Here is a 115,343-nt window from a genome sequence, read left to right as displayed (position 1 = left end):
AGTGGCGAGATATTCCTAAGATATAATGCTAAAAAGGATTGTTTTTGTGGAAATATTTGCCTTGCATTTTGTATTTCTGCATTATTAAACAGCTTTTAAATGTTTGATGTTATCTTCAGTACTGATTTTGCCATTTACAGCAGTTTCAATGTGTTGTGACCAGTAGCACATTAACACACGTCTACGCTCAAGGTATTCAGCGCGATTGTAAGCTCGTCTAACTATGTTCTTATCTAAATGTGCCAATGCTGATTCAATGACGTCAGGGTCATGCCCCAGCTCATTTAACGTGGTACTCGCGAGTGCTCGTAACCCATGAGCTACCAGTTTGTTTTTATATCCGATGCGGCCTAGGGCTTTGTTTGCTGATTCAGTATTACAATGCTTATTATGATCGGTATATGAAGGGAATAAATACTTTCGATGACCACTGAGTGGTTTTAATCGCTCTAATATCTCTATGGTTTGTGGTGTAAGAGGCACTTTATGCTCTATTCGCATTTTCATACGCTCACCAGGGATAATCCATAACTTATTGTCTAAGTCTATTTCAGACCATTCAGCTTTTGCACTTTCACTAGGGCGGGTCATGGTATGCAATTGCCACTCAATTAAACATCGAGTTGTTAGCATAATACTAGCGTAACTGATGTCCTTCATTAGTTTACCTAATTCATGCGGGCGAATGGTTGGCATATTGGTGGCTTTAGCTGTTTGAAATGCACTACGGATACCTGATAAGGGGTTGTGGTGTAATATGCCGATATTAACAGCGTGATTCATTACGTTGTTTAAGTGGCCAATTATTTTTCCTGTCGTTTCAAAATTACCCTTAGCTGCCAATGGTTTTAAAGCCTCTATAGCTTCTGGTGCTAATATTTTATCAATGGGTCGGTGGCCTAATTTAGGGAATACATGGTTTTCAAACTTACGCCATAAACTTTTAGCTGTGTTTTCTGCAATGGTAGTTTGTTTTATAGCAAACCAATTGGTAGCTACACTTTCTAAGGTGTGGTTGGCGGCAAGTAATTGCTCACGATGCTTGTCGTCTTTATGTTCTTTGGGGTCGACACCTTTAGCTACTAACTCTCTAGCAGCTTCACGTTTTTTTCTAGCGTCAGCTAATGAAACTTCAGGATATGTACCAAAACCGATAGTGGTGCGTGATTTGGAATGAGGTTTATAGTAATCAAACACCCAAGTCTTAAAGCCGTTGGGTTTCACTCTTAATAATAAACCACCGCCATCACTAAGCTTATATAGTTTGTCTTTTGGTTTAGCTTGTTTTACTTCTGTGTTGGTTAGTGGTTTTGTTAATTTTGCCATTTTGGAGTACTGCAACTTGATAGATTGGTCTGGTACTCCTAAAAGTACTCCTAAAAAGTGCTGATGTCACGGAACGGCATAAAACTATTTAGGACATAAAAAAACCGGAATACCCTGTTAAATTGGGATATTCCGGTCTTTATTGGTTCTTAATGAACCCTAATTTGGTGCTCGCTACTGGACTCGAACCAGTGACACCTTGCATGTCATGCAAGTACTCTAACCAACTGAGCTAAGCGAGCAATTGTTAGTTGCTTCAACCAACGGGCGTCATATTATCGATATGAAATGTTAGTTGCAAGCAGTTTTATGTATTTCAATTTAAATAATTAACTGTTTGCTTATTAATGCGCCATTTCGACTCTTTTTTGAATGATACTGAGTCGCCAAGCTAATAATACAGCTGCGGTTGTTAAGCCAAAAATTATACCAATCCAAAAACCATAAGGACCAATCGGGTCAATTATCCAGTTGGTTAACCCTAAAATCAGCCCTAAACTTAAGCCAATGACCCAATATGAAAAGAAAGTAATGTATAAAATAGACTGTGTATCTTTATAGCCTCGCAATGCTCCCGCAGAAATAACTTGTATTGCATCGGAAAACTGAAATAAAGAAGCTAAAAACATGAGGCTAGCGGCTAACTCAATCACTTTTCTATCTAGCGTATATATTTCTGCGATGGGGTAGCGTAAAGCAATCGTTAATAGTGCAGTACCAACCGCAATAACAAGTGATAATATCAGTGAATAATTGCATATTTCTTTCGCTTTAGCTAAATCATGATTACCAACGGCATAACCCACTTGTATAGTCACGGCCATAGCTAAACTTAATGGCACCATAAATACTAAGCCTGAAAAGTTAATGGCTATTTGATGGCTTGCAACAACCTCTGCGCCAAAGGGCACCAGAATAATGGCGACTACGGCAAATAAACTCACCTCAAACAGTAATGACATTGCAATAGGAAAACCGATCGTCAGTATTTCTTTTATTTCTAGCCAGTTTGGCCAGTAAAAACGTTCAAATAAAGAGGCATGTTTTAATTTTTTTGATACGTAACAATAAATAAACATCGAGACAAACATAACCCAATAAACGATAGCTGTGGCGATACCACAACCGGCACCACCTAGTGCAGGCATGCCAAACTCACCGTAGATAAAAATATAATTAGCCGGAATATTAATTAACAAACCTATGATACTGATAATCATTGTTGGTTTGGTATGCGATAAACCTTCAGAGTAGTTTCTTAAGACAAGATATAAACAAAAACCTGGCCCCCCCCAAACGATATAGCCTAAGTAATCAAAAAGTAATTGTTTTAAATGGCTTTCTAGTGGGATTTGTTCAATGACTAAGGGGGTGATCGCATAATATAGAACGATCAACAACAGACCTAAGGTTAATGCTATCCATGCGGTTTGATAGGTCGCTTTGGCAACATAATGGAATTTTTTTGCTCCAGCAAGTTGCGATACTATGGCAGCAAGTGCCATGACTAAACCATATATAGTTAGTATTAAGGGTAGCCAAACACTGCTAGCAACCGCTACTGCAGCCATGTCGGTAGCACTCACTCGACCAGCCATCACCGTGTCTGCAAATCCCATTAGGGTTTGTACAAGTTGAGCGATCAAAATAGGATAAGCCAATTTCATTAGGCTTTTGGTGTTTTTTCTAAAGTCAGTAATATTCATTAGGGAAAAGTGCTTATAAAACCATCATTTTAAGAAGAAAAATGATCAAGATGAGAATGATATAGGTTTAAAGCAGTTGTGCAATGTTTCTCTAGTGAATTTAGCCTTTATAAAAAACAATGGTGAAGCGAAAACACGAGTAATAATTACTAAAAAACTTGTTCGTCATCACTGTCTATCGCTAATTGAATTTTTTGGCGGTATTCATCAATATGCATATTTAAGTGAATATCTCGACAACAAGAAGGGCACTCTTCGTAATAATCTTGATCACCAGCCGATGTATCTAAAGATAAATGTAAGTGATGACCGCAATGAGGGCAGCTAATACGTTTTTCTTTTATCGCTTGTAAGCTTGATTCCTGGGACATTTTGCCTCCTAGATTCTTTTGGTTACTGATGATTAAGTATGTTCATATTTGCAAAAATCGCTAACAAAATAAAAATAAAGTTGTCTAAATTATTTAACTTACTGTGTGCAATCAATTTTATTTTAACATTAATGTAATGATAAAATTCGAGATAACAAAGCTCTCGATTGATCAATATAGATACCACCAAATAGATTTGCATGATTTAGGATATGATAAAAATTATAAATGAGTTTTCGTTGTTCATACCCTTCAACAAGGGGGAAGATATCTTGATAACCTTGATAAAAATCATAAGGTAGTTGACCAAATAGTTCGGTCATCGCAATATCGACTTCTCGGTCACCATAATAGCAAGCGGGATCATAAATGACTGATAAAGAGTCTGTGAAACCTAAGTTACCCATCCATAAGTCACCATGAACTAGGCAAGGTTTAACGTCGTGATGATTTAATGCGTCGTGACAAATATCAGTAATATAGTCAATGTTACCCAGAGTTATTGATTTTTCGCTCAGTAATTGTAATTGCCAAGCAACTCGTTGTTCTGCGAAGAAGGTTTTCCAATTACTACGCCAGTTGTTCGGCTGTAAAGTGTCGCCAATATAATTGTCGTGTTGCCAACCAAATTGTCCATGTGACGAACCTTTATGCATCAAGGCGAGTTGTGCACCTAAATTATACCAATGTTTTTCGGTAGCGTGTGAAAATGGAATGTAATCAAGCACAATAAAGCTTTTATCAAGGGTGCTTCCTAATGCTATAACTTCGGGGCAAGTGATTTGTTTAAGAGAACGTATTTGATTTAGGGCGTAAGCTTCTGATTCAAAATGGCTGAAGTGATTCTTATCTTTAATTTTAATAAAGTAATGATGTTGCTTATTGCTGAGTTGGTAAGCTAAATTGCTTTCACTTGTTGAAATAAGGCGCTTTTTTTCAATAGTGAATTGCTCACCGGTTTCAGTTTTGATTGCTTGCTCAATAGATTGCCACATAATGCACCAATTATTCATTGACCCTGATTGTCTGAGTATAGTTAATAATTGAGCAATGTGTTTATTTTGCTGAGCTGATTTTAATTCTCAATAATTAAGTGAGCTATTTTATTGGGTACGCCATCCCATTCTTGTGCATCGCCAGGTGCGGGTTTTACTTCGGTTATTCTCGGCCATACTTTAGCTAACTCAGCATTGAGTTCGATAAATTCTTTTTGATCTTCAGGTACCTCATCTTCATGATATATGGCGCCTGCGGGGCATTCAACCGGACATAAGTCACAATCAATACAGTCTTCAGGACTGATGACTAAAAAATTAGGACCTTCGTAAAATGCATCCACTGGGCATACTGCTACACAGTCGGTGTATTTACATTTTATACAATTGTCGGTAACTACAAATGCCATAACGTACTCTTTTGATGAGATGAAATATTTTCGAGCTGATCATACCTAGCTTAGCAATAATTTCAATTGTTGATTTAACTGAGAGGTATGTTCAGGTAAAATGCCGAAAAATTCCCTTTTCTCTTTTTGGAACCGCTCACTATGTTGCGTTTAACAAATATCCAACTGCCGCTTGATCATGAAGAAGCTGATTTAAAACTGGCTATTCTAGATACATTATCAATTTCTGACGATCAGCTAATTGATTTTACGGTTCATAAGCGCGGATATGACGCACGTAAAAAAGCAAAAATAGTGTTGATTTATACGCTTGATGTAGACACTTGCCTTAATGAAGAATTACTTGAAAAATTTGCTAAAGACAGCCAAGTAAAAGTAAGCCCTGACATGAGCTACAATTTTGTTGCCCAAGCACCAGAAGACTTATCACAACGACCTGTTGTTATTGGCTTTGGTCCATGTGGCTTATTTATCGGATTAGTACTTGCTCAAATGGGATTTAAGCCGATTATTTTAGAGCGCGGTAAAGAAGTACGTCAACGTACTAAAGATACCTTTGGCTTTTGGCGCAAAAAAATACTCAATACTGAATCTAATGTACAATTTGGTGAGGGTGGTGCAGGTACTTTTTCTGATGGTAAACTCTATAGCCAAGTTAAAGACAAGAAACATTATAGCCGTAAAGTGCTGCATGAATTTGTTGATGCAGGCGCGCCTGAAGAAATTTTATTTGTGAGTAAACCGCATATTGGTACCTTTAAGCTCGTTACTATGATTGAGCAAATGCGCGCTAAGATTATTGCGCTTGGTGGTGAAATTCGTTTTGAACAACGCGTTGACGAATTTCATTTTGATGAAGAGCAAGGTACTGATGGACACAAACGTATTAATGGCTTAACGCTGGCCAGTGGCGAACGTATTGATACCAATTATGTTGCTTTAGCCGTAGGTCATAGCGCACGAGATACCTTTGAAATGCTTGTTAAAAATAAAGTCTCGGTCAAAGCTAAACCTTTTTCAGTTGGCTTTCGCATAGAGCATGAGCAATCAGTTATTGATGATGCACGTTTTGGTGACAATGCCGGTAATGAAATATTAGGCGCTGCAGATTATAAATTAGTACACCATTGTAATAATGGTCGAAGTGTTTACAGCTTCTGTATGTGTCCTGGCGGAACTGTAGTTGCAGCGGCATCAGAAGAAGGGCGTTTAGTGACTAATGGTATGAGTCAATACTCGCGTCATGAACGTAATGCGAATAGCGCAATTGTTGTTGGTATTGAACCTAGCGACTTTGCTAATAAAGATGACCCTTCAGATGTATTATCGGGTATTGAATTTCAACGCCGTTTAGAAGAAACCGCCTTTAAACTCGGTGGTGAAAATTATGATGCGCCAGTGCAGTTGGTGGGTGACTTTCTTGCTGGGCGTAAAAGCGGTGAGCATGGCGAAGTTAGCCCTTCATACAAGCCCGGCGTTAAATATTGCGACCTAAGTGAAACCTTACCTGATTACGCCATTGCCGCTATTCGTGAAGCATTACCTGCCTTTGAACGTAAGATAAAAGGTTTTTCAATGAATGATGCGACATTAACGGCTGTTGAGACAAGAACATCATCAACTATTCAAATTACCCGTGATAGAGAGTCACTGCAAAGCATTAATGTTGAAGGTCTTTATCCGGCTGGTGAAGGTGCTGGTTATGCAGGTGGTATATTATCAGCGGGTATTGATGGTATTAAAGTCGCAGAAGCGATGGCACTAGCAATGATGGCTAAAAGATAAGTCTGTCTTTATATTGCAAATAAAGGGGAATTCCCCTATATTTGCGACCTCAAATATTTCCCAAAAGAAATAGTTTATATTATTAAAAATATATTCAAGCGTCACTTTGTGTGTGACGCCACTGAAATAAAGGAAAATTAATGCCTGTTATCACTCTCCCTGACGGTTCAAAACGTTCATTCGACAATGCAGTATCGGTAATGGATGTTGCCTTAGACATAGGACCTGGTCTTGCTAAAGCAACCATCGCGGGTCGTATCGACGGAAATCTTGTTGATGCTTGTGAATTAATTACCCAAGATGCTTCTTTACAACTTATCACTAATAAAGATAACGAAGCTCTTGAAATTATTCGTCATTCTTGTGCGCATTTACTAGGGCATGCTATTAAGCAGTTATATCCCAATGTTAAAATGGCGATTGGACCAACGATTGATAATGGCTTTTATTATGATATTGACCTTGAAGAGTCAATTACCGAAGACGATTTAGTCAAACTTGAAAAACGTATGACTGAACTAGCGCGCACTGGTTATGAAGTTGTTAAGAAAACAGGTTCATGGCAAGACGCTTACGATGCGTTTACCGAGCGTGGTGAAACCTACAAATTACAAATTCTTGATGAAAACATCGAGAAAACAGATACACCTGCTTTATATCATCACCAAGAATACATTGATATGTGTCGTGGTCCTCATGTACCTAGTATGCGTCATTGTCATCATTTTAAATTGATGAAAGTTGCTGGTGCTTATTGGCGTGGTAATTCTGACAACAAAATGTTGCAACGTATTTACGGCACAGCTTGGGCTGATAAAAAGCAACTTAAAGCGTATATCGTTCGTTTAGCAGAAGCTGAAAAACGCGATCACCGTAAAATTGGTAAAACACTAGATTTATTTCATTGGCAAGAAGAAGCACCAGGCATGGTGTTTTGGCATAACGATGGTTGGACAATTTACACTGAGTTAGAGAAATTTATTCGTGAAAAATTACATGAATATGATTATGACGAAGTTAAAGCTCCGATGATGATGGACAGAAGCCTTTGGGAAAAATCAGGTCACTGGGAGAAATATGCCGACGGTATGTTCACCACTGAGTCTGAAAAGCGTGAATACGCGATAAAACCAATGAACTGTCCAGGTCATGTACAGATATTCAACCAAGGTTTGAAATCGTACCGCGATTTACCTTTACGTATCGCTGAGTTTGGTTGTTGTCATCGTAATGAGCCATCAGGTTCATTACATGGCTTAATGCGCGTTCGTGGTTTTACTCAAGATGATGCTCATATTTTCTGTATGGAGTCACAAGTTCAAGCCGAAGTAAAAAAATGTATCGAGATGGTATACGATGTCTATGGTTCATTTGGTTTTGAAGATGTTGTTGTTAAATTATCAACGCGTCCTGAAAATCGCATTGGTAGTGATGAAATTTGGGACAAAGCTGAAGCGGGTCTTGCACAAGCATTAACCGACAGCGACATCAAATTTGAATATTTGCCAGGCGAAGGAGCATTTTATGGTCCTAAGATTGAATTTACCTTAATGGATTGTTTAGGTCGTGCTTGGCAATGTGGTACAGTGCAACTCGATTTTGCTTTACCAGAGCGTTTAGGCGCAACTTATGTTGGTGAAGACAACGAAAGATACATCCCAGTGATGATTCATCGTGCTATTTTAGGTTCACTTGAGCGTTTTATTGGAATTTTGATTGAAGAGTTTACCGGGAAGTTTCCGACCTGGTTATCTCCAATTCATGCAACTGTGATGAATATTACCGACAAACAGGGTCAATATTGTGAAAAAGTTGTTAAAAAACTAAAAGAAAGTGGATTTAGAGTAAAACTAGACTTGAGAAATGAGAAGATAGGCTTTAAAATCCGCGAGCACACTTTGAAGCGTGTTCCATATTTGTTAGTTGTTGGTGACAAAGAAATGGAAGCAGGCGAAATCGCTATTCGAACGCGAAGTGGTGAAGATTTAGGCAAAATGTCTGTTGATGACTTTATTTCTAAACTAAGTGAAGAAGTTAACTCTCGCAGTTAGCGTTTAAATTACTTATAATAACGTTTATAACATACATCAAAATATTTTATTAATCTGAGTAGTTGTTAAGTTAAAAATAACACCAGCTACTCGGAACAAAGTTCTTTGGAGGAACATGGCTATTAAAGGTGGACAACGAGGCGGGCAAAAAGAGCCAGCACATCGTTTAAATGAGTTAATTACAGGTATTGCTGATAATGAAGTTCGTTTGATTAGATTTGACGGAGAGCCTGGTGGCATCGTCACATTAGATGAAGCAATGGATCAAGCTGACGAAGCTGGTGTTGATCTTGTTGAAATAAGCCCTACGGCTAAACCTCCTGTACTCCGTGTTATGGATTACGGTAAGTTTATCTATGAAAAAGCTAAAGAACAAAAAGAACAACGCAAAAACCAGAAACAGATACAGGTTAAGGAAATTAAATTCCGTCCTGGAACAGATGAAGGCGACTATCAGGTAAAACTACGCAACCTGAAGCGCTTTTTAGAGGGTGGCGATAAAGTTAAAGTAACTTTACGTTTCCGTGGTCGTGAAATGGCTCACCAAGAACTCGGTTTACAACTACTAACTCGCGTTAAAAACGATTTAGAAGAGTTAACTGTACTTGAATTCTTCCCGCGTCGTGCGGAAGGAAGACAAATGGTGATGGTACTAGCACCTAAAAAATAATCAATAACCGGTATTTCAAGTAACTTAGTTTGATGCAAATTAAAATAAGTTCACCATTATTGATTTTAACGGGTAACTTTAGGCCTGAAAGTAAAAACTAACGTTTATTTTTTTTTATCCTTAAATAAACGCGTTAAGTTTTTCGCCTAAGTTGCTAAATTTCAATGGCAATGTTTATGTGTAATAGCACAAACATGAATGCGGAGTAATATTCATGCCTAAAATGAAAACTAACAAAGGTGCTGCGAAGCGCTTTAAAAAAACAGCCTCTGGCTACAAGTTCAAACAAGCTGGCCTTCGTCATATCTTGACTAAGCGTCGTACTAAAGTTAAACGTCATCTTCGTGCTAAGTGCATGATTTCGGCAGCTGACATTAAGTCAGTTAAAAAACTTTTACGTCACGGTTAATAGGAGAGATATAGAATGGCTAGAGTAAAACGTGGTGTACAAGCTCGTGCACGTCACAAGAAGGTTCTAAAGCAAGCTAAAGGTTATTACGGAGCACGTAGCCGTGTTTACCGTGTTGCTTATCAAGCAGTAACTAAAGCAGGTCAGTACGCTTACCGCGATCGTCGTCAACGTAAACGTCAATTCCGTCAGCTTTGGATCACTCGTATAAATGCAGCAGCTCGCATAAACGGTTTATCTTACAGTGTTTTCATTAATGGTCTTAAAAAGGCTGCTATTGAAATCGATCGTAAGATCCTAGCTGATATTGCAGTATACGACAAAGCAACATTCACATTCTTAGTTGAAAAAGCGAAAGCTGCTTTAGCTGCATAGAACTTGAAAAAGCTTTGAGATAAGGACGCCATTAGGCGTCCTTTTCTTTTTTTAATCATACTAACTTGTTCTTTAGCTCACTTTCTGCGTTTTAAAGTACTTACTAATAGTTATTAGCTCCGTTCTTTACTTTGGAAATTAAACTAAACACCTTGGTTATAATGTATTAAAATGTTTTTATTAATTATACCGAATACTATTTTATCTTTTGGGATAACGCGCAAAGATATTATTCGCTACAATTAATATTAACTTGATAATTAAGGTTTAAACCGATGAGTCTTGCAGATCAAATTTTAGCGGTAAATAATGATTTACCTATTCGTACCGATGCACCAGTTCACAGCGGTAAAGTGCGCAGTGTTTATTGGTTAACCGACGCGGATAGTAAGCGACTAATTCAAGAGAAAGGCTATGATGTTGCCGACGACACACCTTTAGCCATTATGGTTATTAGTGATCGTATTTCTGCTTTTGAATGTATTTGGCAAGGCGAAGGTGGTATGCAAGGTGTACCTGGAAAAGGTGCATCACTGAATGCTATATCAAATCATTGGTTTAAATTATTTAAAGATCAAGGTCTAGCCGATAGTCATATTCTTGATATTCCACATCCGTTTGTTTGGATCGTACAAAAAGCTAAACCTGTAATGATTGAAGCTATCTGTCGTCAGTATATTACTGGTTCTATGTGGCGTTCATACGTAAAAGGTGAACGTGAATTTTGTGGTATCGAATTAGCTGAAGGATTATTGAAAGATTCAAAGCTACCTGAACTTCTACAAACACCTTCAACAAAAGGTATTTTAGAAGGCATTCCGGGCGTTCCTGCTATTGATGATGTTAATATTACTCGCAAAAATATTGAAGATAATTTTGAAGCCTTTAATTTTAAGACGCCTGATGATATTACTTTATACGAAAAATTATTAACGGAAGGTTTTGACGTTATTTCTGATGCGTTGGCAAAGCTTGATCAAATCTTTGTAGATACTAAATTTGAATTTGGCTATGTAAAAGATAAAGCGGGCAACGACAAGTTAATTTATATGGACGAAGTGGGTACGCCTGATTCTTCACGTATTTGGGATGGCGAGCAATATCGTGCCGGTAAAGTGGTTGAAAACTCGAAAGAAGGTTTCCGCCAATTACTTTTAGCACATTTCCCTGATGATGATATTTTATTAAATAAAAATCGCATGGACGAGCGCTTAGCTTTAGCTCGTAACAATGAGTTACCAGCATCCGTGTTAATGGATGTATCACAAACATACACAGCGATCGCTGAGAAAATTACCGGTCAAAAAATTGTTTTGTCTGCTAACCCTAAAGCTGAAATTATTGATATTTTACGCGAGCAGTATCAGCTAATCGATTAAGTTGTTATTGTCTCTGCTTAAAAGCCCTACACCCGTAGGGTTTTTTTTTGTGCGCTATTTATCATCTCTAACCTTTGCTAATACTAACCCTTTAATTTTGCCCTTTACACCTTGTTTAAAATATAAAACCTGACTAATGGTCGTAATTTGCGCACCAATGTGGTTTTTGGGTCGTGCTTTTGTGCAATATCTTGGTGCATTTGAGCGGTGTGATATTCATTATTGTTTTTTAACTTCATGTTTTTTAATTGATTGTATCTTTGGGCACAAATGGTGCTTAAATAAATTTATATAAACAATCTTAAATAATATGCACTAAAGGTGAACAAATGAAGTTGATAACCGCAATAATCAAACCTTTTAAACTCGATGATGTTCGTGAAGCACTCAGCGAGATAGGCCTAAAAGGATTAACGTTAAGCGAAGTTAATGGTTTTGGGCGTCAAAAAGGTCATACTGAACTTTATCGTGGTGCTGAATATGTTGTCGATTTTTTACCAAAAATGAAACTTGAGCTCGCTGTTAAGGATGAAATGGTTGAGCGTGTTATCGACACTATTCTAGAAACAGCGCAAACAGGAAAAATAGGTGACGGTAAGATATTTGTCACTAACATCGAACGTATTGTTAGGATCAGAACAGGTGAAACAGATAATGAAGCTATTTAAACGGTTACACTCAAGCGTAACGATGAATAAAGTATTAACACTTTTTGTTTTACTTTTGTCCGTGGTCGCCTTGCCGAGTTTTGCCAGCAATGACGAATTGAACGGCGCGAATACGGCGTGGATCCTCACATCTACGGCTCTAGTCCTAATGATGACCTTACCCGGACTCGCTTTATTTTACGGTGGATTAGTTCGACGTAAAAATATTCTTTCTATTCTTATGCAGTGTTTTTCAATTGCTGCTCTTTCTTCGATACTTTGGTTTGTGGTCGGTTATAGCTTAGCCTTTGGTGAAGGTAATGCGTGGATAGGTGATTTTAGCAAAGTACTTATGATGGGAATAACCAAAGAAACCCTTGTTGGTGATATTCCAGAAAGCTTGTTTGCTTTATTTCAAATGACGTTTGCGGTTATTACTCCAGCGCTTATTATTGGCGCTTATGCAGAAAGAATGAAGTTTTCTGCAGTGTTAATCTTTAGTGGCTTATGGTTGCTAGCGGTTTATGCTCCGGTAACTCATTGGGTTTGGGGCGGCGGTTGGTTAGGCCAAATGGGCATTTATGATTTTGCCGGTGGTATTGTGGTGCATATTACCTGTGGTGTTGCCGCATTGGTTGCTGCTGTTGTTTTAGGTCCTCGATATGGTTTCCCTCGAACGCCTATGTTGCCACATAACTTAACCATGACTATTACGGGAGCAGGTTTGCTTTGGGTAGGTTGGTTTGGTTTCAATGGTGGCAGTGCCTTAGCCGCGAATGGTGACGCTGCAATGGCCATGTTAGTCACGCATTTATCCGCTTCAGCAGGTGCACTGACTTGGGCTGCTATTGAATGGAAAAAATTTGGTAAAGCGAGTGTCTTAGGCGCGGTAACGGGCATGGTTGCCGGTTTAGGGACAATAACACCTGCATCAGGTTTTGTTGGCCCAGGTGGCGCACTAGTGATAGGGATTTCTGCGGGTTTTATTTGTTTTTATTCAACGGTCTATATTAAACAAAAGTTAAAAATTGACGATTCTTTAGATGTTTTTCCCGTGCATGGTGTTGGGGGTATTTTAGGCACTTTATTAGCGGGTGTGTTTTCTTCTACAGAGCTAGGCGCTTTTAGTGGCTATGGTTATGCAGAGGGTATCACCACGATGTTAGGGCAGGTTAGTGTTCAATTAGTGGGAATTGGCGCTGTTATTGTCTATACCGCGGTTGTCTCTTACGTGTTATTTAAGCTTGTTTCCTTGATGACTAAAGGATTAAGGGTTGATAAAGAACAAGAAATAACAGGCCTTGATTTAATTGAACATGATGAATCAGGGTATAATTTGTAGTTAAATTTTATGATTTAGACGTCAAAAAACAGCAAGGCCTTTATTGAAATAGAGGCCTTTTTCTTATCTGAGCTGTTTTTTCAGTAAAAGCACTCTTTTCACTACATAATCAATTGATTTTTGTGTAAAATCATACACCATTTATATTAATACCATCAGTCTAGCCAAAACCTTCAAATTTACTGAACGGTTTTAGAGCCGTTTTAGAGGAACTCATGAATTTAGACGATATAATATTGCAGGCAGAACAAGCTATTTCTGCAGCAAAAGATCCAGTAGAGCTTGATCAAGTTCGCGTTAATTTTTTAGGTAAGAAAGGTTTGTTCACTGAGCAAATGAAGGGCTTAAGTAAATTACCTAAAGAAGAAAAACCTAAAGCAGGGCAAGTGATCAATATTGCTAAGCAGCAAGTACAAAAATTATTAACCGAACGTGGTGAGTTATTACGTGCAGAGGTTATTGCTAAACAGTTAGCTGCTGAGTCTATTGATGTAACATTGCCAGGGCGAAGTAATGACCTAGGTGGTTTACACCCAGTAACACGTACTATTGAGCGTATAGAAAGCTTTTTTGGTGATTTAGGTTTCTCTGTTAAAGAAGGTCCTGAAGTTGAAGACGATTTTCATAATTTTGATGCACTGAATATTCCAGAGCACCATCCTGCACGTCAAGACCATGACACTTTTTACTTCAATCCTAAGTTAGTTTTACGTACACAGACTTCAGGTGTACAAATTCGAACTATGGAAAAAGAGCAACCGCCTTTACGTATTATATCTCCGGGCAAGGTTTATCGGAATGATTACGATCAAACGCACACGCCAATGTTCCACCAAGTTGAAGGCTTAATGGTTGATAAAGATGTTAGCTTTACGCATCTTAAAGGTATTTTACACGACTTCCTACATCACTTTTTTGAAGAAGAAGTTGAAATTCGTTTCCGTCCTTCTTATTTCCCTTTTACTGAACCTTCAGCAGAAGTCGATATTATGGGCAAAAATGGTAAATGGTTAGAAGTTTTAGGTTGCGGTATGGTTCATCCTAACGTTTTAAAATCAGTAGGTATTGACCCTGAAGTATACACAGGTTTTGCTTTTGGTATGGGCGTTGAACGCTTAACCATGTTGCGCTACGGTGTAAACGATTTACGTTCATTCTTCGAAAATGATCTTCGCTTCTTAAAACAGTTCAAGTAGGAAAGCCAACAATGAAATTTAGTGAATCTTGGTTACGTGAGTGGGTTAATCCTGCTATTTCATCGAGTGAGTTAGCTCACCAAATAACTATGGCCGGCTTAGAAGTTGACGCTGTAGAACCTGTTGCGGGTGAATTTACTGGTGTATTAATTGGTGAAGTTGTTGAATGTGGGCCTCACCCTGACGCAGACAAATTACAAGTAACAAAAATAAACCTAGGTAGCGAGTTTAATGATGGCGAGTTAGTTGACATCGTTTGTGGCGCTAAAAACTGTCGTTTAGGCCTCAAAGTTGCTGTTGCAACGGTTGGCGCAGTTTTACCGGGTGACTTTAAAATTAAAAAAGCTAAATTGCGTGGCGTGCCTTCTCATGGCATGTTGTGTAGCGAGTCAGAAATTGGCTTGTCTGAAAGTGCTGACGGTATTATGGAACTTGCCTCCGATGCTCCAATCGGTATGTGTGTTCGTGAATACTTAGACTTAAATGACGTTACCATCGATGTTGATTTAACGGCTAACCGTGGTGATTGTCTAGGTCTTAAAGGTTTAGCACGCGAAGTTGGGGTGTTAAATAGTGTTAACATTACTGAACCTGAAATTGTTGCTGTTGTTGCAACAATTGATGATGTGCGTGACATCACTTTATCTGCACCACAAGCTTGTCCACGTTATTTAGGACGAGTGATTAAAAATATAGATGTAACCGCTAAAACACCGTTATGGATGGTAGAAAAATTACGCCGTTGTGGAACACGCTCAATTGACCCTGTTGTCGATGTAACTAATTACGTGTTGCTTGAGCAAGGGCACCCGATGCACGCTTTTGATTTATCAAAAATAGATGGTGGTATTAATGTTCGTTTTGCTACGTCAGGTGAAAAACTTGTTTTACTTGACGGTAATGAAGTAACGCTTTCGAGCGAAACCTTAGTGATTGCTGATGAAAGTAAAGCCTTAGCGATGGCTGGCATTTTTGGCGGAAAAGAATCGGGTGTTAAATCTGATGAAGAAGAAAAATCAACTGATATTTTCTTAGAAAGTGCTTTCTTTGCTCCTTTGGCTATTTTAGGTAAAGCCCGCCAATATGGTTTACATACTGATTCATCACATCGTTACGAACGTGGTATTGATCCTGAATTGCAGCGTAATGCTATGGAACGTGCAACGACCTTATTATTAGCTATTGTCGGTGGCCAAGCAGGACCTATCGTTGAAGCATTAAGTGATGAAAATCTACCAAAAGAAAAAACAGTAACCTTACGCCGCGAAAAGCTTGATGGACGCATTGGTCATCATATTGAAGATGCTAAAGTGACTGGAATTTTAACGCGTTTAGGTTTCAACATTGCCTTTGTAAATGATATTTGGACCGTAGTGGTACCAGCATATCGTTTTGATATTAAAGTTGAAGTCGACTTAATTGAAGAAGTTGCGCGTATTTTTGGTTACAACAATATTCCGAATGTGTCGCCTAAAGCAACGTTGGCGATGCGCGAACAAAAAGAAAAGTTCATTCCGTTGAAACGTTTACGCAACGTTATGGTTAATCGTGGATATCAAGAAGCAATAACTTATAGTTTTGTTGACCCAAAAGTACAAGCGCTTATTCACCCAGAACAAGCAGTGATGACTTTACCGCATCCTATTTCCAGTGAGATGTCGGTGATGCGTTTAAGTATGTGGACAGGCTTATTGCAATCGGTTATTTACAACCAGAACCGCCAGCAATCTCGCATCCGTTTATTTGAAACAGGTTTACGTTTTGTTCCAGATGAAGCCGCAGAAAACGGTGTTCGACAAGAACAAATGTTTGCAGGTGTTGTGACTGGCCAGCGTAATGAAGAACATTGGGATATGGAAAAGTCTGCAAGTGATTTTTTTGATATTAAATCAGACGTAGAAGCCTTACTGGCTCTTACTGGCGATGCTTCGTTATATCAGTTTTCAAAAGATGAAATAGTCGCACTTCATCCTGGCCAAACCGCCGCAATCCATAAGAATGGTGTGCTAGTGGGGCATGTTGGTACCTTACATCCTGAATTAGAAAGAAAATTAGGACTAAACGGTCGTACATTTATTTTTGAGCTATTATTGTCTGAAATTTCAACACAACAAATCCCTGAAGCTGGTGATATATCTCGCTTTCCTGCCAATAGACGTGACATAGCAGTGATCGTTGAAGAGCAAATTAATGCAAATAATGTCTTACAACTTATTGAAAAGGTTGGCGGAAATTATTTAGTTGATCTAAACTTGTTTGATGTATACCGAGGAAATGGTATTGAAGAAGGGTTTAAGAGCTTAGCGATAGCGATGACTTTACAGGATTGTGATAAAACCCTCGAAGAAAAAGACATTAATGAAGTCGTTGAACGTGTCGTAGACACATTAGAAACTGAGCTAAATGCATCACTGAGGAATTAGGTAATGGCGCTTACTAAAGCAGAAGTAGCAGAACATTTATTCGAGAAAGTTGGGCTGAGCAAACGCGACGCAAAAGATATGGTTGAGGTGTTTTTTGAAGAGATACGCGAAACGTTGGAGAGTGGCGAACAAGTTAAGCTTTCTGGTTTTGGTAACTTCGATCTTCGTGTAAAAAGCGAACGCCCAGGTCGTAACCCTAAAACGGGTGAAGATATTCCAATTTCTGCACGTAAAGTTGTTACTTTCCGTCCTGGACAAAAATTAAAGAGTCGCGTTGAAAACGGTAACGGCTAATTAATTAACGTATAACGTTAGAGCATGCTTTTCTATGTATTCAATAATAGACAAGATGATTTTTATAGAAGGTTGCTACGGCAACCTTTTTTTATGCTCGCGAGATACCAAGGATAGATAAGATAGAGCCAAGTAAGGAAGGCAAGGGTAGTCTTTATTGATATCGTTTAGTTACGGTATCAATGTGTCTCTATGCGTGATGCCAGAGTAGCGCTTAACTATCTTACTTTAGTGTGAACTTTTTTGATGACTTGGAGACATCTTTTTACCTAGTAACTTAAGCAAAGAAACAATTATTTCCTTCGCTATTAAACCAACAATAGCGATGACCGCTCCAGTACTGAGTGCATTTATTTCAAGTGGGATAGTCAGTGAAAAATCAGTTAAGGTATCTTTAATAATGACTTTATCGGCATAAACAATAAAGTTATAAATCCGTTCAATATAAACGTCGTTAGTTATAACGCTAAGTTGTGACTGCAAATACTCAACCCGTATGACTAATTGGTCAATAATTTCGGCAGTATTGACTATTGACGGTTCAGAATTAGCTTGATACTTCGTTATCATCGCTGATAAATTACCTTGATAGTGCAGATCTGCAATGTTTTGAAATTCTACTAGGTGCAGTTTTGCTTCAGATAAGTGTCCGGACAGGCGATGTTTATATTGAATGATAAATGCCGGTAATTGCACACCTACTATAAATGTTACAGTGAAGAAACAGCGGTCAATAATATTATTAATCACTCTAAACATAGCTAATTTATCGCTTAAATATATATTCACAAAAAATAACATTAGCATATATTTTAAAATTTTTATGGTTTAAAAATTGCATATTTATAAAATAGATTATGCATTTGATATGAATGCAATAAAGAGTCAAATTTTTGATGGTGGTATCAATAGTGAAAATTAGTATAGATAACAACGATCAAGAAAATTTAATATTGCAACACTCTCATTTAGGAAGAAATATAATGGTTAAAAATTTAAGTAAGCTGCGGAAAACTTTTGCCGTTGGCGGTATTTTTATTGCTTCAAGTCTTTTTTCATACAATGTTAATGCTTTAGAAGTAGCAGGTAACATTCACAAAGGGCAAGACGCTAACAGCCAAGGTTATAGTTTTTCTTTAGCAGACAGCTTTACTAAAGGTGGAAATTTCTATTGGACTGCTTCTTATAATAACTTAGAAAAAGTAAAATATGATTTACCTTTCACCATCACAGACGAACGTTTTTTTAAAATTAATACCATTGATGGGCTTGTTAGTTATCGTCATAAGATACAAAGTTATAATGCTTTTTTTAAAAAACTAACGATTGAATATCAACTGGGCGCTTCACTAGCGCTCACTGAGAATAAACTTACCTATACCGACCCAAACAGTTCAGATACAGTCGAAATATACCCTTCGCAAGAAAATGATATAAACATGGTATTAGGCGTTGTTGCTCATTATAAGTTAAATAAAAATACTGCGTTAAACCTCGGTGTTAAACACCAACCTAATTTTTCTGAATTTGGTGCTATAACATCTGTTTATGTTGGTTTAAGTTATCGTTTTGGACGAGGCTTAGATTATTAAGTTTGATCAATAAATTATTTTTAACCAAAGGCCAACCGTTTTTTTGGTAAAGTTTACAATGTGAAGTACGAGGTTAATAATATTCGCTGCTACATTGGCACTTTTTTAATTTCAAGACGTAATAACTTGCTGTGACAAGTTATAAATATCAGTTATTGGTGGGAATATTTATGCCATTAAAAATTCGTTTAAAAGCTGTTTTACTTATATCAGCGATTATGATCAACTTCTCTGCTCATGCAGCTGTGACACAATGTAGTATTCCAACACCACCTATGGGTGCCGATGCCGATGGTGATGGTTATGACGATACGGTTATTATTGGCGGTGCTTATGACTTATTTCCAAGCGATGCTACAGAATGGTATGACACTGATTTAAATGGTGTCGGCAATAACGCTGACCCTGATGATGACGGTGATGGGGTTCCTGATGTTTCTGATAACAACCGTGATGGCGATGCCGTTATTGATATCTATGATCCTGCTATCGAAAACGCTTTCGAATGGTTAAATACCGATGGAGATACACTTTGTAATACGGTTGATCTTGATGATGATGGTGATGGGGTTGTTGATGTGGTCGATGTATACCCACTTAACCCTGCAGAGTGGGATGATACCGACAGTGATACCATAGGTAATAACGCTGATACCGATGATGATGGTGACGGTATTATTGACTTATATGATGCATTTCCTCTCAATAATTCAGAACAACTTGATACTGATTTTGATGGCATAGGTAATAATACCGATACCGATGATGACGGCGATGGAATTTTAGATGTCAACGATGCGTTTCCCCTCGATGATTCTGAAGCACTTGATACCGATAGCGACGGTATTGGTGATAATGCTGATAACGATAGTGATGGTGACAGTTACGCAAATGCTATTGATGTCTGGCCCAATGACGCGTCAAGATGGTTTGATACCGATGGCGATGGCATCGATAATAATATTGATACCGATGATGACACTCACGATGGTACGGGTGTTGGTGATGGTTTCCTTGATATAAACGATGATTTTCCGCTAAATGCGAGTGAATGGTTAGATACCGACAGTGACGGTGTTGGCGATAATAGTGATACAGATATTGATGGCGATGGCCATTTAAATGTAAACGATGCTTTTCCGCTTGATAGCACTGAATTTATTGATACTGATGGTGACGGTACAGGCAATAATACCGATACAGACGACGATGGTGATGGTGTTTTAGACAGCAGTGACCCTTTTCCGCTTAATGTTAATGAGTCAGTAGATACCGATTTTGATGGTATAGGTAATAACTCTGATGCAGACGATGATAATGATGGCGTTTTAGATGACATTAACGGCAATGGTATTATCGATGGTTTAGATGATGTCTTTCCATTAGACCCTAGCGAATATATTGATACTGACGGTGATGGAATAGGTAATGTTGCTGATACCGATGATGACGGCGACAATGTAGCTGATGGTGTCGATAGATTTCCATTAGATGCAAGTGAGTGGCTTGATACTGATGGTGATGGCGTAGGAAATAATACTGATACAGATGATGATAACGATGGAATATTAGATGTAAATGAAACACTGGCAAACTCACTTTTACCCTTAGCAACCACAGATACCGATGGTGATGGTGTTGCTGATAATACCGATCTTGATGATGACACGCACGATTTTACCGGTGTCGGTGATGGTATTCCTGATGCGATAGATCTTTTTCCTTTTGATGCAACTGAATGGAATGATTTAGATGGCGATTTTATTGGCGATAATAGCGATCCAGATATTGATGGCGATGGTATTGCCAATGCGGTTGATCCCGGACCAACCGATCCGTTAGCAAGAACAGATACGGATGGTGACGGTTTAGCCAATGAAACTAACGATGACGATGACGACAATGATGGTGTTGTAGATAACATCGATTTATTTCCGTTAAATGCGGCTGAAAGCATAGATACTGACGGTGATGGTATCGGTAACAACGCTGATCCAGATGATGATGGTGACGGTTTTGCTGATAATGCTGATGCCTTTCCATTAGATGTGAGCGAATATTTAGATACCGACGGTGATGGCACAGGTAATAATGTTGATATCAATGATGATGGTGATAGTGAACCCGATGCTAACGACCCTTTTCCTTTAGATCCGAACGAGTGGCAAGATACCGATGGAGATCTTGTTGGTAACAATAGTGACAGTGACGATGACAACGATGGTTTAGTTGATAGCCTAGATGCTTTTCCATTAGATGTTAATGAAAGGCTTGATACCGATAATGACGGCACAGGTAATAATGCAGATACCGATGACGATAATGACAGTTATCTTGATAGTAATGATTTATATCCATTAGATGCAAGTGAATGGCAAGACTCAGATGGTGATGGCCTAGGCGATAATGCTGATGCCGATGATGACAACGATAGTATCCTTGATACTGATGATGCTTTTCCGTTTGATCCAGGAGAAATATTTGACACTGATGGCGATGGTATTGGTGATGTACTTGATACTGACGACGATAATGATGGTGTCCTAGATAACGTTGATTTATTTCCCTTTGACCCGAATGAATCACGTGACAGTGATAATGACGGGATTGGAAATAATAGCGATAGTGACGATGATAATGACGGTGTGCTTGATATCGACGATGCTTTCCCACTCGATCCGATAGAAAGTGTGGATACCGATGGTGATGGTATTGGTAACGTAAACGATATAGATGATGATGGTGATGGCGTACTTGATTATATCGATGCACTTCCTTTAAACCCGACAGAATCACTAGATTTTGATGTTGATGGTTTAGGTAATAATGCCGATCCTGATGACGATAATGACGGCATGAGTGATGTCTTTGAGCTTCAATATGGTTTTAACCCATTTAACGATGCTGATGCACTAATTGATACAGATTCAGACGGCACGGTAAATGTTGAGGAAGAGCGTAACAACACCAATCCATTAATTGACGATTATGCGCCAGTGATAACCGTCCCACAAGCAGTTCACCTTGATGCTGATCATACCTTTACTGCGCTAACACAAACACAATTGGTGCAGTTAACCGACGTTTATGTTGAAGATGGTCGTGATGGCGCTAACTGTTGTGCATTAACACCGGTGGGTTTTGAGCGCGGACAAAAATATATTACCTCAGGCTTGTACAATATTATATGGCGAGCGGTTGACGAGGCTGGTAATGTTTCAACTACCCCACAAGTGCTTAATGTTTATCCGTTAGTGAACTTTAGTGCGACGCAAACAATAGGTGAGGGTGCTACGGCTCGGGTTGAAGTTGTCTTATCAGGCAAAGCGCCTGCTTATCCCATTGAATTACCTTTTGCTATTTCTGGTAATGTAGATGCCCTTGATTATAAGATAACAGACAATAAAATTGTTATTACCGAGGGCACGTCAGGCTTTATTGATATCTTGATTAATAAAGACTTTCAAGCAGAAAGTGATGAACAGCTTGTGCTCAGTTTTGGTAATGAAATCAATGCCGGTGTCAATAATAGCCACACCATAGTTATTACTGAAAATAATATAGTACCGACAACACAATTGCGTATGACTCAGCAAAATATAGCGGTTTCTAGTATCAGTAAAGACCAAGGTGAAGTGACCATAGAGCTACAGATAAATGATGATAATCCAAATGATTCACACATTATTAATTGGTTACTGCCTGAGTATATCAATGCCGAAATAAGTGCCAGTCAATTAAAGGTCTATTTGCAACCTGACAACTTTGTTTTACCTGAAGAAATAAGAGGATTAATTACGGTAGAAGTCAGTGTTACTGATAATGGCAGTGGCGAATTGTCACAAACTCATCGCCTTAGTATTCCGGTTAATAGCATTTTAGCTCGACTCGACGGTAGTGATACGGACAGTGATGGTATCGCAGATAATATTGAAGGTTATGCTGATGACGATAACGATGGTGTTCCGGCATTCTTAGATAATAACGATATTGCTTATTTACAGCCATTACATGTTAATGCCGGTCAAACTAAGTTAATGGAAACTGAGCCGGGCTTAAAATTACGCTTGGGTAAATATGCGTTACAGCAGTTTTCAGATGGTGTGCAAATGACACAACAAGAGATGGATGCAACCGGTTTAGTAGCAACGGATACCTATGATCATCGTAGTGATTACTTTGATTTTGAAATTCATCAGGTGACTCCGTTTGGTGCCTCTGCAGCTGTGGTTATTCCGTTAAATGATGGTATTCCACAAAATGCGCTTTACCGGAAATTTAATCCTGACAATGGTTGGCAAAACTTTGTTGAAAACAGTAAAAATACCTTAGCGTCTAGTCCAGCAGATAACGATGTTTGTCCACCACCACAGAGTGCTTTATATCAGACAGGTTTAACTGAGGGGCATCAATGTGTACGTTTACTGATCGAAGATGGCGGTGCAAACGATGCGGATGGTTTGGTTAACGGTATTATCGACGACCCAGGTGGTGTTGCCGTTGTGCCTAATGCTGAAGTTGCCAAGAAAACCGATCCTGAGCAATCAAGTAGTGGCAGTATTTACTGGTTATTATTACTGGTATTAGTGAGCTTACGATTGAAAAAGTTAAGTAAGTAAGTCATAAAGCGACTTTGACAAACAAGTGAACATTTATGTTTGTTCGCCCGCTATTTTCCTATAAAATAGTGGGCAAATTTCCTCTTTCAATAATAAGTAGTTTTATGTTTGAACTTAAATACCATACACCAAAAGAATGGGCGCAAGTTGCTCTTGCTGATTTCAATGCTTTTTTACTTGATCATGCAACCGCAGAAAAAAAAGCGTCAGGTATGGCGATGTCAATGATCTCTCATTATCCCGATAGAAAAAATATGGTTAAAGCTATGGCTGACTTAGCGATAGAAGAGCTCATTCATTTTAAACAAGTGTTAAAATTAATCAATGCGCGTGGCATTCAGCTCGGCGCTGACACCAAAGACCCTTATATTACCCAAATTCGTAAAGCCTTTCGTAATGGTGCAGAAGTATTTTTTATGGACAGATTAATCGTTGCTGGTGTGATTGAGGCACGAGGTTATGAACGTTTTTCGCTTATTGCCCAAGCATTGCCCGAAGGCAAAGACAAAGTCTTATATGACGCGATTGCAAAGTCTGAAGAAAAGCATAAAAATTTGTTTATCGAACTCGCTTATGAATATTTTGATAAAGACGAAGTTAATATACGTTTAGAAGAAGTACTGACATTAGAAGCTGAAATTTGTGCAAAACTTCCCTTTAGAGCGGCTCTGCATTAATTATTTAACGATAAATGGTTAACGGGTAAGCTGATGTCAAAAGTGTTTAACCAATATTTTAGTCGCTATGCTGAAAGTGAAGTTGCGGTACTAGCTCAATATGAATCAGGATTACCTAATGAGTTTACTGTTGACCATGTTGTGGTTATTCCTGCTTATCAAGAAACAAACGCTTTTATTGAGCGTTTTTTAGCTTCACCACTTTCAAAATCTCCAGTACTTATGGTGCTGGTCATTAACGAACCTATTACCGAACTTATCGCCGAGTCTGTTACTATATCGTTACGCGAAGATAATTCAGTGGCTAATTATAACGAGATAAATCAACAAAAAGCACTTTATCAATATGCACTTTCTTGTGGTGATAACTGCTGGAAAAACAATAACCTGACCTTGATTAAGGTAACGCAAAGTCAAACATGGCTGTTAGTGGTTGACCGTTTTACTCATGCTATTGATAAAGATCAAGGCGTAGGGCTGGCACGTAAAATAGGTACTGATCTCAGCGCTTATTTAATTTCAGTAAACCGCATCAGACAAACTTGGATCTGTTCTAGTGATGCAGATGCTTACTTACCCGATGATTATTTTAACGCTTTACATACACGTGATAAAAATACCGTAGTTTGCTGTTTTAACTTTAAGCATAGCAGTGAAGATAAAAGTATTCATCAGGCTAATTTTCTTTATGAAAGCGCTTTACGCTATTATGTTGCGGGCTTACATTATGCCGATTCACCCTATGCCTTTTTTACTATTGGGAGTACTTTAGCGTTTAAAGCGGAAGTCTATGTTCAGGCTCGTGGTTTCCCAAAGCGGAGTGCTGGGGAAGATTTTTATTTAATAAATAAATTGGCTAAGTTAGGCGATGTTGAATTTATTGAAGAGGTAACAGTCACGCTTGAAGCCAGAACGTCTCAACGGGTGCCTTTTGGGACTGGACCTGCTGTGCAAAAAATTCTTGATTTACAAGCAAGTCACCTAGATTATTGTTATTACCATCCTCAAGTATTTACATTGCTCAAAGCTGTATTGTCTGCTTTTGCAAATTTATGGCACCATCGCGGCGATTTAATCGCATGGTTAGAACCGTTATCAGAGCCAATAATAACGGCACTAAATCACATAGGTTTTGCAGCTTTTGTTGAAAAACAAATAAATAATAGTGAAAAGCAGTTTAATAAACAGCTAGTTGTTTGGTTTGATGCATTTAAAACATTGAAATTTATTCATAATATTCGTGAAAATCATTATCAAGATATCCCTTTAGCGCAGGCGTTATTAACCGCGCCATTTAGGATTAAATGAAATAAAGAGCTGAAATTAATCAACTGTATATAGGTTACCGATTTCATTCGCTTATTTGCGTAGCGTATAAATGCTTATAATAATATTGACAATAAAATAACGGCTTAGCGGCTTATTTACTTTACAATTCAAAGAAAAATAGGGTATGTTTAAGTTAATAATAATTAATAAAATTTTAGCTCTAATATATGTATAACACTTATATAGCAAGACAAGCGATACTCGATAGAAACCATGCCACGATTGGTTACGAGCTGCTCTTTAGAGATAGCACAGATAACCAATTTCCTGACATTGATTCAGACGTTGTCAGCTCTAAATTAATTATTCAAAATCACCTACAAGGTGACATTCGCTCCATCAGTATGGGAAAACTTGCTTTTATTAATTTTACTGAAAAATGTCTAATTAATAAATATCCGCTTATGTTCGATAAAAAATCTATTGTTATCGAACTTGTTGGCCATAAAGTACCAACAGAAAGTTTGTTTAAAATCGTTAAGTTTTATTTTGATAAAGGTTATAAAGTTGCGTTAACTGAATATGACCTTGATGAAAAGTGGGATGTTTTATTTCCATATATAGCAATTATTAAGGTTGATACCGATAAAGTTAACCCAAAACGTCTACATAAAGTTATCGAGCGTCTAAAAGATCACAACATTAAACTTGCCGCAGAAAAAGTAGAAACTAACTTTCAATTACAAGCTTTAGCAGAAGTCGGATTTGATTATTATCAAGGGTATTTTTATCACGAGCCTGAGATAGTAGAGGGGCAAACACTTGCGCCAATCAAAACACAAATGTTGCATTTGATCAGTGAAACATTTCACTCACCATTAGATTTTGACAACATTGCCACTATTATCAGTCATGATGTTAACTTAACTGTTGGCTTATTAAAAATGGTTAATAATGTAGCAACATCAACTCGTATTGAAATTACGTCATTAAAACAAGCCGCTGCCTATTTAGGTGAAGATAAACTTAAACAGTTTGTGACTATTCTTGCTTTGTCTAAATTGACAACCGACAAGACCGATGAAATATCTAAGCAGGCACTTATTACTGCAAAATTAATGACGGCATTAGCCAAAGAAGGTGCCTTTAAAGAGATCAGTGATTTTGCTTTTATTACCGGCTTATTAAGTGCTATTGAAATTATTTTGCGTATGCCGATTAACGAAATCGTTAAAACAATGCCACTCGCCATTCCAATTGAAAACGCGCTAGTTGACCACTCAGGTTTACTCGGTGAATTACTTGATTTTGCGATGAAGTACATCACGGGTGATGGTGAAAACATAAAGCAATTAATTGAAATGTATTCTCTTGACGAAGCTTTTATTCAACAAGAGTTTGTTGCTGCTTGTCAATGGTGTAAAGAGCTCGGTATTTAAGTTATTTTAGCTCAGCGACTTGATCTGATACCCCAAAAGCTTATGCCTGTTGCTTAAGCTTTTTTGTAGGCAGTTACTGCGTTGTTAAGGCGAGAATATTTTCTTGTGCTGAAACTAAGCTTTCACTGACTTTTTCTTTATGTTGAACGGCAACGTCTAGGGGAACTGTGAGTAATTGATTATTACGCTCGCCAATCATAACGTTACTCTTTCCTGCTATTAGCGCTTGTACAGCAGCAACCCCCATTTTTGTTGCTAATATTCGGTCTTTAGCTACCGGTGAACCACCTCGTGAATATAGCCAAGTATACACGCAGTACAGTCAATGTTTGAAGTCTGTTTTAATTGCTTAGCGAGCTTTACTGCGCCACTGGGCCATAAGTTCTCGGCAATAACTATAATATAACTGGCATGCCTATTGTGCTGTGCTTGTTTGATTTCTTGAGCTAAATGGCTGAGCTTTTCTTGCTCGTCGGCTTGAGAGAAATTCTCAAAAGACAATATTTGCTCAGCTGCACTGGCGATACCGACATTAAAAGTGATGTGTACACTTCGCCTACCCATGACTTCAACAATAAAAATGCGCTCAAAAGCTTCTGCCGTGTCACGTATTTTATCTATCGCTTCAATACCGGTATTGACTGCAGTAGAAAAGCCTATGGTGAAATCTGTACCATCAATATCATTATCTATGGTCCCTGGAATACCTATAATAGTTCCTGGCCAATGTTTATTTAACGCCAGTAAACCGTTAAAAGAGCCATCGCCGCCAATAACAATTAAGGCGTCTATTTTTTCTTTTTTAAGGGTTGCTGCGGCTGATTCTAAGCTTTACTCAGTAAGCATGGCAGGGCAGCGAGCACTTTTTAAAATAGTGCCTCCTCGGTGGATGATGCCATTAACACTTGCAGGTTTTAGCAATGTTGAACTCGCTTCAATTAAACCGTTATAGCCAGAAAAAAAACCAACCGTGGGTAATGCATAGTGATGCGCAGCAATTACAACTGCACGTATCGCGGCATTCATGCCGGGGGCATCGCCACCACTGGTTAATAGCACAATCTTTTTTATCATCATAATCGTTTTTAACCTTATCTAGTAAAATCTATTTTAAGGAAGTTTTTTGCATCCGTCATTATTTACCTTGATTATATTTTGCACATAAAAAAAGGTAGCTATTGAGCTACCCTTTTAGATCTAAACATTTTGCCCGTCAGCTTAAAGTAACCGCTGAAGCTTTACCTTAATGGGTCATAGCAATTAATTAGCTGAGATGTTTTTTTGTTACGGTTAATACTTTCATTGTATTCGTTGCGCCAACCGTTTCCATCATATCACCGTGGGTGAATATCACTATGTCGTCAACTTTTAAGTCTGCTTTAGTTAAGACCTTATTGAGTACCGCATTAGATAACTCTTCATCAGGAAAATGTGTAGAGTCAAATTCAACAGGATAAACACCACGGTAAATAGCGGTTTTATTTAATGTTTTCTGATGACGAGATAAAGAATAAATAGGTAAACCTGAAGTAATACGCGACATGATTTTGCTGGTATGTCCAGACTCAGTCAATGATATAATCGCTTTAACACCCACTAGGTGATTAGCTGAATACATGGCTGACATTGCGATAGTTTCTGAAATCTCAGAAAATGTGAGCTCATTACGGTGGTTTGAAATATTTACTGAACGATGCTCTTCAGCGCCAATACATACTGATGCCATCGCTTTTACTGTTTCTACCGGGTATTTCCCTGCAGCAGTTTCAGCACTGAGCATGACTGCATCAGTACCATCAAGCACAGCATTTGCAACATCCATAACTTCAGCACGGGTTGGCATAGGGTTTTCAATCATGGTCTCCATCATTTGTGTTGCTGTAATAACAACACGGTTTAACTGACGACTACGAGCGATTATATGTTTTTGCTTACCCACTAATGCAGCATCGCCAATTTCAACACCTAAATCACCACGAGCAACCATGACAACGTCTGAGGCTAGAATAATCTCATCAAGCACTTTATCATCATTTACTGCTTCTGCGCGTTCAATTTTAGACACTAAGCGTGCATCACAACCGGCTTCTTGCGCTAATAAACGTGCTTCACGCATATCTGCAGCATCACGAGGAAAAGAGACCGCTAAGAAGTCGACATTAATTTTTGCCGCTAATTTAATATCTTCTTTATCTTTAGCTGTCAGTGCTGGCGCTGTTAAGCCACCGCCTTGACGATTAATACCTTTATTGTTTGATAAGGGTCCACCCACCGTTACTTCGGTGAAAACTGATTGCCCTTGTGTACTTAAAACTTTTAATTGCACACGGCCATCGTCAAGTAAAAGAATATCGCCAGGGACGACATCTTGTGGTAATTTCTTGTAATCGATACCCACTTTTTCTTGGCAGCCTTCACCTTTTGGCAATTCTGCGTCAAGTTCAAATTTATCACCAATGGCTAATTTAATTGGACCATTTTTAAAGGTTGATACGCGTATCTTAGGGCCTTGTAAATCACCTAAAATACCAACATATATACCCAGTTCTTTAGCTATTTCGCGAACATTGTTGGCACGGTCAATATGATCTTGTGGAATACCATGAGAGAAGTTTAAACGAACCACATTTACACCAGCGGCTAATACTTCTTTTAATACGGCTCTGTCGTCAGTGGCTGGCCCTAAGGTCGCTACAATTTTAGTTCTTCTAGGCATCTTAATCCTTATTATAATATTGTTTAATTTTGACGATAAACAAATCAGTGTTAGTCGCCATCGATAATGCTGGTTAGTCTTTGCGCTCAAAACGAGAGCTACGTAAACTGTCTTTAACTTTCTTTAAGTTCTCTCTAAATTTTGTACCGCGCCTTAAGGTAAAGCCTGTTGCTAATACATCAATCAGTGCAAGTTGAGCGATACGTGATGACATAGGCATATATAAATCGGTGTCTTCAGCAACATCAACAGATAAAACGATATTACATTCTTTTGCCAGAGGACTACCCGCCGTTGTAATACCGATAACGATGGCATCATTTTCTTTTGCTAAACTGGCGACCTCAACCAATGACTTGGTTCGTCCCGTATGAGAAATTACAACAACAACATCACCTTGGCGACTATTTATAGCACTCATACGTTGCATTAATATGTCATCGAAATAAACTACTGGCACATTAAAGCGAAAGAATTTATTTAAAGCATCATGAGCAACAACAGCGGAAGCGCCCAAGCCAAAAAATGAAATTTTGTTCGCTTGGGTTAACACATCAACAGATCGGTTGATCACATTTGCATCTAAACTTTTACGGGCTAATTCAAGATTTGCCATGGTTGATTCAAAAATTTTATCTGTATATTCATCAGCCGTATCGTTTTCATCAACATGCCTGTTAACATAAGGGGTACCATTGGCTAAACTTTGCGCTAAATGAAGTTTAAAGTCGGGATAACCTTTAGTATCTAAACGACGACAAAACCTATTAACAGTAGGCTCACTGATATTTGCTTGTTTAGCTAAAGCAGCGATACTGGCATGAATAACGGTACCTGGAGAAGACAATATTACCTCTGCCACCTTACGTTCAGATTTACTGAAAGTATCTAATTCTTCGGCGATCTTTTCTAATATATTCATGTCGGTCAATCCTACTTTTTACAATAATTGTAATTAATTTTCTGTCTAAATGACGAGAATAATGAAAATTTATTTCATAATTACAGCTAATATAAAACATATTGGCAATTTTTAGCAAACCTTTAATTAATGTTTCATACGAATAACCACTAACCAACTATGAACTTCGAGTAAAATTGCCGCGTAAAGCTTTTATTTATCCATAATACCTAAAATGTAATTTAATTACAAAAAGTTCTTTACTGATGCCAATATACCCGTTAAATTATGGATAAATGTAGTTTAGTTACAATATGTGCTAGCTTTATTGATGAGGTAATTTTAGTTATTATCAGTGTTCAATAAAGAATGCCAAAAAAAGAGATATTGTTTATGAAAAATTCTGATCTTCAGTCTGCCAGTGAAATTGTTATTTTTGGTGCACTTGGTGACTTGTCTCGTCGCAAATTATTACCCGCTTTATATCAATTAGACCAAGCCGGCTTATTAAATATAGAAAGTCGAATTTTAGGTGTCGCCAGACAAGACCATTCGGTAGAAGAATTTACGGCTTTTGTTATTGAGAATCTTACTGAGTTTGTTAAAGAAGGCTTAAACGAAGAAGTACTTGCTCGTTTTATTAGCCGTATGGTTTATCAACAGTTAGATTTTAAAGACACTGTCTCTTATAGTAACTTAGCTGCAACGTTAAAAGGTGGCCATGATACACGTGTTTATTATTTTTCAACGCCTCCTGCTATTTATGGTGATATTACCGACGGTTTAAAGTCAGCTAAACTTATTACTGACGCTGACCGTGTTGTGATGGAAAAACCGATTGGCAACTGCCTTGCATCATCAAAAGTTATTAACGATCAAGTTTCTCGTCATTTCAATGAAAACCAAATTTATCGTATCGATCACTATTTAGGAAAAGAAACAGTACTGAATCTATTAGTACTGCGTTTTGCCAATTCACTTTTTACCAATAACTGGGACCGTAATAGTATTGACCATGTACAGATAACGGTTGCTGAAAGTGTTGGAATTGAGGGACGATGGGGTTTTTATGACGACGCAGGACAAATGCGCGACATGATACAAAACCATTTATTACAAATATTATCACTCTTAGCGATGGAGCCTCCTGCTGATTTAAGTGCAGAAAGTATTCGTGTTGAAAAGTTAAAGGCAGTTAAAGCTCTCGCGCCTATTAATCGCCTGAATGTGAAAGAAAAAACAGTTCGTGGTCAGTACGCCGATGGTTACTTAAATGGTTTACCTGTGCCGGGTTACTTAAATGAAAAAGATGCTAATCAAAAAAGTGATACCGAAACTTTTGTTGCTATAAAAGCAGAAATTGATAATTGGCGTTGGGCTGGCGTGCCTTTTTACCTTCGTACGGGTAAAAGAATGCCTGCAAAGCACAGTGAGATAGTAGTGCAATTTAAACCTCAGGCGCATAATATCTTCAAGGATAGCCATGCTGATCTACCGGCAAATAAGTTAACGATTCGTTTACAACCTGACGAAGGCGTTGAATTACAGATGATGAATAAAATTCCAGGTATTGCTTCACAAATGCATATTCAAGAAAATAAGCTTGATTTGAGTTTTTCAGAGACTTATGAAGATCAGCGTGTTGTCGATGCGTACGAACGATTGATGCTAGAAGTTATCAACGGTAATCAATCGTTATTTGTTAGTCGTGATGAAGTCGAAGCGGCTTGGACTTGGGCTGATAGTATTATCGAAGCCTGGAAGACAAGTAATGAACCCCCTAAAGCTTATCCTGCTGGAACTTGGGGACCCGTAGCCTCTCTTTCTATGATCGCTCGTGATGATCGCCAGTGGGTTGAATAAATAAATTTCAGAGATAACGTGAATTTCAGGAAATAACTATGTACCAATTAAACAATTTCGCTCAGCGAACAGATTTAGATAATGCCTTAGCCAATACTGTCGCTGAAATTTTATCAAACGCTTTGAGCCAGAAAGGCAAAGCAAGCTTAGCTGTTTCTGGCGGGTCTACACCCAAAGGTTTTTTTACGGCTTTATCGACTAAAGATATTGATTGGCAAAACGTAACCGTCACTTTAGCGGACGAACGTTGGGTTGAGTTTGAGTCTGAGGCAAGTAATACCCGTTTGGTACATGAAAACCTGTTAAAAAATAAAGCAGCTGCAGCACAATTTTTTCACCTTAAAAAAGAGGGTGAATGTGATCAATCAACCCTAGTGCAATTAAATACTGATGCTAAAAGCCAGTTATTGCCCTTAGATGTCCTTATTCTTGGCATGGGTGAAGACGGTCATACCGCTTCTTTATTCCCCTGTAGCGAGCAAATATCATCAGCACTTGCGCTTGATAATACTGATGCTCTAATGAAGGTTGTCCCCAAAACGGCTCCTAACGACCGTATAACTTTTACTTATGCTCATTTAGCGCAGAGTAAAAATATTATTTTGCATGTTTGTGGTGCAGGTAAAAAGGTCGTTTTAGAAAAAGCACTTTCAAGTAACAATCAAACAGAAATGCCAATAAGGGCATTTTTACAAAACCCAGATATCAATACACAAGTGTATTGGGCGGAGTAACATATGACTATTAAAATGAATGAAAAAATCGTCGCTATTACTAATGAAATTATTGAGCGTAGTAAAGGTAGTAGAGCTAAATATTTAGCTAAGATAGAAGCCGAAAGCTCTCAAACAGTCCATCGTGCCGGTTTGTCGTGTGGTAACTTAGCTCATGGTTTTGCTGCTTGTGGTAAAGAAGACAAGGCCTCATTACGTGGTATACATCACTCAGACATCGCTATTGTTTCAGCTTACAATGATATGTTATCTGCTCATCAGCCCTATGAAACTTATCCTGCGATTATTAAAGCAGCAGTGAGAGATGCGGGTGGTGTTGCACAATTCGCAGCCGGTGTACCGGCTATGTGTGACGGTGTTACTCAAGGCCAACCGGGTATGGATTTAAGCCTAATGAGCCGAGATGTTATTGCAATGTCTGCAGCGGTTGGCTTATCGCATAATATGTTTGATGGCGCATTAATGATGGGCATCTGTGATAAAATCGTACCGGGCTTGTTGATTGCCAGTATGACTTTTGGACATTTACCCACAGTATTTATTCCTGCGGGCCCTATGCCTTCAGGTTTACCAAACAAAGAAAAAGCACGTGTTCGCCAGCAATATGCTAAAGGTGAAGCCAACGAAGAAGAGCTGCTTGAGGCTGAATCTGCCTCTTATCACTCTGCGGGTACTTGTACTTTCTTTGGCACAGCCAACTCAAATCAACTGGTTGTTGAAGTCATGGGACTTCATTTACCTGGCGCTTCATTTATCGCACCGAATACGCAGCTTCGTGAAGAACTAACAAAAGCAGCAGCACGTCAAGCAACTCGTTTAACGCAACAGTCGGGCAACTATATGCCGATTGGCAAAATGGTCGATGAGCGTTCAATTGTTAATGCAATTGTTGCCTTACTTGCGACGGGCGGTTCAACGAACTTAACCATGCATATTATTGCATTTGCAAAAGCAGCGGGTATTATCATTAACTTCCAAGACTTTAATGATTTATCTGAAGCAGTGCCACTATTAACACGTATCTACCCGAACGGTGAAGCAGATATAAATCAATTTCAAGAAGCTGGTGGTATGGCACTACTCTTTAGAGAATTGATTGAGGGCGGTTTAGTTTTTGAAGATGTTGAAACTATCTGTGGCCGCGGTTTAACACGCTACACTAAAAAACCTGTACTCGAAAGCGGTGAACTTAAGTGGGTTGATTGTGTTGAAAAATCTCTTGACGATACTATTATTGCAACGGTTTCAAGCCCGTTCAAAGCTACTGGCGGCTTACGTGTTCTTAAGGGGAACTTAGGTGTCTCTGTCATTAAAACATCTTCATTGCGTGAAGGTAGTTTTGTTATTAAAGCACCTGCCGTCGTTTTTGAAGATCAACATGAATTACAAGCAGCATTTGATGCGGGTGAATTAGAAAAAGATTTTGTTGCTGTTATTAGATTCCAAGGACCGAAAGCGCGTGGCATGCCTGAATTGCATAAACTAACACCACCACTTGGTGTTCTCCAAGACAAAGGTTTTAAGGTCGCTATGGTAACTGATGGGCGTATGTCTGGCGCCTCAGGTAAAGTACCTGCTGCTATTCATTTGTGCCCAGAAGCCCTAGATGGCGGTTTAATCGCGAAAGTGAAAACCGGTGATATGATTTTAGTTGACGGCGAAACTGGAGAGTTAACCTTAATGGTTGACGAAGCAGAGCTTGCCCAACGTGACAATGCTATTTTTCAAGTCAATGGTCATCATCAAGGCATGGGCCGAGAGCTTTTTGGTTTTATGCGTCGTAATTTAAGTACTGCTGAAACCGGTGCTTGTTCATTATTTGATGAAACTGATATTGATGGTAAAGCTTCGTGAGTGAGTCAATACTTAACTTAGTTGCTGACATTGGCGGGACTAATATCAGGTTTGGCCTAGTTAATGACGATGGTCAAACCTCAGATATTAAAACTTATCAGTGCGACCAATATGATAGCTTAGCCGATGTTATTAGCGTTTATTTAGCGTTACATAACTCTGCAGGTAAAACAATCAATGCATGTTTAGCCATTGCTTGTCCGGTTGAAACAGATCAAATTACCATGACTAACTTGCCATGGACATTTTCTCAATCGACCTTGAAAAAAGCATTGAGTATTAGTCAGTTATTTTTAATAAATGACTATACCGCAATAGCACATGCAGTACCTTTGCTAACACAAGCACAAAAAGTGCAAATTGGGGAAGGGGTCGCAATTGCCGACAAGCCTATTTCTATTTGTGGTCCTGGTACCGGGCTAGGTGTTGCTAATTTAGTACCGACCATCGACGGTTGGTGTTGTTTAGGAGGGGAAGGAGGCCATGTCGACTTTGCTCCTGTTGATGCAGATGAAATTAAAATATTAAGTTATTTACTTGAAACTAAGCAGCATAGAATATCCTATGAACAATTACTTTGTGGCAGAGGGTTAGAGCAAATTTATCAAGCTTTTTTGTCAATTGATAACTTGCCAAAAAGTAATTTGTCAGCTGAACAAATCTCCGCTAAAGCGATAGATGGCTCATGCCCACTATGTGAAAAAGCCTTGCATCAATTTTGTAATACTTTAGGCAGCTTTGCCGGTAACTTAGCCTTAACATTAGGTTGTTTTGGTGGTGTATATATTGCCGGTGGCATTGTGCCTCGTTTTATAGATTTCATCAAAAACAGTAATTTTAGACAGCGTTTTGATACAAAAGGCCGACTATCTAGTTTTATTAACAATATTCCGACGTATGTGATCACCGAAAATCAACCCGGTTTGTTAGGGGCGTCTGCCTATATTCGTCAACAATTATCTTCAATGAAAGGACACATCTAAATCATGACCATAACAAATAATTGGCAGTTATCGCCAAAAGAAATTTTCGCTATGGGGCCTATTGTGCCTGTTCTTGTTATTAAAGATGTTGAAGATGCCTTACCTATTGCTAAAGCCTTACTCGCTGCTGGCATAAAAGTATTAGAAGTAACTTTGCGCACACCAGCGGCACTTGATGTCATTAAAATTATCGCGCAAGAGTTACCAGAAGCTTGTGTTGGCGCTGGTACAGTAACAAATCGTGAAATGCTGCAACGCTGTCAAGAAGCAGGGGCTAAGTTTGCAATAAGTCCAGGCTTAACAAAAGATTTATTAAAAGCGGGTAATGAAGGTAATATTGCCCTTATACCAGGAATTTCATCAATTTCAGAAATGATGGACGGAATTGACTTTGGCTATGATCATTTGAAGTTTTTCCCCGCAGAAGCTTCTGGTGGTGTTAAAGCGATTCAATCAATGGGCGGACCATTCCCTGACATTCGCTTTTGTCCAACAGGTGGTATCAATTTAAGTAATGTTAAGGACTACTTAGCCTTATCAAACGTTGCTTGTTGTGGTGGCTCTTGGTTGGTTACCGACGACATAATTAAAAATAAAGATTGGGCTAAAATTACTGAATTAGCGAAACAAGCACTTGCTCATGTAAAATAACGCGTAAAGCGAATACCAAAAAGGCTGAAGCGCTATTGATAGTGCTTCAGCCTTTTTTATTTATACGACTTATTGTCCGCCTGACATCAATCCTCACATATCCTTTTACAGGCAAGTAAAGGCAGTCTATAGCTAGATAACATCTTTGTGGGATGTTTATCGGTGAGGGCCTTAAATCGACTAGTCAAGGTTGTTCAAGTAAGGGGCTTTGACTAAAATTTATCTCAATAAAAAAGCCAAATAAAGATATTTGGCTTTTTTGATATAACTTTTTTTCTAAAGAATATTAATTTTTATAAGCGCTGACGTAAGCCACTAAATCAAGTACCTTGTTTGAATAACCAATTTCATTGTCGTACCAAGAAACAATTTTTACAAACTTATCGGTTAGTGCTATACCCGCACCCGCATCAAAGACTGAAGTACACGTTTCGCCAATGAAATCATTAGAAACTACTTGATCTTCGGTATAGCCTAATATGCCTTGCAAATCACCATGAGCTGCTGATTTCATCGCATCGCAAATTTCTTGATAGGTTGCGCTACTTTTTAAATTAACGGTCAGATCTACAACAGATACATTTGGTGTTGGTACACGAAAGGCCATACCAGTGAGTTTGCCATTTAATTCAGGGATAACTTTACCAACCGCTTTTGCAGCACCCGTAGATGAAGGGATTATATTTTGTCCTGCACCACGGCCACCACGCCAATCTTTAGCTGAAGGGCTATCAACAGTTTTTTGTGTTGCTGTAGTTGCATGAACCGTCGTCATTAAACCACTTTCAATTCCCCAATTATCATTAAGAACCTTAGCAATAGGTGCTAGGCAATTAGTAGTACATGAGGCGTTTGATACAATATCTTCGCCTTTATACTCATTGAGGTTTACACCACAGACAAACATTGGGGTGTCATCTTTTGAAGGGGCAGAAAGCACAACTTTTTTAGCTCCTGCGATCAAATGCTTTCGTGCTGTCTCATCAGTTAGAAATAAACCGGTTGATTCAACAACAACATCAACATCTATTTCATCCCATTTTAGTTCTTCGGGGTTACGGATAGCGCTAACGCGAATAACTTTATCATTAACAATCAACTGACCATCTTTAACTTCTACCGTACCGTTAAAACGACCATGCGTTGAGTCATACTTAAGCATGTAAGCCATGTAGTCAATGTCGATTAAATCATTAATACCGACAATTTCAATGTCGCTTCTCTGCGCAGCAGCTCTAAATACAAAACGACCGATACGGCCAAAACCATTGATGCCAACTTTAATAGTCATGTTAAAATTCCAAATGAAAATAATGTAGTAAAATTACATCATTTTGAGATTTATACAAGCGATACTTGTCATATTTGGCCTTTTTTTGATAAAAAGGGCGTTTTATTACGAGTTGGGTCAACTTTAATTGCTAGTGGCTTAGTTTCGTTCATGGTAGAATAAATGCCATTGTATTTCTCAGTATTTATGGACTTTCTACTATGACACAAGACAATAGTTTGTGTGACATCGGCTTTATTGGCCTTGGTGTAATGGGTAAAAATTTGGTGCTAAACTTAGCCGACAACGGTTACAGTATTGCTGCTTTTGATTTAGATAATGAAAAAGTGCTTGGCGTTATTGCCCAAGACAAATTGGAAAATGGTGAAAATAAGCAACGTGTTCACGGTTGCTCATCATATACAGAATTATTATCGCGATTAAAAACTCCCCATCTTATTGTACTTTCTGTACCTGCTGGTGCTCCTGTTGATCAAGTCTCTGAGAGTTTGATTGGCGCGGGTATTCAACCCGATGATATTATTATTGATACGGGTAATAGTCTGTGGGTTGATACCGTTGCTCGTGAGAAAAAATATAAGAATAACTTTATTTTATTTTCTTCAGCTGTCTCAGGTGGTGAAGTCGGCGCTCGATTTGGACCTGCTTTAATGCCCAGCGGCTCTCCATATGCATGGACACGCATTAAACCTATTTGGGAAGCAATATCAGCTAAGGTTGACGCCGAAACAGGCAAACCTTTAGAGCGGACTAAACCAGGGGAAACCATTAAAAAAGGTGAACCTTGTACCGCTTATATTGGCCCAGCTGGGGCGGGTCATTATGTAAAAATGGTTCATAATGGTATTGAATATGCGGATATGCAAATTATCTGTGAGGCTTATCATACTTTACGTGCGGGTTTAAATTTATCAACAGATGAGATTGCTGATATTTTTGAACAATGGAACCAAGGTCCTTTAGACAGTTATTTAATGGAAATATCTGTTGAGGTACTTCGCCATAGAGTGACCGAAGATAACATCCCGCTAGTGGATTTGATTCTTGATAAAGCAGGGCAAAAAGGCACAGGCTTGTGGACTGCGATGAGCAGTTTAGAATTAGGTACACCAGCCCCCACCATTGCCCAAGCGGTGTACGCACGTTCCATCTCTTCATTTAAAAATTTAAGAGTGCAGAGTTCAAGTCTGCTTAACGGTCCTAAGGCTAAGATCTTAAATACACAAGAAAAAACAGCGTTTATTGCTCGTTTACATGATGCCATTTACTGTGCGAAAATTTGTGCTTATGCCCAAGGTTTTCAATTAATGAAGCAAGCGGAGCAAGAGCATGATTGGGAACTGGATTTTGCCAGTATTGCAAAAATATGGCGAGCCGGTTGTATTATCCGTGCAGCATTTTTACAATCTATTACCGATGCTTTTAAACGTAATGCGAAGTTAGAAAATTTAATGCTAGATGCATTCTTTGTTGATCAGTTAAATGCTCATCAATTAAATTGGCGTAAAACTGTTGCAGAAACCGCTTTAATGGGAATTTCAACCAGTGCAATAAGTTCATCGTTAACCTATTATGATGCTATGCGTACCGCTGTTCTTCCTGCAAATTTATTACAGGCACAAAGAGACTTTTTTGGTGCTCATACTTTTGAACGGGTTGATCAAACACCAGGAAAGAAATTTCACGTTGAATGGTCAGACCCTGAGCGTGAAATGATCGAATTTGGTCATTCAAAATAAAAAGGTGAAAATATATGTCTAAAGACCCTTATCAAGATAAGTTAACACCCGAGGCCTTTCGAGTATGTCGCTTGGCTGCCACAGAGCAACCGTTCAGTGGCGAGTATAACGATCATTGGCTAGCCGGTGTTTATCATTGTGCCTGTTGTGAAAAGGAGCTCTTTTCTTCAACGGATAAATTTCAATCGGGTTGTGGTTGGCCAAGTTTTTCTGCCGCTATTAGCCCAAATGTCGCCTACATTGAAGATGACAGCCTTGGAATGATGCGTACAGAAATCACTTGCAGTACGTGTGACTCTCATCTTGGTCATGTATTTGATGACGGCCCACAACCCAGCGGTAAACGTTATTGTGTTAATTCATTAAGTTTACAGTTTAGCGCACTTTAAAAAGACAAGGTTTAATCTCTTGATTAAACCTAAACCTTTGGTGACTCAAAGGTTCCTGCTTCAATTTTATCTAAGGTTATATTGGCAATTTTATCTAATAATGTTTTATTTAATTTATAACCTACAACATAATTATTTAAAGACTTTTCAGTCACTTCTTTATTTTCTGGCGAATGTAAACGTAAAATTCTTAACCAAAGATAAGCTTTTTTAACATCTTGCTTTTCTATAAATATCGTTGCTATTGACTGAAAGATTTCTGCATTTATTTTCTGATCTGGCTGGTATAATTGCAAAGCTCGATAAAGTAACGTTAAGGTCTTTTTAGGATCTTTTTTTGTATAATGCGTTGCTAAGTTATATTGCGACCTTGAATTTTCAAGGGCTTTTGTCCCTTCTTGTGCTAAAAATTTATTTAAAGATTCTTCGTTGATATATCTCGACCAGTGATAGTAGAGCAGGTGAGGGTGATCTGAGGTTATTGTTTCTTTTGATATTTCTTTGATACGATTCTGTGCTTGAATTGCGTTATCAACTCTCATCGTTTGTTTATGTTTTAATTTAATATGCTCAATTTTTGAGGCATGAACCATACATTGTGCATAATCTTCGTAAGCAATGAGTTGATGATATTTATGTAGATCTGAACTAGCCAATTTTTCCTCTAAATTAGAAAAACCCACCGTAATACGTTCTCGTTTACACCATGAGTCTTCTTGAAATTCATTACAGATTTCAGAATTACTTTCACAAAGTTCAGCAAAGTTTGGCTTGCTATCACAAGCGGTTAATAAAAAAATTAGTGAGAAGTAGGCTATTATTGTCTTCATTTTTGTCCCATATTTGAGCGTGATATTATGTGTAACTAGTGGCGAAAGTTTTCAGGTTCGATTACAATAGTGCCGCAATTAATTATTATTGTTATTAGTGCTAATATTAATAATAACTCATCGTTCAATTGACTGAAATAAAAAGGTTTACGCAATGACTTCTCATCTTGAGGAACAATACCAAGCTAGCTGGCAAGAACGCCAAACATTTGCTGAAAATATGCAACCTATTATAGGGCAACTTTTCAGAAACAAAGGTCTCGAAGTATCTATTTATGGTCGTCCATTAGTTAATGCTTCTGCAATTGATATCATTAAAGCACATAAATCTGTTGCGCTACATGAAGACAGTAAATTACGTTTACGTGAAAGCTTTCCTTTTATTGATGCATTAAGACACATGGATTTAGCGCCAGCACGTATTGATGTCGGTAAATTGGCCTACCGTTATTTATTTCTTGGTAAAGCTAATGGTCTGTCAATTGAGCAGTTTTTAGAAAAAGAATTAGTATCAATTAATAAAAATACTGACCCACAAAAGTCTAAAGATGTTGTTCTTTATGGTTTTGGTCGTATCGGTCGCTTATTAGCGCGCCTGTTAATTGAACGCGCAGGACCCTGCTCGACATTAAATTTACGTGCTATTGTTATTCGCCCAAGTGGTAAAGGTGATTTAGCAAAACGTGCCAGCCTATTACGTCGTGATTCAGTGCATGGTGCTTTTAACGGTAGTATTACTATCGATGAAGAAAATAGTGTCATTAAAGCTAATGGTGCATTTATTCAAGTCATCTACGCAAAAAATCCTAGCGAAATCGACTATACCCAATATGGTATTAATGACGCTTTAGTTGTTGATAACACCGGTGTATGGAGTGACGAAGAAGGTCTAGGACAACATTTACAATCAAAAGGTGTTGCTAAGGTATTGTTAACAGCACCCGCTAAAGGTGATATTAAAAATATCGTTTATGGCGTGAATCAAGATATGATTTTAGCGGATGACAAAATTGTTTCTGCAGCAAGTTGTACCACTAACGCTATTACACCTGTGTTAAAAGCCATTAACGATGAGTTCGGTATTAAGAATGGTCACGTTGAAACGGTTCATTCATATACTAACGATCAAAACTTAATTGATAACTACCACCCGGCTCCTCGTCGTGGTCGTAGTGCACCATTAAATATGGTTATTAGTACAACGGGTGCTGCTAAAGCGGTTGCTAAAGCATTACCTGAATTGAAAGGTTTGTTAACGGGTAATGCGATTCGTGTACCGACACCAAATGTTTCAATGGCTATCATGAATTTGAATTTGAAAAAATCAACGGATAAAGAAGCGTTAAACGATTACTTACGTAATATTTCGTTAAATTCTAAGTTACAAAATCAAGTAGATTATACGGCTTCAACTGAAATCGTCTCTACTGACTTGGTTGGCTCTCGATACGCTGGAGTTGTTGACTCTCAAGCAACGATTGTTGATGGCGATCGCGCTGTATTGTATGTATGGTATGACAATGAATTTGGTTACAGCTGTCAGGTAGTTAGAGTAATGCTAGAAATGTCAGGTATTCAGGTACCAACATTACCCGTTAATTAGTCTATAAGTTGATAACATTGTTGGTGTGAGTTGATGCCAACAATTTATAGCGAAAAAAAAGTCGCACTTTATTTATATCGTGCGGCTTTTTAGTTTACACGGGAAGATTATTTTCCAGCGTTAGCTATTATAGCTCTCGCCATTTCATCAGCTACTTTACCTGTTGGTAAATTTTTCTCGTTCGCTGTTACAAAAACATTCATTAGTGTGTGATAAATATTTTCGACCAAACTTGTCGCCTTATCAGCACAATAAGGTTCAGGATAAATTTCAAGGGCAACATTTATAATTCCCCCAGCGTTAATAACGTAGTCAGGGGCATACAAAATACCCTTGTCTAAAAGGATTTGGTCATGACGACTTTCTGCAAGTTGGTTATTAGCACAACCGGCAATGATCACCGCTTTAAGCTCTGCAATACTATCGTCATTAATTGACGCGCCTAACGCACAAGGTGAAAATACTTCAACATCTTGTTTGTAAATATCGTCTAAGCTAACAACTGTTGCATCTAACTCGGTAACGGCTTTATCTAAAATTTCTTGGTTAATATCAGTGACGATTAATTTCGCACCCGCAGCATGAAGTCGTTCACAAAGTGAATAACCAACACTACCAAGCCCTTGAACAGCGACTTTAATACCGGTTAAATCATCAGATCCCAATTTAAACTTAACCGCGGCTTTAATACCTAAAAAAGTACCTAGCGCAGTGAAGGGGCCTGGATTACCACTTTTTCCTTCAAGACCCGACACATAGTCGGTAACTTGATTAACAATAGCCATATCACCAGTAGTAATATTGACATCTTCAGCGGTGTAATAACGGCCACCTAGATTATTAACGGCTTTGCCATAGGCTTTGAATAAATCGTCTGACTTTAAGTGTCTAGGATTACCAATAATAACCCCTTTACCACCGCCAAGTTTTAACCCAGCCATAGCATTTTTGTAGGTCATGCCTTTTGATAAACGTAAAACATCTTTTAATGCTGCTTCATCATTTACATAATCCCAAAAACGACAGCCACCTGCCGCTGGTCCAAGTGCAGTACTGTGTACTGCTATGATAGCTTTTAAGCCTGTTGCATCATCGCTGCAATAAACAACTTGTTCATGATTGTCGAAATCTACTAAATCAAAAATTGCCACTTCTAAATCTCCACGTAAAAAGTTTTGTTAACATTCTTTTTACTTCTGTAATAAGAGTTGTATTGTTTCGATGCGCACAATACCACTTAGCCTAATATTGCGCTAGCCGTCAGATCAAAATATAACGGTCACTATCTTAGGGTAAATGTATAGAATAAAGCACAAAATTTAATAATAGTGGTAAAAGGATAAAAGGAGTGACTCATTAATAGAGTAGGAATTAATAAACTAGTGATTAAAAGCGAAGCGGGTCGATTTTTTTATATTCTCAACAGCACAGGTCATACGCTGTCTTGGCATACCTGCTTCCATAAATACCGCGCCAGCACTGATAAAGTTAAATTTTCTAAAATATTCAACATCATCAAGTGGACTATAAATAAAGACTTCATCAAGTTTGAGATCTTTAGCAATCGCCAGTAAACCTTTGACAACAACTATGTCGATGTTTCTTTTTCTAAAAGACATCAATACAGCGATGCGAGAAATTTCCCCCGTAGACAATATACGGCCCGTTGCAACGGGCTCTTGAGTAATATCATCACAAACCAAGACATGAAATGCATAGTGATCTTTTCGGTCAAACTCTATTTTTCGTGGAATACGCCATTCACAAATAAAAACTTTCTCGCGGACATCTCTTAATAATGATGCCGCTTGTTCCCAATTTACTCTACTGACGCTGAACGACATTATGAATATTACACTCGTTGTTATTCTATATACCAAAAGCCCATATTTAGAACATTAGTCAATAATTGTTCATTTTTCAAATTTGTTAGTAAACTTTTTACTGTTTGAGTGGTCAAAGTTTGCTGTTTTGTTAAGTATGTCGCTAATGTGATTGTTTCTTTATCAATTAAAAAACTTTCCCCATTAATATATAAAAAACTTGTTTCGTTGGGCGCTTGCTCTTGAGGTTGAAGAGGAACAATTAAGCTTTTTATTCCTGAAACAGGCACTAAGGTATTTTCTGCTTCAGCCAGAATATCGGTAAGTTGTTCGCTGTCGATAGGAGTGACCGGCATTAATATTTCTAAAGCATGGTGGTTCTGTGTAAGATATTTACCGATAAAAGGAATAAATAACTTATCGTCATCAAGTTGTGCTTTCATGAACGTCTTTAATTTTTCGATATCCATGTGTTCAAGTTGTTCGGGCTGACTGGTTAGTGCGCGTTCATTATCAGGAAAGCGTGTTTCTCCAAGGTTTTCATCTATTAATTTATCAGCAAAACCAGACCATAATTCTTGATTGTTTGGTGCCTGAAAACCAATAGAAAAATTCATCGAATTTTCTAATGACACGCCATTGTGAGGATGATTCGGTGGAATATAAAGTAAATCACCCGCTTCGGTTATTTCGTCGATAACAGCAACAAAACTAGAAACTTGTTTTAAATCAGGATGAGGTAATAGCTGCTTTAGTGAACTATCAGGTGCACCAACTTGCCAGCGACGCTTTCCTTCACCTTGTACAATAAAGACATCGTACTGGTCTAAATGAGCACCAACACCGCCATTGGGTGTAGAAAAGCTAACCATTACATCATCAATACGCCATTGTGGAATAAAATTAACGGCTGCTAGTAATGATTGGGTATCGCGAGACCAATTATTTACCGCCTGCACCAGTAGCGTCCAGTTCTGTTCGCCAAACTTGTCGAATGAATCAAAAGGACCTTGCTCTACTTGCCATTCACCATTATTACAGGCAATAATACGCGATTCAATTTCGCTTTCCATCGCGAGGCCAGCAAGTTCGTTGGCATCAATTGGGTCGGTGAAGTCTTTGAACGCACCTTTTATTAATAACGGTTTTTTTTGCCAATATTCTTTTAAAAACTGCTCAGGCGTTAGTTCGCCCCAATGGATTTTTTGCATTGCGTGTTACTCTCTATTTTACTACGGTTAATTGGCGTGCATAAATGCACTAATCCCATCATAAATCAGGGCGTTGCTGAAAAGCCAAGACATATACGTTTATTGGCATCCATGCCATCACGTCATACCGTTCATCCTGAACATATACGTTCATTGGCATCCATGCCATCACGTCATGCTATTGCGTTCATCCTGAACATATACGTTCAGTGGCATCCATGCCATCACGTCATGCTATTGCGTTCATCCTGAATATATACGTTCATTGGCATCCGTGCCATCACGTCATGCTATTGCGTTCATCCTGAACATATACGTTCATTGGCATCCATGCCATCACGTTATACCGTTCATCCTGAACATAAAAAGGAACCGCGAGGTTCCTTTTTATTAGCATACGTTTAGATAAAACTAATCTAATTCGTTAATAAATTCTACTGCGCGACCTATATAACTCGCGGGTGTCATTTCACATAACTGTGCTTTAGCTGCATCAGGTAATTCAAGTGTCATAATGAAAGCGCGCATTGAGTCGCCATTGACGCGCTTACCGCGAGTTAGCTCTTTTAATTTTTCGTATGGCTTTTCGATACCATAACGACGCATTACTGTTTGTACGGGTTCAGCTAAAACTTCCCAGTTGCTGTCTAATTCAGCCGCTAGATTTGCTTCATTTACTTGTAACTTACTAATACCTTTTAATGTAGCACCGTAAGCTATCATCGCATGAGCAAAACCAACACCTAAGTTACGTAAAACTGTTGAATCTGTTAAGTCACGTTGCCAGCGAGAAATCGGTAATTTTTGCGCCAAGTGGGTAAATAATGCATTAGCAATGCCTAAGTTACCTTCAGAATTTTCAAAGTCAATTGGGTTAACTTTATGTGGCATTGTTGATGAACCAATTTCACCTGCAATGGTTTTTTGCTTAAAGTGACCCATCGCGATGTAACCCCAAATATCACGATCAAAATCGATTAAGATGGTGTTAAAGCGGGCAATGGCATCAAATAACTCGGCAATGTAATCATGTGGTTCAATTTGAGTCGTAAAGGGATTAAACGATAAACCTAATGAAGTAACAAATTCATTAGCAAATTCATGCCAATTAACTTCAGGGTAAGCTGATAGGTGTGCATTGTAATTGCCAACAGCACCATTGATCTTACCTAATAATTCAACATCAGCAATTTGGGCACGTTGACGTTTAAGACGAATATAAACGTTGGCCATTTCTTTACCCAAAGTACTTGGAGAAGCAGGTTGACCGTGAGTACGACACATCATTGGAATAGTTTTGTATTCAATTGCTAGCGCTTTAATTGCCGCTAATATTTTATCCATTTCTGGTAATAAAACGTCGGTACGACAGTCATTTAACATTAAACCGTGCGAAAGGTTGTTAATATCTTCAGATGTACAAGCAAAATGAATAAACTCAGTCACTGCGTTTAATTCAGCATGATCAGCAATTTTTTCTTTTAAGAAATACTCAACCGCTTTTACATCATGATTAGTGGTCGCTTCAATGTCTTTAATGCGCTGTGCGTCTACTTCACTGAAGTTATCAACAATCGCATTTAATGTTGCCGTAGCGTCACTGCTAAAAGCCGGAACTTCTGCAATTTCTGTCGTTGCTGCAAGTTTTTGTAACCAACGAACTTCAACGGTAACACGGTATTTTATTAAACCAAATTCACTGAATATAGGGCGTAATGACTTAACTTTGCTGCCATAACGACCATCTACTGGAGATATTGCACTTAATGCTGAAAGTTCCATAGGGTTTTCCTAATATTTAAAGTAAAGTTAAAAACTAATTTTGAATTTTTTTAACAAGCTTTGAGCAGCTGCTCGGCACATTCAACCAATTTTGAACGTGAAAATAAAATACTTCGGCGTTGTCCACCGACCTGTCGCCATAAAACACTTGAGCGAATACCAGCCAATAACAAGGCACGTATCTTATGTTGATTGACTGATTGCTTTAATATAGCGGGCTCGCCTGCTACCTGAATAGGTGTTCCAAGTGGGCTGATCAAATCGCTATAAATTGACGCTAAGCTCGAAACGAGTGTTTCACTGGTAATGTCATAATGTGCTAATTGACGTTGGCTTTGGCTAATTCGTTCACCGAGCGCATTCATTTTATCGCTATATTTGCTTAAACGACGCTCTAAACCCAGTAAGCTCACCACATAACGGGTGATCTCAGGATCTTTGTTAGTTGATTTATTGCCTAAATGGTTAACTAGTGTTGTTAATCCTATTTTTAAATGACTCATTTCACCACCATAAACTTCCATGGTGTTTTTAGGCGATGTGATCATGACACTATTAAGTAATAAGGCGAGTTCGTCTTCGTCTATTTGGCCACTACGAGATATTTTTTGCACCCAATAAGCGACTTGACAAACCGCGGCAAGTGTAAGGGTTTGTTCATTTATACTGTTCATAACTATTAACTGCTCAACTAATTTTCGTTACAACTTAACGGATAAGTGTGTTGATGATACCGCCACCAAGACAAATATTATCTTGATAAAAAACTACAGATTGTCCCGGCGTTACTGAACTTTGTGCTTCATCAAACATAACTAAATATTCACCATCGCTCATCGGAGACAGATGACAAGGGACATCATCTTGGCGATAGCGGGTTTTAACGGTACATTTTATTGGCATATCAAGAGGTTTGCGGTTCACTAAATGTAATTGATTACCGATTAAACCTTTAGAAAATAAACGAGGGTGATTATGACCTTGACCAACAATTAAAACATTGCGCAATAAATCTTTTTCAACAACGTACCAAGGCTCTTCTCCGGCATTAGCTAAACCGCCTATGCGAAGGCCTTTGCGCTGACCTAGCGTGTGGTACATTAAACCGTCGTGTTCGCCAATGACATCGCCTTCAGCGGATTCAATTTTACCTGGCTGCGCGGGTAAGTATTGACCTAAGAAATCTTTGAACTTACGCTCACCAATAAAACAAATACCCGTGCTGTCTTTTTTATTATGAGTAATTAAGTCAGCCTGTTCGGCAATAGCGCGTACTGCAGGCTTTTCGATATTACCCACAGGGAATAATGTCCGTCCCACTTGCTCATCACTTAGCGTATATAAAAAGTAACTTTGATCTTTATTACTGTCTAAACCACGTAACATAGACCACTGACCATCGATAAACTCGCGCTGAACATAGTGTCCGGTGGCAATATAGTCGGCATTTAAGTCTTCACAAGCAAACTCTAAGAAGGCTTTAAATTTGATTTCTTTGTTACACATAATATCAGGGTTCGGCGTGCGACCTGCTTTATATTCAGCTAAGAAATACTCAAAAACATTATCCCAGTATTCTGTTGCGAAATTAATGGTGTGTAACTTTATACCGAGTTTGTCACAAACAAGTTGTGCATCTTCGAGGTCTTGTGCCGCTGCACAGTATTCATCGGTATCGTCTTCTTCCCAATTTTTCATGAACAGGCCTTCAACTTGGTAACCTTGTTCAATCAATAAGTGTGCAGAAACAGAGGAGTCAACACCGCCAGACATACCAACAATTACTTTGGTGTCGCGTGGTGCTTTACTTATAGGCGCGGTGTTTTGGTTTTCAGCGCTCGATGATACTTGTGATGACATTAAAACTACAAATCTAGAGAAAAAGGCGAAAAATTATAGCATGTCAGGATTTAGGGGCATAGATTAAAGATTGGATTTTAATGAAGATAATGATATTTTTTTTCCATTTTTCAAAACAGCTAAGTAATCCTCAATACATTCTAAGACCAGCGTGCTGCGTAATTGTGCAGATTTTGCTTTTATTTCATCAAATGACAGCCAATGGGTGGCAATAATCTCATCATCTTGTGGGCTACCCTGCAGAAATTCATCAAGTTCAATAACAAAACAAAATCTAAGGTAATAAAGATTAATGTCTGGGCGATAAAAGTAATAAATACCTGAAACGTAATTAGGCGACAGTGCTAAGCCTGTTTCTTCCAGAACTTCTCGTTCAATGGCACTGATTAAGTTTTCATTCGCCTCTAAATGTCCAGCAGGCTGGTTAAAGACTTTTTTACCTTTTTCAATTTCTTCAACCAATAAAAATTGATTTTGATGAACAATAATAGCTGCCACGGTAGCGTTGGGCTTAAATTGATTTTCGCCATGGTCATTACCGGCAGTGTTAACAGCTAGTGTCATATTCTTATTCACTTTTAAGTTGTTGGTAATGGCCATTTTCGATACCGTCAAGGGTGTATTGACCAATGCTGTAACGGATAAGTCGTAGCGTTGGAAAATTAATAGCCGCGGTCATTCTGCGGACCTGCCGGTTCTTTCCTTCGGTAATCGCGATACTGAGCCATGTCGTGGGAATATTCGCTCGCTCGCGTATTGGCGGGTTACGTGGCCAAAGGTCTGGTTCACTGATCACTTTTACTCTGGCTGGTAACGTTTGGCCATCTTTTAGTTCGACACCCTTTCGAAGTTTTTGTAAATCAGCTTCCTGTGGCACACCCTCAACTTGTGCCCAATAGGTTTTTTCTGTTTTTTCGGTTGGGTTAGCCAGTTTGTGCTGCAATTTCCCGTCATTGGTCAGCAACAACAAGCCTTCACTGTCTCGGTCTAAACGCCCAGCGGCATAAACGTCTTTAACTGGAATAAAATCTTTTAAGGTTTTACGCTGCTGATCATCCGTAAATTGCGACAGTACATCAAAGGGTTTATTGAAAAGTACTAACACACGATCTGCTGGAGCAGGGCGAGGCTTAACGTCTTTTAATGAGCGACTCTTTGATAATCGACGATTAGTTGAGCTTGACGCTTTTGGACGCTTAGTGAGGTTAGTCAAAGTTTATCCTTTTGAAATAATTTGATAGGGCGGTAAAGAATCAAGTAATTGCTTACCATAACGTTTAGTTACTAAACGTTTATCCATTAAAGTAATGATACCGGTATCTTTCTCATTTCGCAGTAATCGTCCTGTCGCTTGAATAAGTTTTTTGGATGTTTCTGGCACTGAAATCGACATAAAAGGATTGCCGCCTTTAGCGGTAATGTATTCAGCTTGTGCTTCTTCAACGGGTGATGTTGGCACAGAGAAGGGTAATTTGGTAATAATCAAATTCGTTAAATATTTACCAGGTAAATCTAGACCCTCAGAAAAACTTTGTGTGCCAAAAATTATACTGGTTTTATCTTCATCACAGCGTTTTCTATGGGCCTCTATAATATGCTGACGTGACTGCTCACCCTGAACTAGAATCTCCATTTTGTCCTGCTCTCGTAAGGCTTTAGCTACTTGTTCCATTTGCCAATACGAAGAAAACAGCACTAAACAGGCTTTTTCTTGCTTAATTAACGCCGGTAACTCTTTAATTAATTCATCGGTGAACTGAGGGCTACTTGGCTCATTTTTCATTTTAGCGATAACTAGTTGCGCATTGTTTTGATAATCAAACGGTGAGTCGACTTTTTGATATTGAGTGCCATCATTCGTTTGTAAACCGACCTGACGGCGGAAATGCTCAAACGAATTTAATGCTAAAATAGTGGCTGAGCATAATACCGCCCCTTCACATTTTGACCAGAGAATATCTTCAAGGGTAAAGCCCACTTCAATAGGGGAAGCCGACACTAAAAAGTCACTACGTTTGCCCGTCAGTTTTTCGAACCACCTTGCCATTGGAGCGCCTTTCTCACTATCTGTTTTGGCATACATTTTCCATAGTGAGTTGAAATTTTCTAACCGTTGGATCATAAAACCAGCTTCTGCAAGTAAGGGCTCGGCAACAAACATTTTACACTCCCCGTCTTTCACTGACTCCATCAATAAATTATATAGCTTGTTGCAATGTCCTAAACATTTTTTACTGAGCTCTGCTAAATCTTTAGCTGAGTTTTTTAAGTTCGGTGGAACGATTCCGTTTTCAAAACGATATAATGCCGCCTCGTCATCACGAGAGAAACGGCTATTTTCTTTAGCTTTTTCATTGAAATATAACGCCTGATTGTTTTCGATAAAGCTCGCTACTTTTTGCATTTCCATTAATAAATCTTGGCAATCGTCCCCTAATTTTAACGAGGGTGAAATGGCCGAAGTCGACTTTATTAATTTTGCCATTTTATCGCCGGTTTCTTTTAACTTGGTTAGCCAATCAATGGCACCTTTAATGGCAACATTCGCACTTGAATGATCACGGGTTACTTTAGGCAGATGATGTGCTTCGTCAATAATGTAAAAAGTGTCTTCTGGTGAGGGTAAAATAACACCTCCACCAAGCTCTAAATCAGCCAGTAATAAACTATGGTTAATGACCAACACATCGGCAGACTCCATGGTTTCTCGAGCTTTATGAAAAGGGCAATGGGTGTGATCGGCTAAATGTTTTAAACAACTGTGTTTGTCACATTGAATTTGTTGCCATAAATGATGAGGGATAGGGTCTGCCCAAGAATCTAGATCGCCTTGCCATTTATTATCCGTTAACGCTTTATGTAAATGATGCAATAACTTTATATCCATGGCATCAGGTTTTTGCGCAAAGGTGAAACCGGCCTGAGGGGAATCGTCTTGACTGACAGCAAGCGCTAATTTTTGCCGACAAACATAGCGTTGGCGACCTTTGACTAAGGTGAAATTAAAATCTAAGCCTGAATGTTTCTTTAAGAAGGGTAAATCTTTGTCCACTAATTGTTCTTGTAGCGCAACTGTTGCAGTAGAAATACAGACCTTCTTTTGACGTGACATTGCTAATGGAATAGCGCCTAATGAATAAGCCAACGATTTACCCGTACCGGTACCTGCTTCTATGATAATAATTTTTCGCGCTTTATCGTATTCTCCCGCAAGAGTTTTAGCTATTTCGGCAATCAAAAAAGTTTGCTGTTTTCTTGGGTGAAAGTTTTCTAGATTTTCACCAATGGTTTTATACGATGTGCGAATTGCTACTTTAATTTTATCGCTTAGCATGCTGTTAGCCATTTAGGGTTCATTAGGTTATATACACATTTCAGTTAAATAGGCTGAATCCTGTATCTTCAAATAGGATGAGTATATACTGCTGTATATATTAACAGTTTATCGTTATCCGCAACGAATTAAAATAATTAATGTCATTAACTGTAGAAAAATTAACGCCTAGCTTGAATTATGGCTTTTTATTAACTCGTCAAGCCTATGATACCAAACAAGGTATTGAATTGTCTTTATGGATTAAAACCCTTAAAGGTGCTGTTAATGTTATTGTGCAAAATCAACAGGCATTATTTTTTGTTGAACAAACGCAGCAAGTTCGCGCGCAAAGTCTCCTGTCGGAGCAGCGAATAGTAACGGCTAAAGTTACCCCGCTTACGCTTAAAACCTTTAATCAACAACTTGTCAGTGGCTTTTATTTTTCAACGATGCGTGAATTCTATCGCGCACGCGATGTTTTAAAACAAGCCCAGATAAAATGTTACGAAGACGATTTTCGCCCCGATGAACGCTTTTTAATGGAGCGCTTTATTACCGCTGGTATTGAATTTATCCCTCGGTTAACAGCTTTATCGATAACCGAATCTGCCAAACAGTTTTTACAGACTAACTTTGCTACCTTTTATAGTGACAAATGCCGTGCAACGGATAAGACTCAGTTACTTGATGATATTGCGTTAACTATGGTATCACTTGATATTGAGTGTTCAATGGCAGGGGAGCTTTATTCTATTGGTTTACATTCGCATAAAATGTCTGATGGTAAGCCGATAAAATGTGTTTTGATGATCGGTGATCAAAAAAAGTTTTTAGCAAAAATAACACAGTCAAAGTTATCCGACGCTGAGGCGATAGAAATCGCAGAGCACATCGTTTGGCTTGACAATGAACAAGCGCTGCTAGCTGAGCTGATCGCTTGGATAAAAATCCACGATCCCGACATTTTTATTGGTTGGAACGTGATTAACTTTGATTTTAATTTGCTACAAAAACGCTGTGATATTTATAATATCCCATTTAATATCGGCCGCAATGATAAGTCTCCCCGCTGGCGAACACGTTCGGCAGGCGGTAGTCAAAATGAGCAAAAATTTATTGATGTCGCTGGCAGAGTGGTCCTTGATGGTATTGATTTACTAAAAAACGCGACTTATAACTTTCCAAGTTTTTCCCTTGATTTTGTTGCCAATGCCTTATTAGGTAAGGGGAAAAAGGTCGATGATGTTGACAATAGAATGCAAGAAATTAACAACAACTTTGCCAATGACAAGCTAGCTTTAGCCGCTTATAACCTTGAAGATTGCCATTTAGTTACCCTGATCTTTGAACAATCCTTGTTACTCGAATTCACGCGTTTGCGCGCCAAACTAACCGGTTTATCTATAGACCGTATTGGCGGCTCTGTGGCAGCGTTTACCAACTTATATTTACCTAAATTACACCGTAGTGGTTATATTGCGCCCAATATGGGCGATGGCTTGCAAGGGCTAATTTCTCCTGGTGGTTATGTGATGGACTCTATTCCGGGTTTATATAAAAATGTCTTAGTACTTGATTTTAAAAGTCTTTATCCCTCTATTATTCGAAGTTTTAATATTGATCCTATGGGCCTAATTGAAGGTTTACAATCACCTGAGACTAGTATAAAAGGTTTTGATGGTGCTTATTTCTCTAGGGATAAACATTTCTTACCTGACATTATTAATGAGCTGTGGTTAGAGCGTGATATCGCTAAAAAAGATAAAAATGCGGCATTGTCACAAGCAATAAAAATTATTATGAATTCGTTTTATGGAGTCTTAGGTTCAACGGGATGTCGATTTTTTGATCCTCGTTTATCCGGTTCAATCACTAAACGAAGCCATGAATTATTAATCACCACTAAAATGTGGCTAGAAGATGATGGTTATCAAGTCATTTATGGCGATACCGATTCTATTTTCGTCAGTGTTGACGATGATTTTAACCACCAGCAATGCCAAAAGCTGGGTAAAACCTTACAAGATAAAATTAATCTTAGGTGGCAAGCAACGCTTAAAAAAGAATTTGCGATAGAAAGCCAACTTGAAATTGAGTTTGAAACACATTTTAGCAAATTTTTGATGCCAACCATCAGAGGACAAGATGTCGGTACTAAGAAGCGTTATGCTGGCATTGTAGAAAAGAAGGGGTCATCAGAATTGATTTTTAAAGGCTTAGAAAGCGTCCGCACCGATTGGACTGAACTGGCTAAAACTTTTCAACGAGAGTTGTATTTAAAAATATTTAATGGCGAACCTTTTGCTGACTATGTACGCAATTTTGTTACTCAAACATCAGCAGGGCAATTAGATCATTTACTGGTGTATCGTAAACGCATTCGTAGGCAGTTAGATCATTATGTTAAAAACGTGCCTCCACATGTGAAAGCGGCACGTTTAGCCGATGATATAAACAAGATAAATAAGCAACCGTTAAAATATCAGCAACGTGGTTGGATAGAGTACTTGATCACGACTTCTGGACCGCAAGCAAAAGGTTATGTTAACGCGCCACTCGATTACCAGTTTTATATCGATCGGCAATTAGCGACCGTTGCTGATGCTATTTTACCTTTTGTCGGGAGTAGTTTCGAAAAATTAACCAGTGATCAAATGAACTTGTTTCAATAGCCTCTGCTGTTTTAATTAATATAAATAAATCGTGCATCATGCTTGGAAAGATCATAAGGTGACTTTATTGAGTTAGCTATTTAGATGGCTAAATGAATTTTATGTTTTAGGATGAAAGATCATGATCAACGATACCAAAATAGTCAATGCGGGACGAAAATCAAAATGGACACGTGGCGTTGTTAATCCCCCGGTAGAACGTGCATCAACCGTTGTTTTTAATACGGTTAAAGAAATGAATCACGCAACAGCAAATCGTGGTAATCAAGTACTTTTCTATGGCAGAAGGGGCACCTCAACGGCTTTTGCTTTCGCCGATGCTATGACTGATCTCGAAGGAGGCGCCGGTTGTGCCATTTATCCATCGGGTACTGCGGCGATCACTAATGCTATTCTTTCGTTTGTTAAAACCGGTGACCATATCCTTATGGTCGATACGGCTTATGAACCCACGCGTGATTTTTGCGATAAAATATTGATCAATATTGGCGTTGAAACGACTTATTACGATCCAACTATTGGCCGAGATATCGCTGGACTTATTAAAGAAAACACCCGACTTATTTTCTTAGAGTCTCCTGGCTCTATTACCATGGAAGTTCAAGATGTTCCCGGGATAGCTGAAGTTGCTCACCAGCATGGCTGTATGGTTATGCTCGATAATACTTGGGCTGCAGGGGTTAATTTTCAACCTTTTGATTATGGTGTCGATATTTCGATTCAAGCAGCGACTAAATATATCGTTGGTCATTCAGATGTGATGTTAGGTACGGCAATAGCCACTGAAGAATATTGGCCACAACTGCGTGAAAACAGTTACTTAATGGGGCAATGTACGTCACCTGACGATTTGTATTTGGCAATGCGTGGCATTCGTACCTTAGGTGTGCGTTTAAAACAACATCAAATTAGTGCGCTAAAAGTGGCTAATTGGTTAGCAACACGCGAAGAAGTTGATGTTATTCTTCATCCAGCATTTGAATCGTGTCCGGGCCATGAATATTTTAAGCGTGACTTTACTGGTGCTAACGGTTTGTTCTCATTTGTGTTAACCCGTGGTGATAAGCAATCACTTAATGCCTTACTTGATGGTATGGAACATTTTAAAATGGGCTATTCGTGGGGCGGCTTTGAAAGTTTAATTTTGGGTAATACCAATGTTGGGCGTTTGCGAACAGCGACAAAGTGGGATTATGAGTATCCATTAATTCGCCTGCATATAGGTTTAGAGGATGTTGATGACTTAATTGCTGACCTTGCTCGAGGCTTTGATCGATTGAATACTGCCTTAGAAAATAGAGCTTAAGCTTTACGCGTTAAACGTTTGGAATTTACATGCTGCTATGCACGACACAAAGGTTAACCATTAGGCACTTGAATGAGCAGGACCATAAATTTGTTCTGCAATTATTGAATGATGATGCTTTTATTAAAAACATAGGTGACAAAGGGGTTAGAGAGACCAAAGATGCAATTGCCTACTTAGTTAATGGTCCACTAGCAAGCTATAGCGAACAGGGCTTTGGGCTAAACTTAGTCGCTTTGAAAAGTGATAACACACCGATTGGACTTTGTGGTTTGTTAAAGCGGCCTGAATTGGAATTTCCTGACTTAGGTTATGCCTTGTTGCCTCAATACTGTTCGCAAGGCTTTGCTCGAGAAGCCTCATTAGCCATATTAAAAGCTGCTTATGACAATAAGTATGCAGTAAATGTTGTCGCGATCACCTCACTAGAAAATACTCCCTCTAACATGTTATTAAAAAAACTTGGTTTTTTATTTGAACAAACTATTGAGTTTTATGGCTCAACCAATAACCTTTATAAAGTGAGACTAGCTCCACTTTTTGAACAGTAACCAACTTTAAAGACAACAACGTTTAACACTAGGATATGGACTTAAGTGAAAATATCCTAGTGTTGCTAACTGTTTCTCAAGCCGTTTACATTAAGGTAAAGGACAAACCTCTAGCTCTTTTTGTTGATAATAATCAGCAGTTAGCCCGAGTAACTGTGGCACAGTCGCCGCAATTACCATAGAAGAGAAAGTGCCCACTAAAATCCCTGAAAATAGCGCAATAGAAAAGCCCGCTAAAGACTCCCCAGCAAAACCCCATACAGCCATAATAGTCACTAGGGTTGTTCCTGAGGTGATCATCGTTCGCACTAAGGTTGATTTAATGGCTTGATTGATCACTTCATCTATTGTGGCGTCATGGGTAGATTTCATTATTTCTCTGATTTTGTCACCGACAATAATAGAGTCGTTTAACGAGTAACCGACAATAGCTAATAAACTCGCTAATATTGTTAAATCAAAGGGGATACCAAACCATGCAAAAAGCCCCAGTACGATAAGTACATCATGAAAAAGCGCAATAACAGCACCCGCGGCTAAACGCCATTCAAATCTAAAAGACAAATACATTAAGATAACAATGATTGCGGTTAATAGTGCTAAGCCACCTTGGTTAATTAAGTCTTCTCCGACTTGGCTGCCAATGTAAATAGCATCTTGAGGGCTAATGTTTAGTTGATTTTTGTCAGCAAAATCAGATAGCCATGCCTTATCTTGTAAACTGACGTTATTATCTGCTTGTTGAACACTCCAATGAGTCCCTTGCTCTGCAGAGGTCAGTTTAAAGCTTTCTGGAAGATAGTTACTGAGTAAGTTATTCATCTTCTGTTGACTGAGTGATTTCTCGGTTGAAAATTCAGTTAAGTAACCACCGGTAAAATCTAAACCGAGTGCTAAACCTTTATTAAATAGTCCTAGAAGCGCTATAACAACAAAAATCATAGCTATAAAACAACCCACTAGGCGAAAAACACTTAATTTAGACGTGCTATTTATTTTAAAATTTTTCATACATTAACACCTAATAACTGAGCTTTATTTTTTCGAATGACAAGGTTTGTTAAACTTTTAGAAACAAAAACACCGGTGAACATACTGGTTAAAATACCTAAACACAAAATAAGGGCAAAGCCTTTTACTGTGCCGTTGCCTATGGTGTATAAAATAATACCAGTGATCATCGTGGTTACATTGGCATCAAGAATCGTTGAAAATGCACTTTTATAGCCTTGTTCAACAGCAGATAACACTCTATGTCCACGTTTTAACTCTTCTTTTATCCGCTCAAAGATAAGTACATTGGTATCTACAGCCATACCAACTGTCAATACTAAACCAGCAATACCCGGAAGTGTTAGTACGGCCCCAGGGAGTAACGACATCAACCCTAGTAAGCTTATTAAGTTTAATGTTAACGCTACATTAGCGATAAGCCCCAAAGTTCTATACCAAAAAACCATGAATAACAAAGTAAATCCCATGCCTATACTCAGTGCTTTTATACCATTTTTGATATTATTTTCGCCGAGTGTCGCTTCAATGGTGCGCTGTTTTACTATAGTTACTGGCGCTGTTAGCGAGCCTGCTCGTAATAATAATGACAGTTCTTGTGCCGCATGTTGGCTGGGCATGTTGGTAATACTAAACTGTGAACCTAAGTGTTGTTGAATGGTGGCAACATTAATTATTTTACTTTTTTTGACCATTTGATCATCAGCATCTCGATAAAACTCAGAAAACACCGTCACCATAGCATTACCAATATTTTGCTTAGAAAATTGCGACATCTTCTTACCACCTAAGGCATCTAAGGTGAGGTTGACTAAAGGCATGCTCATTTGATCTTGTCCTGCGCGGGCATTTTCAATATTACTACCTGAAAAAACCACCTGGCTGTTTAAGGTAAACGTTCTGCCATGTTCGTCCGCCATACGTAATATACCTGCTGCATTTGAGTTTTCAGCAAGCTGATAAAAATCAAGTGATGCCGTGGCACCTATAATACGTTTTGCTTCCTCGGGATCATGAACACCAGGCAACTCAATACGAATATGGTTTTTACCTTGTTGAAGTGTTACTGCTTCGGTTATACCCAGCTCAGCTATTCTTCCACGCATCGTTTTTAATGTTTGCTGCATCGTTTCTTGGCGAAATTGAGCTGTTTTTTGCGAGGAGTAGGACAAGATCACTTGGCCATTTTGATTTTTTTGTTGAGATAAATCAGGGTAGGCTGCTTTTATTTGTGTGAAAAGTATAGCCATTTTACTTTTGTCAGCGTTAGAAAAATTCACCGAAAGGTTTTGATTGTCCGCTTCACTAGTAAGATCAATCTTATGTTGAACAACACTAACGCCTCGAATACGTTCTTCCATAGCAAGGGTTTTTATTGCTAATGCGATGTTTTTAAGACGGTCAAATAAAGCTTGTTTTGTATCAACATCTAGTACAAATAATACTCCACCACTTAAATCTAAACCTAATTTTATTGGCTTAGCGTCGAATGATTGCAACCATGAGGGTACGCCACTTATCATCGAGGTCTCAACACGATAATGGTTAAACGTATTGGATAAACGTGCGTTAACTGACGCTATGTCGGTTGTATTACTGAGTGTTATTGACGTTGTTTTATCAATAGTATGAATTTTATCAAGGGTTAAGTTGTTCTTATTCAATAAACCTTTAAGCTCACTAGTCGTTAGTTGTTGCACGTTCGCATTAATAGGTGAGAGTACAATTGTTAGTTTATCTTTATATAAGTTGGGTAGGGCATTTACTAATAAAAAAACTAAGGTGAATATAATTAATAGGTTTTGCCATGTAAAGTAACGATATGGCTTTTTTCTAGGTGAATTCATCATAAAATCTCGAAATTTTGCTACCTTTACTCTCTAAATTTTAGAAAAGCGCATGCAACAAGGGTCACTGTTAAAACAGTGACGGGAAAAAGGAAAAAATAAGTCAATAATGGTTAGATGATGAATCTATGAATGATAAGTCAGGCGAGCTGTGTATAACGTATTGCCATCTTTCCAACCAGCAAGTCGAGAAGAGCTTGAACGATGACGGAGTTGTTCATACCAATTAAGTTTAGCAGGAGGGTTTGCAAGATTTTTAAATAAACTTGCAGAGAGTTTTAGTGTAAAAAACTCAGTAACGAGAAGATAGCTTGGCGTAGTTTGTATTTCATTAATAAATAAAGAGGCGGAAATTAGATTCAAGCGCGGTAAGTTAACCACATCATCGGGTGTAATATTATCTATTAATACCGAAAAGTTTGATGTCGGGTGCGAGTGACTTTTTCCAATGGTCGGTAGACTAGAAAAAGTTAAATCGCTATTAGCTGAATTTTCAACAGGTAAAGCATTAGCCGTGGCAGCTAAGACAAATAAAAACAGGGTTATTGAAAAAGTACGCCACATAAGAAAAGTAAATTAATTATTAATACTGCTTATGTATGGCAAAATATTTGTTTTTCAAGTGTAGATGTAAAATAAATTGACTAAAGTAGCATTGATTATTGTCGAAAAATCATCATTATTGCCAACATTATCGATATATTGTTTTTAAGGCATTTTCTATTGGTATTGTCCGATTAACACTGCTAAGTTGTCGATGGGTTACCCATCTAGGAGTCTAGCCAGCGAGTTAGACATACACAATGAAAATAAATTCTAAGCGGTGCAATGACTGTACTTTTTAGTATTGAAGTAAAGAGAAATGACTATGTTCTACCAAACCGACGACGTTCGCATCAGTAAAATCAAAGAATTATTACCTCCAATCGCACTTATTGAGCGATTTCCAGCTTCTCAAGAAGCATCTAAGTCGGTATTTTCTGCACGTAAAGCCATTAGTAACATTTTTAATAATAAAGATGATCGCTTGCTCGTTGTCATTGGTCCTTGTTCAATACATGACACCGATGCAGCATTAGAATATGGCCAGCGACTAGTTAAACTGCGTAAAAAGTATGAAGACACGCTTGAAATTGTTATGCGAGTTTATTTTGAAAAGCCAAGAACAACGGTGGGTTGGAAGGGCTTAATTAATGACCCTTACATGGATAACACCTTTAAGCTTAATGACGGTCTTCGTATTGGCCGTAAATTATTACTCGACCTCAATGATATGGGAATGCCGACAGCGGGTGAGTTTTTAGACATGATAACGCCACAGTATATGGCTGATTTTATGTGTTGGGGAGCAATCGGGGCTCGTACTACTGAAAGCCAAGTTCATCGAGAACTCGCCTCAGGCTTATCTTGTCCAGTCGGATTTAAAAATGGTACAGATGGCACCATTAAAGTGGCTATAGATGCAATTGGCGCGGCAAGTGCTTCTCATCATTTTTTGTCGGTCACTAAATATGGTCATTCTGCTATTGTACAAACAACGGGCAATAAAGATTGTCATATTATTTTACGAGGCGGTAAAGCGACAAATTTTGACGCAGACAGTGTAAAAGTTGTGACTGAGCAATTAGACAAGTCTTCACTTAATACTAAGATCATGATTGACTTTAGTCATGCTAACAGCAGTAAAAAGTTTAAAAATCAAATGCTCGTTTGTGATGATGTTTGTCAGCAAATTAGTGGCGGGAATGACAATATTTTTGGTGTTATGGTTGAAAGTCACTTAGTAGAAGGTCGCCAAGACCTGGTTGACGGAGAAGTGGCAACATATGGTCAAAGTATTACCGATGCTTGTATTGGCTGGTCTGATACAGAAGTCTTGTTGGCACAACTGAGTGAGTCAGTCGTTACTCGCAGAACTTAAGTTTATTTTCACCCCTTCTTTAGGTGTATTAGTAAAGCCAATCAATTTTGATTGGCTTTTTTATTTGTAAACTCAATGCCGAGCGCTGATGTTATTGCCACTGTTTTAAACAAAATAACACTCGCATTTTGTTAGCTGTGCCTTTATGGTATTGAAAAATAATCACTAGCAGGCGTTAATTTGTTAAACATCCATCGACTATCTATTCTCACGCAATTCGAATTGAAGCGTATTTTTAATACTAAAAATGGCTTGATCGCCTTAACAGCATTTTGTGCTGTTTGGTTCATACTTTTGACTTATGTGATCAGTTCAGCCACTGAACTGGTTTTTTCCGATGGATTTAAGGTGGCAGCAAGTGCTTTATTTGGCTCATTGGGAGTAAGTGCTTTGTTGAAATGGCCCGTTGCTGAATTTTCTATTTATTGGTTAGTCGCAGTTTATTCATTTCCAATATTCACTTTTTTAGTCAGTAGTGATCAAACATGTTCCGACCGTGCTCGCGGAACGCTTCGTTTTATTACCTTAAGAGCCTCGCGTAGTGAAATATTGCTAGGACGATTTTTAGGTCAATTCCTTACACTTGTTAGCCTTATATTACTAACGTTAGTGGCATGTGTTATTTTAGCCACTTTTCGTGATAATGCTTTGTTTTTATCGGCTTTAAAACAAGCTGCAGTTTTGTTTATTGAATTAGCAATTATAATTTTACCTTTCATTGCTCTGATGTCATTTTTTAATAGTATTTTATCCTCAGCAAAAATGAGTATTGTTGCTGGTATTTTGTTTTATACCATAGGAGCACTAGTGATAGGTTTTATTCAATTTCAATTAGACAGTGGACTTTTTCTTAACTTTATTTTTCCAGGTACACAAATTAGCAGTGTAGTTTCATTAGATGGACTCGATTTTTACCATTATTTAATTCCTATATTACAAACGATTGTCTTGTTATTTGTTGCGGATAAACTACTAAAGAGGGCATCAATATGAGTTTACTTAATAGCCAATCTGCGCCATTAATTCAAGTTGATAATCTTTCAAAATCATTTGGCGATCATCTAGCTTTAGACAAAGTATCATTCAGTATAGAAAAAGGGCAACCCATTGCTTTAGTTGGACCCAATGGTGCAGGTAAAACAACTTTATTTAGCCTTTTATGTGGTTATCTGTTGCCCAGTAGCGGGACTATCACTATTGCAGGATTGAGGGCTGGAGACGCCAACCTATTTGGCAGATTAGCGGCTTTACCACAAGATGCTCAATTCGACCCACGTTTTTCTATCGCACATCAATTAACCTTTTATGCTCAACTGCAAGGTCTAACTCGCAAGAATGCACAAAAAGAAGCACAAAGAACGTTAGAGCTTGTTGGCTTGGCTGACACGCTAAAAGCCAAGCCTGATGAGTTATCACATGGTATGCGTAAACGTGTTGCTATTGCCCAAACGTTAATTGGCTCGCCAGAAATAGTTATGTTGGATGAAGCGACAGCGGGACTTGATCCCATAAATGCACGAGAAGTTCGTCAGCTCGTTGCTTCATTATCATCAGAGATTACCTTTATTTTAAGTTCTCATGATTTGAGTGAACTAGAGCGGTTATGTAGCCAAGTCTTATATATAGAGAAGGGACAATTAAAACAACATCAATACTTGCAAAGCGAAGAGCAGCAAGGTTTCTTAACGATTAGAATGAGGAAGGCGTACGATAACTTTTTACCTTTAATGGCTGGCGTTGCCGATGTTCAGCATATTGAACAGACACAAAACAATGAGTTTTTAATCACTACCGGTCTCGTTTCTCCTGAAAGCGAACCGTTAGATTTACAAATATTAAAGCTTTGTCATCAACACAAATGGCAATATTCACAATTAACTAACGGTAAAACTTTAGAAAATAGATTATTCTAGATTTTATCAGCAGGAATGAACTCACCATCAAGGTCGACACGCTTTTGTGTTCGGCCATTGTTTTGTGAAGCCAACCAGTCAAGGTAATCATCAATCGGCATTGGTTTTGCGTAGTAATAGCCTTGCCCAATATCGCAGCCAAAACCACGTAATGTGTCTTCATCTTCTTGGCTATTAATACCTTCAGCAACAACTTCTAACCCTAAACCCTTTGCCATTTTAACGGTAGCTTCAGCAATGGTTTTACGTTTGTGATCACCATTAACATTCTCAACAAATAGTCGGTCAACCTTGAGCTCCTGAAAAGGAAGATGGCTAATTTGCGCCATTGATGAATATCCTGTGCCAAAGTCATCAATACTGATCGTAAAACCTAAATCGCCTAATTTTTGGATTAACTCAAGAGATTGCCTGTTATGGCTAATTGACGCCGATTCAGTTAACTCTAAAATTATTTTGTCAGCTGCTATGCCACTTTCTTCTATAATACTCAGGGCATTAGTAAAAAAGTGCTCATGAGCAATATCTTTACCACTAATGTTAATTGAGACCATATGATTATTATTGACTAAAATTTGTTGATGCTGTGCTAAAGCGCGCTTAATAACCCATAACGTTAGCTGATTAATGAGGCCTAAATCTTCAGCTAAAGGAATAAAAATGTCAGGTGAGATGAAACCTTCACGAGGATGTTCCCAACGAATTAGACACTCGCTACTGCAAACGCGTAAGGTTTTAAGGTCGATTTGTGGCTGATGATATATAGCTAATGTGTCATTCTCTATGGCTTCTTTTAAATCGGTGGCAAGTTTGAGTAAGTAGCTGGTGTGATCTGATTTTTCGCTTTGATAATAAGCCCAACGGCCATAGACAAGTTGCGCATCGTTTACCGCTAACTGGGCATGATTAATCAATAAGTAGTTAGCACTGCCATGTTCTGGGTAGTTAGCGACACCAATGACTGCTGACAAGGGTAACTTAAGCTCATCTATTTGAAATGTCTCAGAAGTAAGCTGTTGTATTGATTTGATCAAAACAGGCAAGTCTTGCTGGTTTTTCTCGTTATTAACGATAATAGCCAGACAGTTATTTTCTAAGAAACAAATTTTTTCGTGGTTAGAAGATAATTCCACGATAGCATCATTATGAATGAACAGTGAGCTTAAGCGACGACTTAGCCGTTTAAATAAAGCCGCATTAGCTTTATCATCGATATAAAGTGATATTTGTTCGATACGTTCTGGTTTAATTATTATGACACAAAAATCGTTTTTACCCGAAATTTTCATTTCGTTCATGGCGTTTTCAAGCATCGACTTACGGGGTAATTTAGTAAAATCATGGTAACAGATGTCATTAATTCTATCTTGATCGTTTCTGCGCATCCGCTCAGCGAGTGCAAAAGCCATAAAAGTAATTTCAATCATCACCGCAAATAAAAATGCATTACGTGTTATGAATGTTGAATCAACATAATTTAATAATACTAGTGGCTGAATTGCCGCCCCAGCTAGGAAAGGTACCCATGAAATAAAATAAAAGCGTGCCCAGGCAAAGTCTTTAGATAATCTTCTAAAAATGATAAATAATGAAAATAGGTAAAAGAATGGCTGAATTGAAAAAAACAGTTTGGTTTGTGCTATTTGGTCTAAGGTCAGTGAATAGAAAGCGACAACTATTAATAGACCACCTGATATCATTCCAATTTTATAGAGGGTGCTTTTTGTTTGGTCATAACGTAAAAAGTATAACGAGAAAAGAAGAAGGAAGAATATCAAATAATAATTGATGAATAATAAATACTGATGAATAAAATACTGAACATCTTTAGAGAAAATGAGATACCCGTAACCAGTTAGTCCAGCTAAAACGGTAAAAGAAGATAATAAATAGCCAATATATACCAAGTACACCTTATCTTTTATCGCAAAATATAATACAAGGTTATATATTGCCATTAAAAGAATAATGCCAATAAATATTCCATAAACAATTTGCGAATAATCGATACGCTTATTAAAGTTGCCTTTGTTGTAGAGGGTCAAAGGTACATTTGGTGGGCCATTACTTTTTACATGCACAATAACTTGCATCGTGCTTTTTGCAAGTAGATCAAAAGCTACATGAGGAAATACATCTAATAAGGTGTCTTGTTCAATTGTTGTCTTTTGCTGAGCGATTTGAGTCACGCTTTCTAACATAGCATTGACTTTATAAACATCAAAGAAGGCTAGCATGGTGTTATCGGCATGCAATACAACACTTTGAGTGTTTGGGGTGTTGTTATTGATATTAATTTTTACCCAATAGGATTGAAGACCTAATGCGTAGGGAATGTCATTAGCTAACGAGGGAGTGAATCGCGCTTCGGCCTCTTTGCTTTTAACGAGAGTTTTGATATTTAAACTATTGTCGTGGTCAATAGCGTAGCTAAAATCACTTGTTATTAAAGGAGAGTCTTCACTAAAAGAAAGTTCATCAATATGACTGATAAACTGCCATACACTGTTAAGAATAAAAACTAACACCAGTGAAATCATTAGGATAAAGACTAATTTGGTAATGTTATAAACACTTGAGGGTAACTTGGTCATAAGGGTGATTTTAAGAATAGCAAGATAAGTTAATGAGGTTAATTTAGCAGAATATCGCAAATAAAGGCAGGAATTAATAAAATAAAAAAGCCTACTGTCTAAAAGTAGGCTTTAGCGTAAATTACGTAAGGTACTGTTATATTATTGGATTAGTCTTATATAAAACAAGGCTAAAATGAAGTAGTGTCAGTAAATAAGCCTACTTTTAAATCTTTAGCTGTATAGATAACTTTGCCATCAACTAAGACTTCACCATCGGCAATACCCATAAACAATTTGCGTTTGATTACACGCTTTAAAGTTATTTTATAAGTCACTTTTTTGTTGGTCGGTAAAATTTGACCTGTAAATTTAACTTCACCTACACCCAACGCTCTACCGCGACCTGGACCACCTGACCAACCAAGGAAAAAACCAACGAGTTGCCACATAGCATCTAAGCCTAAACAACCAGGCATAACAGGGTCACCTTTAAAGTGACAATCAAAAAACCAAAGGTCTGGGCTAATATCAAGTTCAGCAAAAATTTCACCTTTACCATATTCACCACCATCTTCAGTGATAGAAATAATTCGGTCCATCATCAACATATTGTCTGAAGGTAATTGACTATTTCCTTCGCCAAACATTTCGCCAGTTCCTGCTTTTACTAAGTCTTCTTTAGAGTATGAATTTTGATCTAACATGAGGTCACTTTATTTTCAGTAATTAAATTATTCGCTACTTTAGCGAACACCTGTACACTAAACAACTCCGAGCAGTGCTTTATTTGAGTTTTATTAATATAAAGTTAGATTATTATCATTTTTTTATATATTGTTTGGTTACGCATAACCTTTTTCTTATTTTAAATAATTTGGTAACTCACTGATGCAAGATAATAAAAAAGCATTTAGTAACGCAGAGAAACAAAAGCGCTATCGCGAACGACAAAAAGAGAATGGCAAAAAAGAAATGCGTGGCTATTTGTCTCCAGAAGCACAGAATTGTTACGAACTAATAGCCCAACAGACGAAATGGACGGACAGCGTCATTTTAAGTAATGCGGTTAGGCTGACTTATGCTGCTTATAAAAATGGTCAAATTGGTTTGTTAAATAATTGGCTAAAGAAGCATGATTTGTAGTTAAAAATTAGCCTAACAGTAGGTTAATAAAGCAGTGCTATAACTATGCTGCACTTTTTCAATGTAAGATGGTTGAATTCAATTGTACTGCTTGCTAATACCCTATATGCTCTAATCATATAAGGAATATTTCTTACAGTATTCTCCAAGATAATAAAAATTGTAAATTAAGGTGAAACTCCGTTGATAAATGTTTTATTGGTCGATGATCATGAGTTAGTTCGTACAGGAATACGTAGAATTCTAGACGACGTAAAAGGACTTAAAGTCATAGGCGAGGCCGAAACTGGAGAAGAAGCCGTACAATTTTGTCGTAAAAGTCAACCAGATGTTGTGTTAATGGACATGAATATGCCGGGGATAGGTGGTTTAGAAGCGACTAAAAAAATAATTCGTTATTCACCTGACATAAAAGTTATTGTGTTAACTGTGTATTCAGAAGACCCCATTCCTACTAAGGTTATGCAAATTGGCGCCGCAGGTTATTTAACTAAAGGTGCTGGTGCTGATGAAATGGTTAACGCCATTCGAGCAGTAAACAGTGGTCAACGTTACATCACGCCAGATATTGCTCAACAAATGGCATTAAGTCAGTTTAAATCGAATGAAGAAAATCCATTCAATACCTTGTCTGAACGTGAACTTCAAATTATGTTGATGATCACCCGTGGCGAAAAAGTCCCCCACATTTCAGAACAACTCATCTTAAGTACTAAAACGATTAACAGCTACCGATACAGAATGTTTGAAAAATTAAATGTTGGTAATGATGTGGAACTTACTCATCTCGCTATTCGCCATGGTATGATCAAAACAGAAACATTATAAACCTTGTCAATTTCTCAATCTCTTTTTGATCACCAAGCTTTTCTTTCTTCCGTTTCTGAACAAGCGGGTGTTTATCGGATGTACGATAAACACCAAACGGTTATCTATGTAGGAAAAGCTAAACAGCTTAGAAAACGTCTCGCCAGTTACTTTCGTAAAGATGTCGGCAGCACCAAAACTAAAGTATTAGTTAGCCATATTATGGCGATTGACGTTACCGTTACTCATACTGAGGGCGAAGCGTTAATTCTTGAAAACAACTACATTAAAAAATATCTACCCAAATATAATATTTTATTACGAGATGATAAGTCTTACCCTTATTTACTAATAACAGACCATAAACATCCCAAGTTAGGCGTTCACCGAGGCGGAAAAAAAGTTAAAGGTGAATACTTTGGTCCATATCCAACCGTTGGTGCTGTTTGGGAAAGTCTTCGTTTAATGCAAAAGTTATTTCCGGTTCGTCAATGCGAAGATAGTTATTATCGTGCGCGCAGTCGTCCTTGTTTGCAGTATCAATTAAATCGTTGCTCTGCACCCTGTGTTGATAAAATATCAGCGGTTGATTACCAGCAACAAGTTGACTTAGCTAAACTATTTTTACGAGGAAAGAGCTCAACAGTTATTGACAGTTTAGTGGTTGAAATGGAACAAGCTAGCCACACATTAGACTTTGAGGCTGCAGCTAAGTACCGAGATCAAATTGTTACGTTACGACAAGTTCAAAAGCAACAGTTTGTCAGTGGTTTTGTCGCTGAACTTGATGTTATCGGTATCTATATTGAGAAGTCACAGGTTTGTGTACACGTTTTATTTATACGTGATCAAAAGATACTGGGTAGCAAAAGCTACTTCCCTAGTATTCCTGCCGACACGGAACAAGCAGACGTTTACCAAGCTTTTATTAGCCAGCATTACCTAGGGCAAGACTTAAAAAGTGCTGCGATACCTAAAGAAATAGTGGTCAGTGAAAGTTTTGAACATATTGAAGAGCTTACTAAGCTTTTGAGTGAGCAAGCTGAGCGCAATGTTAAAATATCAACGAGTGTTCGCAGCGAACGTGCCCAATATTTAAAGTTGGCGTGTACCAATGCACAAAATGCATTAGTTACTAAGAATAGTCATAAAGCGTCAATGCAAGCGCGTTTTTCTGCATTAAATGAAGTTTTTGAACTTGATAACGGCATTAACCGAATTGAGTGTTTTGATATTAGTCACACCATGGGGCAACAAACCGTAGCATCCAATGTGGTGTTCAATCAAGAAGGGCCTTTAAAAAGTGATTATCGTCGTTATAATGTTTATGGCATTACACCCGGAGATGATTATGCGGCGATGGCGTTTGCGCTTAACAAACGTTATGGCAAGGTGACTACCATGGAAAATATGCCTGATATTGTTTTTATTGATGGCGGCAAAGGACAATTATCAAAAGCAGAAGCATTTTTTGCTCAATGGCAAACAGATACCGCTTTAGAAAAAATCCCACTATTAGTTGGTGTCGCTAAAGGAGAAGGGCGTAAGCCTGGACTTGAAACGCTAATCTTAGCAGGTAGTCATCAGCTAATCTCATTACCCTCAACCTCACCAGCTTTACACTTAGTACAGCATATTCGTGATGAATCACATCGTTTTGCCATTACAGGACATCGAGCCAAGCGCCAAAAAGCTAGCAAAAAATCGACACTTGAATCTATTGAAGGAATTGGCGCGAAAAAACGTCAAGCCTTATTAAAATATTTAGGTGGGCTCCAAGAAGTTATGCAAGCCGATAGGTCAATACTTGAAAAGGTGCCTGGTATTAGTACTGTTTTAGCTGATACGATATATAACGCCTTACATGATAAATAAGTTAAACGTCCTCCTGTAATAAACCCACCTTTGTTGTCTATACTTATTATTGCTATTTTTTGATAAAAATTTACGTCTCTGCCTGTAATGTGTAGAATGCGGTAACGCTTGTTGCTTTAGTAGTAAAATAAATTTATGTGGACCATTCCAAATCAAATCACCATGTTTAGGATAGTATTAATACCTGTTTTTTTAGTGGTATTTTATTTACCAGTATCATGGAATCATTTCGGCGCATTTGCCGTATTCTGGCTTGCTGCTATTAGTGACGCTCTTGATGGCTATCTAGCACGTAAATTAAACCAATCTTCAGCATTTGGCGCCTTTATCGACCCAGTAGCTGATAAATTAATGGTTGTTGCTGCTTTAGTGCTACTTATTCAAGATTATCAACTGTGGTGGATTTCAATTTCAGCAATATTAATGATTGCTCGTGAAATTTTTATTAGTGCCTTGCGTGAATTTATGTCTTCACGCGGTAAACGCGATGAAATTGCTGTTTCTCAAATGGGGAAATATAAAACAGCTGCGCAAATGCTAGGTATTATGGGATTAATTTGGCAACCTGATTATGATATTCCACTAATTCTGTTTAATTTTCCACATGAAATATTAATGTTTATCGCTTACAGCTTTTATGCGATAGCCACAGTGCTTACTTTTTGGTCAATGCTGGCCTATTTTAAAGTAGCTTGGCCAGAGTTGGCGAAACAAAATAGCTAGAAAATGATATATTTAGTTAAAAAAACGTCAAATCAGCCGCTTTTTGAGCAGTCAAAACAAAATTGAAATTAAACTGTTGACTCCAAATAATTTCAATGTAGAATGCGTCCCAAGTTGACAGGGAGTCAACAGATGAAGCGGCTGTAGCTCAGCTGGTAGAGCATCACGTTGCCAACGTGAATGTCACGAGTTCGAGTCTCGTTAGCCGCTCCAAGTTTGATTTATAATGTTTTTTTTAAATTATTATCTATTCAAAGAATTCGGCGGGTTGGCAGAATGGCTATGCAGCGGATTGCAAATCCGTGGACCTCGGTTCGACTCCGGGACCCGCCTCCAATACTTATTTATAAGTATTGGATGTATGAAGGAATTAGTTTAAATACTAAGAAGTAGGGAGACAATCACTACTATAAAAAATAATTATCCGATGCCCGGGTGGTGGAATTGGTAGACACAAGGGATTTAAAATCCCTCGCTCATAGAGTGTGACGGTTCAAGTCCGTCTCCGGGTACCACTTCTCTTAATGAAGTAAAGTGGATAATTAGATGGTGTGTTTTGGCGCATGCAGATAAAATGTAAACCTTGTTTGCAGTAACAAGTTATGAAGCGGCTGTAGCTCAGCTGGTAGAGCATCACGTTGCCAACGTGAATGTCACGAGTTCGAGTCTCGTTAGCCGCTCCAAATTTTATTAAAGAAAAGAAAAACTTAAGTAATGGTATTATATTACTTAATCTACGAAGCGGCTGTAGCTCAGCTGGTAGAGCATCACGTTGCCAACGTGAATGTCACGAGTTCGAGTCTCGTTAGCCGCTCCAATATTTAAGTAGAAAATTTACGTTAAAATATTTATTTAGTGTTTAAATAAACTAGATAGTAGAAATCTCTTAGTAATTAAGGGTTAGTAGGGAGCCAATCTCTACTTTAAAAAGAATTATCCGATGCCCGGGTGGTGGAATTGGTAGACACAAGGGATTTAAAATCCCTCGCTCATAGAGTGTGACGGTTCAAGTCCGTCTCCGGGTACCACCTTTTTTCTGAAATTCTTAGTTAGTTATAATCCTCCCCATTATTACAAGTCATCATTTACATCGTTTAGATTTTTTCTCTTGAATAAAAATCTCGTCACTTTATTTGAAAGTAGTACATCTGTAATTACTGTTAGTTTGGTATAAGGCCAATTTTTTTTGGCGTATTTGACGTAAATTACTGAATAACATAGTATCATCGAATCCATAATCATTAACCCAACAGAGCCATTGTTTTATAGGAGTTCCGTTAACTATATTACAACTGTTCACAGAGAAATTATGTCTAACCGACCCCCACAGCAATTAAATATTATTATCGCCATGTATCTTGGCTATGCCGCCATGATGATTTGTCGTCAAATGGTCACTATCCTTAGTCCTGCCTTGCTTGCCGATGAAACCTTAGCCTTAACAAAAACTAATCTGGGTGATTTTGCTGCTTATGGTACTTTAGGTGCATTGGTTGGCAAGCTCATTTGGGGGCCTCTTGCTGATATTATAGGTGGGCGCTTTACTTTTTTGATTGGTATTTTTCTAACAGCGCTCTTTGTTATCGCTTTTGGACTCTCTCCTAATGTAATGGCTTTTACTGTTTTTTCATTCCTATTGTACTGTACAAAATCTTCAGGTTGGCCAGCGATGACCAAACTGGTTGGAGAATGGTATCACCCTCATCACTACGGACGAGTTTGGAGTATTATTTCTACCAGTTCTAGATTCAGTGTTGTGTTAGCGACTTTGTTCTTTGGCTGGTTATTAAGCTTTATGGATTGGCGTTCAGTCGCTTTCATCGCTGCGGCTTTTGGACTGGTTGTTTTTATTGGTTGTTATTTTTTTCTACAAGAAAAACCAGAAAACCCCAACTTTTTTAGAGAAAATCAAGGTGATCCTACTGATACCAGTGCCGAAGGTATAGCACTAGCCAAAGCAGCAAAGCAGGCAGTTGATAACAAATATAACCACCCACTTCAAGATACGAGTATGGGTGCCGGTATGTTAGCATTTATTAAAAGTCCAAGAGTTTGGCTTGTAGTGCTAATGTTAATGATGCTTACTTGTATGATGGCCTTTTTAGACTTTGTTGCCGTTTATCTTATGGAAACCTATCAATTATCTCCCTCACAAGCAGCAATGGCTTCTACTATCTTCCCCGTAGGTTCTTTGGCTGGATTGTTAGCTTCGATAGCATTTTACGACCGTTTTTCAAAAAAAGGCATTCGCACCGTATTAACGATAGCGATGACTCTGAGTTTATTGAGTATCCTGACCCTGAAGTATTTATCTTGGTTTGATTTGAGTGTTGAAGTGAATTACATTGTCGCTTTAGGTGCAATTTTCTTATTCGCCTTTTCAATTTCTCCCGCTTATTACCTACCTATGTCAATATTCTCTATCGAATATGGTGGCCCCCACAGTGCCAAGTTGGTGAGTTTTATTGATGCTTTTGGTTTTGCGGCCAGCGCAACATTTGCTTTTATCGGCGGCAGGTTAGCAGATAGTGCGGGGGGGTGGTCTAGCTTTATGAATATGCTTATATTGATTTCAGCGGTGGGTATTATATCTGTTTGGGCATTTATGCATGCAGAATATAAAGCGGCAAAGACAGGGTAAAGTCTCGTCAAGTACTGGCATTGAATGCGATAAACTCTTTAACCCTTTAAGAGTTTATCGCCCTAAGTGTAAATAAACCCCACGAGTAGTTCTAAAGGTTACTTCTTCAAAATACCGTCTTTTCACCGAAGTTTGCTGTTTATTTTAGCTATATTCAGTAATCTTTCCGATATTGTAGTATGCTACAACTCAAAAATTTCTGTGATAATAATCATTAAGTTATATTACAGATTATTTTAACGACAGAGCTGTTTACGAAAACTTTTGACGGTTTGTCGCAAAGAAGCAAAAGGCTGTCACTTGATAAGTGTTTTGCTTTGATATTGATCTATTAATTTACTTAGTATCAGCTAAGTCACAGAAAATAATCAAAGAGGATACCTATGTATCATAAAAACCGACCAGTTAAAACCGTATTGACCATGGCAATCGCTCTTGCATTGAGTAGTAGTGCCGTTCAAGCTCAAGAAAAGAGTAAAGCAGAAGACAAAAAAGTTGAGACTCAGCGCCAGATCGAAACTATAACGGTAACTTCAACTCGCCGTTCAGAAAACCAACAAGCAGTACCGCTTGCAGTTCAAGCCATTAGTGGAGCACAACTTCAGCAACTGGGTATTGACAGCTTTGAAGATTATATTGCATTACTCCCGGGTGTTAGCTCTGAAGGTCAAGGTCCTGGTAAGCAAGAAACCTATATCCGTGGTGTATCAGCCGGTCGTGCTGATGTAAGACTTGCAGGGATAGGGGGCGAGCCAAGTGTTGCTTTTTACCTTGATGAAACCCCAATTACTACTCCAGGTCGTAATATAGATTTATATGCGGTTGACTTGCAACGTATCGAAGTGTTAAAAGGTCCTCAAGGCACATTGTTCGGCGCTAGTTCACAAGCAGGTACCGTTCGCCTTATTACCAACAAACCGGAATTGAACGAATTTAGAGCCGGTGGCGAGGTAGGTATGTCATCGACCAAGAGTGGTGGCATCAGTAATAAAACTGAAGGTTATGTCAATCTTCCTATTATAGAAGATGAGTTTGCTATACGAATTGCAGCTTATAATTCTACTGATGGTGGGTTTATTGATAATGCGCTGTCTACAACGCAATTACCATTAACTAATCCAGGACTGGGTGGCAGCGTTCCTTCATCTCGACAAGTAGTAAGTAACTCTACACTTGCAAAAGATGATTACAATGAAGCGACACACCGTGGCGTTAGAATTAGTGGCTTATGGCAGATCAACGACGAATGGGATTTGTTAGTACAGCACACAAACCAACAGCTAGATACGGAAGGTTCTTTTGAATATGATCCCTCTATCAGCACTGAAGACGACTTAAATACAGCCACTTTTTCGCCGACGGCTGGTGATGATAAAGTAGACCTTACACAGTGGACGTTGAATGGAATGCTTGGCGGCCTTGAAGTTATTTATAACGGCTCGTTCACCAACCGTACGTTCCAAGGTAATACTGACTATACTGCTTATATAGAAATAGGACCATTTGTTCCTTACTACATTTGTAGTTACCCAGGTTATGACGAATGTTTTAGTCCTGTGATGACCACTTCTGAACAGTTTGAAACAGAACGCGTTGTGCACGAAATTCGTGTTGCAACCAATGCGGAAAACCGTTTTAGAGTGATTGGTGGTGTTTTCTATGATGATCAGCAACTTAATACGTTAACTGACTTTACTTATGCGGGTTCTATTGCCGCTGGATTTTCACCAAACTTTCCGATACCGGGTGCTTTCACTAACACCGATGGCAGTGCTCGACCGCCGGGCGTAACTTATTTCAATGATTATCAATCAGACCGTGAAGAAATGTCTGTATTTGGTGAGCTTGCTTACGACGTTACTGAAGAGGTAACCGTAACAGTTGGTGCACGTCACTATAATATTGAAATGGGCTTAATGGGACAATCTCCTTTCGGTCAAAGAGCATCTGGACCAGAGGCAGATGCCGGAACCAATGTCGATTCAAGACTGGCTGGTTTAACGCCTTCAACAATATCGGGAACCATTTACAAAGCTAATATACGCTGGGAAATGAATGCTGACGCGATGTTTTATGCTACGTATTCTGAAGGCTTTAGAGGCGGCGGATTCAATCGTGCAGTTGGCACTGGTGGCATTCCCGCTACTTTTGATACCGATGATGTTGTTAGTGTTGAATTAGGCTGGAAAACAACTTGGCTTAATAATACTTTGCGTTTTAATGGCGCGATATACAATGTTGATTTCAGTGACATGCAGCAAGGCGTTCTTGATCTTAGTATCGCTAATAGCTCATTCTTTGATAATGTTGGCTCTGCTGATATCAATGGTGTTGAATTTGAACTTAACTGGGCTGCGACCGATAATGTCGACCTTTTTGGCTCATTTAGTTACATTGATTCAGAGTTGACTGATATTCCAAACACCTTAGTTAATATCACACCAGTAGGGTCTAATCTCCCTTACGCACCAGAAAATGAAGGTGTGGTTGGCGCGCGTTACTATCAAAATATCGGTGACTTTGCTGCTGTTTTTCAGGGCGTATTTAAATGGACAGACTCACGTTTTAATAGCTTAGTTGCTGCTGATCGTGTCGAGTTACCGTCTTATAATCAAGTTAACCTATCTGCCTCTATTGGAAAAGATGACTGGAAAGCAACACTCTTTATTGACAATGCTACCGATTCTCTTGGACAAGTTGCTGCGGGTTCAGCTGATAATGTCTTTAGGGTTTCGCCAACGAGACCTCGCACAGTTGGCTTTAGAATAAGCTATGATTATTAGCATTTTACATTATTTTAAAGTATTTTGAGATAAGATAGGGTCGGCGTTTAATAACGTCGACCCATTTTTTTATATATTTATAGACAATATCAACCATCTCTTGATATTTACCGAGACATTATTTTGCCAAATCAATTGAAAAACCTCCAACCAGACCAAGTTATTAAACAGTGTCAACTTTTGATTCAAAAAGGCCACTTAAGCCAAGCAGCTAAGCACCTAGAAGATATGCTTGCAGAAAATCCAGAACATATTGAAGGTGTTTATTGTCTTGCAGTCTGTCAGCGTAAACAACAAAAATATAATCTGGCTATGGCAAGTCTTGATCAAATTCTTATAAAACAACCGGACCATGGCAGGGCGCATCAAGAGCAAGGTTATACTCACAAAGCAATGGCGAACACTAGCCAAGCGATAGCATCCTTTGAAAAAGCAGTCGCCTTAAATCCCGCTTTGTTTGGCAGTTGGCGCGTATTAGCCGACCAACCTGGCTATCCAATGCGTCAGGAAGCTAAACAACGTGCTGATTGGCTCTCCAGCTTGCCGCCCGCATTAGTGTCTGTTTCTAGCTTAATATATCAAAAGCAATTACATCGCGCTGAATGGCTCTGTCGTCACTTTCTCAAAGACAATCCCCATCAACCAGAAGCTATGCGCTTACTGGCTGAGTTAGGAACAAAGTTTCAAATTCTTGACGACGCGGAATTCTTATTAGCCAGCTGCCTTGAATTTGAACCAAATTACAAAAGAGCACGCCTTGACTATGTTCATGTTCTGCATAAACGACAAAAATTTAATAAGGCACTTGAGCAAGCAAAAATTCTATTAGATTCAGACCCAAAAAATGCAACGTTTAAAATTGGTCTTGGCAATGCGCAACAAGCCACTGGAGATTTTGAAGCAGCTATAAGCACCTTTGAAAGTGTATTGGATAGCAACGCAGCTAATTATTCTATCTACTTAACTCTCGGCCATGCATTAAAAACGATGGGGCGTGTTAAAGACGCGATCCAAGCTTACCGTAAAAGCTACGAACTCAAACCTGATTTTGGTGATGCTTTCTGGAGTTTGGCCAATTTAAAAACTTACCAATTTACTTCTGATGAACGTCAGCAAATGCGCGTTCAAGAAGCAAGCGCCACTACATCGATAAATGATAAAATTCATTTTTGCTTTGCGCTTGGCAAAGATTTAGAAGACAGTGAGCTCTTTGACGAAGCCTTCTCTTTTTACCATCGCGGCAATAAACTCAAGAGCGAGCAAGACAAATTTGACAGCAAATCTCTCGAGTTATCGTTTGAATTTCAGAAAAATAATTTTGACGCTGCGTTTTTCAATCGCCATAAACAAACCGGTTGCTTTGCTGCTGATCCTATATTTATTGTTGGACTACCCAGAGCGGGGTCGACACTTTTAGAACAAATACTCTCTTCACACTCACAGGTCGATGGGACAATGGAATTGGCCAACATTATCGGTCTAGCGCATCGCTTAAATGGTCGACAAGCCACGCGGGACAACCCCAAATATCCCAGTATTCTAAACAATATATCTGCTGATGACCTTACTAAAATGGGCGAGCTGTATATTGAAGAGACTTGGCATCATCGCCAAGGAGCAATGTTTTTTATCGATAAAATGCCAAACAATTTTCGACATATTGCGCTTATCAATCTGATCTTGCCTAACGCGAAAATTATTGATGCGAGACGTGATGCTTTGTCCTGTTGTTTTAGTGGTTTCAAACAATTGTTTGGTGAGGGGCAGCAGTTTTCCTATGATCTTGAAGACATTGGACATTATTATCGCAGTTATGTTGAGTTGATGGACCATTGGGACAAAGAATTACCCGGTAAGATTTTACGTGTGCAGTATGAAGATGTGGTTGCCGATTTGGAAAGCCAAGTTAGGCGCATATTAGACTATTGTGGACTTCCTTTTGAGCAGGCCTGTATTGATTTTCACACAAATAAACGCGCTGTTCGCACACCTAGCTCTGAGCAGGTTCGACAACCTATTTATCAAAGTGGTCTTGAACAATGGCGCAATTATGAGTCTCATTTAACACCATTAAAAAAAGCACTAAAAAGCTAGGTCGGCCTTCTAAAGTGCTAGAACTGTTTTTATAGCCGTTGGCTGTTAATGAGCGCTATGCGTATTGATATCGCCGTGTTAATTATTTTACTATAGAAAACAAAGAGAAATAAATTTTGGATAAAAAGATACTAAAAATAGGACATCGTGGCGCAATGGGTCATGAACCTGAAAACACGCTAAGGTCTTTTAAAAAAGCATTAGCGTTAAATGTTGATGCAATAGAATTAGATGTATATGTATGTAAAACAGGTGAACTTATTGTTATACATGACGATAAAGTAGACAGAACAACTAATGGTATAGGCTATACTGAAGATAAAACCTTTGTTGAGTTAAGACAACTAGATGCGGGAAAAGGTGAACTTATACCTACACTTGAAGAAGTCTTGGATCTTGTTGATAAAAGCGTAATAGTAAATATAGAATTAAAGGGAAGGAGTACCGCAATTGCAACGTATCAGGTAATAGATAAATACATAAAAGAAAAGGGCTGGTCTGAGCTTGATTTTATGGTTTCTTCATTTGATCATCATGAATTAAACAAATTTAAACATTTGTATCCTCAAATACCCATCGGTGTTTTGCTTGAAGGCGTTCCTCTTTCTTATGCTGATTGTGCCGTTGAACTTAATGCGCAATCCATCAACTTAAGTCTAGATTTTATCAATCAGGACTTTGTTGATGACGCACATCAAAAAGGGTTACAAGTTTATGTTTATACGGTTAATGACTATGATGATATTGCCAAAGTAAAAAAATTAAACATTGATGGTATATTTTGTAATTTTCCCGAAAGATTATAATTAAGACTCGATAATTAACGCTAAATAGTGTGGGATTTTGTGCTTATTTTTTCAGTCTGTTTAAGTTTGATGCTTTATTAATCCCTGGTATTATCAATAGCTTATATAGTGGCTATTACATGTTGGCAAGACCTAATCATCTGACTAAATAAAACAGCAATGATATTTATATTATTGCTGTTTTAGATATTTTATTTACTGAATGTCGAGTAGTGTCACTTCAAAAATAAGTAACGAACCGGGGGTTATTTTTCCTGCAGATTTATTGCCATAGCCTAAGCTCGATGGAATAAAAAACTTAAATTTATCACCAACAACCATTAATTGAAGACCTTCAGTCCAGCCAGGTATCACTTGGTTTAAGCCAAAACTAATGGGTTCACCGCGATCAACTGAGCTGTCAAATACACTGCCATCGAGTAAAGAGCCATGATAATGCACTTTCACTTTTGAACTGGCACTTGGGTGCTTTAATCCATCACCTTTTTCCAATACTAGATATTGCAAACCTGAAGCTGTTTCAACAACATTTTCAAGGGTTTTATTTGTAGCTAAGAACTGGTTAGCTATAGCTATATTTTCAACCGCGGCTTTTTTATCATTTGAACTTTTTGAAATAAAGAAAATTACCAAGGCAATAATTATAACCAATACAACATATTTCATAACTGATCCGATTAATTTGAATTATTGTGTATTCTAGCATTCGATTCTTTTACAGGTCACATTAATTTAACGTTAATATGAGTGCTATGTTTTTTATTGTGAAGTAAACGGCTGATATCTAGTGATATTAACTCAGTCAAAAGAGGTGTTTTATGCTATTTGCAGTGATGGGCCTTGAATATTTACCCTTCAGTTATAGAAAAACCCGGTAACATTCATGTTACCGGGTTTAATAGCTAGATTAACAGCTACCTCAAGTTATGTGATTATTGCTAGCGTTTACATTAGCTATTATCACATGTTTTTTCTAATGCTTATCAAGTTTTTGTGACAAGTTTTCAATCACATCAAAGGCGCTATAAGTCGATTCATTAGGCATAATGCCTTTGCCCATTCGAATCTCTAAAATACTATGCACTTCTTTACGGTTATTGCCGCTATTAAAGGCAATTCCTATTTCACTATGTGGGCGTTGGTAAGTTTCACAGTTGAATAGGCCACAACGGCGTTCAATGCGCTGTTGATGCGATAAACCAAATGCAGAGGCAACCTCTACTTTTTGAGACTCAACAAAAGTTTCTTTATTGGTCACGACAAACCAATCAAAACCTTGCTTTTGAGTGAGCTCCGCGGATCTTAATAGCGCATAATCAGCTGCATCAGCGACACTGTTAGAGATGATTTTAAATTGTACACGATACCTATCACTGGTAATTTTTTGCTCACTATAACCTGATGACCCTTTAGTTGCAGGGCGGTAGTCAGGTTGAGAAGCACAAGCTGATATTAATAAAGTTACGAATAAAAAGGGAATAAATGATTTCATAATGTACCTCGGTTATTGTTTATTTGTTTGCCAGTTATTGTTTATTGCTCGTTGTTCTTGATCGCTATCCATTGCTTGTCCTTTGATCATCTCATCTATAGCGCTGTCTAGTTGTGCCTTGTTACTGGCAACACGGTAATTTTCCATATCTTGGGAAAACGCTACGTTTTTGGTGATTTTAAGCTGCCACTGCTGATTTTCTTTACAGGCAATGTTGATACTGGCCGCTTGTAAATTAATGTGCTGAAACTGTCGACAAAAATTACCCGCATGATTAGTGAAACTTAAATTAGCCATGACCTTATCACCTTGGTCTGTTGACGACATTTTGCCACTTTTTACCTTATCTAACACCTGTGATATCTCTGCAGTAATCGCAGTTGTTTGCTCTGACTGCATTAGGGTTATTGTTCCTACGCCAAATATCATCGAAATACCTGCCGCTAAGGCGTAATGCTTTTTAATGCGTTGGTTAACACTTTTCCAGCGTGATAAGCTAACAACATTTTCAGGCGTCTGGTTTGCTTTATTTTCTGCTATTTTTTTATCTAAGGTTTGTGCTAAGAGTAAGATACCATCAGGCATTGAAGTACTATCAATAATGGCAGCATTTTCGTCAACCCAGTGATCAACTTGTGATAAATCAGCCAAACGCATCACTAAATCGTCGTCAGTCTCTAGCGCACAACGGACCTCTTCCATTGCTTCTTCGCTAAGTTCGGCGTCTAAAAATGCACTCAATATTTTATTGTCTATTTTCATAAGCCTGCTCCTATTTGATAGGGTTTCATCATATCCATTAGTGCAACACGTGCACGAGATAGCCGACTCATCACCGTACCAACAGGGATCTCCATAGAAGAAGCCACTTCTTTATATGACATGCCTTGAACGGCCACTAACGATAAAATGGCCCGTTGATCGTCAGGCAAGGTACTCATCGCTTTATTAACGTGTGCCAGCGTTTCTTTGTTGTCAAATTGTTGGTGTTCATTAGTAGTTTGTGGCTCTTGAAGCTCTGGTTTGAGTACCGCATTCTGCCTAACTTTTCGTGACCGATATTCGTCAATCCAAACATTGCGACAAACCTTAAATGCCCACCTAGTTTCGTCTACTCCACTAGGTACACCTTTATTGAGTATTTTCTCTAGCGTGGTTTGTACTAAATCATCTGCATCAGCAGGATTACCCGTTAAAGAGTAGGCAAAGCGTCTTAGCATTGGTAGTATATTTTCTATAGGTTTATTCATTTTTTACTCCTCTCTACTAAGTAGACGTATCTAAAAAATATTTATTCCATAAAAGGAAATTTATTTTTAGTTGAAACGTTTTATTAACGACACACTTATTTTTTAGGCTGAAGACTAACATGAAAACCTTACCTCTTACCGCCATATTTATTTCAATTCTTAGTACATCGCTACCGGCACAACAACTCACTAGCGGTGATGTTTTAGGAAATATAACCCTAGTAGATCGCAATTTAGGCGATATTAGCCAGCAAATAAAAGTACCGCGTAAACTAGCGCCATTTGCGTTAAGTCGCTTACCCAATGTTGATAAATTGACGACTGAGCCACTTACGGCTTTACCTGATTCATTATCAATAGAAACAGTAACAGGGAAACACCTTTGGTTTGATGTTGAGGTAGAACAGGGATGGCGAGCCGTGAAGGGACAATGGATACTCTTAGCCGACGACCTTAATAAGGCACGCTTAATTGGTCAGGGTGCGGTGATAATTAATGAATCTCGTTATTCTGGTTTGGGCATGACATTGTTACGTTTTAATGTGCCACAAGCTCTCGACTCAAAGAAAGCCTTAATAAATATACTTTCTGCCAAAGCGTCACTGAGTTTAGCTAGAAATCATATTTATCAAACACAAAGTCAAGCCCGTCAGCTTACCGATAAAAAAGTAGTCGGTGAAAAGCTAAAAACTAAAAGCCCATTTAATGCTTGTCAGTTAAAGGTAAAAGTTGGTCTAGTTGATAGTGCAATAGACACCAACCATCATGCTTTTAAGCAGGCAAGTATTACCGCAAAGTCTTTTTTGCCTGCTGAATTAGCTGCCTCAGTTCAACACGGTACCGTGATCGCAAGTTTATTGGTTGGCAAGACCGAGCAGTTGGTACCGCTTTTACCACAGGGGCAAATTTACTCGGCAGAAGTATTTTACCAACAGTCAGATTATGTTCAGGGTGCAACTTTGTCAGCGATGATAGCGGGAATAAATTGGCTAATAGAACAAGACGTAAAAGTGATCAATATGAGTTTAGCGGGCCCAGATAATAAAATTTTGCAGGCTGTGCTTACTTCGGCCATGGCAAAGGGCGCTTTAATTATTGCTGCAGCCGGTAATGAAGGTCCGGCGGCTCCTCCGATGTTTCCAGCGGCTTATAAAGATGTTATTGCGGTGAGTGCTATTGACCAATTTCAACAACCTTACCGTTGGTCAAATCGTGGTGATTATGTCGATTACTCTGCCTTAGGGGTTAATGTCTTAACGGCACAAAGTGGTCAGCGGGTGGGGCGGGAGTCAGGCACATCGATTGCCACACCTTACGTAACCGCAGCTTTAGCCTGTTTAATTGCAAAAATTGGCGTCAATAGAAATCAATTATTAGAAAAGCTCAATGAATCAACAATAGATTTGGGTCCTCGCGGTAAGGACCCTATTTATGGTGTCGGCGCGATAGTAAGCCGTTAAAATTGCGCTTTAATCGCTAAAGTCGAAAGGGTTTGAGTGTATGTTTGGCTATCAAGCTCTGAACGGTAGTCGCCATATTCAACGTTGCCAATAACCACTAAATATTCGTTAACGTTTAACTGCCACTGTCCGTGAAATATATGCCTATGTTCATCTGCTTTTGATTCACGCTGACTAGGGATATCATTATTGCTGACTGCTTGAAAATCTTTCGATTGAAAACGCCAACCGATAGTTGCTTTGTGAGCTAAGCCAAATAATTCAAATTTTTGAGATAACTTAGTGTTAACCCCATAGCCACCATAATTAAACTGTGAGTCTGTTGCCGTTTCTTTATCTGCGCTAAGCCCTAGCATCAGCATAGTGCGACCGTCATTGATAAAGTGAAATAATTCAGTACTTACACCAAAAGTGTTGGCATTTCGGCGAGTTATTACGGCAAAGTCTTTACGCTTTATTTTAAGGCTAGTGCGTAAAAATGTTTGGGGTTGAAGAAAAGTTCCCAAGTAAATACTGACTTGTTGAAAGGTTAAATATGTTTCGCCAGCTAACTTAGCTTTAGCACCATCATAACGTAGCCCTAAATCTTTTTCCTGCCATTTATAGGTCCCATCAATACTGACTTGATGTAAGGCAAGATCAAAAGAATCTAACTGATGATAATCTTGGTCATTATATCGATATGATGACGTTAACTTTGCTTTATTATTGAACGTCCACAAGCCAGTAACCGCAGCCGTTTTTTGAATGCCACTGTCACCCTGTGAGGAAACTTCATCAAGCTCATCGACACTAAGCGCTGAGTTGTTTATTAAAGCCAAAGAAGCCTCACCACTAAAAGTAAATGTCTCTGGCGTTGCTGCCATCACTTGCATACTAAGGATGCACCCTAAACTGCTCAACATATATTTCATCTTAATTTCCTTAAATAGGATGCGCCAGGGTAACTGGCGCATTTAACAAGTTAGTCAGTAAGATTACAAGCCAATAGCTAAGTCGCTTGCCAAAGTGCTTACCACTTCAGCGGCAGTTGCTGCAGCAATCTCAGCGTTAACCTGCTCAGTAACTACACGACTAATTTGGCTATTCACGTCTTGAGTAATAACACTTTGCGTATCGCTGGTAATTGAATTAACAATATTGGCATTAATACTTTGCTCTAAGACTTGTGTGGTTTGTGCTGCTGCATCTGCAGCGGCAATGTTTTGCAAATCTCCTGACAAACTCTGCGACAGTTGTGAGGAACCAGTTAAAGAGGTGGCGGTATCTAACGCACTGGCATTTTGTAGGCCTCCCGACATATTTTCAAACATGCCTTGCGATAAACTGTGCGACAGCTGCGACGTATTAGCAAAAGACGTTTGGCTATCAAGGTTGGACGCCCTAGCAACCCCTTCAGATTCAGCTAAGTCTTCACCAGGTGTCGTTTCACTCTCTTGGGGAATATCACTTTCTGGAAGCTCTGTTGTGCTTACCTGGTTCAGTGATTGGCTTAACGTGGCCGCAACACCAGCAGTTATATTGACAGTGCTTCCCGTATTATTTGTTAGGGTCGCAACCATCTGATTATTGCTATCAAAAGCTTTAACGCTTGTTGCATTAACGCCATTACTGATTTGCTGCTCTGTTGGTTCGCTTTGCGCTGGTTCACTTGGAGCAGAGGCTTGCGGATTGTTGTCTGCGTTATTAGCCGTAACTTGTGTATTACTCGTTGCGGAACTGTCTGAATGTGCCGACATTTGTGCTGAATTATCAGTGCTATCAACTCCTTGAGATAATTGAGTATTCTGATTAACTTGGGCGTCTTGATTAATTTGAATAGTGTTTGCTTGTGCAACACTTACCCAACAACTTAATCCGCTTACTACCAATACTTTTGCAATTTTATTTAATGAAGTCATGTTTGCTTCCTCTAAGGTTTGTTTATGTTAATGACACTTAGATAACGGATGATGTGAGATATTTATTCCAAGTTTATTTAAATAAAAATACAAATTTAAAAGTTTTGTTTTTTTTAAGTCGGTATATCAATGTCTTAGGTTGGCTTTTTGTTTTACTTTTATTACTCTACATAGATAAGCAGTAATAACACTGGGGGTTAATACCTAGTGTAAAAGAGGGAAATACCTGATTATTTTTTGTCTGAGAAATGGGCACCCTAACTAAGTAAATAATTTTCTTACCCATAAAGTGTCCATGAAAGCGAATGATGTTGACTTATATGTTTAATTATCATGCTCAAGGTCACAAATAATAAAAGGTGATTACAATGAAGAATACATTAATATCAAGTGCCATTGCTTTTGCACTGACTGTTCCGCTAAGCGTTATATCTAGTCAAGTTCATGCATCAACAAGCGATATCATTACTGGAAGTAATGCGGCCAATAAAATCTTAAATTTTGACGTTGCTGATGTACCAAACGTTAATCAAATTCAAGATACGGGTCTAAATACCTTAATGAGTTTAAGCGCTGAGCAGGCTCAAGCCATCAGTCACTTTCAAGCAGCTAATCCAAACGCACAGGTAAATATCAATCAAGCGACAGGGACTGTTGATGCTATTACCGGCATGACCGTTAAAACGGCGGGTACCTCTGTTGAGAATATGGCACGTAATTTCATTACCGACAATCAGCAAATTTTTGAAGGTTTAAGCAATGACCAACTGAAATATAATCGTAATCGCTCTAAAGCGGCATTAGGTGGGCAAGTTGTTCGTTTCGATCAAGTTGTCGATGGTATTCTTGTTGATGGCAATGGTTTAGGTGTTGTTATTGATGGTAACAACAACGTTCGCGCCATTATGGGTCCTTATCAAAAAGCCCTTACAGTAGCCGGTCAACCAGGGTTATCTGCTGATGATGCGGTGTTAATGGCAACGCGTAATCTTGTACAATTCGAAAAGAATATCCCCGCAGAGGCTATGTCAATACTAACCCCGGCCTATGAATTAATAGCAGCAGAGCTAGGTGTGTTTAAAACACCCATACCAGAGCTACGCATAGTGCAAACGGCTGATAGCCATAGCTTAGTTTGGCAGTTTTATTACTACTCAACGAATCCTTTTGGCGTATTTAAATACATGGTTGATGCACAAACGGGTGAGATAGTTTACCGTGAAGATCAAGTGCGCACGGCCGAAGAGCCACAACCAACCGATCAATTTGCTGATTATTTTCCGACTTTCCCACCGATCACCAAAGAATTACAAGACTCTTGTGAAATTGTTGATGCAGATGGCGGTTTAACGGGCACACCTGAAGGGTTATTGCGCATTAAATTAAGAAAATTTGATGAAACTAACCGAGTAACAGGTGTTGGTAGTGTATTAACAGGTACTAATGCACTTATTCTTAATGCTTCATCGAGCAAATTGCCATTCGCGCAAGCGGCTTTAGGCACTTATTATTTTGACCAAGACGCTGCACCTCTTTATGGCCGCGTTAATGAAAAAGATCATACTGCTGAGCCTGCACAGCAATTCGACGGTATCAGTCAATTTATATATATCACTAACTTAATGGAATATTTAGACTATTTGCACAAAGATGGTGACGATGTTCATGCTAGAGGGTTTGGCAGTGGTAGTTTTCCTGATCAATACCCTAATGAGTCAACGCCTTTAGTAGGTGTCGTTCATATACCTAACGTGTTTATGGCACTAGAAGCTCAAGATATAGACTTTAGTGATCCTGAGCTTTTAAATAAAATAGTAAACTTAGATAATGCTTTTGCTATACCTCTTACACAAGAAATTGGTGGCCAAGAAGTCGTTGTTAACCCAACATTTTATGGTCATGGTTATTACTTTAACAACTTAGCAATAGATTTTAGTGTACCAATGCACGAAGGTACGCATGCGACTATCACACCTATTGCTGGCTTTGAAGGTAGCCCTGAAGGTGGTGCCTTGAACGAAGGGCAAGCCGATTTATGGGCTTATACCATAGGTGAAACACCTGATTTAGGTAGTTACCCGGTTGCAGGTTGTGGGTTAAGAGACTTATTACGCGAAAATGGTACAGATCCTGATTCTTTTGAATATATTCGTAGTGGCCAAAGCCAATTACGTTATTCACAATTAGGTACACGCGGTGACGACTTTGAAGTACACAGAGATGGCGAAATATATGCCGGCGCGATGTGGGACTTACGAGAAATTATGCTCGAGATGTATCCAGCTAACGACTTTGCTCGTCCAGATCCAACAACGGGTGATGCAACACAGTTAACCAGTTTAGGTAAAGAAACGTGGGAACGTATTTTCCTTGGCTCTATGTATATTTTAGGTGTTAGTGCGCCAGATACCTTTGTTAAAGCGCGAGATGCGGCATTAACAGCTGACGCTATGCTATATCCAACTGTCTCTGTAGATGCTAAATCTCTGGGTCAACATCATGCTATTATTGAACGTGTATTTGCCGCTCGTGAATTGGGATTAAACGCTTCAGCTCCATTAGGTGGTGTGCAGATGATTTCAACAGCGGTAAGTGACTTTACTGCGAATCAAGAAGCGCCAGCTGCACCACAAAATATTGTTGCAACGATTACCACACCAGACACCATTGAAGTGACTTGGAATGAAGTAGATAATGCCATTGGCTATCAAATATTAAAGCGTAAAGGTGGCAGCCCAGCTCGTTTATTCGCTGGTGTACCGGGTCGTGAATATGTCGACGGCGATATAGAAAATAATGGCTATACCCATGTTGAATTTGTAACGGGTGCCAGTTACAGCGACAAAGGACAGGGTTTTGGTCGTGGCGCAGGTCAAGGTATCGATGCTTATGATTATCAATACGTTGTTCGTGCTATTGACGTTAATGCCTCTGGACAAGTTGGTTTTTCTGATTTATCAGGCACGGCGAGGACTCAGTTAAAAACAACGGATATTACTGATAATATTGAATATAAATTCAGTAACTTTTTAGCTCCGGACGGTCAGTTTAGTATTGATTATACATTAACAAATACAGGTGGCGTGGATTTATTTGGTCCTATCAACTTTAATATTGTTTCGATTAATAACGCTAGAGTGACTTTAGATAATGCCGATAATGGTGGTACTGGCCAAGATGGAGATACCGCAACGTTTACGTATAACGAATCTTTAGCACCAGGAATGGATTCTTCTGCTCGTACTTATGTGTTTAATAACCCAAGGTTTGAACCTTTTTCCTTTACGGCTGAAGTGTTCGCTAAAGTACTAATGCCATCACAAGCGGCTAATGGTAGTCAAGTACCTGTTGATACATCACCAAGTGCAGATCGTACTGTGGTTTATCATAATATCTCTGAGTATAAAGGCATAGTTGCTATTGGCACTACAGACGTAGAAGTTGCTGACGGTGTCGATTATGTTGATGTGGTCTTTACAGCACAGACAAGTGCACAAAGTATTGTTGCAACCTTAACAGCAGACACTGAAGTGGGTGGAGCCTATCCAGATTTGGATTTCTCAATGCTCGACAGTGACGGCAATGTCATGGTTACTTCTGGTAACTTAGGCCCTTCAGAGCAGGTAGGTAGCACGGTTGTTGGTGGTGAAAGCTACACTCTACGTGTTAAAGGTTATGCCAATGGTCCAACTCAATTTACTATTGTGCTAGACCAAATGGTACTAAATGAATCAGATGCGAGTACCGAAGCAAGTACTGCTGATTCTGCTGTAGGTTCTGTGGAGCTAGTTGAGTTTGTAGTAAACCCAGCTAATGGCACGATTATGGTCGTCGAACCTGATGATGTGAAGTCAGTAACTGCTGCGCCAATGATGGGTACAACAGCAACACTTTAATTATTTATTAAAAAAAGTAATAGCCCACTTAGTGATATAAGTGGGCTTTTTTTTGTTTTTTTTTGCTAAAAGTGTTTTGCCACCCACCAAAAAAAATATCTTATTAGTGAGCAATCAACGAGAAGAGAAGGTACAAATATACGTATTGAATAAATAGTGCATCCATTATTTTATTATCCATCCTGATGGTCAGCTGAATACTACTATTAGACAGAATTGTTAAGTTAAACAATATTATAATTCATTTTTTTTATTTGACCACTTAGTCAGTTTATGGAAAATTTTACTTTAAAGTGATTTTTAATATAAATATTTTATTAGGTTATTCATTAAAATGTCATATTTTAGGGAAATAATAGCCATACATAAAACAACAATATAAGAATGTAAAATGGAGTTTAGATACACAGATTTATCTTTTTTTATATTTTCTCTTTTCTCTAAGACTGGAAAGTTTTATTCATTCATTTTATCCACCCTATATTGCTCTCTATCATTGAAAATAATCGTTTCAATTTATTATTTGCACTACCCATTTTTACTAAAATCGCTAAGCGATTATTTCTTAAAATCTTTATTCAAAGAAAAGATGTTAATTACGGGCAGTAATTATAAAACCTTTATCATTCTAAATTATAGACAATACGCCCAAAAAAAATTAATTACGATGTGAATGAGTGGTTTACAAAAATATTGAATCAAATGGCTAAGTGCAAATACATAGCACTTTAATAAAAATAATAAACGTAATATGGATAAATAAAATGAAAAAAAATCGATTAGCCTTACGACCAAAAATCATGGCTGTTCCCCCTAACAATCACAACCCCAAACGTTGCTTAAAAAAAGTGATGCTTATGTCTGCATTATGTTTTTCTATGACACAAACAGCGTTTGCAGCAGATGTTTTTATTAACGAAATACACTACGACAATGCAGGATCAGACGTAGGTGAAGCAGTTGAAATCGCTGGTGTTGCAGGAACAGATTTAACCGGTTGGTCAATTATTTTATATAATGGTAGTAATGGAACTAGCTATAGCTCTGTAAGCCTGTCTGGCATTATTCCTGATCAACAAGCAGGCTTTGGTACGCAATTTTTTACAAAGTCGGGTATACAAAACGGCGCACCTGATGCATTTGCATTGGTAGATAATCTTGGTGTTGTCGTTGAATTCTTAAGTTATGAAGGAACGTTAACAGCCACAAATGGTGCAGCAAATGGCTTAACAAGTATTGATATTGGTGTTGCTGAAACCAGTAGTACACCTACGGGTTATTCACTACAGTTTGATGGTTCAACTTGGCAAGGAGCTAATGCAAATACATTCGGCGCAGTAAATACAGGCCAAACATTTGATGACAGTGGTGATAGTAACAACGGTGATAATAGTGGTGGCGGCAATGTGGACGATGGTGCCAGTGGCAGCGTCTGTGTTAACTGCCCAGATCTAGAAAAAGTTGCTAACTCGACCAATTTTGACGATGCCACTTATTATGAAGATGTAATTTTGGCGATTAATGGCGGACATGGTACTACCGCAATTAAAGGGGAAATAACCACCGCAATAAGTCAAAATCACAAAGACCTAAGTTATGCAGAGGTTTGGACCGCATTGACTGAAACTGATGAAGACCCGTCAAATTCAGATAACGTAATCTTATTCTATCGTGGTATTTCCAAAGCTAAACTTTCAAACGGCAGTGGCCCAGCTTCTAGTGATCCAGAAAACTGGAACAGGGAACATGTATGGGCGAAAAGTCATGGTGGTTTTAGTAGTGAAAGTCAGTCTGGCTATACAGATATCCATCACCTAAGACCTACTGATATTTCAGTTAACAGCACAAGAGGCAATTTAGATTTTGATAGTGGTGGGTCTGAAATTGGAGAGGCGCCTGGTAATAAGGTTGACAGCAATTCATTCGAACCTAGAGATATAGTAAAAGGTGATGTCGCACGAATGGTCTTTTATATGGATGCGCGATATGAAGTAGCCGACGCTAACATGCCAGATTTGCGCGTTGTGGAAAGTACAAATACCAGTGGGCCTGAACTTGGCAGGTTATGTCGTTTAATTGAGTGGCATAATGCAGATCCAATTGATGCCTTTGAGCAAAAACGAAACAATACCATTTACGAATATCAAGGAAATCGTAATCCTTTTATTGATCACCCTGAATGGGTAACAACTCTATATGGTAGCGAAGCCTGTAACTCTGACGGCGGCGGTGATACTGGCGGCGGTGATATTGGCGGTAGCGATACTGGCGGTGGAAATAATGGCGGCAGTACATCAAATATATTTATTAATGAAATTCACTATGACAACGCTGGCGGTGATATTGGTGAATCGATTGAAATAGCGGGTCCTGCTGGAACTGATTTAACCGGTATGAGTTTGGTTCTGTACAATGGTTCAAACGGAACCACATACAAAACAGAAGTATTGGCTGGCATATTGGCAAACCAACAGAATGGCTTTGGCACCTTGTCATTTGACATTGCAGGTATGCAAAATGGCGCACCAGATGGTATAGCGCTTATTGATAGTAATGGCAGTGTTCTAGAATTCATAAGTTATGAAGGTTCGTTAACTGCTACCAATGGTCCTGCAACTGGCATTACTAGCACAGATATTGGTGTTTCAGAAGTAAGTAGCACAGTGGTTGGTTTTTCTCTTCAGTTAGCGGGTATAGGTTTTACTTCCGCAGACTTTACTTGGCAAGCCGCAGCTGAAAATACATTTAACAATGTAAATACCAAGCAAACGTTTTTGGCGGGTAGTGTCTTTATTAATGAAATTCACTATGACAACGTCGGCGGTGATACTGGAGAAGCGATTGAAGTTGCCGGTCCAGCAGGAACCGACTTATCAGGTTTGAGTTTAGTGCTTTACAACGGTTCAAACGGAACTACATACAAAACAGTTGATTTGTCTGGTGTGTTGACTAATCAACAAGCTGGATTTGGAACCCTGTCATTTGACATCAGCGGCATCCAGAATGGTTCTCCTGACGGCATTGCTCTGATTGATAACGACGGAACTGTCATTGAATTCTTAAGTTATGAAGGCTCACTTACCGCTACTAATGGTCCCGCAAGCGGAATGATTAGCACGGACATAGGCGTTTCAGAAACAAGTAATACTCTTGCTGGTCTTTCTTTACAGCTTGGCGGAACGGGTTACAGTTCAGCTGATTTTACTTGGGAAGATGTCAATGCTAATACATTCAATAATGTAAATACAAATCAAACCTTTGGTTCTGGTGGTGATACTGGCGGCGGCGGCGGCGGCGGCGGCGATGGTGATGGTGATGGTACACCAATGCTAATAGGTCAGTGTTCAGATCCATCGACGTTTATCCATGATATCCAAGGCAATGCTGATGTTTCACCTTTAGTAGGCCGAAACCTTGTCGTTGAAGCTATCGTAACATCAGTGTTACCAGCACTTGACGGGTTCTTTATACAAGAAAGCGATACAGATGTTGATGCGGATCCGTTAACTTCAGAAGCACTGTTTGTCTTTAATACGGCCAATACAATTACACCATCAAATGGTGATCTAGTCCGTGTTGCTGGTAATGTTTCAGAATTCTTCGGGCGAACGCAATTATCGCCAGCACAAGATCTTATTATTTGTGGAACGGGTAGTGTATCTACTACGACCTTATCCTTGCCCTTTACCTCTGTTGAACAACCTGAAGCATTAGAAGGAATGTTGGTTAGCAACACCGATTCACTTACCGTTAGCGATAATTATAACCTAGCCAAATTTGGCGAAGTTACGCTATCTAGCAGTAGATTGTTTGTGCCAACTAACATACATTTGCCTGGTTCGGCTGAAGCTGTAGCACTGGCGAATGAAAACTCCTTGAACCGAATTATTTTAGACGATGGTGTTAATGGCTCATATCCTGAGCAAATAATCTTCCCTACTGGAGGCTTATCGGCTGACAACAGCTTACGCATTGGTGACTTAGTTACTGAGTTAACTGGAATAATTGATTATAGTTTCAGTAATTACAGAATAATTCCAGTAGTAGCTCCTACGTTTGTAAATGACAACATCAGACTCGCCCAACCGGAACTGTCGCCATCTAACCTTAAAATAGCTAGCTTGAACGTTTTAAATCTATTTAATGGTGATGGTCAAGGTGGAGGTTTCCCAACAGCAAGGGGCGCAGATACCGCTGAAGAGTTAGAGCGTCAATTTGCTAAAACCGTGGCTGCAATTGTCGCTATTGATGCCGACGTTATTGGTTTAATGGAAATCGAAAATGATGGAGTAGACGCCAACAGTACATTAGCTCAATTAGTTGCGCGTATTAATGCCGTTGTGGGTGCAGATACCTATGCATTTGTTAACACGGGAGGAACCATTGGCACCGATGCGATTGCAGTTGCGCTTCTTTATAAACCTAGCAGTGTTTCAGCGTCGGGTAATGCCATGTTAAATAACAACGGCATATTTAATCGACCTCCGTTAGCTCAAATATTTACGCTAAACAATAACGGTTCAGCTATAACCGTTGTTGTTAACCACTTTAAATCTAAAGGGGGTTGTAGCAGAGCTTCAGGTGCAGACCAAGATCAGAACGATGGACAAGCCTGTTTCAATGCAAAAAGGGTAGCGCAGGCCAACGAACTGATGAATTGGTTAGCGACTGATGCGACATTGAGTCTGCAAGAAGATGTGCTAGTGATGGGTGATTTGAACGCTTATGCAATGGAAGATCCAATCAGAGCATTTACAAGTAACGGTTTCACTAACCTCATTCATCAATTTGCAGGCGAACAAGCCTATTCTTACCTCTTTGGTGGTGAAGTGGGTTACCTAGATCATGCCCTAGCGAGCAGTAGTTTATTAACCAAAGTGGTTGATACAACAGAATGGCATATTAATGCAGATGAACCTTGTGTTCTTGATTACAACACTGAACTTTGTGGCTCTGGTTTTAGCCATCCGGATAAAACGGCTGATCAGTTAGTTAGCTTATATGACAATAATGCTTACAGAATGTCTGACCATGATCCTGTTATCGTTGCATTCGATTTTACACCTGCAGCAATCCAAGGCGATTTTGATGGAGATGGCGATATTGATATCAATGATTTACGCGGTTTGATGCGTGCAATACAGTTTGGACAAACGATCGATTTAGCGTTTGACCTCAATAATGATGGGGCCGTATCTATGATGGATGTTCGCGTTATGATGAGTTTATGTACTCGCACTCGCTGTGCGGCTAATTAGGCTAAATTGCTTAAAACAGACAAACAATAAAACAAACAAAATTAAATTAAATTAAAAGGTAGTAAAATGAAGAAGTTATTAATAGTAGCAACGTTAATATTGTGTGCAACGTTTGGTGGAAACGCTAACGCCGGACTAATTACTCTTTCAGCAGACCAAAGTGATGTTTTGGTTAGCGAAATGATGGAAATTACCTTAAATGCCACGGGTTTTGACGAATTTGATGTATTTTCTTTAAATGTTAATTTTGATACAAGTGTCTTTAGTTTTTTACCCCTTACGTTTACAACCGAACTTTCAACTACTTTTATGTTGTGGAATCAAGTTGGAAATGGCGTAGCTATTGGATTTGTTGATTTTATTCCATCGAGTGGTGATTTTTTATTAGGAAAGTTCACATTGCAGGCAATAGAAGCAGGGACGACCGATTTTTCTCTAGTGGTAAATGAATTTACCTTGAGTGACCCATTTGATATGTTCGCTGTTGCAACGCCTGTTAACGCTGATGCATTGGGTCAAGTATCTTCATCAGTAACCGATGTTCCTGAGCCGTCTACATTAGCAATATTTGCGTTAGGGCTGATGGGATTAATGACGAGGTCTTTAAAGAAAAAATCTTAATTTAGGTTTTAATCTTTGATTATAAAAGCGCTAATCGTCATGATTAGCGCTTTTTTTATCCGTTATTTAATTGGTGTTAGTGATAAAAACCCGTAAACTTTTGTCAGCTGAAGTTATAATCAAACTAAAGGTCTTAACGCTCGTTTTATTGGATATCGACGGTATTACGCTATTAATTGTTAACATTCATCTTTACGTTCGTGTTAATAAACCTTTTTGATACTCATCTAGTACATTACAACGTATCGCTTTTTTGGCTTTAGTGAGCGTTAAAGGTAGTGACTCTACTGTCTTATTTGCGCAAGAAACGCTAAACGAGAAAATAGCATTGATGATTAATGACTAGGTTGAACAAAATAGAGAAAATAAATAAAAATTAGCCATAAAAAAAGCCGCTAGGTTTATCTAGCGGCTTAATACTTAAACTAAATTATTAATCATTAGTTTCAAGTTTTGATGTTGTTACTTCAATCGTGTAGTCAGTAGCTACTGAAATATAACCATTAACGCGTAGCGTATAAAGTCCGCCGCTAGTTGGGCGAAAGTTAATTTCTTCTGGGTTATCTAAAGAGGCGCTGTTAGCGACAACTTCACCCGCTTCGTTAAGCAAGTCAAAATCTAAATCTGCAACACCTGACCAGGTTAACACAGCATTAAGCATAGAAACGTTGTCTGTCAGCTGTATATCATGGTCTGACACTTCCATATTTTCATATGACGGGCCAACTGAACCGGCGAAGTTACTGTCAGTTTTGATAATAACTGCAGCTGAGTCGACTAATTGACCGTCGAGTAAAATACCGTCAAATGAAACTGTACCGTTAATGCGTTTAAGACTTATGCTATGAATACTATCGGTAGATAAATCTCTAAATGCAACGGTTTTAACTTGACGTTGAGGTGAATAATAATCTAATAAACCTTGGCTTTTACCATCAAGAAATAATTCGGCATGACCTTTTCTATTATTAGTTATATATTTTAATTGAACGCTATCACCAATGAAATCAAAGCTAATTTGCGCGTTTCTACGTCGTGTTTGCTTAAAGGTGCCATCTGACGATAAGGTACTATTTTTTACAGCCCAACGTTTTTTGTAATTAATATTGTTATCAGTTTCAGAAACTTCAGACCAAACTCCCTGGCTAGACCAACCAGTTTGTCCGTTAAGAAATTCTGCTCTTTCGCCGGTAGTAACTATGGCCAAATCTACAGCCGCTTTTACGTTAATATGACCTGCACCCACTTGATGAACTTTATAACCCGGCATTTCATCTGCGCTGTCTTTTAAAATTTGTTCAACTTGATCGGGTGATAACAGGGGATTCACTTCCAACAATAAACCGACCACACCAGCAACAAAGGGGGTCGCCATTGACGTACCACTCATACTTGCGTAGTACAGGTGATATTCTGGATGTGCAGGGTCGATAATAGGACCTGCAGCGCCCAATGGCGTGTTAAGTGCTCGTGTTGATACAATCGCGCTACCTGGGGCAGTAATATCAGGTGTTTTAATCCAGTCACCTTCAACGCCTCGACTTGAAAAATCAGCTAATTGACGGTCTGTTGTGCCAGCTGCGACGTTAATAACCCATGGTGCAATGGCATATTGATTAAGGGTGTTGTCATCTGGACCACTATTAGAAGCGGCAAAAGTCACTACGATGCCTTTTTTGTAAGCTTGATAAGAAGCTTGATTGGTTGGATTATTCGGATCAAAGCTTGCGCCGTCACCTCCACCCCAACTGTTAGTTATTACATCTATGCTATAACGTTCACTATTAGCGATTGCATAATCAAAGCCAGCAATAGCATAAAGAATTGAAATCGCTTCACCAGCTCCTAGACCCACCAAGGTTGCTTTTGGGGCGATGCCTGCCTGGTAAAAACTTCTACGTTCATCATCTCTTGATGCTTCACCGCTACCAGCAACAGTGCCGCCAACATGTGTACCGTGTCCTGAACTCGTATCAGTATTTGGCACACCTTCTAAAAATAAGTTCTTACCACCAGCAAAATCAAGGTCACCAGCAATTTTAACATTTTGGATAGTTTTCTCACCGAGTAATAAATCAGGGTGTGTTGCATCAACACCTGAATCTAGTACTGCAATCGTTGAACCTTCACCATAAACACCATAATCGTCATGTACTAGATGACCACTGGTAATTTCGCCAGAGTTATAGTTGTAATATTCTAAAGGCGCATCAAAATAAATACTCTTAACCCGTGAATCTTTAGCTAAAGTATTGATTTGGCTTCGAGTTAAAGAAGTTCCCGCCATAGGTAATACTTTTAACGCTAAATAAGGAACGTTTAAAGCTGTCATAACATTATCGAGTTCATTGTAATGGTGAGTTGAAACAATTACTTTAGTACTTTGAACTAAAGTGGGTAACAACGTCTGTAATTTTGAGCCAATAATCGCATCAGCATTAACATTAAATGTGGTCGCAGCAAGTACACTAACCGATAGTGCCAAAAGTGTCTTTTTCATTTTCTTATACCTTTTGAATGATTATAATTTTGAATGATTTTTATTTCATTAACTCAGTTACTGTGCATAATTCTTTTGAGCGTTATAATCGGGAAGAACCCCTAGGGCACTGTGATAAAACTACTTAGTCATTATTTTAACTGGCTTAAAGGGGAGTGATGAAATAATAATTGCGACTTATATATTGGATAGGCTTGATAAAATGAATACCTGCAACTTAATGAAAGTCATAATAATTCATTAAGTTACAAGGGGCTTGTCGAATGAATAAATACATGAGACTACTTATGAAAATGTTCAAAACTATGAGTTTAATCGTTAAGCCGTTTTATTACCTTGTGATCGATCTGATTTCTTAGTTGTTACGTGATGAAGCTAATTTTCTTTATTTGGAGATCGCTTGATATGTTTTTTTATTCTTGTGGAGTTTTGTATTTCCTTATAAATCAACAGTTTAACTGTTTTTTTTGATTGAAGGGAGTAACGAAAAATGTAATGTTCAACTAATAAATATACCGGTATTGGTATTAATGGTTTTTATAATCAATACACTAAAAATCATAACAGTAATTTTATCTTTATCATCGAGAAAGCTCAGTAATTTAGTGCCGAGTAGTTCACTCTGGTGTTCGAGAATTCAGTTACAACTTATCTTTATTTTTAAGATAAAAATTAAAAGGTAAACAAACACATTGTATTAAATCTGTTTGTTCAACCAAATTAATGCATCGTCTTTATTATCAAAATACTCTATATTTTGAAGCACTTTCGAGGGTACCCATTGTTGGTCAATATTTTTTATTACCTGCGATGTGATAACGATAGCTTTTGCTACCATATTTTGACCATTGAGCCACCCATTAAACTTATTAGAAATATTAAATGCGTCTGGCGTAGCACCATCCAAGTTTAAAAGATCAACAAATATCAGAAACTTACTTTGATTGAGCGACTTGATTATTGCTGATGTCTTTTGCGAGACTTTTTCAGCACCATACTCATTAAAAGAGCCTTTCAACGTTATATGTATAATATTTTCTTTTAAAATTATTGTGTTGTCACCATGTTCTATTGTCAATTTGGTTCTCCAATAACATAACCATTTTTTAGTCGAGTTTAGTTAATCGACTAAATATCTCTTACTAGACGATAGCACATTGCGTTTAAACGCTAAAGGCCACTAATAATAAAATACGAACACCAATTAACACGACTGACATATAGGTTGACTGAATATTCAGTAGCATGAATTGCTCAGGTCAACAGCTTTCTCTTGCTCAATATTTACTATTAGCTTCTTGTTTGTTGAGAAAGACTTATTTATCACTCTTAGTTTGAATGCATCGAGGCTGAAAATTATGCGCCCGTTTAGCTTAAAAGCAACCAGTAATTTATAGACAACAACGGCTAGAAATATTGGGATTAACGATGATATAAAGCTGTTTAGGGTCACCAGTGATAATAAGCTGGTTAAGGTGAAATTTTTATTAAGTAAATACCAAGGCGCTAACAGCACTAGTAGCGTGTTAACTAGCCAAATGACCAGTAACGGGTATTGAGATTACTGTCATGAGTACTGCTATTACCCAAGCATTATATGTTTCAATACCACGATACCAGTTAGAAACAAAGCCAGCGATTGGCGGTATACCAATCATGCCTAAAAATTCAATGGCAAAGAGAGTTATTGAGATCGGCATTTTTTTAGCAATGTCATTTAACTAACTGAATTTATAAATACGATGTGCTTCAGCAAATAAACCAGCAAAAAAGAACAGAGTGATTTTCATTATCTCTTGATGCACTAACCAATAGCAGCAATAAAAACGGCGAGTGCAACGCTTAGCGTTATACATGGCAACCGACTAACCGTTGAATGGGCAAGACGTTTTTTATATTATCTTAATAAATAATTCTTATCGAACCATGAATAATGATAATAAATGCAAAGACCAACAGGACTTGTAAAACACCTAAAGAACTTGCTAGATTGACGCTATATAAATCATAAACCACACGTATAATGTCAAAAAAGTCAGCTTTTACTGGCGCTACAGCATGTAGTAATGATTTAAGCGGTTCTTTCTCTATCATTTCTGGTGTGGTGATAATTAGTCGCTTTTAGCTTATTTAGGCTTCATCATTTAAAAAGAGAAAAATCATAGTAATGCTTTATATAAACTCCACCAAGCTGAAGGAAAAGAGCTTTACACTGAACCTCACAAAATATGGCTGGAAGTATTATCGATAGGATTTGGTTCAGGTTTTCTTATGCTAGGAGCACAGTATTTTGTTACTGAAACAACGATTATTGCTAAAGCTTTAGGATTATCTGACGCGCTTATAGGGCTCACTTTAGTTGCCATAGGACATCTCTGCCCGAATTTACTATTTCGGTAATGGCGGTATTAAGAAAACACAAGGATTTAGCTGTTGTAGATGTTGCTGGCAGTAATATTTTTAATATTCTGGGCATTCTTGGTGTTTCTTCTTTAATTTCTTTAATTTTCCCCAAGGAAGACTTACCAAGTTTGATCAGTGAGCTTTCTTACTTATTACTTTGGTCATTAAAGGTAAACTAAAATCAATATTTTTCTGTTGCCTATGTTTTGCTTGGGTATTTCTATTCTAATTAGTTAAAAGTACTTAATAAAAAACACCTGGTTGCTAGATGAGCAAACAGGTGTTTTATCGGATTATTGTAGCACAATAGAAAATTATTCTTCACCCATAGCTTCAATTTCATCAGGTGTAATACTAGCAGCATGATGACCTTTTGGGCCTGCATTTAGTTCATAATCAACGTCTTGACCAGCTTTTAATGTACGGTATCCTTCCATTTGGATTGTTGAATAATGCGCGAAAATATCTTCACCACCATCCTCTGGACGAATAAAACCAAACCCTTTTGCATTATTAAACCACTTCACTGTCCCGTGAGCCATACTTCAACTTCCTTCTACATCGGTAATTAGGTATGCTTGCATAAAAGCATTAACATAAATGTATAAATGATTAAAAAATAATCACTAAAGTAAACAGTAGACAAGTTACATAAATAATCAAGTTAAATTTATCAGTTAATTGAATATTTATTTTTTTAAATGTTAAAGCAAAATCACTAGGTACAGACTAATATAAAATTATGAGCAAGTGGAAAGAGTTACTAGATAATCAAGAAGTCCTTGAAGACGAACTTGTAGAGCAATTTGAAAAGCCCCCTATGTATACTGTTGTGTTACTTAACGATGATTATACGCCGATGGATTTTGTCGTAGATGTGCTGTGTCGATTTTTTAATATGAACTCAGATAAGGCGACCGACGTAATGTTAGAGATTCATTATAAAGGAAAGGGGCGATGCGGTACTTTTACTGCTGAAATAGCAGAAACAAAAGTTGAACAAGTTAATCAATACGCATTAGAAAATGAGCACCCATTGCAATGTACAATGGAAAAAGCGTGAATTCGCATGGTTTAAAGTGGAGTAGTCTATGCTGAACAAAGATTTAGAAATATCATTAAATATGGCTTTCCGTCAAGCCAAGGACTCCCGTCATGAATTTATGACGGTTGAGCATTTATTATTGGCCTTATTAGATAACCCTTCATCAATCGAAGCGCTTAAAGCTTGTGCTGCTGATATGGGAAAAATACGTAAAGAGTTATTAGATTTTATAGCTGAAACAACGCCAGTGATCCCAGAAGGGGAAATTGAACGTGAAACTCAACCAACGTTAGGTTTTCAGCGTGTATTACAACGAGCCGTTTTTCATGTGCAATCTTCTGGAAAAAGTGAAGTTAACGGATCCAATGTCCTGGTTGCTATTTTCAGTGAACAAGAATCTCAAGCGGCTTATTTTCTGAAAAAATCAGACATTAGCCGTTTAGACATTGTAAATTTCATTTCTCATGGAATTTCTAAAATAGAACATACGGATTCTCCGCAATCTACCGAAGAAGCACACGTTGAAGAACCCCGTACTATTGAAAACTTTGCTACCAATCTTAATGAAGAAGCGAGAAAAGGGAATATTGATCCGTTAATTGGTCGCGATAGCGAATTAGAACGAACTTTACAGGTGCTAAGCCGTCGTCGTAAGAATAACCCTTTATTTGTTGGTGAAGCAGGGGTGGGTAAAACGGCTATTGCCGAAGGACTTGCCAATTTAGTTATTTCTGACGATGTACCTGAATTCTTAGCTGAAACCACTATTTATTCGCTTGATATGGGCGCTTTATTAGCGGGCACTAAATACCGTGGTGATTTTGAAAAACGTTTTAAAGGCTTATTAAAAGAGTTAGAAGAAGAGGGTAATGCCATTCTATTTATCGATGAAATTCATACGATAATTGGTGCAGGTGCTGCTTCAGGTGGCATGATGGACGCTTCTAATTTAATAAAACCATTATTATCATCAGGAAAACTGCGTTGCATGGGTTCAACAACCTACCAAGAATACCAAAGTGTTTTTGAAAAAGATCGTGCATTAGCGCGCCGTTTTCAAAAAATAGATATTGTTGAGCCAAGTGTTGATGACACCACTAAGATATTGCATGGTTTAAAAGAAAAATATGAATCACATCACGGTATTCGTTATACCAATAAAGCCTTGCGTGCAGCCGCAGAATTGTCAGCTAAATATATCAATGAGCGTTTTCTTCCCGATAAAGCCATTGATGTTATTGATGAAGCGGGTGCAAAACAACAATTAGTTGCTGCTTCGAAGCGTAAAAAAGTAATTAACGACAGTGATATAGAATCTATTGTTGCCAAAATGGCGAGGATCCCTGAAAAGTCAGTTTCATCATCAGAAAAAGACAGCCTTAAGACATTAGACCGTAATTTGAAAATGGTTGTTTTTGGACAAGACCACGCTATTAATGAACTTACGTCAGTAATTCGCTTATCTCGTGCTGGTTTAGGTAATGAACACAAACCTGTTGGTTCGTTCTTATTTGCTGGGCCAACTGGGGTGGGTAAAACAGAAGTAACACAACAATTAGCTAAATCTTTAGGTGTCGAACTATTACGCTACGACATGTCAGAGTACATGGAGAAACATGCGGTAAGCCGATTAATAGGTGCTCCTCCAGGTTATGTTGGTTATGAGCAAGGCGGTTTATTAACGGATGCAGTCATTAAGCATCCTCATTCTGTGGTCTTGTTAGATGAAATTGAAAAAGCTCATGAAGATGTTTATAACATTTTATTGCAGGTCATGGACCACGGAACATTAACCGATAATAACGGTCGTAAAGCTGATTTTAGAAATATTGTTTTAGTGTTAACAACCAATGCGGGAGCTCATGAAATAACTCGCCAATCTATCGGTTTTAAACAACAAGATCAGTCAATTGATGCAATGGGTGAAATTAATAAAACCTTCTCACCTGAATTTAGAAATCGTTTAGACAATATTGTCTGGTTCAACCATTTAGATGAAGTTGTTATTCAACAAGTGGTTGATAAATTTATTGTTGAACTACAAGCACTACTTGATCAAAAAGGCGTTTCATTAGAATTAACGAAAGACGCTAGAAAATGGTTGGCTGTTAACGGTTATGATAAAGCGATGGGCGCTCGACCTATGTCACGTCTAATACAAGAGCACTTAAAGAAACCATTAGCTAATGAGTTATTGTTTGGTGATCTAACACACGGTGGCGTGGCGAAAGTTGGTGTCAAAAAAGATAAATTAGTACTCAGTTATATTCAAAAGAAAGAATTGGTTGAGCATTAGCAGCAAACGGAGCTAACCAAACACTTTACGTTACGGTGTTTGGTTTCGTTTCACTTAGATAAATTTTGCTGAATATAAAAAAGCCGCAGGGGAGTTATCCTCAGCGGCTTTTTTTATTTAAGCGTTGAAATGTACTTTATAGATAAATTTAACGTTGAGTTGAACGTTTAGCTTGAACAGCCGCCGATAACTCATCTAACAAACTGACACTGGTGTCTAAGTTAATACAGGCATCGGTGATACTTTGTCCGTAGGTGAGTTTGTTAACATCAACCACTTTTTGATTACCCTCAACTAAGAAGCTTTCAACCATGACACCAAATATAGCCTTGTCGCCTTGCTCCATTTGAGCTCTTAAAGAGCGAGCAACGTCAATTTGTTTGTTATGGTCCTTAAAACTATTACCATGGCTACAATCGATCATAATACGATTTTCTAAGCCAGCTTTAGCCAATACTTCACCGGTCTTACTAATGTTTTCTGCGTGATAGTTCGGCTCTTTACCGCCACGTAAAATAACATGAGCAAATGGGTTACCATGCGTTTGATAAATACACATTTGACCACTTTTATTGGGTGAGTATAGAACATGAGGCACACTTGAGGCGTTGATGGCGTCAACAGCAATCTGTACATTACCGTCAGTGCCATTTTTAAAACCTACCGGACACGAAAGGGCTGAAGCTAATTCTCGGTGAACTTGGCTTTCAGTTGTTCTAGCACCAATAGCTCCCCAGCTTATTAAGTCTGAAATATATTGGCCGGTCACCATGTCTAAAAATTCAGTGCCTGCAGGTAAACCGAGTTTATTAATATCCATTAATAATGAGCGAGCTAGGTTTAAGCCTTTGGCTACATGAAAAGATTTATCTAAATCAGGGTCACTGATCAAGCCTTTCCAGCCAACCGTTGTACGAGGCTTTTCAAAATAAACACGCATGACAATCAATAAATCATCTCGGTACTTATCATGTAATACTTTAAGTTTCTCTGCGTAATCAACAGCAGCAGTGGTGTCATGAATTGAACACGGACCAATAATGACCAGTAAACGGTCGTCGTCACCGGTGATAATCGCTTCAATGTCTTTTCTGCTTTGGATGATAAAACTCGCTGTTTCATCATCTAGTGGGATTTGCTGTGCTAATTCTTCTGGAGAAACAAGGTTTTCAATTAGCGTGGTTCTAAATTCGTCCGTTTTAATAGTCATGGTAATCTAATTTTTTATTTGAAGGCGTTAATGCGCAATAAAAAAGCCAGCGCAATATAATTTATCGCGCTAACATAACCAAATTAGCGGCTTATGTGAAATGCTTTCTGTATTTTCAAAGATTAATTTGAACTAAGTTAATATTTATAGCGTTGTAAGCCTGTTTCATTGAGGATTTTTGCTGATATTTCTTCTACGGAAAACTTTGTACTGTTAAGGAAGGGAATTTTTTCTTTTTTATACAGTTTTTCAACTTCTCTAACTTCCATTCGACACTGTCGTGCGGATGAATATTTGCTGTTCGCTAATCTTTCACCGCGAATATCAATTAAGCGTTGTGCGTCGATAGTTAAGCCAAACAGTTTCTTTTTATGAGGTTTTAAAAAGTCAGGTAAAGTCAGGTCGTCCATATCATCATCAGTAAAAGGGTAGTTCGCTGCTTTAATACCATATTGTAGTGCGAGGTATAACGAGGTTGGTGTTTTACCCGAGCGCGATACACCCACGAGAATAACGTCGGCATGCTCATAATTGGTAACATTTGAACCGTCATCATTGGCCAGTGAATAATTAACCGCATCAATACGGTAATCATAACTATTTTCGTGAATACTGTGCGTGCGATGAGCGGTAGGCTTAGCGTCTAGTTGCAGTTCTTTCTCAAGTGGCGCGACAAAATGCTCTAGGAAGTTATAAATAACACCATCACAACTATCAATAATTTTTCTAATGTCGTTATTAACAAAGGTATGAAAAACTAATGGTGGCATACCGGTACGTTTAGCAGCTTTATTAATTTTTATTTTTGCTGCTTCTGCTTTTTCAACAGTTTCAACAAATGAGATAGTGTCGTGATCAAATTCCATTGGGAAAAGTGACAACAAAGCATGACCAAAAACCTCTGATGTAATGGCTGTGCCATCAGAAATATAAAAAGCAGCGCGCATTTAAAAACCTCTTTATTATCTTTAATACCCAGCGAATAAAATTAACTGAGATTTTTATAGTTAAAATAAATGACTACTGCCAGATAAAATTAATAAGTAGGTTAATGACTTAATAAATTTTATACAGGGTATTTACCCATTTTTCTGATAAAAACTAGGTCATTCAATTAATCAAATGGGTATAACTGTAACTTATACTAAAATGTTTCAAATAACATTTCAGTTTATAAAGTTCGCAGTGTAAAATGTCTTAAGCTATAAATATACTGATATAACTCATAAATCTATTTATTTTTGTTTTTTTTTTTGGAGAAAATGTCGTGCAAGAAAATGTGCTTTGGTATGAAGTTTTAGGAATGAATGATGTTGACCGCGTTGGTGGAAAAAATGCATCACTTGGTGAAATGATCTCAAACCTTTCAAACGTAGGCGTGCAAGTCCCAGGCGGTTTTGCTACGACTTCCTACGCATTTAATGAATTCTTAGAACAAAGTGGCATCAACGACAAAATATATCAGTTGCTTGATAATTTAGATGTCGATGACTTAGCCGCATTATCAAAATCAGGTGAAACAATCCGTAATTGGATCATAGAAACACCATTTCTACCTGAAATGCAGCAAGATATAGCAAAAGCCTACACCACCTTAGCCGATGGTTTTGCTGACGATGCTTCATTTGCTGTTCGTTCTTCAGCAACGGCAGAAGATATGCCCGATGCTTCTTTTGCTGGACAACAAGAAACTTTCTTAAACGTACGTGGTTTTGACGCTGTGATGATAGCGATCAAACATGTTTACGCTTCTTTATTTAACGACCGTGCTATTTCTTACCGTGTTCATCAAGGTTATGACCATCGTGGTGTTGCTTTGTCTGCTGGAATTCAGCGTATGGTACGTAGTGATATTGCTTCAAGCGGTGTGATGTTTTCTATTGATACTGAGTCTGGCTTTGAAGATGTAGTCTTTATTACTTCAAGTTACGGTTTAGGTGAAATGGTGGTGCAGGGCGCAGTTAACCCTGATGAATTTTATGTTCATAAACCTACACTAGCTAAAGGTAGACCGTCGGTTGTTCGTCGCAATATCGGTAGTAAAGCCATAAAAATGATTTACACCACAGATCAAAGTCATGGCAAACAAGTTGAAATTGTTGATATTGAAGAAAAGTTGTCTAATCAATTTTCATTAACCGATGATGAAGTTCAAGAACTTGCCAAACAAGCCGTTATTATTGAAAAGCATTATCAACGTCCAATGGACATTGAATGGGCTAAAGATGGCTTAGACGGTAAGCTTTACATCGTTCAGGCGCGCCCTGAAACAGTTCGTAGCCGTGAAAGCGCTAATGTAATGGAACAGTTTCAATTACAAACAACCGCTGATGTAATTTGTGAAGGTCGCTCAATAGGTCACAAAATTGGTAGTGGTGAAGCAAAGGTTTTAGCTTCACTGGCTGAAATGGATAAAATTAAGCCCGGTGATGTTTTAGTCACCGATATGACCGACCCTGATTGGGAGCCTATTATGAAGCGTGCTTCTGCGATTGTTACTAATCGTGGTGGTAGAACTTGTCATGCTGCAATTATTGCTCGTGAAATGGGTATTCCTGCGGTTGTTGGTTGTGGTGATGCGACAAAACGTATTGCTAATGGCGATGATATTACCGTTTCTTGTGCTGAAGGTGATACTGGTTTTATCTACAAAGGTAAACTTGATTTTACTGTAACCACTTCTCAAGTTGATTCAATGCCAGAAGTTCCATTAAAAATAATGATGAATGTTGGTAACCCAGACCGAGCCTTTGGTTTCGCTCGTTTACCTCATGCGGGTATTGGTTTAGCACGTTTAGAATTCATTATTAATAAGATGATTGGCATTCATCCAAAAGCATTGTTAAATTTTGATGAGCAATCTGACGATTTAAAAGATGAAATTAACGACATTATCGTTGGTTATGCTAGCCCAGTTGAATTTTATATTGCTAAGCTAACTGAAGGTATTGCAACCTTAGCGTCAGCTTATTCGCCTGAGAAAGTAATCGTTAGAATGTCTGATTTCAAATCAAACGAATATGCTAACTTAGTTGGCGGTGACGTGTTTGAACCAGAAGAAGAAAATCCAATGATTGGCTATCGCGGCGCAGCACGTTATATCTCTAAAGATTTCCGTGAATGTTTTGCACTTGAGTGTGAAGCGATTAAACGCGTGCGAAACGATATGGATTTTACCAACGTTGAAATCATGATCCCATTTGTTCGTACGGTAGAAGAAGCCGAGCAAGTTATTGAAATACTCGCTGAGAATGGTCTAAAACGTGGTGAGAATGGTTTGCGCGTTATTATGATGTGTGAATTACCGTCGAACTGTTTGTTAGCTGATCAATTCCTAGATCATTTTGACGGATTTTCTATCGGTTCAAACGATTTAACGCAATTAACACTAGGTTTAGACCGTGACTCTGGTTTAATCGCTCATTTATTTGATGAACGTAATCCAGCCATTAAAGCCTTATTGTCGATGGCGATTAAAGCTTGTAAAGCGCGTGGCAAATATGTCGGTATTTGTGGCCAAGGCCCGTCAGATCACCCTGATTTTGCCGCATGGTTGGTTGAAGAAGGTATCGACAGTGTTTCGCTTAATCCAGATACGGTATTAGCGACTTGGTTGTATATTGCTGAAAACCACAAAAAATAAATAATCGTATAGCGCGATTTATTGGTGAATAATGTGAGGTCATAGCCTCACTGGCAATATGATAAACAAAGGCTAGGTTCTTTTTACTATAAGTTTAGTTAAAAAGTTCTTAGCCTTTTTGCATTCTTCAACAAAACTTGAGTCATAATTCAAAACTGACGTGATATACTAGGTTCAACCTTAAATCATTAATATGTTTTTCGTCTATGTCTCAGAGCTTACCTTCATTAGAACATCAAGAACTTATCGCTCCACTGTATCAAAAGTTTTCTCAGGAGCTTGGTAACAGTCAATATAGTGGTGAAATTAATTGCCAATATAGTGCTCGGCTGTCGGTTGCTACCGACAACAGCATTTATCAACAATTACCACAATTGGTTTTACATCCTCGAAGTAAGCAAGACATCCAATTGATCAGTCAATTGTCTTCAACGCCAAAGTATCAAAGTATCAAATTTAGTGCGCGTGGTGGTGGAACTGGTACAAATGGTCAAAGCTTAACACCAGGTATTGTCGTTGACTTGTCAAAATATATGAATCGTATTTTAGAGATTAATATTGAAGAAAACTGGATACGTGTTGAAGCGGGCGTCATCAAAGATCAATTAAATGATTATTTACGTCCACACGGTTTTTTCTTTTCTCCAGATCTATCAACCAGTAGTCGTGCAACCATTGGTGGCATGATTAATACTGATGCTTCTGGACAAGGCTCTCTGGTCTATGGCAAAACCTCTAATCATGTTTTATCCCTAGAGTCGGTTTTAGCTAATGGTGACTTTCTGACAACATCTCCAATGTCCATCAGAGAAGCGGAAGAACTCGCGCAACAAAACAGCAGTTACGGTCATATTGTTAAACAAGTACTGGCCTCATGTCGTGACAATCGAGCCTTGATTTTAGAAAAATTTCCCCGTTTAAATCGTTTTTTAACGGGTTATGATCTAGAAAATGTTTTTAATGATGATTTAAGCCAAGTTGATATTTCTCGTTTAATCACCGGTTCAGAAGGTTCGTTAGCCTTTGTTTGTGAGGCAAAACTTAACTTAACGCCAATTTTAAAAGCTAAAACACTGATTGTAATTAAATATGACAGTTTTGATTCTGCGCTGCGCCATTCACCTGCACTCGTTGAAGCTAAAGCGACTTCAGTTGAAACCATCGATTCAAAAGTCTTAAATTTAGCCAAACAAGATATTGTGTGGCATTCGGTGCGTGATTTAATTACCGATGTTGACAGTAAAGTCATGGACGGTATTAATATTGTTGAGTACAACGGCACCAGTATTGAAGCGTTAGCCGATCAGGTAGCACAACTAACAGCACGTTTAGATAGTGACATTAGCAATAATACCGGTGTTATTGGTTATCAAGTGACCACTGATTTAAGCAGTATCAATAAACTTTATGGTATGCGAAAAAAAGCTGTTGGCTTGTTAGGCAACACAGCAGGTAGTCAAAAACCATTAGCTTTTGCCGAAGATACTGCTGTGCCACCCGAAAACTTAGCGGATTACATTGTTGAGTTTCGCGCTTTACTCGATAGTTATGGTTTGCACTACGGCATGTTTGGTCATGTTGATGCGGGTGTTTTACATGTCCGTCCAGCACTCGATATGTGCGATCCTGAACAAGAAAAGTTGCTCCGCGAAATCTCTGATAAAGTGGTAACGTTAACTGCTAAATATGGTGGTTTAATGTGGGGTGAACATGGCAAAGGATATCGCAGCGAATACAGTCCAAAATTTTTCGGTGAACATTTATTTACAGAGCTAAGAAAAATTAAAAGTGCTTTCGACCCGCATAATAAAATGAATCCAGGTAAAATTTGTACGCCACTTGAATCGAGTGAAAAACTAGTCTCGGTTGACGGCACTAAACGGGGTTTCTATGACCGGCAAATACCTATAACGGTAAAAGATTCATTTAGTTCAGCGCTCGACTGTAATGGCAATGGCTTGTGTTTTAATTATGATGTAGACAGCCCAATGTGTCCTTCAAGCAAGGTAACGCGTGACCGAAGACATTCCCCAAAAGGTAGGGCTGGCCTGATGCGTGAGTGGTTACGCCTTTTAGAAGCTAAGGGTGTCGATATTCTTAGTTTAGAAGAAAATATTCAGCATTGGTCTGTAAAACGTTTATTAGATAAGATAAAAAATCGTTTTTCAGCACATCAAAAAGAAGATTTTTCTCACGAAGTGATGGAAGCGATGCAAGGCTGTTTAGCCTGTAAAGCTTGTGCGAGTCAATGCCCTGTAAAAGTAGATGTTCCAGATTTTAGAGCACGCTTTGTTAACTTATATCATTCAAGATACTTCCGTCCGTTAAAAGATCACTTAGTCGCTAATGTAGAAACATTAACGCCATTAATGGCCAAATCTCCGAAATTAATAAATGCGGTATTATCCCATAAATGGTACGACAAATTTTCACGAGCAACGATTGGTTATATTGATACTCCGATACTTTCTGTACCGACCTTAGCAAAGCAAGTCAGAGAAAAAAATTATCAATCCTTTGACCTTGCTTATTTACAAGGGCTTAATAAAGCGCAACAAGCGAGTCATGTGCTGATCGTTCAAGACCCATTTACTTCTTTTTATGATGCTAACGTCGTTGAAGCTATGATGGCATTAATTGAAAAGTTAGGGTTCACCCCAATATTATTACCGTTCAAACCTAATGGAAAACCCCAGCATGTAAAAGGATTTTTAGCTAAATTTGCAAAAACAGCTAAAAATACTGCTGAATTTTTAAATGAACTTCATCAGTTAAATATACCAATGGTCGGTTTAGATGCTTCATTAACACTTTGCTATCGCGACGAATATAAACAAACGCTTGGTGATAAGCGTGGCGATTTTCACGTGCTGTTAGCCCATGAATGGTTATTAACGGTTATAGAACATCAAAATACTAAAATAGCACTTTCGTCACTAACGGGTGATAAACCAGTGGCGCCTTATAAATTATTTGCGCATTGTACTGAGAAAACGGCATTAGCCGGTAGTGAAGGGCAATGGCGTGAGATATTCAAGTTATTTGGTTTGACACTTGAAAACGTCTCTGTGGGCTGTTGTGGTATGGCTGGTACTTACGGACATGAGCAAGTAAATTTTGAAAACTCGAAAATGTTATTTGAAATGAGTTGGCAAGATAAGTTAGCTAAATTAGAGGCTAAACAAGTCTTAGTGACTGGCTACTCCTGTAGAAGCCAAACAAAGCGTTTAGGAAATATGCAGACTCGTCATCCTGTGGAAGCGTTATTATCGGCTTTTGACTAAATGTTTTCATGGACTAAAGTTATAATAAAGAGAATCGATATAGTTTGTGGCAAATGTTGTCTTGTTCTAACTTGCTATGTGCATAGCTAAAACGTGAGAGGCTTTATGTCATTATCATTGAATAATATTGAAAGTGTGCAAACAGATATAACTACAGGTTATGCATTAAAAACCGCAGCCTTATCTAAAGGTCAGCAAGAGCTTGAAGGTGAAATGGCGCTGAAGCTTATCGCCTCGGCTGGCAGTGTTGACTCAGCGGTATTACCAACATCAGGTAGCAGTGGTTTCACTATCAATATTAAAGTTTAATATTGATAGTCGAAGAGTAAAACGTTTAAATACAGCGTGCTGGTTTGGGTAAACCAGCATACATTGTTGCTTGTTTTGCTGGCCCTTCTTTGAATAATCGATATAAGTACCGACTACTTGATTTTTCTTCGCCAAATTCTGCTTTCATCGCTTTTGTTAACGCTCTTATTGCCGGGGACGTATTGTAAGTCAGGTAGAACTCTCTAACAAAGCGTATAACTTCAAAGTGTTGCTCCGTTAATACCAATTGGTCTTTATCAGCAATTATCTGCGCTAAATCTGTATGCCAGTCTTTAAAGTTAATTAAATAACCTTGCTTGTCGGTGGCGATTTCTTGCTCATTAAAAAATAAACTCACTGCCAAGTTACCGATTTTTCTGTTGCACAAATCAATGTCATTAATGCATCGAGTGATAAAGTGTTTATTTTTTCTTTATCAATCGTTATAGCTCTTGCTTGTGCGTGCGCTTCAACAATATAAAGCGCGGGCAGCGCTATTTTACTTAAGGCTTGTTGCCATAAATCATGACTAAGGTTATAGCAACCATCATCAAGTAGCACGATAGTGTCATTTGCTTGTATTACGTCAAGGCATTGTTCAAAGTCGCTTGTTTGAAAAGCGGATGTGCGCACTAAGTGAAGCATACTCATGTGGGTTAAAACCTTAATATTGATTGATGTTGGTGTAATGATGTCGAGAACTCTGCACGGTCAAGTACGGCTACGTTTTCAATAGAAAAATCGTTAGTCAAGCCACGTTGAGTCAGTGAATGTTGGCAAACATAAATATTTTCAATATCATAAAACTCTAATGCCGCTAACGTTTTTAAAAAGTCTTTTTGTTGGATAAATTCAGGTTGTTGTTTGGCTATTAATTGATAAACGCCATCGCCTTGAAAATACAAACTAATGGCTTGTTCATAAGAGCCAAAAATAAGGGCAACATCAAGAGAATCTTTAGCATTTCCTGCTGAAAAGGGTGCGCTGGCATTAACGATAGCAAGTGATTTTTTGGCTTCAGACATGATAAATACCTTACAGTTGAATTAGACGATCAGCGTTGACATTCAATTCTACTAACTCACCTAGGCCCGATAAGGTAAATGCCTGATGAATAGTAGCGGCTTGACCATCATTAATATCATCACTTAGCCCACGTTTTTCTGCTGCAGTAGCACATAAGTGTAAAGGAATATCAAAGTCGTGATGTAATTGTTGCCATTGTCGATGCGCTTGGTATTCGTCATTAGGCAGTGCAAGGTGCTGGCTACCATTTAAAACACCGTCTTGATAAAAAAATACGCCAACAACGTTAATATCACTCTTTAACGCAGCGGTAACCATATTAATAGCAGTAGCCGTTAAGTTACTGTTGGGCGGGGTGGTAATAACAAAGGCGAGTTTTTTCACAAAATGTCCTACATACACAAGTAAATAGTGATTATAAATGAATATAAAAAAACCTCGGTGACCGTAAGATCAACGAGGTTTTATATTATAAGCAATAACTCACTTACATTCTATTATCTTACGATATTAATCATCGCCGCCCATTACGCCTAAAAGGTGTAATAAATGCACGAAGATGTTGTAAATATTCAAGTATAAAGAAATAGTTGCTCGAATGTAGTTGGTTTCACCACCATTAATTATACGACTAGTATCAAACAAGATTAAACCAGACATAATCATGATAATAGCTGCGCTAACTGCTAATGAAAGAGCCGGAATTTGAAAGAAAATATTTGCAATACTTGCAACTATTACCACAATTAAACCGACCATCAAAAAACCACCCATAAACGAGAAGTCTTTTTTGCTAGTTAATGCATAACCCGATAAGGCGAAAAATATTAATGCAGTACCTCCTAAGGCTTGCATTATCATTCCAGGACCTGCAGGCATTGCAGCGTAATGGTTAAGCATAGGGCCTAGAGAGGCTCCCATTAAACCCGTGAATGCAAAAATCCAAAAAATACCACTCGCTGAATCAGCTTTTTTGTTTACAACAAACATTAAGCCAAAAGCGACTAATGTCATTATAAGAGCTGCGCCGTGTGGCAAGTTCAACGACATAGAAATAGCGGCAGTAACGGCACTAAAAGCTAATGTCATTGATAACAACATATAGGTATTTTTAAGTACCTTGTTAATTTCTATAGCTGAGCTTTTACTCGCTTGTAAACCAATATTTGATTGCATAAAACTTCCTCTGATAACTTTAGTTATACTTTTTAGATAAGGCCATTTAAGTCAAATTCAAGAGTACTCTTAAACTTTCTTTATGACATCTTGACATATTATGACATGGCGTTTTTTAAAATACTATTATTTAGTTGCTTAAATTTGTTGATATTTACTAATAATTTGTGAATATTTGTAACTAAAAAATTTAGCCGCATTAACTAGCATTGCTGGCTTGTTGGTAATTGTTATTTTTCCAAGGTATTACTCACTTATTTTCTAAAACAGCTATTTGAGTGGTCATTTATTAATCCGGTTGCTTGTAAGTGTGAATATAAGGTTGTTGAGCCTAGAAATTTAAAGCCAATCTTCTTCATGTCTTTGGCTAATCTATCACTAATAGGGGACGTAGCAACTGATTTCTCTGTATCATTTATACTGTTAACTTGGGTTTTATTATCAACATAAGACCAGATGAACTGACAAAAACTTCCGTACTCTTGCTGTATTTCAATAAATCGTTGTGCATTATTAATAGCCGCTACTATTTTTAGCCTGTTGCGTACTATTGAGGCATCTTGCATTAAACGTTCTACATCGTCGTTAGTAAACCTTGCAACTTTATTTACATCAAAGTCTAAAAACAACGTACGGTAACCTTCACGTTTCTTAAGAATAGTGTACCAATTTAAGCCAGCTTGTGCAGATTCTAGAACAAGGGATTCAAACATCACTTTATCGTCATGAACCGGCACTCCCCATTCTTCATCGTGGTATTTTACATAATCAGGTTTTGAGGTATCAAGCCAAGAACAGCGGCACTTGTTTACAGAAAAATTATTATTACCCATAAACACCCTTGAAGATTGTTTAAATAGCTAGCGATTTGTTGTTTTTTTTAGCAAACAAACGTTTTTGTTAAATAAATGCTTTACAAGTCTTTTTCTACACTTTAATATTCGCCTCGTCTTTAAGCAAGCAATTGTTTAAAGATATTCAGGTGAGATGGCTGAGTGGTCGAAAGCACTGGTCTTGAAAACCAGCAAGGGTTTATAGCCCTTCTAGAGTTCAAATCTCTATCTCACCGCCAAACAATGAAAAACCGCTAATCGAAAGATTAGCGGTTTTTTGCTTTCTGACAACTAGAAATTTTAAATAAGGGTTCATAGCACTAAACCTTCGAGTAGAGTTCAAATATCTATTTCACCGCCAAACAAAGAATATTTCTTTACTATGCCACCCATGATAATACTACGCAGTGATAATGCTCTGAAATACAGCTATCCATTGGTCAACAATAATGCATGTACTGCATCTTGTAAGCTTTTGCCTATCGATTTTTATAGATGTTGATTAAAGGAGTGAATTTCAGGCAAGTTTTACTTGCTACTCAAAGGTAGT

Annotated in this window: 91 protein-coding genes, 8 tRNA genes and 2 pseudogenes; 55 read left to right on the top strand and 46 right to left on the bottom strand. The window is 38.3% G+C overall.

Annotated features, from left to right (window positions below):
• Nucleotides 1-84: 84 nt before the first annotated feature.
• From H4J66_RS06400 to fdxA, 6 genes are all read right to left on the bottom strand, one after another.
• Entirely contained in the window at nt 85-1,326 is a 1,242-nt protein-coding gene (locus tag H4J66_RS06400) for an integrase domain-containing protein (RefSeq protein ID WP_182172018.1), read from the bottom strand.
• Nucleotides 1,327-1,491: 165 nt separating this feature from the next.
• Nucleotides 1,492-1,568 (bottom strand) — tRNA-Val (locus H4J66_RS06395).
• Between the two features lie 102 nt (nt 1,569-1,670).
• A complete protein-coding gene (locus tag H4J66_RS06390; protein WP_182172015.1) occupies nt 1,671-3,032 on the bottom strand; it encodes an MATE family efflux transporter in 1,362 nt (453 codons plus the stop codon).
• A 149-nt stretch (nt 3,033-3,181) separates the two neighbouring features.
• Complete coding sequence (locus H4J66_RS06385; protein WP_182172011.1) at nt 3,182-3,403, bottom strand: CPXCG motif-containing cysteine-rich protein; 222 nt, start codon at nt 3,401-3,403, stop codon at nt 3,182-3,184.
• A 128-nt stretch (nt 3,404-3,531) separates the two neighbouring features.
• The gene (locus H4J66_RS06380; RefSeq protein WP_259369067.1) at nt 3,532-4,416 is read right to left on the bottom strand and encodes a fructosamine kinase family protein; all 885 of its coding nucleotides are present in this window, start codon (nt 4,414-4,416) and stop codon (nt 3,532-3,534) included.
• Nucleotides 4,417-4,478: 62 nt separating this feature from the next.
• Nucleotides 4,479-4,808, bottom strand: a complete 330-nt coding sequence (gene fdxA / locus H4J66_RS06375; RefSeq protein ID WP_182172008.1) for a ferredoxin FdxA — start codon at nt 4,806-4,808, stop codon at nt 4,479-4,481.
• A gap of 141 nt (nt 4,809-4,949) precedes the next feature.
• Between fdxA and H4J66_RS06370 the strand changes: the two genes are divergently transcribed.
• The 11 genes from H4J66_RS06370 (at nt 4,950) to H4J66_RS06320 (ending at nt 17,379) form a co-directional block, all read left to right on the top strand.
• Complete coding sequence (locus H4J66_RS06370) at nt 4,950-6,593, top strand: NAD(P)/FAD-dependent oxidoreductase (protein ID WP_182172005.1); 1,644 nt, start codon at nt 4,950-4,952, stop codon at nt 6,591-6,593.
• Nucleotides 6,594-6,733: 140 nt separating this feature from the next.
• Nucleotides 6,734-8,644 carry a threonine--tRNA ligase gene (gene thrS / locus H4J66_RS06365; RefSeq protein ID WP_070373747.1) on the top strand — a complete coding sequence of 637 codons (1,911 nt, stop codon included), beginning with the start codon at nt 6,734-6,736 and terminating at the stop codon, nt 8,642-8,644.
• A gap of 115 nt (nt 8,645-8,759) precedes the next feature.
• On the top strand, nt 8,760-9,314 hold the full coding sequence (infC, locus tag H4J66_RS06360) for a translation initiation factor IF-3 (RefSeq protein ID WP_070373746.1): 555 nt from the start codon (nt 8,760-8,762) through the stop codon (nt 9,312-9,314).
• A gap of 214 nt (nt 9,315-9,528) precedes the next feature.
• Nucleotides 9,529-9,723 (top strand): 50S ribosomal protein L35, encoded by a 195-nt coding sequence (rpmI, locus tag H4J66_RS06355; protein WP_070373745.1) that lies wholly within the window; start codon nt 9,529-9,531, stop codon nt 9,721-9,723.
• A 15-nt stretch (nt 9,724-9,738) separates the two neighbouring features.
• A complete protein-coding gene (rplT, locus tag H4J66_RS06350; protein WP_070373744.1) occupies nt 9,739-10,098 on the top strand; it encodes a 50S ribosomal protein L20 in 360 nt (119 codons plus the stop codon).
• 275 nt (nt 10,099-10,373) lie between these two features.
• Nucleotides 10,374-11,477 carry a phosphoribosylaminoimidazolesuccinocarboxamide synthase gene (locus tag H4J66_RS06345; protein WP_182172002.1) on the top strand — a complete coding sequence of 368 codons (1,104 nt, stop codon included), beginning with the start codon at nt 10,374-10,376 and terminating at the stop codon, nt 11,475-11,477.
• Between the two features lie 329 nt (nt 11,478-11,806).
• Nucleotides 11,807-12,145: a P-II family nitrogen regulator gene (locus tag H4J66_RS06340; protein WP_182171999.1), complete on the top strand. Its 339-nt coding sequence runs from the start codon at nt 11,807-11,809 to the stop codon at nt 12,143-12,145.
• Nucleotides 12,146-12,167: 22 nt separating this feature from the next.
• The gene (locus tag H4J66_RS06335; protein ID WP_182171996.1) at nt 12,168-13,466 is read left to right on the top strand and encodes an ammonium transporter; all 1,299 of its coding nucleotides are present in this window, start codon (nt 12,168-12,170) and stop codon (nt 13,464-13,466) included.
• A 215-nt stretch (nt 13,467-13,681) separates the two neighbouring features.
• Nucleotides 13,682-14,662, top strand: a complete 981-nt coding sequence (gene pheS / locus H4J66_RS06330) for a phenylalanine--tRNA ligase subunit alpha (RefSeq protein WP_070373741.1) — start codon at nt 13,682-13,684, stop codon at nt 14,660-14,662.
• Nucleotides 14,663-14,673: 11 nt separating this feature from the next.
• On the top strand, nt 14,674-17,085 hold the full coding sequence (gene pheT, locus H4J66_RS06325; RefSeq protein WP_182171993.1) for a phenylalanine--tRNA ligase subunit beta: 2,412 nt from the start codon (nt 14,674-14,676) through the stop codon (nt 17,083-17,085).
• A 3-nt stretch (nt 17,086-17,088) separates the two neighbouring features.
• Nucleotides 17,089-17,379, top strand: coding sequence for an integration host factor subunit alpha (locus H4J66_RS06320; RefSeq protein WP_070373739.1), 291 nt, complete (start codon nt 17,089-17,091; stop codon nt 17,377-17,379).
• Nucleotides 17,380-17,607: 228 nt separating this feature from the next.
• Here H4J66_RS06320 and H4J66_RS06315 read toward each other — a convergent pair whose 3' ends face one another.
• Nucleotides 17,608-18,168 (bottom strand): DUF2937 family protein, encoded by a 561-nt coding sequence (locus H4J66_RS06315; protein WP_182171990.1) that lies wholly within the window; start codon nt 18,166-18,168, stop codon nt 17,608-17,610.
• A gap of 194 nt (nt 18,169-18,362) precedes the next feature.
• Here H4J66_RS06315 and H4J66_RS06310 point away from each other — a divergent pair, with 194 nt between their 5' ends.
• From H4J66_RS06310 to H4J66_RS06290, 5 genes are all read left to right on the top strand, one after another.
• On the top strand, nt 18,363-18,971 hold the full coding sequence (locus H4J66_RS06310) for a hypothetical protein (RefSeq protein ID WP_182171987.1): 609 nt from the start codon (nt 18,363-18,365) through the stop codon (nt 18,969-18,971).
• A gap of 170 nt (nt 18,972-19,141) precedes the next feature.
• Complete coding sequence (locus tag H4J66_RS06305) at nt 19,142-23,590, top strand: thrombospondin type 3 repeat-containing protein (protein ID WP_182171984.1); 4,449 nt, start codon at nt 19,142-19,144, stop codon at nt 23,588-23,590.
• 104 nt (nt 23,591-23,694) lie between these two features.
• Nucleotides 23,695-24,267: a tRNA-(ms[2]io[6]A)-hydroxylase gene (locus H4J66_RS06300; RefSeq protein ID WP_070376952.1), complete on the top strand. Its 573-nt coding sequence runs from the start codon at nt 23,695-23,697 to the stop codon at nt 24,265-24,267.
• Nucleotides 24,268-24,300: 33 nt separating this feature from the next.
• Complete coding sequence (locus H4J66_RS06295) at nt 24,301-25,575, top strand: hypothetical protein (protein ID WP_182171982.1); 1,275 nt, start codon at nt 24,301-24,303, stop codon at nt 25,573-25,575.
• A 188-nt stretch (nt 25,576-25,763) separates the two neighbouring features.
• Nucleotides 25,764-26,975, top strand: a complete 1,212-nt coding sequence (locus H4J66_RS06290; protein WP_182171979.1) for an EAL and HDOD domain-containing protein — start codon at nt 25,764-25,766, stop codon at nt 26,973-26,975.
• A 73-nt stretch (nt 26,976-27,048) separates the two neighbouring features.
• Here the strand turns inward: H4J66_RS06290 and H4J66_RS20180 are convergent, their stop codons facing one another.
• The 4 genes and pseudogenes from H4J66_RS20180 to H4J66_RS06275 all read right to left on the bottom strand — a co-directional run bounded on the left by H4J66_RS20180 (nt 27,049) and on the right by H4J66_RS06275 (nt 30,613).
• Entirely contained in the window at nt 27,049-27,222 is a 174-nt protein-coding gene (locus H4J66_RS20180) for a hypothetical protein (RefSeq protein ID WP_259369066.1), read from the bottom strand.
• A 26-nt stretch (nt 27,223-27,248) separates the two neighbouring features.
• Nucleotides 27,249-28,001: pseudogene (locus H4J66_RS06285) on the bottom strand (6-phosphofructokinase).
• Nucleotides 28,002-28,239: 238 nt separating this feature from the next.
• Nucleotides 28,240-29,691, bottom strand: a complete 1,452-nt coding sequence (gene pyk, locus H4J66_RS06280) for a pyruvate kinase (protein WP_182171976.1) — start codon at nt 29,689-29,691, stop codon at nt 28,240-28,242.
• Nucleotides 29,692-29,764: 73 nt separating this feature from the next.
• Nucleotides 29,765-30,613 (bottom strand): MurR/RpiR family transcriptional regulator, encoded by an 849-nt coding sequence (locus H4J66_RS06275; protein WP_182171973.1) that lies wholly within the window; start codon nt 30,611-30,613, stop codon nt 29,765-29,767.
• Nucleotides 30,614-30,985: 372 nt separating this feature from the next.
• On the opposite strand from H4J66_RS06275, the gene zwf reads away from it, so the two are divergent.
• Genes zwf through H4J66_RS06250 form a run of 5 tightly spaced genes read left to right on the top strand, consistent with a single transcriptional unit; the run spans nt 30,986 to nt 36,677 of the window.
• Complete coding sequence (gene zwf, locus H4J66_RS06270) at nt 30,986-32,455, top strand: glucose-6-phosphate dehydrogenase (protein ID WP_182171970.1); 1,470 nt, start codon at nt 30,986-30,988, stop codon at nt 32,453-32,455.
• A gap of 38 nt (nt 32,456-32,493) precedes the next feature.
• Nucleotides 32,494-33,189, top strand: coding sequence for a 6-phosphogluconolactonase (gene pgl / locus H4J66_RS06265; protein WP_182171967.1), 696 nt, complete (start codon nt 32,494-32,496; stop codon nt 33,187-33,189).
• Between the two features lie 15 nt (nt 33,190-33,204).
• On the top strand, nt 33,205-35,043 hold the full coding sequence (gene edd, locus H4J66_RS06260) for a phosphogluconate dehydratase (RefSeq protein ID WP_182172083.1): 1,839 nt from the start codon (nt 33,205-33,207) through the stop codon (nt 35,041-35,043).
• Nucleotides 35,040-36,026, top strand: a complete 987-nt coding sequence (locus H4J66_RS06255; RefSeq protein WP_182171964.1) for a glucokinase — start codon at nt 35,040-35,042, stop codon at nt 36,024-36,026. Before edd ends, H4J66_RS06255 begins: the two co-directional genes overlap by 4 nt.
• 3 nt (nt 36,027-36,029) lie before the next feature.
• Entirely contained in the window at nt 36,030-36,677 is a 648-nt protein-coding gene (locus tag H4J66_RS06250; RefSeq protein ID WP_182171961.1) for a bifunctional 4-hydroxy-2-oxoglutarate aldolase/2-dehydro-3-deoxy-phosphogluconate aldolase, read from the top strand.
• Nucleotides 36,678-36,963: 286 nt separating this feature from the next.
• On the opposite strand, the gene gap is transcribed toward H4J66_RS06250, so the two are convergent.
• On the bottom strand, nt 36,964-37,968 hold the full coding sequence (gene gap, locus H4J66_RS06245) for a type I glyceraldehyde-3-phosphate dehydrogenase (RefSeq protein WP_070373727.1): 1,005 nt from the start codon (nt 37,966-37,968) through the stop codon (nt 36,964-36,966).
• A 200-nt stretch (nt 37,969-38,168) separates the two neighbouring features.
• Here gap and gndA point away from each other — a divergent pair, with 200 nt between their 5' ends.
• Nucleotides 38,169-39,707 carry an NADP-dependent phosphogluconate dehydrogenase gene (gndA, locus tag H4J66_RS06240; protein WP_182171958.1) on the top strand — a complete coding sequence of 513 codons (1,539 nt, stop codon included), beginning with the start codon at nt 38,169-38,171 and terminating at the stop codon, nt 39,705-39,707.
• Nucleotides 39,708-39,721: 14 nt separating this feature from the next.
• The gene (msrB, locus tag H4J66_RS06235) at nt 39,722-40,096 is read left to right on the top strand and encodes a peptide-methionine (R)-S-oxide reductase MsrB (RefSeq protein ID WP_182171955.1); all 375 of its coding nucleotides are present in this window, start codon (nt 39,722-39,724) and stop codon (nt 40,094-40,096) included.
• Nucleotides 40,097-40,125: 29 nt separating this feature from the next.
• On the opposite strand, the gene H4J66_RS06230 is transcribed toward msrB, so the two are convergent.
• Nucleotides 40,126-40,926, bottom strand: coding sequence for a DUF2989 domain-containing protein (locus tag H4J66_RS06230; RefSeq protein ID WP_182171952.1), 801 nt, complete (start codon nt 40,924-40,926; stop codon nt 40,126-40,128).
• A gap of 154 nt (nt 40,927-41,080) precedes the next feature.
• Between H4J66_RS06230 and H4J66_RS06225 the strand changes: the two genes are divergently transcribed.
• Nucleotides 41,081-42,529, top strand: a complete 1,449-nt coding sequence (locus tag H4J66_RS06225) for a glyceraldehyde-3-phosphate dehydrogenase (RefSeq protein ID WP_070373724.1) — start codon at nt 41,081-41,083, stop codon at nt 42,527-42,529.
• Nucleotides 42,530-42,636: 107 nt separating this feature from the next.
• Here H4J66_RS06225 and H4J66_RS06220 read toward each other — a convergent pair whose 3' ends face one another.
• From H4J66_RS06220 to dinG, 9 genes are all read right to left on the bottom strand, one after another.
• Nucleotides 42,637-43,680, bottom strand: a complete 1,044-nt coding sequence (locus tag H4J66_RS06220) for an amino acid dehydrogenase (RefSeq protein WP_182171949.1) — start codon at nt 43,678-43,680, stop codon at nt 42,637-42,639.
• A 228-nt stretch (nt 43,681-43,908) separates the two neighbouring features.
• A complete protein-coding gene (locus tag H4J66_RS06215; protein WP_182171946.1) occupies nt 43,909-44,373 on the bottom strand; it encodes a GNAT family N-acetyltransferase in 465 nt (154 codons plus the stop codon).
• A 20-nt stretch (nt 44,374-44,393) separates the two neighbouring features.
• Nucleotides 44,394-45,563: a cupin domain-containing protein gene (locus H4J66_RS06210; protein ID WP_182171943.1), complete on the bottom strand. Its 1,170-nt coding sequence runs from the start codon at nt 45,561-45,563 to the stop codon at nt 44,394-44,396.
• Between the two features lie 411 nt (nt 45,564-45,974).
• On the bottom strand, nt 45,975-47,345 hold the full coding sequence (gene purB, locus H4J66_RS06205) for an adenylosuccinate lyase (RefSeq protein WP_182171940.1): 1,371 nt from the start codon (nt 47,343-47,345) through the stop codon (nt 45,975-45,977).
• Between the two features lie 50 nt (nt 47,346-47,395).
• Nucleotides 47,396-48,019, bottom strand: coding sequence for a high frequency lysogenization protein HflD (gene hflD / locus H4J66_RS06200; protein WP_182171937.1), 624 nt, complete (start codon nt 48,017-48,019; stop codon nt 47,396-47,398).
• A 34-nt stretch (nt 48,020-48,053) separates the two neighbouring features.
• Nucleotides 48,054-49,205 carry a tRNA 2-thiouridine(34) synthase MnmA gene (gene mnmA / locus H4J66_RS06195; protein ID WP_182171934.1) on the bottom strand — a complete coding sequence of 384 codons (1,152 nt, stop codon included), beginning with the start codon at nt 49,203-49,205 and terminating at the stop codon, nt 48,054-48,056.
• A gap of 63 nt (nt 49,206-49,268) precedes the next feature.
• Nucleotides 49,269-49,769, bottom strand: coding sequence for an NUDIX hydrolase (locus H4J66_RS06190; RefSeq protein WP_182171931.1), 501 nt, complete (start codon nt 49,767-49,769; stop codon nt 49,269-49,271).
• Nucleotides 49,770-49,773: 4 nt separating this feature from the next.
• A complete protein-coding gene (locus tag H4J66_RS06185) occupies nt 49,774-50,418 on the bottom strand; it encodes a pseudouridine synthase (protein WP_182171928.1) in 645 nt (214 codons plus the stop codon).
• Nucleotides 50,419-50,421: 3 nt separating this feature from the next.
• Entirely contained in the window at nt 50,422-52,539 is a 2,118-nt protein-coding gene (gene dinG / locus H4J66_RS06180) for an ATP-dependent DNA helicase DinG (protein ID WP_182172080.1), read from the bottom strand.
• A 140-nt stretch (nt 52,540-52,679) separates the two neighbouring features.
• Here dinG and H4J66_RS06175 point away from each other — a divergent pair, with 140 nt between their 5' ends.
• From H4J66_RS06175 to H4J66_RS06165, 3 genes are all read left to right on the top strand, one after another.
• Nucleotides 52,680-55,193, top strand: a complete 2,514-nt coding sequence (locus H4J66_RS06175) for a DNA polymerase II (protein ID WP_182171925.1) — start codon at nt 52,680-52,682, stop codon at nt 55,191-55,193.
• A gap of 121 nt (nt 55,194-55,314) precedes the next feature.
• Nucleotides 55,315-56,499, top strand: a complete 1,185-nt coding sequence (locus H4J66_RS06170) for a cystathionine beta-lyase (protein WP_182171922.1) — start codon at nt 55,315-55,317, stop codon at nt 56,497-56,499.
• Between the two features lie 29 nt (nt 56,500-56,528).
• Nucleotides 56,529-57,050 (top strand): GNAT family N-acetyltransferase, encoded by a 522-nt coding sequence (locus H4J66_RS06165; RefSeq protein ID WP_182171919.1) that lies wholly within the window; start codon nt 56,529-56,531, stop codon nt 57,048-57,050.
• Nucleotides 57,051-57,140: 90 nt separating this feature from the next.
• On the opposite strand, the gene secF is transcribed toward H4J66_RS06165, so the two are convergent.
• From secF to H4J66_RS06150, 3 genes are all read right to left on the bottom strand, one after another.
• The gene (secF, locus tag H4J66_RS06160) at nt 57,141-58,061 is read right to left on the bottom strand and encodes a protein translocase subunit SecF (protein ID WP_182171916.1); all 921 of its coding nucleotides are present in this window, start codon (nt 58,059-58,061) and stop codon (nt 57,141-57,143) included.
• Complete coding sequence (gene secD / locus H4J66_RS06155) at nt 58,058-59,908, bottom strand: protein translocase subunit SecD (RefSeq protein ID WP_409049354.1); 1,851 nt, start codon at nt 59,906-59,908, stop codon at nt 58,058-58,060. Before secD ends, secF begins: the two co-directional genes overlap by 4 nt.
• 126 nt (nt 59,909-60,034) lie before the next feature.
• Entirely contained in the window at nt 60,035-60,472 is a 438-nt protein-coding gene (locus H4J66_RS06150) for a hypothetical protein (RefSeq protein WP_182171911.1), read from the bottom strand.
• 304 nt (nt 60,473-60,776) lie between these two features.
• Here H4J66_RS06150 and aroG point away from each other — a divergent pair, with 304 nt between their 5' ends.
• From aroG to H4J66_RS06135, 3 genes are all read left to right on the top strand, one after another.
• Nucleotides 60,777-61,829: a 3-deoxy-7-phosphoheptulonate synthase AroG gene (gene aroG / locus H4J66_RS06145; RefSeq protein WP_182171908.1), complete on the top strand. Its 1,053-nt coding sequence runs from the start codon at nt 60,777-60,779 to the stop codon at nt 61,827-61,829.
• Between the two features lie 180 nt (nt 61,830-62,009).
• Entirely contained in the window at nt 62,010-62,822 is an 813-nt protein-coding gene (locus H4J66_RS06140; RefSeq protein WP_182171905.1) for a hypothetical protein, read from the top strand.
• Complete coding sequence (locus H4J66_RS06135) at nt 62,819-63,742, top strand: ABC transporter ATP-binding protein (protein ID WP_182171902.1); 924 nt, start codon at nt 62,819-62,821, stop codon at nt 63,740-63,742. Before H4J66_RS06140 ends, H4J66_RS06135 begins: the two co-directional genes overlap by 4 nt.
• Here the strand turns inward: H4J66_RS06135 and H4J66_RS06130 are convergent.
• Both H4J66_RS06130 and fabA read right to left on the bottom strand, forming a co-directional pair.
• Nucleotides 63,739-66,336 (bottom strand): bifunctional diguanylate cyclase/phosphodiesterase, encoded by a 2,598-nt coding sequence (locus H4J66_RS06130; protein WP_182171899.1) that lies wholly within the window; start codon nt 66,334-66,336, stop codon nt 63,739-63,741. The genes H4J66_RS06135 and H4J66_RS06130 overlap by 4 nt on opposite strands.
• Before the next feature lie 170 nt (nt 66,337-66,506).
• Nucleotides 66,507-67,022, bottom strand: a complete 516-nt coding sequence (gene fabA, locus H4J66_RS06125; RefSeq protein WP_182171896.1) for a bifunctional 3-hydroxydecanoyl-ACP dehydratase/trans-2-decenoyl-ACP isomerase — start codon at nt 67,020-67,022, stop codon at nt 66,507-66,509.
• Nucleotides 67,023-67,206: 184 nt separating this feature from the next.
• Between fabA and H4J66_RS06120 the strand changes: the two genes are divergently transcribed.
• The 14 genes from H4J66_RS06120 to H4J66_RS06055 all read left to right on the top strand — a co-directional run bounded on the left by H4J66_RS06120 (nt 67,207) and on the right by H4J66_RS06055 (nt 79,190).
• Nucleotides 67,207-67,461: a hypothetical protein gene (locus H4J66_RS06120; protein ID WP_182171893.1), complete on the top strand. Its 255-nt coding sequence runs from the start codon at nt 67,207-67,209 to the stop codon at nt 67,459-67,461.
• Between the two features lie 183 nt (nt 67,462-67,644).
• The gene (uvrY, locus tag H4J66_RS06115) at nt 67,645-68,289 is read left to right on the top strand and encodes a UvrY/SirA/GacA family response regulator transcription factor (protein ID WP_070373705.1); all 645 of its coding nucleotides are present in this window, start codon (nt 67,645-67,647) and stop codon (nt 68,287-68,289) included.
• 3 nt (nt 68,290-68,292) lie between these two features.
• Complete coding sequence (uvrC, locus tag H4J66_RS06110; RefSeq protein WP_182171882.1) at nt 68,293-70,143, top strand: excinuclease ABC subunit UvrC; 1,851 nt, start codon at nt 68,293-68,295, stop codon at nt 70,141-70,143.
• Between the two features lie 135 nt (nt 70,144-70,278).
• Complete coding sequence (gene pgsA, locus H4J66_RS06105; RefSeq protein ID WP_070373704.1) at nt 70,279-70,866, top strand: CDP-diacylglycerol--glycerol-3-phosphate 3-phosphatidyltransferase; 588 nt, start codon at nt 70,279-70,281, stop codon at nt 70,864-70,866.
• Between the two features lie 137 nt (nt 70,867-71,003).
• A tRNA-Gly gene (locus H4J66_RS06100) sits at nt 71,004-71,079 on the top strand.
• A gap of 49 nt (nt 71,080-71,128) precedes the next feature.
• Nucleotides 71,129-71,202: transfer RNA gene (locus tag H4J66_RS06095), tRNA-Cys, on the top strand.
• Nucleotides 71,203-71,295: 93 nt separating this feature from the next.
• Nucleotides 71,296-71,381 (top strand) — tRNA-Leu (locus H4J66_RS06090).
• 92 nt (nt 71,382-71,473) lie between these two features.
• Nucleotides 71,474-71,549 (top strand) — tRNA-Gly (locus H4J66_RS06085).
• A gap of 58 nt (nt 71,550-71,607) precedes the next feature.
• Nucleotides 71,608-71,683: transfer RNA gene (locus H4J66_RS06080), tRNA-Gly, on the top strand.
• 125 nt (nt 71,684-71,808) lie between these two features.
• Nucleotides 71,809-71,894: transfer RNA gene (locus tag H4J66_RS06075), tRNA-Leu, on the top strand.
• A 281-nt stretch (nt 71,895-72,175) separates the two neighbouring features.
• On the top strand, nt 72,176-73,507 hold the full coding sequence (locus tag H4J66_RS06070) for an MFS transporter (protein WP_182171880.1): 1,332 nt from the start codon (nt 72,176-72,178) through the stop codon (nt 73,505-73,507).
• A gap of 383 nt (nt 73,508-73,890) precedes the next feature.
• The gene (locus H4J66_RS06065; RefSeq protein ID WP_182171877.1) at nt 73,891-76,290 is read left to right on the top strand and encodes a TonB-dependent receptor; all 2,400 of its coding nucleotides are present in this window, start codon (nt 73,891-73,893) and stop codon (nt 76,288-76,290) included.
• A gap of 180 nt (nt 76,291-76,470) precedes the next feature.
• A complete protein-coding gene (locus tag H4J66_RS06060; RefSeq protein WP_259369065.1) occupies nt 76,471-78,384 on the top strand; it encodes a tetratricopeptide repeat-containing sulfotransferase family protein in 1,914 nt (637 codons plus the stop codon).
• A gap of 116 nt (nt 78,385-78,500) precedes the next feature.
• The gene (locus H4J66_RS06055) at nt 78,501-79,190 is read left to right on the top strand and encodes a glycerophosphodiester phosphodiesterase family protein (RefSeq protein ID WP_220463224.1); all 690 of its coding nucleotides are present in this window, start codon (nt 78,501-78,503) and stop codon (nt 79,188-79,190) included.
• Between the two features lie 195 nt (nt 79,191-79,385).
• On the opposite strand, the gene H4J66_RS06050 is transcribed toward H4J66_RS06055, so the two are convergent.
• The 4 genes from H4J66_RS06050 to H4J66_RS06035 form a co-directional block, all read right to left on the bottom strand.
• Nucleotides 79,386-79,856 carry an FKBP-type peptidyl-prolyl cis-trans isomerase gene (locus H4J66_RS06050; protein WP_070373680.1) on the bottom strand — a complete coding sequence of 157 codons (471 nt, stop codon included), beginning with the start codon at nt 79,854-79,856 and terminating at the stop codon, nt 79,386-79,388.
• A 307-nt stretch (nt 79,857-80,163) separates the two neighbouring features.
• Nucleotides 80,164-80,682 (bottom strand): CC0125/CC1285 family lipoprotein, encoded by a 519-nt coding sequence (locus H4J66_RS06045; RefSeq protein WP_182171871.1) that lies wholly within the window; start codon nt 80,680-80,682, stop codon nt 80,164-80,166.
• Between the two features lie 12 nt (nt 80,683-80,694).
• Nucleotides 80,695-81,444, bottom strand: a complete 750-nt coding sequence (locus H4J66_RS06040; protein ID WP_182171868.1) for a hypothetical protein — start codon at nt 81,442-81,444, stop codon at nt 80,695-80,697.
• Nucleotides 81,441-81,932, bottom strand: a complete 492-nt coding sequence (locus H4J66_RS06035; protein ID WP_182171865.1) for an RNA polymerase sigma factor — start codon at nt 81,930-81,932, stop codon at nt 81,441-81,443. Before H4J66_RS06035 ends, H4J66_RS06040 begins: the two co-directional genes overlap by 4 nt.
• A gap of 119 nt (nt 81,933-82,051) precedes the next feature.
• Between H4J66_RS06035 and H4J66_RS06030 the strand changes: the two genes are divergently transcribed.
• A complete protein-coding gene (locus H4J66_RS06030) occupies nt 82,052-83,392 on the top strand; it encodes a S8 family serine peptidase (RefSeq protein ID WP_182171862.1) in 1,341 nt (446 codons plus the stop codon).
• Here H4J66_RS06030 and H4J66_RS06025 read toward each other — a convergent pair.
• The gene (locus tag H4J66_RS06025; protein ID WP_182171860.1) at nt 83,389-84,306 is read right to left on the bottom strand and encodes a surface lipoprotein assembly modifier; all 918 of its coding nucleotides are present in this window, start codon (nt 84,304-84,306) and stop codon (nt 83,389-83,391) included. The two genes, H4J66_RS06030 and H4J66_RS06025, sit on opposite strands and share 4 nt — an antisense overlap.
• A 63-nt stretch (nt 84,307-84,369) precedes the next feature.
• A complete protein-coding gene (locus H4J66_RS06020; RefSeq protein ID WP_182171857.1) occupies nt 84,370-85,293 on the bottom strand; it encodes a hypothetical protein in 924 nt (307 codons plus the stop codon).
• A 368-nt stretch (nt 85,294-85,661) separates the two neighbouring features.
• Between H4J66_RS06020 and H4J66_RS06015 the strand changes: the two genes are divergently transcribed.
• The 3 genes from H4J66_RS06015 to H4J66_RS06005 all read left to right on the top strand — a co-directional run bounded on the left by H4J66_RS06015 (nt 85,662) and on the right by H4J66_RS06005 (nt 95,068).
• Nucleotides 85,662-89,189 (top strand): M36 family metallopeptidase, encoded by a 3,528-nt coding sequence (locus H4J66_RS06015; protein ID WP_182171854.1) that lies wholly within the window; start codon nt 85,662-85,664, stop codon nt 89,187-89,189.
• Nucleotides 89,190-89,953: 764 nt separating this feature from the next.
• The gene (locus H4J66_RS06010; RefSeq protein WP_182171851.1) at nt 89,954-94,447 is read left to right on the top strand and encodes an ExeM/NucH family extracellular endonuclease; all 4,494 of its coding nucleotides are present in this window, start codon (nt 89,954-89,956) and stop codon (nt 94,445-94,447) included.
• 66 nt (nt 94,448-94,513) lie between these two features.
• Nucleotides 94,514-95,068 carry a PEP-CTERM sorting domain-containing protein gene (locus H4J66_RS06005; protein WP_182171847.1) on the top strand — a complete coding sequence of 185 codons (555 nt, stop codon included), beginning with the start codon at nt 94,514-94,516 and terminating at the stop codon, nt 95,066-95,068.
• Nucleotides 95,069-95,501: 433 nt separating this feature from the next.
• On the opposite strand, the gene H4J66_RS06000 is transcribed toward H4J66_RS06005, so the two are convergent.
• From H4J66_RS06000 to H4J66_RS05985, 4 genes are all read right to left on the bottom strand, one after another.
• Complete coding sequence (locus tag H4J66_RS06000) at nt 95,502-97,568, bottom strand: S8 family serine peptidase (RefSeq protein WP_182171844.1); 2,067 nt, start codon at nt 97,566-97,568, stop codon at nt 95,502-95,504.
• A gap of 697 nt (nt 97,569-98,265) precedes the next feature.
• Nucleotides 98,266-98,646 (bottom strand): STAS/SEC14 domain-containing protein, encoded by a 381-nt coding sequence (locus H4J66_RS05995; RefSeq protein ID WP_182171841.1) that lies wholly within the window; start codon nt 98,644-98,646, stop codon nt 98,266-98,268.
• A 448-nt stretch (nt 98,647-99,094) separates the two neighbouring features.
• Nucleotides 99,095-99,280 (bottom strand): proton-conducting transporter membrane subunit, encoded by a 186-nt coding sequence (locus H4J66_RS05990; RefSeq protein WP_310650629.1) that lies wholly within the window; start codon nt 99,278-99,280, stop codon nt 99,095-99,097.
• Between the two features lie 190 nt (nt 99,281-99,470).
• Entirely contained in the window at nt 99,471-99,662 is a 192-nt protein-coding gene (locus H4J66_RS05985; RefSeq protein WP_182171836.1) for a hypothetical protein, read from the bottom strand.
• A gap of 177 nt (nt 99,663-99,839) precedes the next feature.
• On the opposite strand from H4J66_RS05985, the pseudogene H4J66_RS05980 reads away from it, so the two are divergent.
• Nucleotides 99,840-100,150: pseudogene (locus H4J66_RS05980) on the top strand (hypothetical protein).
• Nucleotides 100,151-100,285: 135 nt separating this feature from the next.
• Here H4J66_RS05980 and cspD read toward each other — a convergent pair.
• The gene (gene cspD / locus H4J66_RS05975; RefSeq protein WP_070373660.1) at nt 100,286-100,513 is read right to left on the bottom strand and encodes a cold shock domain-containing protein CspD; all 228 of its coding nucleotides are present in this window, start codon (nt 100,511-100,513) and stop codon (nt 100,286-100,288) included.
• A gap of 200 nt (nt 100,514-100,713) precedes the next feature.
• On the opposite strand from cspD, the gene clpS reads away from it, so the two are divergent.
• On the top strand, nt 100,714-101,034 hold the full coding sequence (clpS, locus tag H4J66_RS05970; protein WP_182171830.1) for an ATP-dependent Clp protease adapter ClpS: 321 nt from the start codon (nt 100,714-100,716) through the stop codon (nt 101,032-101,034).
• Between the two features lie 28 nt (nt 101,035-101,062).
• Nucleotides 101,063-103,312, top strand: a complete 2,250-nt coding sequence (gene clpA, locus H4J66_RS05965; protein WP_182171827.1) for an ATP-dependent Clp protease ATP-binding subunit ClpA — start codon at nt 101,063-101,065, stop codon at nt 103,310-103,312.
• A 148-nt stretch (nt 103,313-103,460) separates the two neighbouring features.
• Here the strand turns inward: clpA and H4J66_RS05960 are convergent, their stop codons facing one another.
• Nucleotides 103,461-104,522 (bottom strand): 3-deoxy-7-phosphoheptulonate synthase, encoded by a 1,062-nt coding sequence (locus tag H4J66_RS05960; protein WP_070373657.1) that lies wholly within the window; start codon nt 104,520-104,522, stop codon nt 103,461-103,463.
• Nucleotides 104,523-104,659: 137 nt separating this feature from the next.
• The gene (locus H4J66_RS05955) at nt 104,660-105,469 is read right to left on the bottom strand and encodes a pyruvate, water dikinase regulatory protein (RefSeq protein WP_070373656.1); all 810 of its coding nucleotides are present in this window, start codon (nt 105,467-105,469) and stop codon (nt 104,660-104,662) included.
• Between the two features lie 320 nt (nt 105,470-105,789).
• On the opposite strand from H4J66_RS05955, the gene ppsA reads away from it, so the two are divergent.
• From ppsA to H4J66_RS05940, 3 genes are all read left to right on the top strand, one after another.
• Complete coding sequence (ppsA, locus tag H4J66_RS05950; protein ID WP_182171824.1) at nt 105,790-108,165, top strand: phosphoenolpyruvate synthase; 2,376 nt, start codon at nt 105,790-105,792, stop codon at nt 108,163-108,165.
• A 206-nt stretch (nt 108,166-108,371) separates the two neighbouring features.
• Nucleotides 108,372-111,449 (top strand): FAD-binding and (Fe-S)-binding domain-containing protein, encoded by a 3,078-nt coding sequence (locus tag H4J66_RS05945; RefSeq protein WP_182171821.1) that lies wholly within the window; start codon nt 108,372-108,374, stop codon nt 111,447-111,449.
• 105 nt (nt 111,450-111,554) lie between these two features.
• Nucleotides 111,555-111,758, top strand: a complete 204-nt coding sequence (locus tag H4J66_RS05940; RefSeq protein WP_182171816.1) for a hypothetical protein — start codon at nt 111,555-111,557, stop codon at nt 111,756-111,758.
• A 25-nt stretch (nt 111,759-111,783) separates the two neighbouring features.
• Here H4J66_RS05940 and H4J66_RS05935 read toward each other — a convergent pair whose 3' ends face one another.
• The 6 genes from H4J66_RS05935 to H4J66_RS05910 form a co-directional block, all read right to left on the bottom strand.
• Nucleotides 111,784-112,122: a TusE/DsrC/DsvC family sulfur relay protein gene (locus H4J66_RS05935; RefSeq protein ID WP_182172074.1), complete on the bottom strand. Its 339-nt coding sequence runs from the start codon at nt 112,120-112,122 to the stop codon at nt 111,784-111,786.
• The gene (tusB, locus tag H4J66_RS05930) at nt 112,113-112,409 is read right to left on the bottom strand and encodes a sulfurtransferase complex subunit TusB (RefSeq protein WP_182171813.1); all 297 of its coding nucleotides are present in this window, start codon (nt 112,407-112,409) and stop codon (nt 112,113-112,115) included. Before tusB ends, H4J66_RS05935 begins: the two co-directional genes overlap by 10 nt.
• A 5-nt stretch (nt 112,410-112,414) precedes the next feature.
• Nucleotides 112,415-112,783, bottom strand: coding sequence for a sulfurtransferase complex subunit TusC (tusC, locus tag H4J66_RS05925; protein WP_182171810.1), 369 nt, complete (start codon nt 112,781-112,783; stop codon nt 112,415-112,417).
• Nucleotides 112,784-112,793: 10 nt separating this feature from the next.
• Complete coding sequence (tusD, locus tag H4J66_RS05920) at nt 112,794-113,168, bottom strand: sulfurtransferase complex subunit TusD (protein WP_182171807.1); 375 nt, start codon at nt 113,166-113,168, stop codon at nt 112,794-112,796.
• A gap of 126 nt (nt 113,169-113,294) precedes the next feature.
• The gene (locus H4J66_RS05915) at nt 113,295-113,960 is read right to left on the bottom strand and encodes a Bax inhibitor-1/YccA family protein (RefSeq protein WP_070373648.1); all 666 of its coding nucleotides are present in this window, start codon (nt 113,958-113,960) and stop codon (nt 113,295-113,297) included.
• 254 nt (nt 113,961-114,214) lie between these two features.
• Complete coding sequence (locus H4J66_RS05910; protein WP_182171804.1) at nt 114,215-114,793, bottom strand: DNA-3-methyladenine glycosylase I; 579 nt, start codon at nt 114,791-114,793, stop codon at nt 114,215-114,217.
• Between the two features lie 148 nt (nt 114,794-114,941).
• Here H4J66_RS05910 and H4J66_RS05905 point away from each other — a divergent pair.
• Nucleotides 114,942-115,032, top strand: a tRNA-Ser gene (locus tag H4J66_RS05905).
• Nucleotides 115,033-115,343: the final 311 nt, after the last annotated feature.

Source organism: Colwellia sp. MB3u-55 (genome assembly GCF_014076785.1).
GTDB lineage: Bacteria > Pseudomonadota > Gammaproteobacteria > Enterobacterales > Alteromonadaceae > Colwellia_A.
Note: the sequence above shows the minus strand (reverse complement) of the source record. Positions and strands in the feature narration are given on the sequence as shown.

What these genes read in the sequence shown, in the direction of transcription:
- H4J66_RS06400 (WP_182172018.1), bottom strand. Translation starts at nt 1,326, where the DNA reads ATGGCAAAATTAACAAAACCACTAACCAACACAGAAGTAAAACAAGCT.
- H4J66_RS06390 (WP_182172015.1), bottom strand. Translation starts at nt 3,032, where the DNA reads ATGAATATTACTGACTTTAGAAAAAACACCAAAAGCCTAATGAAATTG.
- H4J66_RS06385 (WP_182172011.1), bottom strand. Translation starts at nt 3,403, where the DNA reads ATGTCCCAGGAATCAAGCTTACAAGCGATAAAAGAAAAACGTATTAGC.
- H4J66_RS06380 (WP_259369067.1), bottom strand. Translation starts at nt 4,416, where the DNA reads ATGAATAATTGGTGCATTATGTGGCAATCTATTGAGCAAGCAATCAAA.
- fdxA (WP_182172008.1), bottom strand. Translation starts at nt 4,808, where the DNA reads ATGGCATTTGTAGTTACCGACAATTGTATAAAATGTAAATACACCGAC.
- H4J66_RS06370 (WP_182172005.1), top strand. Translation starts at nt 4,950, where the DNA reads ATGTTGCGTTTAACAAATATCCAACTGCCGCTTGATCATGAAGAAGCT.
- thrS (WP_070373747.1), top strand. Translation starts at nt 6,734, where the DNA reads ATGCCTGTTATCACTCTCCCTGACGGTTCAAAACGTTCATTCGACAAT.
- infC (WP_070373746.1), top strand. Translation starts at nt 8,760, where the DNA reads ATGGCTATTAAAGGTGGACAACGAGGCGGGCAAAAAGAGCCAGCACAT.
- rpmI (WP_070373745.1), top strand. Translation starts at nt 9,529, where the DNA reads ATGCCTAAAATGAAAACTAACAAAGGTGCTGCGAAGCGCTTTAAAAAA.
- rplT (WP_070373744.1), top strand. Translation starts at nt 9,739, where the DNA reads ATGGCTAGAGTAAAACGTGGTGTACAAGCTCGTGCACGTCACAAGAAG.
- H4J66_RS06345 (WP_182172002.1), top strand. Translation starts at nt 10,374, where the DNA reads ATGAGTCTTGCAGATCAAATTTTAGCGGTAAATAATGATTTACCTATT.
- H4J66_RS06340 (WP_182171999.1), top strand. Translation starts at nt 11,807, where the DNA reads ATGAAGTTGATAACCGCAATAATCAAACCTTTTAAACTCGATGATGTT.
- H4J66_RS06335 (WP_182171996.1), top strand. Translation starts at nt 12,168, where the DNA reads ATGAATAAAGTATTAACACTTTTTGTTTTACTTTTGTCCGTGGTCGCC.
- pheS (WP_070373741.1), top strand. Translation starts at nt 13,682, where the DNA reads ATGAATTTAGACGATATAATATTGCAGGCAGAACAAGCTATTTCTGCA.
- pheT (WP_182171993.1), top strand. Translation starts at nt 14,674, where the DNA reads ATGAAATTTAGTGAATCTTGGTTACGTGAGTGGGTTAATCCTGCTATT.
- H4J66_RS06320 (WP_070373739.1), top strand. Translation starts at nt 17,089, where the DNA reads ATGGCGCTTACTAAAGCAGAAGTAGCAGAACATTTATTCGAGAAAGTT.
- H4J66_RS06310 (WP_182171987.1), top strand. Translation starts at nt 18,363, where the DNA reads ATGGTTAAAAATTTAAGTAAGCTGCGGAAAACTTTTGCCGTTGGCGGT.
- H4J66_RS06305 (WP_182171984.1), top strand. Translation starts at nt 19,142, where the DNA reads ATGCCATTAAAAATTCGTTTAAAAGCTGTTTTACTTATATCAGCGATT.
- H4J66_RS06300 (WP_070376952.1), top strand. Translation starts at nt 23,695, where the DNA reads ATGTTTGAACTTAAATACCATACACCAAAAGAATGGGCGCAAGTTGCT.
- H4J66_RS06295 (WP_182171982.1), top strand. Translation starts at nt 24,301, where the DNA reads ATGTCAAAAGTGTTTAACCAATATTTTAGTCGCTATGCTGAAAGTGAA.
- H4J66_RS06290 (WP_182171979.1), top strand. Translation starts at nt 25,764, where the DNA reads ATGTATAACACTTATATAGCAAGACAAGCGATACTCGATAGAAACCAT.
- H4J66_RS20180 (WP_259369066.1), bottom strand. Translation starts at nt 27,222, where the DNA reads ATGGGGGTTGCTGCTGTACAAGCGCTAATAGCAGGAAAGAGTAACGTT.
- pyk (WP_182171976.1), bottom strand. Translation starts at nt 29,691, where the DNA reads ATGCCTAGAAGAACTAAAATTGTAGCGACCTTAGGGCCAGCCACTGAC.
- H4J66_RS06275 (WP_182171973.1), bottom strand. Translation starts at nt 30,613, where the DNA reads ATGAATATATTAGAAAAGATCGCCGAAGAATTAGATACTTTCAGTAAA.
- zwf (WP_182171970.1), top strand. Translation starts at nt 30,986, where the DNA reads ATGAAAAATTCTGATCTTCAGTCTGCCAGTGAAATTGTTATTTTTGGT.
- pgl (WP_182171967.1), top strand. Translation starts at nt 32,494, where the DNA reads ATGTACCAATTAAACAATTTCGCTCAGCGAACAGATTTAGATAATGCC.
- edd (WP_182172083.1), top strand. Translation starts at nt 33,205, where the DNA reads ATGAATGAAAAAATCGTCGCTATTACTAATGAAATTATTGAGCGTAGT.
- H4J66_RS06250 (WP_182171961.1), top strand. Translation starts at nt 36,030, where the DNA reads ATGACCATAACAAATAATTGGCAGTTATCGCCAAAAGAAATTTTCGCT.
- gap (WP_070373727.1), bottom strand. Translation starts at nt 37,968, where the DNA reads ATGACTATTAAAGTTGGCATCAATGGTTTTGGCCGTATCGGTCGTTTT.
- gndA (WP_182171958.1), top strand. Translation starts at nt 38,169, where the DNA reads ATGACACAAGACAATAGTTTGTGTGACATCGGCTTTATTGGCCTTGGT.
- msrB (WP_182171955.1), top strand. Translation starts at nt 39,722, where the DNA reads ATGTCTAAAGACCCTTATCAAGATAAGTTAACACCCGAGGCCTTTCGA.
- H4J66_RS06230 (WP_182171952.1), bottom strand. Translation starts at nt 40,926, where the DNA reads ATGAAGACAATAATAGCCTACTTCTCACTAATTTTTTTATTAACCGCT.
- H4J66_RS06225 (WP_070373724.1), top strand. Translation starts at nt 41,081, where the DNA reads ATGACTTCTCATCTTGAGGAACAATACCAAGCTAGCTGGCAAGAACGC.
- H4J66_RS06215 (WP_182171946.1), bottom strand. Translation starts at nt 44,373, where the DNA reads ATGTCGTTCAGCGTCAGTAGAGTAAATTGGGAACAAGCGGCATCATTA.
- H4J66_RS06210 (WP_182171943.1), bottom strand. Translation starts at nt 45,563, where the DNA reads ATGCAAAAAATCCATTGGGGCGAACTAACGCCTGAGCAGTTTTTAAAA.
- purB (WP_182171940.1), bottom strand. Translation starts at nt 47,345, where the DNA reads ATGGAACTTTCAGCATTAAGTGCAATATCTCCAGTAGATGGTCGTTAT.
- hflD (WP_182171937.1), bottom strand. Translation starts at nt 48,019, where the DNA reads ATGAACAGTATAAATGAACAAACCCTTACACTTGCCGCGGTTTGTCAA.
- mnmA (WP_182171934.1), bottom strand. Translation starts at nt 49,205, where the DNA reads ATGTCATCACAAGTATCATCGAGCGCTGAAAACCAAAACACCGCGCCT.
- H4J66_RS06190 (WP_182171931.1), bottom strand. Translation starts at nt 49,769, where the DNA reads ATGACACTAGCTGTTAACACTGCCGGTAATGACCATGGCGAAAATCAA.
- dinG (WP_182172080.1), bottom strand. Translation starts at nt 52,539, where the DNA reads ATGCTAAGCGATAAAATTAAAGTAGCAATTCGCACATCGTATAAAACC.
- H4J66_RS06175 (WP_182171925.1), top strand. Translation starts at nt 52,680, where the DNA reads ATGTCATTAACTGTAGAAAAATTAACGCCTAGCTTGAATTATGGCTTT.
- H4J66_RS06170 (WP_182171922.1), top strand. Translation starts at nt 55,315, where the DNA reads ATGATCAACGATACCAAAATAGTCAATGCGGGACGAAAATCAAAATGG.
- H4J66_RS06165 (WP_182171919.1), top strand. Translation starts at nt 56,529, where the DNA reads ATGCTGCTATGCACGACACAAAGGTTAACCATTAGGCACTTGAATGAG.
- secF (WP_182171916.1), bottom strand. Translation starts at nt 58,061, where the DNA reads ATGAAAAATTTTAAAATAAATAGCACGTCTAAATTAAGTGTTTTTCGC.
- secD (WP_409049354.1), bottom strand. Translation starts at nt 59,908, where the DNA reads ATGAATTCACCTAGAAAAAAGCCATATCGTTACTTTACATGGCAAAAC.
- H4J66_RS06150 (WP_182171911.1), bottom strand. Translation starts at nt 60,472, where the DNA reads ATGTGGCGTACTTTTTCAATAACCCTGTTTTTATTTGTCTTAGCTGCC.
- aroG (WP_182171908.1), top strand. Translation starts at nt 60,777, where the DNA reads ATGTTCTACCAAACCGACGACGTTCGCATCAGTAAAATCAAAGAATTA.
- H4J66_RS06135 (WP_182171902.1), top strand. Translation starts at nt 62,819, where the DNA reads ATGAGTTTACTTAATAGCCAATCTGCGCCATTAATTCAAGTTGATAAT.
- H4J66_RS06130 (WP_182171899.1), bottom strand. Translation starts at nt 66,336, where the DNA reads ATGACCAAGTTACCCTCAAGTGTTTATAACATTACCAAATTAGTCTTT.
- fabA (WP_182171896.1), bottom strand. Translation starts at nt 67,022, where the DNA reads ATGTTAGATCAAAATTCATACTCTAAAGAAGACTTAGTAAAAGCAGGA.
- H4J66_RS06120 (WP_182171893.1), top strand. Translation starts at nt 67,207, where the DNA reads ATGCAAGATAATAAAAAAGCATTTAGTAACGCAGAGAAACAAAAGCGC.
- pgsA (WP_070373704.1), top strand. Translation starts at nt 70,279, where the DNA reads ATGTGGACCATTCCAAATCAAATCACCATGTTTAGGATAGTATTAATA.
- H4J66_RS06070 (WP_182171880.1), top strand. Translation starts at nt 72,176, where the DNA reads ATGTCTAACCGACCCCCACAGCAATTAAATATTATTATCGCCATGTAT.
- H4J66_RS06065 (WP_182171877.1), top strand. Translation starts at nt 73,891, where the DNA reads ATGTATCATAAAAACCGACCAGTTAAAACCGTATTGACCATGGCAATC.
- H4J66_RS06050 (WP_070373680.1), bottom strand. Translation starts at nt 79,856, where the DNA reads ATGAAATATGTTGTATTGGTTATAATTATTGCCTTGGTAATTTTCTTT.
- H4J66_RS06045 (WP_182171871.1), bottom strand. Translation starts at nt 80,682, where the DNA reads ATGAAATCATTTATTCCCTTTTTATTCGTAACTTTATTAATATCAGCT.
- H4J66_RS06040 (WP_182171868.1), bottom strand. Translation starts at nt 81,444, where the DNA reads ATGAAAATAGACAATAAAATATTGAGTGCATTTTTAGACGCCGAACTT.
- H4J66_RS06035 (WP_182171865.1), bottom strand. Translation starts at nt 81,932, where the DNA reads ATGAATAAACCTATAGAAAATATACTACCAATGCTAAGACGCTTTGCC.
- H4J66_RS06030 (WP_182171862.1), top strand. Translation starts at nt 82,052, where the DNA reads ATGAAAACCTTACCTCTTACCGCCATATTTATTTCAATTCTTAGTACA.
- H4J66_RS06025 (WP_182171860.1), bottom strand. Translation starts at nt 84,306, where the DNA reads ATGAAATATATGTTGAGCAGTTTAGGGTGCATCCTTAGTATGCAAGTG.
- H4J66_RS06020 (WP_182171857.1), bottom strand. Translation starts at nt 85,293, where the DNA reads ATGACTTCATTAAATAAAATTGCAAAAGTATTGGTAGTAAGCGGATTA.
- H4J66_RS06015 (WP_182171854.1), top strand. Translation starts at nt 85,662, where the DNA reads ATGAAGAATACATTAATATCAAGTGCCATTGCTTTTGCACTGACTGTT.
- H4J66_RS06010 (WP_182171851.1), top strand. Translation starts at nt 89,954, where the DNA reads ATGAAAAAAAATCGATTAGCCTTACGACCAAAAATCATGGCTGTTCCC.
- H4J66_RS06005 (WP_182171847.1), top strand. Translation starts at nt 94,514, where the DNA reads ATGAAGAAGTTATTAATAGTAGCAACGTTAATATTGTGTGCAACGTTT.
- H4J66_RS06000 (WP_182171844.1), bottom strand. Translation starts at nt 97,568, where the DNA reads ATGAAAAAGACACTTTTGGCACTATCGGTTAGTGTACTTGCTGCGACC.
- H4J66_RS05985 (WP_182171836.1), bottom strand. Translation starts at nt 99,662, where the DNA reads ATGATAGAGAAAGAACCGCTTAAATCATTACTACATGCTGTAGCGCCA.
- cspD (WP_070373660.1), bottom strand. Translation starts at nt 100,513, where the DNA reads ATGGCTCACGGGACAGTGAAGTGGTTTAATAATGCAAAAGGGTTTGGT.
- clpS (WP_182171830.1), top strand. Translation starts at nt 100,714, where the DNA reads ATGAGCAAGTGGAAAGAGTTACTAGATAATCAAGAAGTCCTTGAAGAC.
- clpA (WP_182171827.1), top strand. Translation starts at nt 101,063, where the DNA reads ATGCTGAACAAAGATTTAGAAATATCATTAAATATGGCTTTCCGTCAA.
- H4J66_RS05960 (WP_070373657.1), bottom strand. Translation starts at nt 104,522, where the DNA reads ATGACTATTAAAACGGACGAATTTAGAACCACGCTAATTGAAAACCTT.
- H4J66_RS05955 (WP_070373656.1), bottom strand. Translation starts at nt 105,469, where the DNA reads ATGCGCGCTGCTTTTTATATTTCTGATGGCACAGCCATTACATCAGAG.
- H4J66_RS05945 (WP_182171821.1), top strand. Translation starts at nt 108,372, where the DNA reads ATGTCTCAGAGCTTACCTTCATTAGAACATCAAGAACTTATCGCTCCA.
- H4J66_RS05940 (WP_182171816.1), top strand. Translation starts at nt 111,555, where the DNA reads ATGTCATTATCATTGAATAATATTGAAAGTGTGCAAACAGATATAACT.
- tusB (WP_182171813.1), bottom strand. Translation starts at nt 112,409, where the DNA reads ATGAGTATGCTTCACTTAGTGCGCACATCCGCTTTTCAAACAAGCGAC.
- tusC (WP_182171810.1), bottom strand. Translation starts at nt 112,783, where the DNA reads ATGTCTGAAGCCAAAAAATCACTTGCTATCGTTAATGCCAGCGCACCC.
- H4J66_RS05915 (WP_070373648.1), bottom strand. Translation starts at nt 113,960, where the DNA reads ATGCAATCAAATATTGGTTTACAAGCGAGTAAAAGCTCAGCTATAGAA.
- H4J66_RS05910 (WP_182171804.1), bottom strand. Translation starts at nt 114,793, where the DNA reads ATGGGTAATAATAATTTTTCTGTAAACAAGTGCCGCTGTTCTTGGCTT.